The following is a 113,174-nucleotide window of genomic DNA, read 5'->3' on the forward strand; positions in this document are numbered from 1 at the left end:
CGTTGACTTTTGGCACGCTGTTGAGTTCTCAAGGAACGGACGCTTCCTTCGAAACCGTTTCACCGGTTTCTCCGGGCGCTTCCCTTCGGTGTTTCCAACCTTACCAGATCCGTTTTCCGGTCCGTTCCCGGTCCGAATTCCGTTTCCGGCCCCCTGTTGGAGCGGGGTTTTTCGCGCCTTCCGGCGTGTCCACTACTTTAGCGGATTTCCTCCGAGGCTCATAATCGAGCCTCCCGGACGAATTCCGGGCACGCCGAAATCCATCCCGATGAGGGGCCGTGCAGTAGTGGTTTGCGCCGATGCGGCGCGAGCGGCTGTCCAAGAACCGGTACGGCTCTGTGACAACCCGAAGAACTGTACACGACGCTCCGGGGGCCATCAACCACGTGGTCTTGCGTACCGGAGGGGCGTATGGTCTGAGGCCATGACGAACCATGCGTTGCGCACTCACCAGTGGTGGCCCGCCTGACCGGCGGCCCACTATCGCGCATCGCATCCACACGGCCGCCGCTCCGGCGGCCGTTTGTGCATCTCCCTCCCGCACAAGCCGGTCCAGCCGGTCCGCGGCGGTCCCGACTACGGCGGGAGACGGCACGGACATGCCACAGCCATACGCACCACAGCCGCGGATCTTCAGTGGGATCCAGCCCACGGGCCATCTGACGCTCGGGAACTACCTCGGGGCCGTACGGCGGTGGGTCCAGGAGGACCAGCACAATGCCGACGCCGTCTTCTGCGTCGTCGATCTGCATGCCCTCACCGTGGAGCACGACCCGGCCCGGATGCGGCGGCTCACCCGGCAGGCGGCCACCCTGATGCTGGCAGCCGGGCTCGACCCGGATCGCTGCACGGTGTTTGTGCAGAGCCATGTGGACGAGCACGCACGGCTGTCATATCTGATGGAGTGCACCGCCGCGGACGGTGAGATGCGACGCATGATCCAGTACAAGGAGAAGGTCGCACGGGAGCAGGCACGGGGCCGGAGCGTGCGGCTGTCGCTGCTCACCTACCCGGCGCTGATGGCCGCCGACATCCTCGCGTACGGCACGGACGAGGTGCCGGTCGGGGATGACCAGGCGCAGCATGTGGAACTGGCCCGGACGCTGGCCCAGCGGTTCAACCAGCGGTACGGGCCGGTCTTCACCGTGCCCAGGATGACCCGGCCGCGGGTCGCCGCCCGCGTGATGAATCTGCAGGACCCGACCTCGAAGATGGGCAAGTCGCACGCCGAGGCGGCGGGCATCGTCTATCTCCTCGACGAGGAGGACGCGGTCCGTAAGAAGGTGATGCGGGCGGTGACGGACAGCGGGAGCGAGGTCGCGTACGACCGGGAGGCGCAGCCCGGGGTGGCCAATCTGCTGGATGTGCTCGCGGCCTGTACCGGCGGCGGGACGCCGGAGGAGCTGGCCGGTGCGTACTCCTCGTACGGGGCGCTGAAGAAGGACACGGCCGAGGCGGTGGTGGAGACGTTGCGGCCGATCCGGGCCCGGCATGCGGAGTTGTGCGCCGACCCGTCGTATGTGGACGGAGTGCTGCGGGCGGGGGCGGAGCGGGCACGGGGGCTGGCCCGGCCGCGGGTGAACGCCGCCTACGAGGCGGTGGGGCTGCTGCCGCCCGGCTGAGCCCGGCCGGGTCGGCTCCTTTCTGCCTCGTCCCGTCCCTGTCCCTATCCCTATCCCTGTCCCCGTCCGCCCCGGTATCCCCGGTGTCCCCGTCAGCCGTTGCCGGAGGCGAGCTCGCGGCTGCGGTCGCGGGCCGCCTCCAGGGCGGCGATCAGCGCGGCGCGCACGCCGTGGCTCTCCAGCTCGCGGATGGCGCTGATGGTGGTGCCGGCCGGGGAGGTCACCGCCTCGCGCAGCTTGACCGGGTGCTCCCCGCTGTCGCGGAGCATCACGGCCGCGCCGATCGCCGCCTGGACGATCAGGTCGTGGGCCTTGTCGCGGGGCAGGCCCAGCAGGATGCCCGCGTCGGTCATGGCCTCGACGAGGAAGTAGAAGTAGGCGGGGCCTGAGCCGGAGAGCGCGGTCGCGGCGTCCTGCTGGGTCTCGGGGACGCGAAGGGTCTTGCCGACACCGCCGAAGATCGCCTCCGCGTGTGCCAGATGCTCTTCGGTGGCGTGGCTGCCGGCCGAGATGACCGACATGGCCTCGTCGACCAGGGCCGGGGTGTTCGTCATGACCCGGACGACCGGGGTGCCGGCGGCCAGGCGCGCCTCGAAGAAGGCGGTCGGGATGCCCGCCGCGCCGGAGATCACCAGCCGGTCGGCGGGGACGTGCGGGGCGAGCTCGTCGAGCAGGGCGCCCATGTCCTGGGGCTTGACGGTGAGGATGAGGGTGTCGGCGATCTTGGCGGCATCGGCGTTGGAGACGGCCTCGACGCCGTAGCGGGCCCGGAGCTCTGCGGCGCGCTCCGGGCGGCGGGCCGTGACCAGCAAGTCGGACGGGGACCAGCCGCTGCGGATCATTCCGCTGAGGAGCGCTTCGCCGATCTTGCCCGTACCGAGCACGGCGACCTTCTCCGTGACCCTCTCTGTCACCTTCTCCGTCGCCTTCTCCGTCGCCTTCTCCGTCGCCTTCTCCGTCATGGTGCGGCTCACCTCGTGGATTGCGGTGTTGCGTACGGAGCCATCGTCGCACCGGGGGCGGGGTAGATGTGTGAAGCGTCCAGGTGGCGGTACGGGGCCCGGCGCGTCGAGGGGGCGCATCCGCGCGGGCGTCCGCCGGGGCAATCGGAGCTGATCGCTCCCGTTAGATGACTCCGCGTTCACAGTTCGGTTACATAGCGACTTGCAAATTGCCACGACCCTTTGGACATAATGGAGTTCGGTGTCCAACTCGTGACCAGAGGGGGGGCGATGGTGGGGACCATCAGGCATACCGGCCGTTCGCTGTTTGCCGTTGTGTCTGTGTTGCTCTCCCTCTTCATCGCCGCCGACTGCGCATCTGCACAGGTCACCCACCCTCGGATCGTGGCCACCGCATCCGTGGCCGAGTCCCGGCCGGCCGTCAAGGTCACCGCGTCCGCGCATCACGACGCCGGGGCCGACGACTGCCAGGGGCTCCGCGGAGCCCGGGCACCCCTCACCGCACCCACCACCACCGGCAAACCCGGATGTGTGTGCGGTTGCGACGCCGGACGGCTTGAGCCGCGTACCATGGCCGTCGCGCCTCTCACGGGACGGCAGGCCGTCCCGGTGTCGAGATCCGGCGAGCTGCCGGTCTCCCTCCAGATCATCCGCTGCTGAGAGGCAGCCCGCCCCGCCGCAGTGTCGCGGCCGGTTCATCACGCTCCCTCTCAGGTGAGCAGCAGCTCCAGAAGTCCAGAGGCTCAGAAGTCCAGCGGCTCAAAAGTCCAGGGGCTCAGCAGTCCAGAGGCTCAGCAGCGGCTCCTCAGCCAGCGAACTCATCAGCCCTGACCGATTCCATCGATCCCGACTGACGCAGCGCTACGCCGCGCCCCCGCCTGCCCTTATTGCCGGTGTCTGGGCGCACTGGAGGCAACCCTCATGCCATTGCAGAAGACTCTCCTCAACCGATTCCGCGGAGCGGGCGGCGCCGACGGCTCCTCCGCCCGTGCCAGCACATTCCGCGCCGACTTCACCGCATCACTCGTCGTCTTCCTCGTCGCCGTGCCCTTGTGCGTGGGCGTGGCGGTCGCCTCGGGGGTCCCGGCCGAGCTCGGCCTGATCACCGGCATCGTCGGCGGCCTGGTCACCGGCTTTCTGCCGGGCAGCAGCCTCCAGGTCAGCGGGCCGGCGGCCGGTCTGACCGTGCTTGTGTACGAGGCGGTGGCGGAATACGGCCTCGCGGCCCTCGGCGTCCTGGTCCTCATGTCCGGGGTGCTCCAGCTGGCGATGGGCGTGCTGCGCCTGGGGCGCTGGTTCCGCGCGATCTCCGTCGCGGTCGTCCAGGGCATGCTCGCGGGCATCGGCCTCGTACTGATCGCCGGACAGCTGTACGCGCTCGCCGACGTCAAGGCGCCGAGCAGCGGCCTGGGCAAGCTGGGCGGGCTGCCCGGTCTGATCGCCGATGTGGCCGGGTCTGACACCGCGATGAAGGCGGTGGCCGTCGGCGTGGGAACGATCGCGGTACTGGTGCTGTGGCCGCGCTGGAAGCCGGGCGCGCGGGTGCTGCCCGCTCCGCTGGCGGCGGTCGCACTGGCCACGCTGGCCACGGTGGGGATGGACCTGCCCGTCGCGCGGGTCGAGGTGCAGGGCCTGCTGGACGCCGTGCAGCCGCCCGGCGGCAGTGAATTCGCGCAGCTCGCGGAGATCGGCGTGATCGGGACCGTGCTCGCCTTCACGCTGATCGCCTCGGCCGAGAGCCTGTTCTCCGCGGCGGCCGTGGACCGGCTGCACGACGGCCCGCGGACCGACTACGACAAGGAGCTCATCGCGCAGGGCGCGGGCAACGCGCTGTGTGGCGCGCTGGGCGCCCTGCCGATGACCGCGGTGATCGTACGGAGCGCCGCCAATGTGCAGGCGGGCGCCAAGACGAAGGCCTCGCGGGTGCTGCACGGCGTGTGGCTGCTGGTCTTCGCGGTGCTGTTCCCCTCGGCGCTGGGCGTCATCCCGGTGGCCGCGCTGGCCGGTGTGCTGGTGCACGCGGGCTGGAAGCTGATCCCGACCAAGGACCTGGTCCCGCTGTGGCGTGCGCACCGCGGCGAGGCGGTGGTGCTGGTGGTGACCGCGGGCGCGATCGTGGTGACCAATATGTTCGAGGGCGTGATCATCGGTCTGCTGATGGCGGTCGCCAAGTCGGCCTGGGAGACCTCGCATGTGCATGTCGAGGTGACCGGGCTGGAGGTGACCGGGCTGAAGGACGCGCCGGAGGACCGCCCCGTACACGTACAGGTGCTGGGCAACGCCACCTTCCTGCGGCTGCCCAAGCTGCTCGACGAGCTGGAGGCGCTGCCCCGCGAGCGCGAGGTGCGGCTGGATCTGAGCGGGCTGCGGCATGTGGACCACGCATGCGAGATGGCGCTGGCCACGTGGGCCGAGCGGCACAACGCGGTGGTCAGCCGGGACAGCGCCGACGATGCCGACGGTGCTGCCGATGCCACTGACACCGCCGATGCCGCCGATGCCGCCGATGCCGCTGATGCCGCTGATGCCGCCGATGCCGCTGATGCCGCTGATGAGCGGGCTCTGGCTTAGGCGCGCATCGCCGTAACAACAGGTGTGCGGGTCCTCGGCGTCATGGACGCCGAGGACCCGCACCGCGTGGTCTCCGTCCCCCGGTCACTCGATCGCGTGCGTCCGCTTCTCCAGCGCCTCGATGGAGAGCCGGGCCTGCGTCAGTTCGTCGAGGCTGCGGCGGTGCAACTCCAGGTTGTCCTCCATCAGCTTCGCGTACTTCAGCGCCAACTGCTTGTACTGCTCCTCGCGTGCGCTCAGCATCCGGGCCCGCCATGTGACGGCGATCTGCCAGACGACCACGATCAGGAGCAGGAAAGTTCCGCCTGCGCCGACCACTCCTGCGGCTTCGCCGTTCATTCGGCTGTCCCGTCTCCTTGAGAGCTTCCTGTCCATCACGCTGGCAGCCGCCGTAGCGCGCGTCAAAGCGAACCGGGCCATTTACGGGGTAGTTGGGGGAGTGTCAGGGACTTCTCAGGGTTCCCCCCGATGTCCTTCCGATGCCCGATCGAGGCCGTTCGTTGCCCGGGATCGGTCTGCCGCCCATGCGACCCGCCCTTTAGGCTGAGGCAGCTTCACACCTTCACATCTACGTACGCGCACATTCCGTGCCGACAGGCACTCGGGGAGGGGTTGCGGTGCCGCTGAGCGCCGGTGATCCGAAGACCATGGGCGACTACCGGCTGCTGGACCGGCTCGGTTCCGGCGGGATGGGCGTCGTCTATCTGGCACGTTCGGCCTCGGGCCGACAGGTCGCGGTCAAGGTGGTGCACGCGCAGTTCGCCGAGGACGAGGAGTTCCGGACCCGCTTCCGGCAGGAGGTCGCGGCGGCCCGGCGGGTGAGCGGCGCGTTCACCGCGCCCGTCGTGGACGCCGACCCGGACGCCGAACGCCCCTGGATGGCGACCCTGTACGTACCAGGGCCGACGCTCTCCGAGCGGCTGACCGAACACGGCCCGCTGAACGCGGCCGAGCTGCGGCAGCTGGCGCTGGGCCTGGCCGAGGCGCTGCACGACATCCACCGGGTGGGTGTGGTCCACCGCGACCTCAAGCCCGCCAATGTGCTGATGGCCGACGACGGCCCGCGCGTCATCGACTTCGGGATCTCCCGGGCGGCTGACAACCAGGCGCTGACGGTGACCGGACGAGTCATGGGGACGCCCCCCTTCATGTCCCCCGAGCAGCTGAGCAGACCCCGTGAGGTGACCGGGGCCTCGGACGTCTTCTCGCTCGGCGCGCTGCTGGTGTACGCGGCGACCGGCAAGGGTCCCTTCGACGGTGAGAGCCCGTATCTCACCGCGTACCAGGTGGTGCACGAGCCGCCCGCGCTGAGCGAGATCGCGCAGCCGTTGCGCGGCATCGTGGAGCGCTGTCTGGCCAAGGCCGCGGACGACCGGCCCGGCATCGCCGAACTGGTGCGGCTGCTGGACAAACTGCCTGCCAAGGGCGCGGTTCGTACGGAAGGGGGCGGGTCGGGTACTGGTTCGGGCAACGGCTCGGGGGACGGCTCAAACGGCGGCTCAAACAGCGGCTCAAACGGCGGATCCGGCAAAGACAAGAAGAAGAGCGAGGGGAAGAACGCCGGGAAAGCGGGCGCGGATCAGGGCACTTGGCCGACATGGGGCGGGGCCCGACGGCGCCGCCCGGTCCTCGCCGCCGTGGTCGCCGTCGCGGCGCTGGCCCTGGGCGGCGGCGCCTTCGTGCTGTACTCGCCCGGCGACGACGGCGGCAGTGGGGTCCGTACGAGCGGCCCGTCGACCGACACGCCTCGGGCGATCCCGCTCCCTCAGGGCTGGCGGCCGTGGCAGCTGTCGCTCACCCAAGCCACCAAAGACCTGGGCCCGGGGCACGAGTTGGTGGATGTCAGCGGCGATGTCACCCCGCACTGCACACGGCAGGAAACCAAGCTCTACTGCGGCGGCGACGGCTTCCCGACGGCCCGCGTCGACGCCCTGACGGGGCACCTCGACTGGAGTGCCGACTCGCTGGTCAAGCGCGACATCGGGATGAACGATTCGGAACCGGTCGGGGTGCACGGCGGACTGGTCTACGTCCAGAACTCCCCGTCGGACACGACCGCCGAGCTCATCGCCCTGGACGCGGACTCCGGCGACAAGAAGTGGGCCGAGCCGATCAGCACGGGCCTCGACTCGGCCCTCTTCGACGACATGGTCATCTCCAGCGGCCCCGACGACCGGTCCCTGATCGCCCGGGACCAGGCGACCGGCAAGACCCGGTGGACGTACCGGATCCCCAAGGGGCAGGAGTGCTCGCCCGTCACGTACGGGGACGTGCCGTTCGGCCTGTGCTGGGACAGCGACGAGGAAGCGGTCCTGTGGTCGACCATCGTGCGGCTCGACGAGCGCGATGGGTCCGCCACCAAGCTGGCCCGGCTGAAGGACACCGAGGACGGTCTGGGGCTCGACGGCGACGACCTGCTGATCCTCCCGATGGTGACCGACGGCGACAACGGTGCGTACCGCTACCTCCTCCGGCTGAACATCCGCACCGGTGAGCAGCGCCGGGTCCCGCTCCCGAAGTACGCACAGGGCATGGGGGCCTTCGTCGACGGCCGGCTCTTCTTCGTCCAGGAGAGCGGCCGGGTCACCGCGGTGGACGTGGACAGCGGCAAGCAGCTGTGGAGCCGGCAGACGACGGTGGAGCGGCTGGGCATGCCGATCGTCTCGACCGCCGAGGACACGGTGTATCTGTGCAGCGGCAGCGGACGGCTGCTGGCGCTGCACCTGCGGACGGGCGAGGAGCTGTGGCAGACCGCGCCGCACAGCAGTTACAGCGGCTCGGGCGGCGGCATGGAATCGTCCCAGGTGCTCCGGGTGGACGGTTCGATCGTGGGGGTGGCGAGCGACGCGACGCTCTTCTCGGTCGACCCGCGCCACCCGGACGCCAAGCCCGTGGATGCCAGGACTCCAGGTGCCAAGACTCCAGATGCCAGGACTTCGGACTCGAAGAGCCCGGGCACGAAGAGCGCGGGCACGAAGACTTCGGACACGAAGACCCCGGGCACCAAGGACGCGGGGTCCGGTACGGCGACCAAGTCCGCGAAGCCCACGCCACGCGCGACCGCGGAGCGCTGACGGCCCGGGTCCGGCCGGGCCAGTCGGGCCGGCCGGACCAGTCGCTTCAGCCGTATGCGGTCAGCCGGCGCAGACGACGGTGATGAACCCGTCGCTGCCGGTCTTCACATACGCGTCGGAGACGTACTGCCCCGGCGCGATGCTGTCCCAGATGTCCGTCGTGCCGTACGGACCCGAGATCTTCTGCCCGCGGCGCTGACAGCGGATCGGGACACGGGTGTTGTACGGCAGCACCTTGATCAGCTTGCTGGTGGTGCTGGGGCCGCTGCGGACGTTCACCTGGTAGCCGGGTGCGATCGGATAGGTGACCGTCGTCGCCTCAACCGTCCCCACCTCGACCGTCTCTGCCTCAACGGCCGTCTCTGCGTCGGTTGTCCCCACGGTCTCTTCCATGGCTATTGGCCCTCCCCCGTCGAACTTCATTCCGAAGTTGTGCACATCTTGTGCACATGTCGCGTTACGTGACACGACCAGCGGAGGCTAACAGGGCTCGCACGTGTCATCGACTAGGCTCGCCGAGTCGCGACTGCGGCCGAATTCACGGGGGTGGGGAATGCCGCCGGTGCGCAGAGCCGGGACAGGCCCGGAAGCGGAGGATCCGGAGTACGCCGGTCAGTACCGGCTCGAGGCGCGCCTCGGCTCCGGCGGCATGGGGGTGGTGCACCTGGCGCGCTCGGCCTCGGGCCGGCGCCTCGCGGTGAAGGTCGTTCACGCGGAGTTCGCCGAAGACCCCGAGTTCCGGGCGCGGTTCCGGCAGGAGGTGGCGGCGGCCCGGCGGGTCAGCGGGGCGTTCACCGCGCCCGTCGTGGACGCCGACCCCGGCGGTGAGCGGCCCTGGATGGCCACCCTCTACATCCCCGGCCCCACCCTCGCCGAACACGTCAAGCGGAACGGCCCGCTGCCGACCGAGGACTTGGTGCGGCTGGCCGCCGGACTCGCCGAGGCGCTGCGCGACATCCACCGCGCGGGCGTGGTGCACCGCGATCTGAAGCCGAGCAATGTGCTGCTCGCCGCGGACGGGCCGAAGGTCATCGACTTCGGCATCTCGCGGCCGTCCGACAGCGAACTGCGCACGGAGACGGGGAAGCTGATCGGCACGCCGCCGTTCATGGCGCCCGAGCAGTTCCAGCGGCCACGCCATGTGGGGCCCGCGGCCGATGTGTTCGCGCTGGGGTCGGTGCTGGTGCACGCGGCGACCGGGCGCGGGCCCTTCGAGTCCGAGAGCCCGTACATCGTGGCGTACCAGGTCGTGCACGACGAGGCGGATCTGGCGGGCGTACCACGCGAGCTGCTGCCGCTCGTACAGCGCTGCCTGGCCAAGGACCCCGCCGAACGCCCCACGCCCGACGCGCTGATGACGGTCCTGCGCGCCATCGGCGGCCCCCATCCGCCCGCCCTGCGCGGCCCGCTCCCCCGCGTACCCGCCCAGCGCGGGCGCGGTACGGGGCCGCTGTGGGGCGATGACGACGGCGGCAGCGTGACGGACGCCGAAATCGGTACGGATACCGAGACCGGTACGGGCACCGATGCGGGCACCGATGCGGGCACGGACGCCGAGGCCGGTACGGAGCTCCCCACCGGCGGTACGGAGCCCGTCGCCGATGGCGCCGTGACTGATGGCTCAGTGCCCGATGACGCCGTGGCCTCCACAGGCCGGGACGCCGACACACGGATCAGGGCGGGCTCGGCCGGCTCGCCGGACTCGGTGCGCACGGCCACGGCAGAGCGGCGGCACAAGACGGCGCGGCGGCGGTGGATCACGGTCGGGGTGCTGGCCGCCGTGATGCTCGGCGCGGGCACGGTCTGGGCTTTGCAGCGGGACAACGACGGGCAGCGCTCGGCGCATCAGCAGCCGGGCGGCACCACGAAGGCGGCGGCCTGGCGGCCGTGGAAGGGCACGCTGCCCGCCGACGGCTCCGGCGGCGCGCAAGGCGATGGCACCCGGGCGGCGTTCTGCTCGTACGGAGGCGGCGCGCTGTACTGCGCCGGGCGCGGTGTCGAGGCCGCCCGCCTCGACCCGGCCGACGGCAAGGTGCTGTGGTGGCAGCCGGCCGAGGCGAACCGCGCCCACGACGGCACGCCGACCGCCCCCGCGCTCTCCGGCGGCCTGGTCCAGGTGGTGTCGCCGGACGGGTCGCGGCTGCGGGCGTTCGACCCGAAGACGGGGCACCCCCGTTGGAGCCGTGACGTGGCCTCGTACGAGGGGCGGGTCTACCCCTCGGGGGACACCGTGCTGCTGGTCGCGGCGGACGGCATGGTCACGGCCGTCAACGGGGCCACGAACAAACAGCGCTGGAGCCATACCGTCCCCGGCCACACCCACCCGGCGTTCGTCTCGTACGGCGACGGCCGCACCGCATACGCGCTCACCACGTCGGCCGACGGGTCCCACACGCTGGTCACGGCGGTCGACACGGCGCGCGGAACGACCAGCTGGCAGCGGTCGTTCCGCGGCAATCTCACCCCGGCGGGCGCCGACTCCGCGGGGGTCCTGTACCTCACCGGGACCGACGACCAGACCCGTACCGCCACCGTCGTCCGGTACGACCCGGCGCACCGCGCCGAACACCGCGTCGCACTGGCCAAGCCGGTGTCCGCGACCAGCGCGGCGGTGCGCGGCGGCTTGGTCTACCTGCTGTGCGCGGACGGCGGTCTGGTGGCGGTCGACCCGCGCCGTACGGATCCGGCCGCGGCGCAGCGCTGGCGGATGGAGACCTCCGTGGGCAACTCGTCGCCGCTGGTGGCCGCAGGCGACCGGCTGTACTTCTCGGCGGCGGACGGGCGGCTGCTCGCCGTCGATGCGGTGGGGGGCGAGTTGCTGGGGCAGACCCCGCCGCGTACGGGCAAGGCCCAGAAGAGCTATCTGGTGTTGGTGCCCGCGCCGGTGGCAGCGGACGGCAAGGTGTACGGATCGGCGCCGGACGGCACGGTCTTCGGGGTGTCGGGACGGGACCCGGCCCGCTGGTGACTGGCCGCTGATCGACTGGCTGCTGATCGACCGCCTGCTGATCGACTGGCTGCTGACTGACTGCCTGCTGATCGACCGCCTGCTGACTGACTGCCTGCTGATCGACCGCCTGCTGACTGCCTGCCTGCTGATCGACTGACTGCTGACTGCCTGCTGACTGACTGCTGACTGACTGCCTGTTGATCGACGACGCGCCGCAGAACCGGCGGGGCGAACGTGCCCGGGGCCCGGACGTGCCTGGGCCCGGACGGCTCGCGTCCGGGCCCAGGCACAGCGGCCGTGTGTCAGCCGAGCTTGCTGACGTCCCGCACCGCGCCCTTGTCGGCGCTGGTCGCCATCGCCGCGTACGCCCGCAGCGCGGCGGACACCTTGCGGTCGCGGTTCTTCGGCGCGTACACGCCGCCCAGGGCCTCGCGCCGGGCGGCCAGTTCGTCCTCGCTCACCAGCAGCTCGATGGTGCGGGAGGGGATGTCGATGCGGATCCGGTCGCCGTCCTCGACCAGGGCGATGGTGCCGCCGGAGGCCGCCTCGGGCGAGGCGTGGCCGATGGACAGGCCGGAGGTGCCGCCGGAGAAGCGGCCGTCGGTGATCAGCGCGCAGGCCTTGCCCAGGCCCCGGCCCTTGAGGAAGGAGGTGGGGTAGAGCATTTCCTGCATACCGGGGCCGCCCTTGGGGCCCTCGTAGCGGATGACGACGACGTCGCCCTCCTTGACCTGCTTGCCGAGGATCTTCTCGACGGCCTCTTCCTGGGACTCGCAGACCACGGCCGGGCCCTCGAAGGTCCAGATGGACTCGTCGACGCCCGCGGTCTTCACCACACAGCCGTCCTCGGCGAGGTTGCCGTACAGGACGGACAGGCCGCCTTCCTTGGAGTAGGCGTGCTCGATGTCGCGGATGCAGCCGTTCTCGGCGTCGGTGTCCAGGGTGCCCCAGCGCTCGGACTGCGAGAAGGCGGTCGCGGAGCGCACACAGCCGGGGGCGGCGTGGAAGAGCTCCACGGCCTCGGCGGAGGGGGAGCCGCCGCGGATGTCCCACTGCTTGAGCCAGTCGGCGAGCGACGACGAGTGCACGGTGTGCACGTCCTCGTTGAGCAGCCCGGCCCGGTACAGCTCGCCCAGGATCGCGGGGATGCCGCCGGCCCGGTGGACGTCCTCCATGTAGTAGACGCCGCCGGGGGCGACGTTCGGGGCGACCTTCGCCAGGCAGGGCAGACGGCGGGAGAGCGCGTCGATGTCCTTCATGTCGAAGTCGAGCCCGGCCTCCTGGGCGGCGGCCAGCAGGTGCAGGATCGTGTTCGTCGAGCCGCCCATGGCGATGTCGAGGGCCATGGCGTTCTCGAAGGCGGCGCGGGAGCCGACGGCGCGCGGCAGGACGGTCTCGTCGTCCTGCTCGTAGTAGCGCTTGGTGATCTCCACGACGGTGCGGCCGGCGGTCTCGTACAGCGCCTTGCGGGCGGTGTGGGTGGCGAGCACCGAGCCGTTGCCGGGGAGGGACAGGCCGATCGCCTCGGTGAGGCAGTTCATGGAGTTCGCGGTGAACATCCCGGAACAGGATCCGCAGGTCGGACAGGCGTTGTCCTCGATCCGGGCGATGTCCTCGTCGGAGACGTTGTCGTTGACGGCCTCGGAGATCGCGGTGATCAGGTCGAGCTTGCGGACGGTGCCGTCGACCAGGGTCGCCCGGCCCGACTCCATGGGGCCGCCGGAGACGAAGACGGTGGGGATGTTCAGCCGCATCGCGGCCATCAGCATGCCGGGCGTGATCTTGTCGCAGTTGGAGATGCAGATCAGCGCGTCCGCGCAGTGGGCCTCGACCATGTACTCGACCGAGTCGGCGATCAGGTCGCGGGAGGGCAGGGAGTAGAGCATTCCGCCGTGGCCCATGGCGATGCCGTCGTCCACGGCGATCGTGTTGAACTCGCGCGGGATGCCGCCCGCGGCGTGGATCGCCTCGCTGACGATCCGGCCGACCGGCTGGAGGTGGGTGTGGCCCGGCACAAACTCCGTGAAGCTGTTCGCCACCGCGATGATCGGCTTGCCGAAGTCCTCGCGCGCTACGCCCGAGGCCTGCATAAGGGCTCGGGCGCCCGCCATGTTGCGGCCATGGGTGACGGTGCGGGACCTCAGCTCGGGCACGGTGCTCCACTCCCTCGTTTCCGGGTCGTCCCGGTAGTCCGGGTTCTTGAGTGTTCTTGAGTCTCCTGAGCCTACGCCTCACATCCGGGATACGGACGGTGCGTCCGGATCCCAAGACGTGTGGCTCAGCCCTCGGGCAGCCCGTACCGGCCCTCGGGTGGCCCGTACCGACGAACCGACGTACGGCCGGCTCAGTCCTCGGCCGGACAGCGCGCTCAGTCCTCGGTCAGATAGCGCTGGAGCGTCGGCCCCACCATGGCGACGATGTCCTCCACGGGCGCGGAGGCCATCGGCTCCATCCGGATCACATACCGCAGCATCGCGATCCCGATCATGTGGCTGGCCGCCAGCTGCGCCCGGAACTCCGGGTTGGGCACATGCAGCTCGACCACCATCCGCAGCAGCAGCCGACGCTCGATCATGCCGCGCAGGACCGCGGCCGCCGCCTCGTTGGTCAGCGCGGAGCGCATCACGGCCAGCAGCGGCAGGCGGGTGACGGGGTTCTCCCAGACGCCGAACATGAAGCGGGCCATCCGCTCGCCCGCCCCCTCCCGGCTGCCGCCGTGCACCGCGTCCGGGGCGGCCAGGGTGGGTGCGAAGATCAGCTCGACGGCCGCCCCGAAGATCTGGTCCTTGGTGCCGAAGTAGTGGTGGACCAGGGCCGGGTCCACCCCCGCCGCCTTCGCGATACCGCGGATCGAGGTCTTGTCGTAGCCGCGCTCGGCGAACTCGTTGCGCGCCGCGGTCAGGATCCGGTCGCGCGCCGCGGGGGCGTCGGCGGCGCCCTCGGTACGGGGTGGACGGCCGCGGCGGCGCGGAGCGGGGGACTGCGAGGGCAGGGCCGGGGTCACGAGCCGGGCACCGCCCTGGTCGACGAGGCGGCCGAGTTCGGCGAGATACCCGAGTCCGATGAGACAGCCGAGTTCGGTGAGGCGAGGTGGAGCCGGGTGAAGGCCAGCGCCTCCGCCAGATCGGCCTCGCGCTCGGCCGTGGACATCGCCCGCCGGGTGTTGACCTCGACGACCACATTGCCGTCGAAGCCGGTCGCGGCCAGCCGCTCCAGCAGCTCGGCACACGGCTGGGTGCCGCGCCCCGGCACCAGGTGCTCGTCCTTGTTGGAGCCCATGCCGTCGGCGAGGTGGAGGTGGGCCAGCCGGTCGCCCATCCGGTCCGCCATGCCGAGCGCGTCCGTACGGGCGGTCGCCGTATGCGAGAGGTCGATCGTGAAGTGGCGGTAGTCGTCGTGGGTGACGTCCCAGTCGGGCGCGTACGCGAGCATCTCCCGGTCGCGGTAGCGCCACGGGTACATGTTCTCGACGGCGAACCGCACATCCGTCTCGCCCGCCATCCGCCAGATTCCGCGCACGAACTCCCGGGCGTACGCGCGCTGCCACCGGAAGGGCGGGTGGACCACGACGGTGGAGGCGCCGAGCCGCTCGGCGGCCGCCTTCGCACGCTGCAGCTTCACCCATGGGTCGGTCGACCACACCCGCTGAGTGATCAGCAGGCATGGCGCGTGCACGGCGAGAATCGGCACCTCGTGGTAGTCGGAAAGCCGGCGCAGCGACTCGATGTCCTGGCTGACCGGATCGGTCCACACCATGACCTCGACACCGTCGTAGCCGAGGCGTGCGGCGATCTCGAAGGCCGTTGCCGTCGACTCCGGATAGACCGAGGCCGTGGACAGCGCGACTTTCGCATCCGGGATGCGCACCACTGGCTCTGTCACGAGGGACAGGGTACGGCGCTCCCCCGGACGGCTAAACCGCCACCGCTCGCCGCGCCACCCCGGGCGCCACCGGCGGTACGGGTATCAGCGCAGGTCACGGCGTCATCCCGGCAGGTGATCCAGGCGTCGCAAGATGACGCCCTCACGCAGCGCCCACGGGCAGATCTCCAGGTCCTCCACCCCGAACAGATCCATCGCGGCCTCCGCGACCAGCGCCCCCGCCAGCAGCTGCGGCGCCCGCCCGTCGGAGACGCCCGGCAGCTGCTCACGCTTGTCGACGGGCATGGCGGCCAGCTTCGGCACCCACTGCTCCAGCGCCTGGCGGGTCAGCCGGCGCTGTACGTACAGGCCCTCGGCGGAGCGTGCCGCGCCCCCGATCCTGGCCAGCTGTCTGAAGGTCTTGGAGGTGGCGACGACGTGATCCGGCGTGCCGTGGCGGCTGAAGTCGCCGACGATCCGCGCGATCTGCGCCCGTACATGCCGCCGCAGCGCCCGTACATCCTCCGGGCTGGGCGGATCGCCGGGCAGCCAGCCCGCCGTCAGCCTGCCCGCGCCCAGGGGCAGCGAGACGGCCGCGTCCGGCTCCTCGTCCAGCCCGTACGCGATCTCGAGCGAACCGCCGCCGATGTCCAGGACCAGCAGCTTTCCGGCCGACCAGCCGTACCAGCGGCGGGCCGCGAGAAAGGTGAGCCGCGCCTCCTCGTCGCCGGTCAGGACCCGCAGCCGCACCCCGGTCGCGTCGGCGACGCGGGACAGCACATCCTCGGCGTTGGTCGCCTCCCGGACGGCGGAGGTGGCGAAGGGCAGCACGTCCTCGACGCCCTTGTCCTCGGCGGCCTGCAGCGCCTCCTTGACCACGGCGATCAGGCGCTCGACGCCATCGGCCCCTATGGCCCCACCGTCGTCGAGCAGCTCCGCCAGCCGGAGCTCAACCTTGTGCGAGTGGGCGGGCAGCGGGCGTGCTCCCGGGTGCGCATCCACCACCAGCAGATGGACCGTGTTAGAACCCACGTCCAGGACACCGAGTCTCATGGCCAGAACGCTACTGCCCATATCGCCTTGTCAGGTACGGGCCTGGGCCTTTACGCGCTGGGCATAGGCATACCCTTGGCGCGTGGCAAAGACGAAAAAGGCGAAGCAGGACAAAGTCCGGAAGCGGCGTCCCGAGGCGGCCGGGCAGCACAGCGAGGCCGAGACGGCCACCGCCGACGTGACCGACGTGACCGACGTAACCGACTTGGCCGGCCAGGACGGCGTGGACGGCGTGGTCATCGCGTTCGACCCGGCCGATGACGAGGTCGGCCTGGACTTCGCCCGCGCCTGGGTCGAATTCCCCGACCCCGCCGACGACGAGCAGGTCTTCCGGTGCGATCTGACCTGGCTGACCTCGCGCTGGACCTGCATCTTCGGCCAGGGCTGCCAGGGCATCCAGGCGGGGCGCGCCAGCGACGGCTGCTGCACGCTGGGCGCGCACTTCTCCGACGAGGACGACGAGGAGCGCGTCGGGCACCATGTGGCCCGGCTCACACCGGACATCTGGCAGTTCCACGACGTGGGGCACAAGACGGGCTGGACCCAGGCCGGCGATGAGGAGGACGAGCGCCAGACCCGCCGCTACGAGGGCTCGTGCATCTTCCAGAACCGGCCGGGCTTCAAGGGCGGCGCGGGCTGCGCGCTGCACATCCTCGCGCTCAAGGAGGGCCGCGAGCCGCTGGAGACCAAGCCCGACGTCTGCTGGCAGCTGCCGATCCGCAGGTCGTACACCTGGATCGACCGGCCCGACGACACGCGTGTGCTGCAGATCACCATCGCCGAGTACGACCGGCGCGGATGGGGCCCCGGCGGGCATGACCTGCACTGGTGGTGCACCTCGGCGACCTCAGCGCACGGCGGCGGGGAGCCGGTGTACGTGTCGTACCGGGCGGAGCTGACGGAGCTCATGGGCAAGGAGGGCTACGACCGGCTGGCCGAGCTCTGCGAGCAGCGGCTGGCGTCCTCGCTGCCGCTCGTGGCCCCGCACCCGGCGGACCCGACGAGCTGACCGGCAAAGAAGACCGGCTGGCGGCCTAAGGCGTGTCGGCGGGCGCCGGGGGTGTGTCGCCCGAGGTCGGCGTGGGCCCGCCCGGCGGGTCCGAGGGCTCGGGGGTGGGCTCGGGCTCCGCGCCACGGCCTTCGATCACCACCACCGCCCCCGCCGGATCCACCCCGACCCGAGCTCTCCAGTGCCCGGGCGGCTCGCGGTCCCGGTCCACGGACACGGTGATCGTCGTCGTCTCGCCGGGCCGCAGCACCCCGGCCGTATGGCTCAGCTGGAGCCAGGCCGCGTCGGCGGACGCCGACCAGCGCACCGGGGCGCCTCCCGAGGCCCTGAGCGTGATGACCGTGACGTCGCCGCTGGGCTGCGCCTCGACCGTCAGCCGCCCGGGGCCGGGCTCGGTCCGCCCGGGGCCTGGCCTGCCCCCGGAGCCGGGGGGGCTGGGCGTGGCTCGCGGTCCCGGCCGCCCGCCGGTCGAAGTGCCGGACCGTTCCGCCTCCCCGTTTCCGTACCGATCGCCCTTCGCTCCCCCGGCCCCGTCTCCGTTCGTATCGCCGCCGACGACCTCCACGGACACGTCCGGCGACTGTTTGCCCGCGGTGCCATCGCGGCGGGATTTCAGCGGCGCGCCGGAACGGTCCTGCGCGCTGCCCGCCTTGCTGTACGAGCCCCCGGTCGGCTCGCCGCCGGGCCGGTCGGGGGTGCGCTCCGCCGCCCCGTCCGCGTTGGCGGCGGCCACGGAGTCCGTGTCGTGGCCGTCGCCCGCCGTCGGGGTGCCCCGGTAGGCGGCCCACAGCGCGAGCAGTGGGGCCGCCACGACCGAGGCGACCACCGTCGTGGTCAGCACGCGGCTGCGCGTCCGGCTGCGGCGCGCGGCCTGGTCCTTCGGGTCCAGGGGGAAGCCGCGCCGGTCGAAGCGCGGCCGGGAGGCGGCGCGCGCCGGGCGCGCGCGCTGGGCGCCCACCATCGCGGCGTGCACGGCGGCACGCGGCGCCTCCAGCACCGGCAGGGCCGCGGGGGCCGCCGCCGTACCCGGCCAGGGGCCGCCCGCCGTCGCCCGCTCGGCCATCCCGCGGCACTCACGGCAGTCGTCCACATGCCGTACGAGCTCGCGGCGCAGCGCGGCGGAGAGCAGCACCTGGGTGTCGCCCGCGAGCCGGGCGACGACGGGGCAGTGGCCGAGCTCGACGACGGCGAGCGCGGCGCGCGTGCGCTCCACCTCACAGGCCGCGCTGGCGAGCAGGGCGCGGGCCTCGTCGCGCTCCTTGCCGAGCGCCGCCGCGACCTCGCTCGGGCTCAGCCGGTGACGCACCGCGAGCTCCAGCGCCTCGCGCTGCTCGGGGGTGGTCCCGGCGGCCTCGGGCCACGCGAGCGCGGCCAGCTCACGGCGGCGCTGCGCGGCGGTGGGTGAAACCGGGGGCGGCGATGCGGCTGTGACCGGGGCGCGCCGGTCGTGGTGGCGCCGCTGGGCCGGCACCTCCGGCGGCCGGGGCCGGCCGCCCACCCGCTGCTCGATCCCGCCGGGCCCGGGGGCGGCCCTGAGCTTGGCCCGGCCTCCAGGGGGGCCGAGGGCCCCGGAGTCCCGACGCTCGCCATGGTCGCCATGGCCCCCCTGGTGCTGTTGGTCCCCCTGGTGCCGTTGGTCGCCCTGGTGCCGTTGGTCGCCCTGGCGCCGTTGGTCGCCCTCATGCCGTTGGTCGCCCTGGTGCCGTTGGCCCCCCTCATGCCGTTGGTCGCCCTCATGCCGTTGGTCGCCCTGGCGCCGTTGGCCCCCCTCATGCCGTTGGTCCCCCTCGTGCCGTTGGTCCCCCTGGTCCGCGGGGCCCTTCAGGTCTTTCCGCTCGGCGAGCTTGCGCAGACAGGCCCAGCGCGCGAGGGCGTAGAGCCAGGGCCGGCGCAGCTCGCCCTCGGCGGCCACGCGCCCCCGTCCCCGCCCGTGCTGCCGCTCGGCGACGGCAAGCGCCTCGCCGAGCGCGGCGGTCGCGGCGTCGTGCTCGCACAGGACCGACAGGCAGTAGGTGAACAGGCCGTCCAGATACGGTTCGTAGCGCGCGGGAGGACGCTGGGGGTGCGCGGCGGAAGCGCGCGGCGCACGACGCGGCGCACCGGGGGCGCCGGATGCGCTGGACGGACCGGATGCGCCGGGCGCGCCGGGCGAGTGTGTCGAGTGCTCGGGCCTGCTGCTCATCACCCGGTGACGGTAGGCGGATGATGCAGACTCCATCGCGCTACTTGCGCTGTTTTAACCCTTACGGGTGACCATCTCCCTCATAAGGGGACAGGTGTCCCGCCTCCGCGCCCGGGATCTGCTACGCGCGCAGCAGTGCCCGCCTGACCGCCCGGCTGTCAGTGCGCGGCGCTAGCGTTACGGCATGGCTGCCCGTAGCTCCTCCCGTTCGTCCGCCAAGGACCGGCCCTCCTACCGCTGCTCGGAATGCGGCTGGACCACCGCCAAGTGGCTCGGCCGCTGCCCCGAGTGCCATGCGTGGGGCACGGTCGAGGAGTTCGGCGCGCCCGCGGTCCGGACGACCGCGCCCGGCCGGGTCACCTCGGCGGCCGTGCCCATCGGGCAGGTGGACGGCCGTCAGGCCACCGCCCGCTCCACGGGCGTGGACGAGCTCGACCGTGTCCTCGGCGGCGGCCTGGTGCCCGGCGCCGTGGTGCTGCTGGCCGGGGAGCCGGGGGTCGGCAAGTCGACGCTGCTGCTGGACGTCGCCGCCAAGGCCGCCAGCGACGACCACCGGACCCTCTACATCACGGGTGAGGAGTCGGCGAGCCAGGTGCGGCTGCGTGCCGACCGTATCGGCGCGCTGAGCGAGCATCTGTATCTCGCCGCCGAGACCGATCTGTCGGCCGTCCTCGGCCATCTCGACACCGTCAAGCCGTCCTTGCTGATCCTGGACTCCGTCCAGACCGTCGCCTCCCCCGAGATCGACGGCGCGCCCGGCGGTATGGCCCAGGTGCGGGAGGTGGCCGGGGCGCTGATCCGCGCCTCCAAAGAGCGAGGTATGTCCACGCTCCTGGTCGGCCATGTGACGAAGGACGGCGCCATCGCCGGCCCCCGCCTCCTGGAGCATCTGGTGGACGTGGTGCTGCACTTCGAGGGCGACCGCCATGCCCGGCTGCGCCTGGTGCGCGGCGTGAAGAACCGCTACGGGGCGACGGACGAGGTCGGCTGCTTCGAACTGCACGACGAGGGCATCACCGGCCTCGCCGACCCGTCCGGGCTGTTCCTCACCCGCCGCGACGAGCCGGTGCCCGGCACCTGCCTGACCGTCACCCTCGAGGGCCGCCGGCCGCTGGTGGCCGAGGTGCAGGCGCTGACCGTCGACTCCCAGATCCCGTCCCCCCGCCGCACCACCTCCGGCCTGGAGACCTCGCGCGTGTCGATGATGCTCGCCGTCCTGGAGCAGCGCGGCCGGATCAGCGCGCTGGGCAAGCGGGACATCTACAGCGCCACGGTCGGCGGTGTGAAACTCTCCGAGCCCGCGGCGGATCTGGCCGTGGCGCTCGCGCTGGCCAGCGCGGCGAGCGACACCCCGCTGCCGAAGAACCTGGTGGCGATCGGCGAGGTGGGGCTGGCCGGAGAGGTCCGGCGGGTCACGGGCGTGCAGCGGCGGCTGGCCGAGGCGGCCCGGCTCGGCTTCACCCACGCCCTGGTGCCCGGCGACCCGGGGAAGATCCCGGCCGGTATGCGGGTGCTTGAGGTGGCGGACATAGGGGACGCACTACGCGTACTGCCCCGGAGCAAGCGGGCCGAGCGAGCGCCCAAGGACGAGCCGAGTGGCTGAGACCCGGCCTGGTGAGCGCGGGCGCGGATGCCGCGCTCCCGCTCCCGCCCACGGGCGTACGCCGGGAGACCCGGCGGGAGGGCGGTGACCGCCGGTAGACTTTGCCCTGGTCTCGCCCGTACGTAGCCCGCGCACCGGCACAGCAGGGCGGCCCGCGGCAGCGAATGACCTTGCGACGGAGGAGTGCAGTGGCAGCAGGCGACCGGGCAGCGGCTCCCGGCAAAGCCGACGGTCTGATGCGCGCCTCTCTGAGCGCCGTCGCCCCCGGCACGGCGCTGCGCGACGGCCTCGAGCGCGTCCTGCGGGGCAACACCGGCGGGCTGATCGTGCTCGGGACGGACAAGACCGTCGAGTCGCTGTGCACCGGCGGCTTCGTCCTGGACGTCGAGTTCACCGCGACCCGGTTGCGCGAGCTGTGCAAGCTGGACGGCGCGCTGATCCTCGACAAGGACATCACCAAGATCGTGCGGGCGGGCGTGCAGCTCGTCCCGGACGCCGCGATCCCCACCGAGGAGACCGGCACCCGCCACCGCACCGCGCAGCGCGTCTCCATCCAGACCGGCTTCCCGGTGGTGTCCGTCAGCCAGTCGATGCGGCTGATCGCCCTGTACGTGGACGGGCAGCGGCGTGTCCTGGAGGACTCGGCCGCGATCCTCTCCCGCGCCAACCAGGCCCTGGCCACGCTCGAGCGCTACAAGCTCCGCCTCGACGAGGTCGCGGGCACGCTCTCGGCCCTGGAGATCGAGGACCTGGTCACGGTCCGCGATGTGACGGCGGTCGCGCAGCGGCTGGAGATGGTCCGCCGCATCGCCACCGAGATCGCCGAGTACGTGGTGGAGCTGGGCACCGACGGCCGTCTGCTGTCGCTCCAGCTCGACGAGTTGATCGCGGGCGTCGAGCCGGAGCGCGAGCTGGTGGTGCGGGACTACGTCCCCGAGCCCACCGCCAAGCGCACCCGTACGGTCCCCGAGGCGCTGGCGGAACTGGACCGGCTGACCCACCCCGAACTGCTCGAACTGGCCAATGTCGCCCGCGCCCTGGGCTACAGTGGCTCGCCCGAAACCCTCGACTCCGCGGTCTCGCCGCGCGGTTTCCGCCTGCTGGCGAAGGTGCCGCGGCTCCCGGGCGCCATCATCGAGCGGCTGGTGGAGCACTTCGGCGGACTGCAGAAGCTGCTCGCGGCGAGCGTGGACGATCTGCAGATGGTGGACGGCGTGGGCGAGGCGCGGGCCCGGTCGGTGCGCGAGGGGCTGTCGCGGCTGGCGGAGTCCTCGATCCTGGAGCGGTACGTCTAACCGGGTCCAGCTGTACGTCCGGTCCGGCAGGCACGGTATGTCCCGTGCCTGCCCGGCTGATTGGTTGGCCCAGCCCTGCCCGGCTGATTGGTTGGCCCAGCCCCTGGCCAGCCCCTGGTCAGCCCCTGGTCAGCCCCTGGTCCTCAGTCCTCGTCCAGTACGAACGACACCCGCGCGGTGCCCAGACCCTCCACCTTCGCCTCCACCAGATACGTACCGCCCTTGGCCGAAACGCTGCCGGCCGGCGTCGCGCAGTTCTCGACGCTGCGCCTGCGGTCCCAGTGGACGGTGCGCTTGGTCTGGCCGTTGCCCGCCACCTCGACCAGTACGGACTTGCTGCCCTCCGGGCAGTCGTCGGACGCCCACACATGGTCGTTCTCGGAGTCCGTGATGGTCAGCGTCGCCGACGCCCGGCCGAAGTCGACCTTGCAGGCGGTGTCCGAGGAGTTCTTCACGGTGAGCTCGAACGTCGGTTCCTCGCCCGGCTCGTAAGTGTTCTTCACCCGCGAGTCCTTGACGCTGCGCACCGTCAGCTCGACCGCGCTCCGGGTGCAGGCGGGCAGGCTGGACCCGGCCGGGACGCTCCGCCCGTCCCCGATGCCGAGGCCGCCGCCGGTCCCGCCACCGCCACCACCGCCGCCGACGCCTCCGGCGTCGCCCGCGCCGCTGCCGCCACCGGTGCCACCGTCACCGCCGTCACCGCTGCCGCCGCCATCGCTGTCGCCGGTGCCGGTGCCGGTCCCGCCGTCATCCGACTCGTCGCGGCCGCCCGGCCGTTGGCTGTTGACGGGCGTGGAGGAGGTGGGCCCCGGGGTGATGGTGCTCGCGGCGCCACCGCCGCCCGACCCCTTGCCCTCGTCTCTCCCGCCGTCGCCGCCGGAACCGCCCCACCCGAAGGCCCAGATGACGAGCAGGAGGATGACAATGAAAAGGGCCAGCGCAACAGCCCTCCGCCGCCAGTAAATGGAGGAGGGAAGCGGCCCGATCGGATTGCGCAGAGATCCCACGCGGAAACTCTACGAGAGATCCGAAGCGACGCCCGCCAATAACCACCGGTCTCCGACCCGGTTTTCTCATTATCCGACCGAATCCCGCCCGGATCCCGCCCGGATCCCGACCGGGACCCGCTCTACGGCCCCTCCCACGGCCCCGTCCTACGACCTCCGCCCTACGCCCCCGCCCTACCTCGCGTCGGCGACCAGCCCCGCCTCGTACGCCACGATGGCCGCCTGGACGCGGTTGCCGACCTCCAGGCGGTCCAGGACCGCGCTGACGTACCCCTTCACCGTGCCCTCGACCAGGTGCAGCCGCCGGGCGATCTCCGCGTTCGACAGGCCCGCGCCGACCAGTGCCAGCACCTCGCGCTCCCGGGCGGTCAGGACGTCCGTACGGGCGCGGGCCGCGGCACCTCGGGTCAGGCGCTCGCCACCGAGTTCGGTGATCACATGGCGGGCCACCTTGGGCGACAGAAACGCCGCGCCGCCCGCCACCGCCCGTACCCCCGCGATGAGTTCATGCGGGTCTCCTGCCTTCAGCAGGAAGCCGGTCGCGCCCCCGCCCAGTGCCCGGGCGATGTACGCGTCCTCGGAGAAGGTGGTGAGCATGGCGACCGCGGTGTCCGGCAACGTACGGCGGATCTCCTCGCACGCCGACAGCCCGTCCAGCCGGGGCATCCTGATGTCCAGCAGCGCGACATCCGGCCGATGGGCGCGCGCCGCCTCCACCGCCTCCCTCCCGTCGCCCGCCTCGGCGACGATCTCGATACCGGGGCCGGCTGCCAGGACGGCCCGTACCCCGGCGCGGATCATCGCCTCGTCGTCCGCGAGCAGCACCCTGATCGTCGGCTCGTTCCCCATCCGCACCCGCCATTCCTTATCAATCACTGCCGTCACTGACGCTACAAGCGGGAGTACGCCACCGCCCCTGACGAAAGTCAGGCCCACCCGCACGGCTCCTGACACGCCCCGAGTAGGCCCGGCGTTTCCGGGGCCGTGGGGCGACGTGCCAGGATCGTTCGTGACATGACTGCCATCCCCGCTGACTCCGCGCCCTCCGCCAGCCGCCCCAACGGGACCGCGCTCCACAGCCCCGTCATCGACTGGTTCGACGCCCATGCCCGCGACCTGCCCTGGCGCCGCCCCGAAGCCGGCCCATGGGGCGTGATGGTCAGCGAGTTCATGCTCCAGCAGACCCCGGTGAACCGGGTGCTGCCGGTGTACGAGCAGTGGCTCGCCCGCTGGCCGAGCCCCGCGGACCTGGCCGCGGAACCGCCCGGCGAGGCCGTCCGCGCCTGGGGGCGGCTCGGCTATCCGCGGCGCGCACTGCGCCTGCACGGCGCGGCGGCCGCCATACGGGAGCGGCACGGTGGTCAGGTTCCCACCGAACACGCGGAGCTGCTGGCGCTGCCCGGTGTGGGCGAGTACACGGCGGCGGCCGTGGCCTCGTTCGCGTACGGGCAGCGGCACGCGGTCATGGACACCAACGTCCGCCGGGTCTTCGCACGCGCCGTCGGCGGCCGGGAGTTCCCGCCGGACGCCACGACCGCCGCCGAGCGCAAGCTGGCCCGCGCGCTGCTCCCCGACGACGATCCGACGGCCGCCCGTTGGGCCGCGGCGACGATGGAGCTGGGCGCATTGGTGTGCACGGCGCGCACGCCGGACTGCGTGCGCTGCCCCATCACCGCGCAGTGCGCCTGGCGGGCGGCCGGTTCCCCGGCACACGACGGACCGCCGCGCCGCGGCCAGACCTACGCCGGTACGGACCGTCAGGTGCGCGGCAAGCTGCTCGCGGTGTTGCGGGAGGCGGTCGCGCCGGTGCCGCAGGCGGCGCTCGACAAGGTCTGGGACGAGCCGGTGCAGCGGGCCCGGGCGCTGGACGGGCTGATCGCCGACGGCCTCGTGGAACCGCTCGACGGCGGGCTCTACCGGCTGCCGTTGACCTGACCCGCCGAAGGCCCCTTCCCCCGCCCGCCCCCCACGAGGACGGCCCGCCGGAACCGTTTCTGTGACAAGGCTGTGACACGGCCACGACCCGACTCTGACACTCCGTCCACCCAGCCCCGGCTGTTACACAACCTATGGGTAGCTGTGCATTCGCCGCAGGTCAGATGCACATGGCGTCGCAACAGCCGCTCCGTAGCGTCCTCTTCGTGCTCGGCGACCGCCGGGCAAACAGGTGGGGAAAACGGCGGGATGGGGGCTGGCGATGTCCGGCAGCGGCAAGGTTCTGGATTTTGAAGAGTACGTACGCAACCGGCAGGACGCGCTGCTGCGCAGCGCCCGTCGCCTCGTCCCCGACCCGATCGAGGCGCAGGACCTCCTCCAGACCGCTCTGGTGCGTACGTACGGCCGCTGGGACGGGATAGCCGACAAGTCGCTGGCCGACGCGTACCTCCGCCGCGTCATGATCAACACCCGCACCGAGTGGTGGCGGGCCCGCAAGTTGGACGAGGTGCCGACCGAGCAGCTGCCGGACGCGCGTGTCGAGGACAGCACCGAGCAGCACGCCGACCGCGCGCTGCTGATGGACATCCTCGGAGTTCTGGCTCCCAAGCAGCGCAGCGTCGTGGTGCTGCGACACTGGGAGCAGATGACCACGGAGGAGACCGCGGAGGCGCTTGGGATGTCGACCGGTACGGTCAAGAGCACGCTACACAGGGCGCTGGCCAGGCTGCGGCAGGAGTTGGAGAGCCGCGAGCTGGACGCCCGTGCGCTCGGCCGCGGGGACGGCCAGCAGGGCCGGCAGGGCCAGGACGGCGCCCAGGAGGTCCGCCAGATCCGCCAGACCCCGCAGGGCCGGCGCCGAGGCCACGAGCGGGGGCAGGACCGGTGCGCGGCCTGACCAGGGCCTCTCCCCACAAGGACGCCGCAGACAAGGGCGCCTCGAACAAGGACGCCGCAGACAAGGACGCCACGGACAAGGACGCCTCGGACAAGGGCGCCTCGAACACGGGCGCCTCGGACACGGGCGCCCTCCACGAGGACGCCCCGCTCCAGCACACCCCACAGGGTGTTGATCCACACCGGCTCGTTCTTCACCGCACCGCATCTCACCGGATCGGCCCGCGCCGGGCCGCCCTGATCACCGGGGGCACGGTTGTCGGTTTCGCGGCCGTCGGCGGACTGGTGCTGGCCGGATGCGACACCGGAAGCCAGGGAGTTCGCAAGGAAGGGCCGGCGCGTACGTCATGGGCCCCGGAGCAGGCCGACTCCCCGGGGTCGTATGTGCACGGCACCTCCCCCACGTCGACGTCGGCGAAGCAGAAGGTCGACGCCGTCGCGCTGCTCAAGAAGGACCCGAAGGTCAGCGAGCACCTGAAGGCAAACCTCAAGCCCTGCTCGAAGAGCTCCACGAAGGACGCCCAGAACGACGCCACGCCGGGCGCCGCACAGGACGCCACGAAGGACGCTCAGCAGGAGGCGAAGAAGGGCAGCGCGAAGTCACAGGGCTACCCGATCGACGTGGCCTACGGCCGGCTGACCGGCTCCGCCGCGTCCGATCTCGTGGTCAATGTGATGACCTGCACCGAGGGTTTCGGCCTCGGCTCGTATGTGTACCGCAAGGTGGGCGGGACGTATGAGAACGTTTTCGCGGACGAGCGCCCGCCCGTCTACGCCGACACCACCAAGGGCAGCCTCCGCGTCACCAAGTTGGTCTACGCCTCCAACGACTCGGTCTGCTGTCCCTCGAGCGAGGACGTGACGACGTACCGGTGGGCCGAGAAGCGCCGGGAGTTCCTCGTGACCGACCGCAAGACCAAAAACGTCAGCGAGGACGAATCGCCCGCGCCCGACGACGGAACGGAAGGCTGAAGATAAGGCCGTGGCCGAAACCCATGTGCTCTTCGTCGAGGACGACGACGTCATCCGCGAGGCCACCCAGCTCGCCCTGGAGCGCGACGGCTTCGTCGTCACCGCCGCCCCGGACGGACTGACCGGGCTGGAGCGGTTCCGGGCCGACCGGCCCGATATCGCGCTGCTCGATGTGATGGTCCCGGGTCTTGACGGGGTGAGCCTGTGCCGCCGGATCCGCGATGAGTCCACCGTGCCCGTGATCATGCTGTCGGCGCGCGCCGACTCGATCGACGTGGTGCTCGGCCTGGAGGCCGGGGCCGACGACTATGTGACCAAGCCCTTCGACGGCGCGGTCCTGGTCGCCCGGATCCGCGCCGTACTGCGCCGCTTCGGGCACGCCAGCGGACCGGGCCGGGGCGCGGAGGCGGAACCCGACGAGCCCGAGGGCGGAGTGCTGCGCTTCGGCGACCTGGAGGTGGACCCGGAGGGGATGGAGGTCCGCCGGGCCGGTCAGCAGGTGGCGCTGACGCCGACGGAGATGCGGCTGCTGCTGGAGTTCTCCGCCGTGCCGGGCACCGTGCTCTCCCGCGACCGGCTGCTCGAGCGGGTGTGGGACTACGGCTGGGGCGGTGACACCCGGGTCGTGGACGTCCATGTGCAGCGGCTGCGCGGAAAGATAGGCCAGGACCGGATCGAGACGGTCCGCGGCTTCGGTTACAAGCTCAGGGGCTGAGCCGGGGATGGTGAGGCTCGCCCTGCGCTCGGGGCTGCGTTGGAAGGTCAGCCTGGCGATCGCGGCCGTGAGCGCGCTGGTCGCCATCGCACTGAGCCTGGTCGTGCACAACGCGGCCCGCGTCTCGATGCTCGACAACAGCCGCGCGGCGGTGAACGACCAGGTGCAGGCCGCCCAGCGGATGTACGAGAAGTACAGGATTCTCGGGTTCGGCGCGAAACTCGACGACAAGCGGCTTCCCGAGCAGCTGAAGAAGGAGGCGGCGCGCGGGCTGCGCGCCACCTACCTGGGGGACATGGGCACCGGCACCCCCGAGGTGTGGGCGTCGGTGCCGCTGCGGGACGGCAGGGTGCTGTCCGTACACACCCAGTTCAAGGACCGTGCCCGGGTGCTGGACGACCTCGACCGGGTCCTCGTCCTCGGCTCGGTGTCGGTGGTGATGGGCGGTATCGCGCTGGGTGTGCTCATCGGCGACCAGCTCTCCCGGCGGCTGCGCAAGGCGGCCACCGCGGCCCGCAAGCTCGCCGAGGGCGACTCCGAGGTCCGGGTGCGGGAGGCGATCGGCGGCCGGGTGCGGGACGAGACCGACGACCTGGCGCGCGCGGTCGACGGCATGGCCGAGGCGCTGCAGCAGCGGCTGGAGGCCGAGCGGCGGGTGACGGCCGATATAGCGCATGAGCTGCGCACCCCGGTCACCGGCCTGCTCACCGCCGCCGAACTGCTGCCGCCGGGGCGCCCGACCGAGCTCGTACGGGACCGGGCGCAGGCGATGCGCCAGCTCGTCGAGGACGTCCTGGAGGTCGCCCGTCTTGACGGCTTCGCGGAGCGCGCCGAGCTGCAGGAGATCGCCCTCGCCGAGTTCGTCACCCGCCGGGTCCGGGTCGCGGCCCCCGACGCCCGGGTCACCGTGTTGCGCGACGCCCATGTCTCCACCGACCCGCGCCGCTTGGAGCGAATACTCGGCAACCTCCTGGCCAACGCCGCCCGGCACGGCAAGCCCCCGTTCGAGGTCACGGTGGAGGGGCGGGTGCTGCGCGTCCGCGACCACGGGCCCGGCTTCCCCGAGGCGCTGCTGAAGGACGGGCCCAGCCGCTTCCGCACCGGCAGCAAGGACCGGGCCGGCACCGGACACGGCCTGGGCCTGACCATCGCGGTGGGCCAGGCGCGCGTCCTGGGCGCCCGGCTGACATTCCGCAACGCCGAGCCGACGGCGGAGGGGCAGGAGGGCGCGGTCGCGGTGCTGTGGCTGCCGGAGTCCGCGCCCACCAATACGGGCAGCTTCCCGGTCATCGAGGTGCTGGACTGACGTAACGCGTGAGGCGCGGGTAACGCACGAGGCGCGTGTCACCCACTGGACACGTGAAACGCGTGAGGCGCGGGTGGTCGCACCACCCGCGCCTCACGCTTGTCCATCCAGCCGGATCAGACCGCCTCGACCACCGGCATCCGGTCGGCCGGGGCCTGCTCCTCGCCCTTGGGCTTGGGCCCGGACCCGCGCAGCGGGACCTCCTTGATGAACCAGGCCGCGAGGAAGCCGACGACCGCGACCACCGCGCCCCACAGGAAGACCTGGTGCGCTCCGTTCGCGACCGCGTGGGTGTACGCGTCCCTGATGTCCGGGGGCAGCTTCGGGAGCATCGCCGGGTCGAGGTTGGCGCCGCCGGAGGTGACCGCCGCGCCCTTCTCACCGACCCGGTCGACCATCGTGTCCTTCACCTGGTTGGTGAAGAGCACGCCGAGGATGGCGACGCCGAAGGAACCGCCGAGGGTACGGAAGAGGGTGGCGGAGGAGGAACCGACGCCCATGTCCTTCATCTCGACGCTGTTCTGCGCGATGAGCATGGAGGTCTGCATCAGGAAGCCCATGCCGGCGCCGAGCACCGCCATGTAGATGCCCGAGGTCAGGCGGGTGGTGCCGGTGTCCATGAGGGCCAGCAGGAACAGACCCGCCACCATCAGGCCGCCGCCGAGGATGGGGAAGATCCGGTACTTGCCGGTCTGAGTGGTGACCCGGCCCGCGATCAGCGAGACGACCAGCATGCCCAGCAGCATCGGGAGCAGCAGCAGGCCGGAGTTGGTGGCCGAGGCGCCCTGGACGGTCTGCTGGAAGAGCGGCAGGAAGGTCATCGACCCGAACATCACAAAGCCGGTGAGGAAGCCGATCACCGTGATGAGCGAGAAGTTGCGGTTACGGAATATGTGCAGCGGCAGCACGGGCTCGGCGACCCGCCGCTCGACGGCCACGAAGGCGATGAGCGCGGCGACCCCCAGCGCGCCGAGACCGATGATCTGGACCGAGCCCCACGCGTACTCGTTCCCGCCCCAGGTCGTGATCAGCACGAGCGAGGTGATGCCGATGGTGAGCAGCCCCGCGCCGACGTAGTCGATCCGTGCCTGCGCACGCTTCTTCGGCAGATGCAGCACCGTGGTGATCGCGGCCAGGGCGATCACGCCGAGGGGGACGTTGATGTAGAAGATCCAGCGCCAGCCGAGGTGGTCGGTGAGGGTGCCGCCGACCAGCGGTCCGCCGATCATGGCCACGGCCATCACACCGGCCATCATGCCCTGGTACCGGCCGCGCTCCCGGGGCGGGACCAGGTCGCCGATGATCGCCATCACACCGACCATCAGACCGCCCGCACCCAGGCCCTGAAGGGCCCGGAAGCCGATCAGCTGCCCCATGTCCTGGGCCGCACCGGACAGGGCCGAACCGGCCAGGAAGACCACGATGGACGTAAGGAACATGCCCTTACGCCCATACATGTCGCCGAGCTTTCCCCAGATGGGGGTGGAGGCGGCGGTCGCCAGAGCGTACGCGGTGACCACCCAGGAGAGGTGTTCGAGCCCGCCGAGATCGCCGACGATGGTCGGCATCGCGGTGCCGACGATCATGTTGTCGAGCATCGCGAGCAGCATGGCGATCATCAGCGCGAAGATCACCACACCCGTGGAGCGGGGCTTACGGCCGGACGCGGCCTCCCCGCCGGACTGCGGGGCCTCCGCACTGGGCTGCGGTGACGCGGATGGCGCTCCGCCTCCGGACTGTTTCTGGGACATTCTCTCCACTTCCCCCCTGGGGTGCGGCCAATTGCTGCGACCGGCTACTTACTTGCCGCCCGGCTAGTTGAGTACAGTGGAGAAGGTACGGCGTCTACTAGCCGGGCGTCAAGTAAGTTCTGTTCGGCCGCGTACGGCCCCCACGACCACAGGAGAGCACCATGGGCAACACACCGCAGGCGCGCCGGGGCGACACCCGGCAGCGCATCCAGGACGTGGCCTTGGAGCTCTTCGCCGAGCAGGGCTACGAGAAGACCTCGCTACGCGAGATCGCCGAGCGGCTCGAGGTCACCAAGGCCGCGCTGTACTACCACTTCAAGACCAAGGAAGACATCCTCATCAGCCTGTTCCAGGACCTGGCCCGGCCGCTGGACGAACTGCTCGCCTGGGGCCAGCAGCAGCCCCGCACCCTGGAGACCAAGCAGGAGCTGATGCGCCGCTACAGCGTGGCCCTCGAAAGCGCCCTCCCGCTGTTCCGGTTCATGCAGCAGAACCAGGCCGCGATGAGCCATCTACGGCCCGGCGAAACCCTCAAGGACCGCCTGATCGCCGTGGGCGACCTGCTGAGGGACCCCAACGCGCCGCTGACCGACCAGGTCCGCAGCCTCAGCGCGCTCTTCGTCATGCATACGTCCATGTTCGCCATGCAGCACCTCGACGCCGGCCCCGAGGAGAAGCAGAAGGCCGCCCTCGAAGTCGCCCTCGACCTGCTGGCGCAGGCACACCCGCAGGAGAGGCCCGGCACCCCGGACGCGGCCTGACCGGCGCCCGGGGGCCGCACCGGGAGAAGGCCGCAGCGGGGCCACGCGTTTGACGGGGCCCGCCCCACGTCGGGCCCCGTCAGAGCGCATCAGGTCAGTGCGTCAGACCTTGACGCCGTGCGAGCGCAGGAAGGCCAGCGGCTCGACGGCCGAGCCGTAGTTCGGCGTCGTACGGATCTCGAAGTGCAGGTGCGGACCGGTCGTGTTGCCGGTGTTCCCGGAGAGACCTATCTCCTGACCGGTCCCCACGGTCTGGCCCACCGACACCTTCACCAGCGACAGGTGCGCGTACTGCGAGTACGTGTTGTCGGCGTGCTTGATGACGATGGCGTTGCCGTACGCCGGGCCGTCACCGGCGCCGTTGCCGCCGGCCTTGACCACCACGCCACCGTGGACGGCGCGCACCGAGGTGCCGGACGGCACGACGAAGTCCTGCCCGCTGTGGTTGTGCGCCCACAGGTTGCCCGCGAGCCCGAAGGAAGCGCCGATCTGGTACGAGGCGACCGGCGTCACCCAGGAGGCGGCCTTGGCCTCAGCGGCCTTCTTGGCGGCCTCGGCAGCCTTCTGGCGGGCCTCGGCGGCCTGCCGCGCCTTCGCCGCGGCCTCCGCCGCCGCCTTCTTCTCCGCGGCCTTCTTCGCGGCGGCCTGCTCCGCGGCCCGCTTCTTCGCCGCGGCCTCCTTGGCGGCCTTCTCGGCCGCCGCCTTCGCCTTCGCGGCCGCCGCCTTCTTCGCGGCCGCCTTCTCGGCGTCGATCGCCTTCTGAAGGGCGTCCGCCTGCGCCTGCACCGACTTGCTCAGGTCACCGGCCGGAGCCACCGACAGCACACCGCTGCCCTGCGCCGCGTCCGCGGCGAACGCGCCGCCCGCCCCGAGCGCCAGCGAGGCCCCCATGCCCGCGGCCAGCACGGCGGCGCGGGTACGCAGAACGGACTTGCTCGCCTTACGGGATTTGAGGTGCCGGGATTCGAGGTGCCGGGATTTGGCGTTCGGGGACATAGGGGGACTACCTCCGGAAACATGAGTGAGTCCCGGCCGGGGACCGGAACGGACGTTCTTTCGTAACCCGCCCCGGCCATGAGGCCAACCCGCATCACTACTAATCCGCGCCGTACGAAAAGCGGTCGCAGCCACAATTCACCCACGGCTCCGATCGCGATCTGATATTGGCGATCAGGCACCCCAGAATCCGGATCACCAACCTACGATCATGAGGTTGACCTGGCACAATGAGCGATTGGGCAGCCGCGCACGGAAACTCGCCCCACGCTTACGACCGCACGCGCGCCCCACAGTCGAAGGCATTCACTAATTTCCGTAGTAGAGCCTCGGCGCCCTGTGTGCGATATCACCGCGGCATAAGATCACCGATCATCGATCCCGGGCATCCTCGGGCATTCGATGTCCGTTTCGGGACCAAAGACCATACGGTCCTGTACGCTGTCCGCACCAAACCATCGGGGGGATGGGAACGTGGATCCCGCAACCGTCGGCGCTCGCCTCACCTCGGCCGTCGTCACGCCGCTGATCAAGAAGCTCTTCGTGCAGGAGGCTCCGGGCGCCGGTCTGGCCGACAAACCGGTCCGCGTCTCGGGGCTCGTCTCGTTCAAGGGCGAGAAGCGCACCCTGACGGAGAAGAACCTCCACAAGATCGCCGCCGAGCTGGTCGCACGGGCCGTCCAGCACGCCGGGCCGGGGGAACGGCCGTGCCCCGCCGACGAGGACGAGATCGTCGCCATGCACCTGGCGACCACGCTGCAGGCCCTGGGCGACCTCGACATGGACGATGTGCAGGCCGTGCGGCTCGGCCACCAGGCCCTCGCCCGCATGCTCATCGACGCCACCCTGGCCAAGGGCAACAAACTCTTCCTCAGCCAGGCCGCAACGGCGTTCTACCGACGCCTCGTGGACACCGCCTGCCTGCACATCCTGCACTTCTTCACCCAGCGCTCGACCTTTGTCCCCCGCACCCTGGTCGAGCAGAGCGGCCAGCTCACCGACCTCATCGCCAAGATCGACATCCTGATCGAGCGGATCCCGTCCCAGTCGGCCGAGGACGCGGGCTTCGAGAAGGGCTACGCCGACTTCGTACAGAAGAAGCACGGGACGCTGACCATCGTCGGCATCGACCTCAGCCACGCGGAGTCCAGCTGGCCCCTGGATGCGGCGTATCTCAGCCTTGAGGCGATCGCCCCGGCGCGCGACCGGGCCGCGACGGCGCTCGACGGGCACGTCACCGGACTCGACGGGAAGGCCGCCCCAATCGACGGGGACGCAACCCCTCTCGGCGAGCACGTCACCCCGTTCGACGGAGAGATCTCCGCCGCCCCCGAGGCCCCCGTCCCCGAGACCCCCGTCCCAGCCGACCAGGCCCTGTCCGGCCACAGCCGGGTCCTGCTGCGCGGCGTCGCGGGCTCCGGCAAGACCACCCTCGTCCAGTGGCTCGCCGTCTGCGCCGCCCGCCAGGAGCCGCCGCGCGGTATGGAGCAGCTGATCGGCCGTGTCCCCTTCGTTCTGCCCCTGCGCACTGTCGCGCGCCAGGACACCCTCCCCACCCCCGACCGCTTCCTCGCCGCCGTCCACAACCCCCGGCACGGCGCCCAGCCCGCCGGCTGGGCCGACCGCGTGCTGAGCGCCGGGCGCGGGCTGCTGCTCATCGACGGCATCGACGAGATCTCCGAGCGCGACCGGGAGCGCACCCGCGTCTGGCTGAGCGATCTGCTCCTCGCCTACCCCGACAACCTCTGGCTGGTCACCTCCCGCCCCTCCGCCGTCACCGACAACTGGCTGGAGACCGAAGGCTTCGCCGAGTTCGCCCTGGCCCCCATGAGCCACGACGACCTCGGCGCCTTCATCGACCGCTGGCACGACGCCGCCCGCGCGACCTGCCGTACGGACGAGGACCGCACCGCCCTCGACGGCTACCGGTCGGCCCTGCACACCGCCGTACGCACCAAGCCGGACCTCGGGCTCCTCGCCACCAACCCCCTGATGTGCGGCCTGATCTGCGCCCTGCACCGGGCGCGCCGCGGCTATCTGCCGCCCGGCCGCAAGGCGCTGTACGACGCGGCGCTGTCCATGCTCCTCACCCGGCGCGACACCGAGCGCCATATCTACGCCCCCGGCGACGTCCAGCTCGACGAGGAGCCGCAGATCCAGCTCCTCCAGCGGCTCGCGTACTACCTCATCCGCAACGGCGAGGCGGAGCTCGACCGCTCCCAGGCGGAGCGCATCATCGACGACGCGCTCCCCTCCGTCCCCTCGGCCACCGCGCTCGGCGACGCCCCGCGCATCCTGAGCCATCTGCTGCTGCGCAGCGGGCTGCTCCGCGAACCGTCCGTCGGCACGGTCGACTTCGTCCATCGCACCTTTCAGGACTTCCTCGGGGCGAAGGCGGCCGTGGAGGAGGGCGACTTCGGACTGCTCGTCGAGCACGCAGCCGACGCCCAGTGGGAGGACGTCATCCGCATGGCCGTCGCCCACGCCCGCCCGCGCGAACGGGCCAAGATTCTCACTAAGCTGCTGGAGCGGGCCAGGAGCGACTCCGGAAGATTCTTGGTGATCCGCGTCTTCCTGCTCGCCCTGGCTTGTCTGGAGCACGCGCCCGACTTGGACCCCCGGGTGCGTGACGACGTCGCCTCGCTTGCCAAGGGCCTCATCCCACCTAAGAGCACACCACTCGCCCGCGAAATCGCCACGGTGGGCCCGCTCGTCCTGGAACTCCTGCCACCACCGGCCGAGCTCACCGACGACCAGGCCTACCACTGCGTGGTCACCGCCTCCCATGTCGGGACCGACGCGGCCATCCCCTACCTGTCCCAGTTCACCGACCACCCCGCGCTGCTCGTCCGCTCACAGCTCACCACGAGCTGGGGGAGGTTTGACACCGAGCGCTACTTCACCGAGGTAATCGCCCACCTCGACCAGGACGATCTGTACTTCGTGGCCGAGACACAGGAACATTTGCGTCTGCTCGACAGCATGGGCGGCGTGACAAAACTCCTGCTGCGCGGCGACTTCAGCGAGGACGAGCTGTGCACCAGCCCCTCCCTCCGCCAGGTCACCCATCTGAGGCTGGACCGGAACGACGTCCTCACCGACCTGAGTGCCCTGAGCCATCTGTCGGGCCTGCTCGCCCTCGTCCTCACCAGGTGTCCCCGGGCCCTGGACCTCACTCCGCTGTCCGAGCTGTCGCTCCAGAGCCTCGACTTCGCCCCGTTGCCCAGCGGCCAGGCCGGAGGGCCGATCCCCACTGGACTGGGCATGCTGACGACGCTCCGGCAGCTGAAGATCGACATCAGTGGCGGCAGCCCCCTGCCGCGCCGCTTCCCCCACCGGATCACCTGGCTCGACCTGCACGTCCACGCACCGGACCTGGACACCACCTGGATCGCCGAGGCATTTCCCGAACTCCGTCGGCTGGGCATCACCTTCCGAAACAGCCCGGAGGCCAACCGACTCGACCTGACCCCCCTGGCCACCCTTCCCGCCCTCGAGGCCGTCACCGTCGCCCGCGCAGAGATCACCGGCGCCGAATCCCTCACCGATGTCACCGTCACGGCGCTCGACACCGCGCCACCGCTCACGGGCCTCCCGGCCAGGTGACAGCTGGCGACCACATCCATTCTCTGACTAGAGTCAGAGAATGGATGTGGCACAGATCGACCAGGTGCGCCGGTTCAACCGCACCGTCACCGAACGCGTGGGCGTGCTCCACGACCACTACCTGGACCGCGACCGGCCCATCGGCGAGGCCCGGCTGCTCTGGGAGATCGGCGAGCAGGGCCAGGACGTACGGCGGCTGCGCGAACGCCTCGGGCTCGACTCGGGGTACGTCAGCCGACTGCTGCGCTCCCTGGAGCGCGACGGCCTGGTGACGCTGGAGCCGCACCCGGAGGACAGAAGGGTGCGCACCGTCCGGCTCACCGACGCGGGCCGCGCGGAGCGCGCCACGCTCGACCGCCGCAGCGACGAGCTGGCCGGCTCCCTGCTGCAACCCCTCAACGCCGCCCAGCGCACCCGGCTGGTGGCGGCCATGGCCGAGGTCGACCGGCTGCTGACCGCCGTGACGGTCACCGTGGACGCGGTCGACCCGGACCACCCCGACGCCCAGCACTGCCTGCGGTCGTACTTCACCGAGCTGCAGGAGCGGTTCGAGACCGGCTTCGACCCCGCCCGCAGCCTGCTCCCCGACGCGGGCGAACTCCGCCCCCCACGCGGCCTGTTCCTGGTCGCCCGGCTGCACGGCGAACCTGTCGGCTGCGCCGGACTGAAGCTGCCGCCCACCGCCCCGGCCGAGATCAAACGCATGTGGGTCGCGCCCCACACCCGCGGCCTCGGCCTGGCCCGCCGGTTCCTCGCCGAACTGGAGACACGGGCCGCCGAGCACGGCCGCGACGTACTGCGCCTCGACACCAACAAGGCGCTCGACGCGGCGATCGGCCTCTACCACTCCTTCGGCTTCCAGGAGGTGGCGGCCTTCAACGACGAGCCGTACGCGCACCACTGGTTCGAGAAGCGAATCGCCAAGGACTAGGAACGCGCTGGCAAGCCACTTGCCTTCGAGCGCACTTCAATTGCCACGCTGACCGGCACGCAATGCATCTCTCTGCACACTCGCCGGGGAAGGACCGCGCTGTGCCCGAAGTGAACTTCGCGCTCGGAACCATGGGATTCGGTACGAAGGTCGACGCCGCTACGTCGCTGAACCTGCTCGACCGGTTCGCGGACGCCGGCGGGACGCTTGTCGACACCGCCAACTGCTACGCCTTCTGGAACGACCCCAGCGGTCGCGGCGGGCACAGCGAGGAGGTCATCGGGCAGTGGCTGGCCCGCCGCCCCTCCCTGCGCGACCAGATGTACCTGAGCACCAAGGCGGGCGCCCAACCCATCGGCCCCGGCGACTGGCCGGCCAACCGCGAGGGCCTGACGGCGTCAGCGCTCAAGGCCGCCGTCGAGGGCAGCCTGCGCCGACTGGGCACCGACCGGATCGACCTGTACTGGGCCCATATGGAGGACCGTACGACCCCTCTCGCGGAGTCCGCGGAGGCCTTCGGCGCGCTGGTGGCCGAGGGCATCGTGGGGCGGCTGGGGTGCTCCAACCACCCGGTGTGGCGGGTGGAGCGGGCCCGGCAGATCGCCACGGCCAACGGCTGGGCCGGATACACCGCGCTCCAGCTGCGCCACTCCTACCTCCAGCCGCGCCCCGGCGCGCCGGTGCCCGACCAGTCCCACCGGTTCGGCTGGGTCACCGACGAGGTCGTCGACTACGTCGACAGCGAACCGGACCTGTCCCTGTGGGTGTACACCGCCCTGCTGAACGGCTCCTACAGCCGCCCGGACCGCCCCCTCATCGCCGCCTACGACCACCCCGGCACCACCCAGCGGCTGGCGGCCCTGGACAAGGTGGCCGGGGAGCTCGGGGTGAGCCGCAACCAGGTCGTCCTGGCCTGGCTGATCGGCGGAAGCCCGGCCGCCACCCCGATCGTCGGCGTCAGCACCCCGGAACAGCTGGACGAAGCACTCGCCGGAGCCCGTCTGCGGCTGCCCGCCGAACACCGCCGCCTCCTCGACGAGACGGCCTGACGGCCAGGCCGGCCGATGTGCACGGGGCGCTCGCTGTTCCGGCTCGGTGGGCCTCGGTTACTCGGGCGTGCTGACCCACCAGCGCTGCCAGACCGCTCCGCCGCGGCAGCCGACGGTGCGTAGCCCGAGGTCGAAATTGTCGTCCAGGCAAAGCCCGGTGGCGACGTTCTGGTACTCGGCCCAGTGGTCCCAATAGCGGAGATTCCACGCTTGCCAGGGCGTTCCGCCGCCGCAGCCGAAGGTGCGTAGCTTGTGCTCGGGACTGTCGTCCAGGCAGAGCCCGGTGACCACGTTCTGCAACTCGAAGCCGGAGATGTGGTCCCACCCCCTGATCCGCCACTTCTGGAAGTCCTGCTGGTTGCAGCGTTCGGTGCGTACGCCGAACTCCGGGCTGTCGTCCAGGCACCTGCGTGTGGCACTGTTCATCACCGTGGCGATCAGGCCCTGCTCCGCGGCGAGGGGCGCCGCTGTTTCCCCGCCTCTCGGCACCTGTGAAGAGGGATTCTCACCGGCCGATGCGTTCGCCGGAGCCGTGAGGGTCACGGCTCCGGCCAGCGCGAGTGCGCCGAACAGTTTTCCGGTACGCCGCAGCAGCGGGCCGCGAGGTACGTGACGTGTGGCCATAATTCCTCTTTCCATGAGTTTTGCGGCCTCGTTCGCCGCAGCCTCCGCCACCGACGCCTCATCCCCGCCGACCACCGGGAAGATCACCCACCGCGCCGGTACCCGCGCCCTCCGCCCCGACCGAGATCGCTCGTTCAGCTCAACGAGACACCCGGCGAGGGAGAACGGGCCAAGGAAATCGCACAGCGCTACATGTCCCGCCGCCGTAGCTAACAGTCGAACCAGACCACGAGTCGCACATGCTCTGGGCCGTGTAGCTCGGCAAGCGTCCTCATCACGTCCCACACCGGCGCCCAACGGGTCCCCGCCCCGGCAACGGTGTGTCGGCTGAGCGTGCCTGACCGATCGGTTTCGTCCCAGCTGGCAGCCTGCAACTCGGCCCAGTCGATCCACGTCGTTCCGTGCCTGTCCTGTGGTCCGCCCCATGCACTGAACGCGTTCCGCAGTCCGTCCGAGGCGTCCTCCGGCAGACCGCGCCCCTCGGTTAGCGGCCGGAACCCGAAGGAGTTACGGACGCCGAACAGACAGGCGAGGGCGTCATAGGCGTTGCCGGTGTTGAGGAGGAAGAGGTCAATGGCGGCGTACCATTCCGCGTCCTCGTCGTCCTCTCCCCAGATCCGGGCCAAGGGTCTGCACTCGATCATTCCGCTCACGTCGGTGGACATGTCCGCAGTCTGCCGAAAGGACGTTGACCGGCCAGCAGGACGAGCGGTCCGGCACTGGCCAGGACAAGCGCGCGCTCCACTGCGGCCAACAGCGGCCGCCGCGGGTCCCGAAGGTCCGCACGCATGTCAGCAAGCCGCACACCCGGCGCGGCGAAATCCGCCGCCTGCTCGACGAGACCGCCTGACGGCCGGGCCGGCCCACGTATCGTGAAAAGCCGACGTCGGCACGGATGAGCCGGATGACGGGGACAAGGGGGCGGAATGGAGCCGCAGATCGCAGACCTCGCGCGGACGGCCGGGTCCACGGTGGTGGCTCTGATGGCCACCGACGCGTGGCAGCGCGCCCGGGAGCGGATCGTCGCGTTATGGCGCCGGGCCCAGCCGGACCGCGCCGACGGGATCGACGGCGAGCTCGAGACCACGCACGATGATTTGCTGGCCGCGCGTGACGCGGAGGACTCGGAGGACGAGGAGACCCGGCGCGAGCTGAGCGAGGAATGGGCGGGCCGCATGCGGCGGTTCCTCGTCGCGCATCCGGAGTTCGTCGAGGAGTTGCGCCGGATCCTGGACGAGTTGAGCCCGGCCCTGCCGGGCAACGATCAGGCGATGAACACCACCATTCATATGCGGGCCGAAGCCTCCGGCAGCGGCCGGGTCTACCAGGCGGGCCGCGACCAGCACATCACCGAGCGGTGAGCGGCCCGCCTCCCCCGTACGCGGAAGGCCGAGCCTCCGGACACGGACGGGTCTTCCAGTCGGCCGGCGACCAGCACATCACCGAGCACCATCACGCGCACCACTACGCGCCCGGCCCCGGCGCGTCCCTGTTCGCCGGGGCGGCCGCCCCGGGGCCCGGCCCGGACTCCGTACGCGTCCCCCTGGTGGGCCGTGCCCCGGCCGTCCTGAGGGACCGGGCGGACCTGATGCGGCGATTACGTACGGCAGTGGGTGGTGACAGCGGACAGATCCACGTACTGCACGGCATGGGCGGCTGCGGCAAAACGGCGGTGGCCCATGCCCTGTTCGCCGAGGCCGTACGCGACCGGGCCAGGGTCGGCCTCTGGGTCAACGCCTCCGAGCGGCTGTCCCTGCGCGCGGGCATGCTGGCGGTCGCCGCCGACCGGGGCGCGGGCCCCGGCGAGTTGGCCGCCGCGCACAGCGGTCAGCGCGCCGCCGCGGACCTCGTCTGGCACCACCTGGACCACTCCGCCGAGCCCTGGCTCCTGGTGATCGACAACGCCGACGACCCGGCGATCCTGGAGGAGGGCGGCTGGCTGCGCGCCAGCCCGCGCGGCACGGTGCTGGTCACCACCCGCTACGCCACCTCGCGCGCCTGGCGCGGAGCGGTCCTGCACCCCGTCGGGGTGCTGCCCACCGAGGACGCGGCCCAGGTCCTGTGCGACCTCGCGCCCCACGCGGGCACCCCGGCGGCGGCCGAGCAGGTCGCCCTCCGCCTCGGCTGCCTCCCGCTCGCCCTGACCCTCGCGGGGTCCTATCTGCACCACCAGCTACTGGAGTCCTGGTCCATGGACGAGTACCGAAACCGCCTCGAAGCCGACCCGACCGGCCTCATCGACCAGGGCGCGGCCCTGGATTCCGCCCGCCCCGAGTCCCGCCACCTGGTCAGCCGAACCTGGCAGCTGTCCCTGGACGCCCTCGCCGACCAGGGCCTCCCCGAAGCGACGACACTGCTACGGCTCCTGTCCTGCTGGAGCCCGGACCCGCTTCCGCTCGCGGTTCTGTCCCCAGCATCGCTGGGCGCGACGGGCCTGCTGGACGCCGCACGCGTCGAACCGGCGTTGCGGGGGCTGCTCGACCACTCCCTGGCCACGATCGTCTCCGCGCCGGGCGGGTTCGCGGATACGGATGGGGACCAGCCGGTGCGCTGCGTCCAAGTGCACGGCGTACTCCTGGACAGCGTCGCCTCGGGCACCCCCGCCGACCAGCGCCCAGCCCTGACGGAGGCGGCGGCCACGCTGTTGGAGGCGGCGCTTCCGGCGGACGGCGGGGTCGGGGACGGGTTTGTTGCGCTACTTGTGCCGCATGCGGTGCGGTTGCTGCGCGAGGGAGACGTTAGGACGGCGGAACGGGTGGTGGGGTTGGCCGTACGCCTCGCTGAACGCGTTCATGAGACCGGTGACTACTCCGCCGCCCTGGCCCTGGCCCAGGAGGCAGCGGGGGCGGCGGAACGGGTGCTCGGCGCTGAGCACCGGCTGACGTTGAGCGCGCTACAGCGCGCGGGGCGCTCGTTGTTCCGGCTCGGTCGCATCGCGGAGTCGGAGGAGGTTCACAGCCGGGTGCTGCGCGTCCGCGAGCGCGTCCTGGGGCCCGACGACCCCGACACGCTCGAGTCGTGTCACGGGCTCCAGCAACCGCTCTTCAGGTTGGGGCGGCGGGCTGAAGCGCTGTCCTTGCTGCGTCGCGCGGCCGAGGGGCTGCGGAGCGCTTTGGGGGTGGAGCATCCCAGGGCGCTGCGCAGCCGGGCGATGCTGATCGAAGGTCTTGCCGTGTGCAAGGAAGAGGCAGAATTCGACCGGACGTCTCCGCAGACCGTCGAAGACTGCGCGCAGTACCTGGGTTGCGATCACCCCACAACGCTTGCGGCCAGGCATACGTACGCCTTCGGGGTGTCCCGCTTCGGCAGAGCGGAAGAGGCCGAACCACTCGCTCGACGGGCACTGGCCGACCGCGAGCGCATCCAGGGGCGGGCCCACCCCAAAACGCTCGCCGTCACGGCCCTGCTCGGCTACGTCACGGCGTCGCTCGGCCGTTGGGGCGAGGCCATCCAGCTGACTCGACGTTGCATCGAAGCACGGGAGCGAGCACTCGGGCCTGAGCACCCCTTCCTCGTGGAGAACTACTCGGAATTGGCCGACTACCTCGCTCGCGCGGGGCAAACGGACGAGGCCGAAAGACTGGCGCGTGAAGCCTTCCCCCTGTGTGAGCGGATTCTCGGCCCCGACCACGCCGCCACGCTTCGGGTGCGTCAAGTGCTGGCAGGTGACTAACGCGTCCTGCCGAATCGGGCTCGCTCAGCCTTCAACAGCCGCTGGTAGTCCGCGAGCACGCGCAGCATCCCGAAGCCGGTCCCCAGGGGGACCGTCCCGACGACCAACAGCGGCCGCCGCGGGTCACGAAGAGCCGCACGTATGTCGGGAAGCCACACGCCCAGCGCGGCGAACTCGTCCCGAACAATGTCGGCGACCCGCTCACCGGGGGCCTGAGCGGTCACGCCTTGGCCCCCGGCGGGAGGCTGAGCTCGAACCACACGGCCTTGCCCGTGCCGTCGAGTTGTCCGTCAACCGTCAGGCCGCACACATCCGAGAGCGCGGTGACCAGAAATAAGCCGCGCCCGTGTGTGTCGTCGTTCGCCGCGCGGCGGGGTGACGGCAACGCGGGGTCGTCGTCGTGCACCGCGACCCGCACCCGGGTGCACTCGATCGTGGCGGCGAGCCGCACGTCCCCCTTGCCGTGCTGATGCGCATTGGTCACCAGCTCTGATGTGCACAACGCCGCCGTGTCGGCGAGTTGGCCAGCCCGGAGGCCACGAGCAGATTGCGTACGAAGTCTCGGCACAGCCTGGGCGCGATGGGGATGCCGGGGGCGGACAAGGTGTAGTGGTGCGGAAGTTGCTCGGTTCCGCCGATGGAATTCCCGGGGTCAGCCGCGCCCGGCTCTGCATGTACTCCCCATGAGACGCCTCCGTGGCGTTCCGTAGGTGAGGGATCTGACGGATCCCCTACGTGATTCAGCCAACACACACTGCAGGGATAGACTCATCAGATCTGCCACCCACTCCCCATCGAGTGGACCGATACACACACCCACGGGCAGACTGTGGGCGGAACCTCCAGGAGGCCTCTGCCTTGGCACTTCGGACCGTCATCACCGAGCGGCAACGCCGACTCGGTTCAGAACTCCGAAGGTTGCGCGAGCAGGCTGGCTTGTCCATCAACGAGGCAAGCTCGCGGGTCGGCATGGGCGCCACACATCTGAGCCATGCAGAGGCGGCCCGCACCGCGATCGCGCTCGATCGACTGCGCGCCTTGATGCAGGCCTACGGGGTCAGAGATGAGCCCTACGCCGACGCCCTTGTCAGTCTCTCGGAGGACAAGGGCAAGGGCTGGTGGAGCGATTACAGGGGCGGTCTCTCGTCGGCCGCGTTGGACTTGGCCGAACTCGAATCCCGGACCAACAGCATCCGTTCTTACGAGTCACTGTTCATCCCGGGCATCCTCCAACTCGAGGACTACACACGCGCCATCTTCCGAGCCAACGACACTGTCACCACTCCGGAAGGCATCGACGAAGCGGTCAACTTCAGGCTGAGTCGCCAAAGGATCCTCACGAGCGATGAGCCGCCGGAGGTCCACGCCGTGATTCACGAGGCTGCACTACACATGCGATTCGGCGGCGCAGCAGTAGCTCGCAAGCAGCTCCTGCGCCTCGTAGAGCTGGCTGAGCTACCGCACGTGAGGATCCAGGTCCTACCCTTCACAGCAGAGGGGGTGTCCGCCGTGAACACCCCGTTCTGTCTCCTCACCTCACATGGGGGAGCACTTGAGACCGTGCAGATGGATCACGCGGACCAGTCCATGCTTCTGCACACCCCAGATTCGATCGGCCAGTACCAGAAACAGTTCGACCAGCTATGCTCGATCGCTCTTCCTCCGGTGAACGCCAAGGTCACGTCCCTCAATCACGAGGGGTGGGATTCACTGGGGCTGATCCAATACGTCCTCTACAGCCACTATTAGGAATCGCGATCATGCCCATACTCAACTGGCGTAAGTCTTCCTTCAGCACCTCCGGGGCCAACTGCGTGGAACTCGCCACCGCCCACGCCCACATACACATCCGGGAGAGCGACGAGCCCGACACCATACTCCGTACGACCCCCGCCACCCTGCGGCGCTTCATACGGGCCGCGAAGACCGGCGGGCTCGACCACACCATCTGACCCACCCGGGCAGCCGCACGTCCACCTCCGTTCTGTGGAACGGCATTCGGCCCGGGCGGGTGCGGGCATCGTCTCGCGCCTTCGGCGCAAAGCGGGCAGCAGCGCGGACGGAGGGGGCCGGGCCCGCGCTGTGGCCGTCCGGCGGGCTAGTTGGGGCGGGGCGGAGCATCCGGCTGCCGGTGGGCGAAGCGGGTGCCCGGCGCCGATAGGGAATTCCTGTGCCCCCTCCCAGTGGTCCCCGTGTCCCCGCCGGGCGGGACCACCGGGAGGGGGATGGTGGTCGGCTGTCCTGCGGGCTGGGTGACTATTCGCGGTAGTTGTGGGGTGGGTTGGTGTAGGTGTGGCCGGTGGGTGCGGTCCAGGTGGTGACCCCGGTGTCCGGATCCCTGGTGACTCGCCATCCGGGGTGGTGGGTCTTCATCAGGTGGTGCCGTCGGCACAACGGGCCCAGGTTCTCGGGGACGGTCTGTCCCCCGGCCTCCGGATTGTCATGGTCGAAGGGCTGGACGTGGTCAAGGTCGCAGCGGTGGGCGGGCATCTGGCAGGTGGGGAAAGCGCACCGGCCGTCCCGGGCGATCACATGCCGCTCCGTCTCCGCCGTCGGCTTGTACGTCGTCGGGTCCGTCTTGACCAGCATCCCGGTCTTCGGCTCGATGATCAGCCGCCGCCAGATCGTCCCATCGGCGAACGCGATCTCCCGCGCCTGCCCCGCGGTGATCGGCCCGTACCCCTTCAGCTGCGCGGGCTCCTCGCTCTCCCCGATCAGGACATCCAGCGGGACGGTGACCTGCACGATGGCCGCCGACCGGCCACCGGGCGACTGCTCCCCGGCATTGCCGGTGCTGCTGGCCGTGCTGGTGCGGTTGACGACCAGGTCGAACAGGGCGTCCACCCGCTTCTGCTCCAGCGTGCGCCCCTCATCCGGCAGCGTGCCGGCGTGGGCATCAACGGCCTGGTTCATACGGGCGGCCTGCTCGGCGGGCAGGATCGCGCCCCACATGGCCATGCCGTCATCCTGCGGGTAGTGGACCATCTGCCGCTCGCGCTTCCGCTTGCCATGCCGCTCCTCCGCCCCATACGGATCGGCCCGGACGATCTCGCGCCGCAATGCTCGCCGGGTCTGCCCAGTGGCCAGGTCCGGCATTTTCCCGGCGATCGTGGCTTCGACCTGCGCGGCAAGCAGCGGGTCAAGGACGCCACAGGCCTCGGTGACGGCGACGGCCTGCATATAACAGATCTCGCCGCGCTCCAGCAGCCCAAGCGTGGTCGGGTAGTGGCTGTCGAGCTCCCGGGCCACCTGAAGCCGCTTGCCCGCCGTCGTCCCTGACAGCTTCAGCGCACAAGCCACTTCCTCACACGCGAAGTTCCACTCACCCTCGACGCTCTCGTTCCACTGCCCCTCCGGCAACGCCGCCTGCGCATCGCCATCCAATGCCGCCAGGATGTGTACCTGCTGTGCCTGGATCCACGCCACATGCCGCTCCAGGGCCTTGAGCGCGTCGATACGGCCGACATGGGACAGCCTCTCCGGATCCAGCAGCGGCAGCACGACCGCGGTCTGCGGCCCCGGAGCCATGTCGGCGAGGTAAGCAGCCCATTCATCCGGCGTCCCCGGCACCAACACCGAAGCCGAAGCCGGACGAACGGTCTCCGTAGTAGTGGTCGTAGCATTGCCCCCCATGGCGATCACCCCCCAGTGATGCGCTCAACACCCGCCTCCCCAGCGGGTTCAACACCTCCATTCTCGCTCACTCTCCGTGATGCAACCAGGTCGCAGCCCCAATACCATCCCTTCGAGTGACTGTTCGGAACCCGGAACTCCACCCACACTCGCCTGCCGACCACACCCCAACCTCGCCCAGCCAGACGGCCACGGCGCGGGCCCCGCCCCCTCCCTCCCCGCTGCCAGCCGCTTTGCGCCGAAGGCGCGAGACGAAACCCTCACCCGCCCGAACCGAATGCCGCCGAACGACGCGTAGGCAGCGCACAGCGAGGCGGAGCGCACCCACTACCTCTACCGGGCACGCCCCGCCTCGCGCGTCTTCCATCGGCTCCCGCCGTGTTATGCCCTCACCACGCCGCGAGAGACAGAGACAGCGGAAGAGGGAGAGAGCAGACCGCGCCGTGCTCTACTGCGGCTTGAAGGACCGGATCTGGTAGCTGCCCTGCAGGTTGCCGCCCGCGCCGGCGGGCGTGGAGCCTACGCGGGAGTGGTAGTTGGTCTCGGTGTAGTACTGCTTCCGCTGCCCCGTTCCGTTCCACACAGAGCGAACGTTCTGGCCGTTCCGGATGAAGGAACAGTCGTCGGCGGTGTTCGCCTTGCTGGGCTGCGACCACTGACATCGGGTGCCGCCGCCGTCCCAGTCGCTGTAAATGCAGAAGTACCCCGGGGAGCAGCTGAAGGCCGCCGGGCGGGCCGGGGCCGTGGGGGCGGCGGTCGCGGAGGGTGCGGCGCCGAGGGCCGCTACCAACGCGGCCGAGGCGATGGCGAATGAGCGAGCACGAAGCATGACAAGGGCTCCTTCCATACGCGGGTGCCGCGACCGGGCACACCGAGCGCCCGGCGCGGAGCACATGACACTCATCGCAGTGTGCGCGCGTGGCCCAGGCGCATTGCCGGAGTCCTGGTGGAGCACCACTGGAGGGCAGAGCCCGGAGCAGAGCCCGGCAGTCAACAGTCAGCAGTCAGCGGGCCACATCCATCCGCTGGGTGCCGATGACGGACAGCAGCCGCAGCGCCTCCTCGGAGGGCGAGCCGGGGTCGGCGGTGTAGATGACGACCTGCTGGTCCTGGCCGGTGATGGCGAGGACGTCGCAGTTGACGGTGACCGGGCCGACCAGCGGGTGCTGGAAGGTCTTGCACAGCGTTGGCTCGGCGCATACGTCATGGGAGGCCCACAGCCGGGCGAACTCCTCACTCCCGGCAAGGAGTTCACCCACCAGCTCGGTCACCTCGGGGTCGTCGGGGTAGCGGGCGGCGGTGGCGCGCAGCCGCTGGGCCGAGTTGCGGGCGAACGCGTCCGCGTCGGACACCCCGTACAGCCGCTGCCCGTCCCGGTGCGGCCCGAGGAAGACGCGGCGCACGAGGTTGCGGTCGCGCCGCGGGAGGGCGGAGAAGTCCTCCATGAGGGCGGCCGCCAGATCGTTCCAGGCGAGCACTTCGAACGTCGCGGACATCACCGTCGCGGCGGCCTGCGGCAACCGGTGCAGCAGGTCGAGGATGCTCTGCCGCACCTCGCGCGAGGGCCCGGGCAAGGGGCCGGGCGGCGCGCCCGCGAGGTGGTGGAGGTGGTCTCGCTCGGCGTCCGTGAGGCGCAGGGCGCGGGCGAGCCCTGCCAGGACCTCGCGGGACGGACGCGGGGCACGGGCCTGCTCAAGCCGGGCGTAGTACTCGGTCGAGATGAACGCCAGCTGCGCCACCTCCTCGCGGCGCAGCCCCGGGGTGCGGCGCCGCGGCCCGGCGGGCAGCCCCACGTCGGCGGGGGTGATCCGCTCACGCCTGCTGCGCAGGAAGTCCGCCAGTTCTCGTCTGTCCACACCTCCAGTGTGGGCGGATGTCGCGGCGCCGAGCCAGGTACCGCCGGTGCCTGGATAGCCGATACGGCCGGGCGCAGGCTCGCTGCCATGGACAACACACCCGACACCGGCACACCCGACACCGGCACACCCCACGCCGACACACCCGACACCGGCACACCCCACGCCGGCACACCCGACACCGGCACACCCGACACCGGCACACCCCACGCCGGCACACCCGACACCGGGACACCCCACGCCGACACATCCGCCCCCGCGCCCCTGGGCCTGCTGGCCGGCAAGGTCGCGTTCATCACGGGTGCCGGGCGCGGCATCGGCGCCGCCGCGGCGCGGCTGTTCGCCCGGGAGGGCGCCAGGGTGCTGCTCGCGGCCCGTACGGAGGCCCAGCTCAAGGCGGTGACCGAGGAGGTCGGGGCGGCGGGCGGCACCGCGGACTACGCGGTGTGCGACCTGGCCGACCCGGCCAGTGTCCGGGCCGCCGTGGAGCGTGCCGTGGACCTGTACGGCCGCCTCGACGTCGCCTTCAACAACGGCGGGACGTTCGTGCCGCCGGGCCCCATGGACCGGGTCAGCGAGGCCGACTTCGACTACGTCTACGCAGTGAACCTCAAGGGCCCCTGGCTGGCCATGGCCGCCGAGGTCGACGCCATCCGGGCCACCGCCGGGACGGGCGCCATCGTCAACAACTCCAGCGTCGGCAGCCTCAGGGGCAACCCCGAGCTGCCCGCCTACGGCGCGATGAAGCGGGGGCTCAACAGCCTCACCGAGTCGGCCGCCGTCACCTACGGCCCGGAAGGCATCCGCGTCAACGCGATCGCCCCCGGCGGCACGGCGACCGAGATGATCCGCACCTGGGAAGCCGAATCGCCCGGTCTCCTCGAACGCATCACCGCGCGGACCCCGCTGCGCCGCCAGGCCGACCCCGACGAAGTCGCCCAGGCCGCCGCCTGGCTGCTCAGCGACCGCGCCTCGTACGTAACCGGCGCGATCCTGCCGGTCGACGGCGGCGCGCGGGCCTGAGTGGTCCGTTCCGGAAGTCCTTCGGGGGTTGAGCACGCGACTTCATGAGGCGGTGAGGACGATCTTGCCCGTGATCTCCCTGCGTTCCAGAGCGGCGTGTACGTCGGCGGCCTTTGCAAGCGGGTGGTACGCGGCGACGCTGGGCTCGATCCCGCCCGTGTGGGCCAGGGCGAGCAGCCGCGCCAGGCCGGCGCGGTACCAGTCGCGGTTCGCGTTCAGCTCCTTGGGGAGCATGCACAGGGCGGTCCGTCGACCGGGGCGCATGTTCATCAGCTTGACCCGGGCGGCGCCGCGGATGGTGTCGCCGATCATGTGGCCTGGGCGGCCGACGAAGGCGTAGCTGACCAGCACGCCGCCCGGGGCGAGAATCCGGTAGCTCTTGGCGAGGTTGGCGCCGCCGATGTGGTCGAACACCGCTTGTATTCCGTGGGGTTCACGTTCGCGGATGACGGTCTCGAAGTCCTGGCGCCGATAGTCGATGTGCTCGACGCCGTACCGGGCCAGACGCTCTGCGCTGCCAGGGGCGGAGGCGGTGCCGTACATCCGCAGCCCGCTGCGGCGACCGAGCTGGCTGAGCGCCTGGCCGACTCCGCCGCCGGCCCCCTGGATCAGGACGGTGCCGCCGCGGGCCACCCGAGCGTGCGTCTCCAGCACGCTCAGCGCCGTGAGGTAGTCCAGCGGCACCGCCGCCGCGAGGTGCGGGTCCAGTCCGTCGGGGAGCGGCACCAGCAGCCAGTCCGGGAGCACGGCGTATTCGGTGTAGGCCCCCATCTTGGGCAGGGCGGCAGCCACCAGCGTGCCTGGCGCCAAGCCCTCGCCGTGGGTGTCGACCACCTCGCCGACCAGTTCGTAGCCCGGGCTGAACGGCACCTTGCGCTGCAGGAGGTACTCGCCGGCCCGGGCCATCAGGTCGGTGAACCCCACGCCTGCGGCGAGCACCTTCACCCGCGTGTGGCCCGGGGGTGGGGCGGCGACAGTCGTCTCGACCTCGCGCAGCTCCTCGACGCCGCCGAACCGTTCCACGACGATCCGCCGGTTGGGGACCGTCTCGTATTCCTGGGGTGCCATAGCTCTTGTGTCCTCCGTGTCGGGGCGACGCCGACGATGATCAACGTCGCGTCATTCAATGTCGCGTCATTAGATTACACGACACATATTGCCTGCGCGAGGCAGCTGAGGGAAGCAGCTCCATGCGGCAGCCGGACTACGCCACGGGGCGCCCCGCTCGGCGGGCCACGGCGTCGCCCGCACTCTGGCCCTCCACCAGCGAGCGCAAGAACCCCAGCACGCCGTCCAGGTCGTGCCTCGCACCGGCGGCCTCGATTCCGCGATGCAACTCCGCCTCGGCCCCGGCCACTTCACGCGCGATCTTGCCGCCCGCCTCCGTCAGCGTGAGCTCCACCTGGCGCCGGTCCTGACTGCTCGGGACCCGTCGCACCAGATCGGCCGCCACCAGCCGGTCGACCAGTCGGCTCGGGTTGCTGCCGCTCTCACAGACCAGCAGTTCGCCAAGCCCGGACATGGTCAGCGGCTGCCGCTCCGCGAGCAGACGCAGCACCTCCGCCTGCGCCGGGGTGACCCCTAGCGGGCGCAACGCCCGGGCAAGGCGCAGATTGCCCTCTCGCTGCGCGGCCAGAATCAGGTATCGGACCTCTTCGACCGGCTCCATGACAGCATCCCCTCGCAGTGCAGAACAGGGCGATTACGTTACACGACATCGATTGCCTGAACCCGGGTGCCACCGCTTTCTATGCCGGGCGGACTTCCGGCCTGACCAGGCCCCGCTATCCGGGTGTCCGACTGAGTACCCGCAATTGATACAGCCCGGGAGCCGGGGAGGGCGGCCGGCCACGAATCCGCGGATGTGCGGGCAGATCTGCGCACAATCGATCTCACCCGGGAACCGAAGATCCAGCCGCCGCAGAAGCCCTCGCACCGGATGCTCATCGACGGCAGGGCGGACATCCGTACCGGACTATTGCGTGAGCCCGCGCCGGACGCGATCGATTTCGCGCACCGGACCTTCCAGGACTACCCGCACCGGACCTTCCAGGACTGCGTGCAGCGGGCCTTCCAGGACTATCTGAGCGCGAGAGCGGCCGCCGAACGGCATGATTTCGACTTCCTGATCGAACACGACCACGAGGACGACCGGGAAGAGGTGATCAGAATGTCGCCTGGGCGCACCGCTATACCCGGGATCCGGTCCGCCCGACCGCCTTGGAACGGGCTCGGGGCTTGGCTGGATCAGCCCTATCGTGCTGGAAATACTGCCCGATCCGACAGTTGTCCCGGACAAGGAAGCGCACCGGCTGCGGGACCGCACTTCCTGGGCCATACGCTCCGTGCTCGCCATGGCCTGGCAGCGTTATGACACCGACCGCTACGCGGATGAAATCATCGCCCATCTCGATGAGCGGGAACTCGACTTTCCGGTGTCGAACCTGCAAGAGCCGCACGACGCCGACGTGACCGGGGTCCCCGAGGGCGTACAGGTCATCGTGACGCGGCCCTGAGGGGTTCTCGCCCCGAGGGCCGACCCAAACGCGCCAGGGCCCCAGGAGGGCTTCCAGGGGCTTTTACGGGCCCCCTGCCCGCCCTGCTCGGCAATGGGGCCCTGCAAGGGCCTCAAGGCCGCCTCCAGAGACCCTTGGAACCCCGCTTGAGCACGTCGAGCAAAAAGGGCTGCCCCGGACCGTTCACACGGTCCGGGGCAGCCCCTGGGCGCTGTGCGCGACTCCCGGGCGGGAGGTCACGCCTCCTTGCTGAGGTTCGGGCCCGCGCCGCCTGCCGCGGACTCGATCGGCGGGGTGTCCGGCAGGGCCGACTTCTCCTCGCCGCGGAAGGTGAACTTCTTCTCCTCACCCTCACCCTCGGTGTCCACGACCACGATGTGACCGGGGCGCAGCTCGCCGAAGAGGATCTTCTCCGACAGCACGTCCTCGATCTCGCGCTGGATGGTCCGGCGCAGCGGCCGGGCGCCCAGCACGGGGTCGTAGCCCTTCTTGGCCAGCAGCTTCTTGGAGTCGCCGCTGAGCTCGATGCCCATGTCGCGGTCCTTGAGCCGCTCGTCCACCTTGGCGATCATGAGGTCGACGATCTGGATGATGTCTTCCTCGCTGAGCTGGTGGAAGACGACCGTGTCGTCGACGCGGTTGAGGAACTCGGGCCGGAAGTGCTGCTTGAGCTCCTCGTTGACCTTCGCCTTCATCCGCTCGTAGCCGGTCTTCACATCGCCCTGGGCGGCGAAGCCCAGGTTGAAGCCCTTGGAGATGTCCCGGGTGCCGAGGTTGGTGGTCATGATGATGACCGTGTTCTTGAAGTCCACGACCCGGCCCTGGGAGTCGGTCAGGCGACCGTCCTCCAGGATCTGCAGCAGCGAGTTGAAGATGTCCGGGTGGGCCTTCTCGACCTCGTCGAAGAGGACCACGGAGAACGGCTTGCGGCGCACCTTCTCGGTGAGCTGGCCGCCCTCCTCGTAGCCCACGTATCCGGGCGGGGAGCCGAAGAGCCGCGAGACGGTGTGCTTCTCACTGAACTCCGACATGTCGAGCGAGATCATCGCGTCCTCGTCGCCGAACAGGAATTCGGCGAGGGTCTTGCTGAGCTCGGTCTTACCGACACCGGACGGGCCCGCGAAGATGAACGATCCACCGGGGCGCTTGGGGTCCTTCAGACCCGCACGCGTGCGCCGGATGGCCTGGGAGAGCGCCTTGATGGCGTCCTTCTGGCCGATGACGCGCTTGTGCAGCTCGTCCTCCATGCGCAGCAGGCGGGAGGACTCCTCCTCGGTGAGCTTGAAGACCGGGATGCCCGTGGCCGTGGCCAGGACCTCGGCGATCAGCTCCTCGTCCACCTCGGCGACGACGTCCATGTCGCCGGCCTTCCACTCCTTCTCGCGCTTCGCCTTGGCGGCCAGGAGCTGCTTCTCCTTGTCGCGCAGGCCCGCGGCCATCTCGAAGTCCTGCGAGTCGATCGCGGACTCCTTCTCCCGGCGCACATCGGCGATCTTCTCGTCGAATTCGCGCAGGTCCGGCGGTGCGGTCATGCGGCGGATACGCATCCGGGAGCCGGCCTCGTCGATCAGGTCGATCGCCTTGTCCGGCAGGAAGCGGTCCGAGATGTAGCGGTCGGCCAGAGTGGCGGCCGCGACCAGGGCGGAGTCCGTGATGGAGACGCGGTGGTGCGCCTCGTAGCGGTCCCGCAGGCCCTTGAGGATCTCGATGGTGTGCGGCAGCGACGGCTCGGCGACCTGGATGGGCTGGAAGCGGCGCTCCAGGGCAGCGTCCTTCTCCAGGTACTTGCGGTACTCGTCGAGCGTGGTCGCGCCGATGGTCTGCAGCTCGCCGCGGGCCAGCATGGGCTTGAGGATGCTCGCGGCGTCGATCGCGCCCTCGGCGGCACCCGCACCCACCAGGGTGTGGAGCTCGTCGATGAACAGGATGATGTCGCCGCGGGTGCGGATCTCCTTGAGCACCTTCTTCAGGCGCTCCTCGAAGTCACCGCGGTAGCGGGAGCCCGCGACCAGGGCGCCCAGGTCGAGGGTGTAGAGGTGCTTGTCCTTGAGGGTTTCGGGCACCTCGCCCTTGACGATGGCCTGGGCCAGGCCCTCGACGACCGCCGTCTTGCCGACGCCGGGCTCGCCGATGAGGACCGGGTTGTTCTTGGTGCGGCGCGAGAGCACCTGCATGACCCGCTCGATCTCCTTCTCGCGCCCGATGACCGGGTCGAGCTTGGATTCGCGGGCGGCCTGGGTGAGGTTGCGGCCGAACTGGTCCAGGACGAGCGAGGTGGAGGGGGTGCCCTCCGCCGGGCCGCCGGCCGTGGCGGCTTCCTTGCCCTGGTAGCCGGAGAGCAGCTGGATGACCTGCTGCCGGACCCGGTTCAGATCGGCGCCCAGCTTCACCAGGACCTGGGCTGCGACGCCCTCGCCCTCGCGGATCAGGCCGAGCAGGATGTGCTCCGTGCCGATGTAGTTGTGGCCGAGCTGAAGGGCCTCGCGGAGCGAAAGCTCCAGGACCTTCTTTGCACGGGGGGTGAAGGGAATATGACCGGACGGGGCCTGCTGGCCCTGGCCGATGATCTCCTCCACCTGCTGGCGGACCGCCTCGAGCGAAATCCCGAGGCTCTCCAGGGCCTTAGCGGCGACACCCTCACCCTCGTGGATCAGGCCCAGGAGGATGTGCTCGGTGCCGATGTAGTTGTGGTTGAGCATCCGGGCTTCTTCCTGAGCCAGGACGACAACCCGCCGCGCGCGGTCGGTGAACCTCTCGAACATCGTTAATCGCTCCTCAGAGCGGTCAGGCAGTAAGGGGGCGCTCCCCTCTCTGTCCTTCCGCAGCTTAGTCCCGCAAGCGGGGACCGCTCATTCCAACTGCCGACACCCGTCCGGATCACCCCCGCTCTTGCGAGGAAGGCAGCGCTGCCCCCTTTCCCCGAACAGCCGACAACAGCTCCAACCCGATGGTGCGAGACGATGTTCCCGCAGGCCAGGCATCTACGCTCGCCGCCACTACGCCCGTGGCGAACGCGATCGCTTCCCGGCCCGTGGACCGCCCCTCCCACTAGGCATGTCTTACCCGCATGGGCTGACACTCCATGCGGCGCGAGCGGGTTCCCTCCGCTACGGGCGAACAACCTTGCGCCCGTTCACCACTCCTGTAGACCCCTTGGCCGATACGGAACGCATCTCCGTCGCGACACTGCGCAATCGGGGCGCGCGTCACTGTACGTGACCTCACGTAACTTTCGAAGAGGGACGCAGTTGCTCCGGGCATGGCCCTCACGACCCGGGACATCCCTGTCCCGGCAATCCCTGCCCCGGACATCCGTGCCCTGGAGATCCCGGCCGCGCCCGCCACGCCCGGCGCCCCCGGGGCGTGGGCTCAGTGGTACGAGGGCGGGCTGGGATGGCCGACGACCGGCAGCGATCCCGTCGAACTGCTCACGGGGGTGCGCTTCGACGTGCTGGAGCTGCCGGCCGACGCCGGTTTCGCCTTGCTGCGGCGCGTACCGCGGACCGGTCCGGTCGCGGTGGAGGGCCCCAGAATGCGGCTATTGGTGGCCGCGGGCAGCGCCGACGAGCTGCCGGGGCTGCTCGACTGGCTGGAATGGGGCGAGGTCCCCCTCGATCTGACCGCGATCGGTGCGGGCGGCCGGATCATCGCGCCTTGTCCCCCCTCCCGGCCGTTTGGGACGGCACTCGGGGAGCCGAGCCCGCAGGAGGCCGCCGTATGGCTGCGACCTCCCGAGCCGGGGAGTGAGGTGGAGCCGATGCTGCCAGTGGCAGGGTTCGGGGGCGATGGGGACGCCCCCGATCTCGTACGGCTCGTGGGTGCGGCGGCCACTGAGTGCCACCGTGCCCGGTTGTTGCGCGGTCGGCTCTTGCCGGGACAGCGGGGAGCCCGGCGAGCCGGAGAAGCCTGAGAAGGTGACGCGCTCAGGCGTTCGCCTTCTCGTACGCCTCACGCACAGTCGCCGGAACACGCCCGCGGTCATTGACCTCGTAGCCGTTCTCCTTGGCCCAGGCGCGAATCTTCGCGGTGTCCTGGCTGCCACCGGTCGTCGCACGCGCCGCCGCCTTACCGCGAGCAGCGGCCGCCCGGCCACCGGTACGACGGCCACCCTTGGTGTAGGGCTCCAGGGCGTCACGGAGCTTGTCCGCGTTGTCCGTGGTGAGGTCGATCTCGTAGCTCTTGCCATCCAGTGCGAACGTCACAGTCTCGTCCGCCTCGCCGCCGTCGAGGTCGTCGACAAGAAGGACCTGAACCTTCTGTGCCATGGGGTTCCTTTCCGAGAAACCGGGGAGCTCGGGCCGCAGCGTTAGGCGCTGATGTCCCCACCCCCCAGGTAATTACACTACGGGAGAATAGGAAACCGCTTTTCCGGGAAAAACACAAACCCCCGGGGAAGGTTCGATCGATGGACCGCACGGGAACCATCTGTTCCGGAGCTATGTGATAGGGGAGCGATTCGGACATAGGGACCGCGATCACAGTTGCAGAAGCATCCGGCTGTTGCCAAGGGTGTTCGGCTTCACCCGTTCGAGACCAAGGAACTCCGCGACGCCCTCGTCATAGGAACGCAGCAGCTCGCTGTAGACATCACCGTCGACCGGCGTCTCGCCGATCTCCACGAAGCCGTGCCTGGTGAAGAAGTCGACTTCGAAGGTGAGGCAGAAAATGCGCCGTACGCCGAGCCAGCGCGCCGTTTGCAACAGCTTGTCGAGCACCAGGTGGCCTACACCACTGCCCTTCACGGCGGGATCCACGGCGAGAGTGCGAACCTCCGCGAGGTCTTCCCACATGACATGCAGTGCCCCGCAGCCAATGACCTCCGCGTCGCCGTCCCGCTCCGCCACCCAGAACTCCTGGATGTCCTCGTAAAGCGTCACCGTCGCTTTGTCGAGGAGGATGCGATCGGCCACGTAGCTGTCGATGAGGCGGCGTACGGCCGGCACATCAGAGGTCCGGGCACGTCTGACGGTGACTGCTTTAGATTGAGCCAAGGACATGCTCGGACGCTATCGCCGGTGTCATCGCCGCGACTCACCGGGGCTCTCACCGGGCTCTTCGAGTTGAACGACACGCATCGCATCTCGCAGCGCATCTCGCTGCTCTTCGGACATCATCCCGAAGAACGCGACGAGCGCGGCGGCCGGGTTGTCACTCGCGGACCATGCCTCGTTCATCAGTGCGGCCGAGTAGGCGGCGCGGGTGGAGACCGCGGCATATCGATAGGCGCGCCCTTCCACCTCACGGCGCAGCCAGCCCTTCTGATGGAGGTTGTCCATTACGGTCATGACCGTCGTGTAGGCGATCGAGCGTTCCTGTTGAAGGTCTTCCAGGACTTCCCGGACCGTGACCGGGCGGTTCCACTTCCACACCCGCGTCATGACCGCGTCTTCGAGATCTCCCAATGGCCGAGGCACACGTGAATAATAGTGGGAGATGTCTCGAATGTCGGGTTCATGCGCGCGAAAAGGGGCGCGCATCCCGAGACGATGTCATCCCGGGACGCGCGGCCCCAGACACCCAGAGGCTTCGGGCGGATCAGGAAGCGCTGGACCGCGCCTGCTGCTCGGCCTCGGCGCGGGCGATCGCCGCGTCCACCGCGGCGTCTTCCTTGGCCTTGTTGGCACCGCCCTGGCTCTTCACGATCGTCACAATCAGCGCGGTGAAGGCCACGGCCATCACCACGGGCGGGACCAGCGCGGAGATGTAATCCATGGCTGTCGCTCCTTCTGGCTCGACGAGCTGACTCGAGCCGACTCGAGACCTCCAGATTACAAAGTGCCCCGGCCCCGGCTCAGGCCGGGACCCGCCCGAGCCGGGAGTCGCCTTCCGGCGGCTGGGCCGGGCGGCGGCGCTTAGGCGGGAAGACCTCCGCCGGGGTGGGCACCGGCCGGCCCGGGCGCGGCGCCCTGCGGCCCGGTTCGGCGCGCCCCGGTTCACCACGCTTGGGTTCGCCGCGCGGCGGCTCGGCGCGTGTCGGCTCGGCGCGTGTCGGCTCGGCGCGCTTGGGTTCGGCGCGCTTGGGTTCGGCGCGCTTGGGTTCGCCTTTCTTGGGTTCGCCTTTGCTGGGTTCGGCTTTCTTGGGTTCGCTCTGTTTGGGCTCGTCCTTTGCCGGTTCGCTTTGCTTCGGCTCGCCCTGCTCGGGCTTCTCGCGCCCGGGGTCGGACCGCTTGGGGTCGGACCGCTTGGGGTCGGACGGCTTGGGGGCGGCTTGTTTCTGCTCCTCGCGCTTCGGCTCCTCGCGATTGGGGTCGGCCAGCACGGGATCTGCCGACTTGGGGGCAGCGCGCTTGGGCCCGGCTTGTTTCGGCTCGCCCTGCGCCGGTTCGCCGTGCCCGGGCTCCTCGTGCCCGGGCTCCTCGTGGCCGGGCTCCTCGTGGCCGCCGCGGTCGGGGGCGGACGGCTTCCTGCGCGGCTCCCGTCCGGGTTCGCCGTTCTTCTGCGCCACCCGGGCGCCGCCCGCGGGGGCCCCGCCGGGCAGCACCTTCAGCCGGACCGCCGGGGATCGGCCCTCGCGGGCCCGCAGGGCCCCCGCCGCGCGCTCCGCGAGCCGGGTCCGTACGCCCCGCTCGGCAAGCCGCTCACAGTGGCGCAGCAGGGCGCGGCGCCGCTCGGCCTCGCTGGTCCCGGCGGCGGACCGGCACAGCTGGCGCAGCGCCGCCAGGTCCTCCGGAAGCGGCTCGTAGCCGGCCGCCAGGACGCCTTCGAGCTGGTCGAGATAGCCGACGGCGGCGCCGGGGAGGGCGGCGCGGTAGCGGGCGAGCTCGTCGAGCAGAAAGGCTCGCAGCCGCCCGCCCTCGCGGACCGCTTCGTCCACGGCCTCGGCGAGGCGGAGGCAGTCCTGGACCTCCTCCGTCCGGTCCGGGCCCCCGTGGCCGGGGGAGAGTGTGACGGGATGGGGCTGGAGGGCGATGGCGAGGGCGCGTCGGAGCACACGCAGCTCATCCGCACTGAACGCCATTCCGCCGCGGGATCCATATGGCGTGGGCATGGGCCGACTTTAAGTGCTAAGCGGACAAAATTCGCTGAGCGCGGGGCGGTGTGGCGCGTTGCGGAAAGGTGCGATGCGTTACGGAATGGGATGGGCCGCACGGCAGGCGCGGGAGGGTGCCTACGGGGCGCCGGAAGGCACCGCGGGCGCGACCGCTCCGGCCGGTCCGCCCGGACCGGCGGCCTGGCAGACGGGCGAGCGGCAGGCACGGCGGGACAGCCGGCACGGCAGCCCGGCGAACGGCAGGCACGGCAGGCACGGCAGGCACGGCCCGAGGACGGCGAGGACGGCCCGAGGGCGGCGGGCGCGGGCGAACGGCGGACCGGCGGACTGCGCCCGCACCAACCGCAGGCGCAAGCGCCACAACCAGCCCAGCAGGCACGGCAGCCTGGCAGACGGGCGAACAGCAGGCACGGCAGCCTGGCAGACGGGCGAGCAGCAGGCGCGGCAGCCCGGCGAACGGCAGGCACGGCCCGAGGACGGCGGCCACGGGCGAACAACGGCCCGGCAGACTGCAGCCGCGAACCAACGGCAGGCACAGGCGGACGACGGGCGCGGCCGGTCCGGTCGGCACGGCGGCCCGGCAGACGGGCGAACAGCCGGCGCGGCAGCCCGGCGAACGGCAGGCACGGCCCGAGGGCGGCCCGGGGACGGCCCGAGGGCGGCCCGGGGACGGCGGGCGCGGACGAACGGCGGCCTGGCGAATGGCAGCCGCGCACCAACCGCAGGCGCGAGCGCCACAACCGGCCCGGCAGGCACCGCAGGCACGGCCCGGGGACGGCCCGAGGACGGCGAGGACGGCTCGAGGGCGACGGGCGCGGGCGAACGGCGGACCGGCGGACTGCGCCCGCACCAACCGCAGGCGCAGGCGGCACAGCGGGCACAGCGGGGCAGGCTGCGCAGGTGGCCCTCTCACGGCGACGCCCCCGGCCGCGGCCGCTCATGGTGCGAGCGGGCTGACGGCCGGGGGCGTCGGGGGTGCCGGGGAGTGCCGGGGTGCTTCAGGCGCGGGTCGCTCGGCGGCGGCGAGTGATGACGACCGCGGTGCCGCCCAGCGCGAGCGCGGCCGCGGCGCCGCCTGCCATCAGGCCGATGCCGCCCGCGCCGGTCAGGGCCATCGTGCCGCCGCTGGAGCCGCTGTCGTCGGAGGAACCGCCGCTCGTGGCGCCGTCACCGGAGCCGCCGGAGCCGGACGCGGCGCCGTCCTGTGAGCCGGAGGCCGAGTCGGACCCGGAGCCGCCGGTCGAGTCGGCCGAATCGTCGCCGCCGGTGGAGGACCCATCGGAGCCGCCGGAGCCGCCGGCCGCGCCCTTGAAGGTGATCTTCGCGGTGTCGTTGGCGGAGTTCGGGTCATTGGTGCTGAAGCCCGCCGGGCCGGGGACCAGCTTGACGGTGCCGGTGGCGTTCTTGTCGGCGTCCTTGGCGATCTTCACGCCGATGCCGTACGTCTGGCCCTCGCCGGGCAGTTCGGTCGAGGCCTCGGGGCACAGATAGCGGCGGTGGCCCGGCTCGAACTTCTTGGTCTCGGTCTCGCTCACATACGTCAGGCACTCACCGGTGGTGTCCTGGTCGGGCTCTTCGTCGATGTGGTTGGTGAGCCCGGTGACACCCTCGGGCAGGGTGATGTCGGCGTACAGGATCGGCTTGCGGTCCTGGCGGTACGCGGCGGCCGGGCCGTCGTTGGTGAGCCCGAACTTCAGCCCGCCCGTGGTGCCGTTGTCGGCCTCCGGGTCGATGGCGCCGCCCACGGCGCGGAAGTCGGCGCGGTTGTCGGTGCGGAGGGACACGCTGCTCTTGCCGTCGGTCTCGAAGTCGCCGCCGGAGGCGGCGGTGAAGGCGATCGGGGACCCGGTGCCGGGGGTGCCGTTCGGGTTCTCCTCACTGCCCGCCGGGACGGCCTGGACCTCGTAGTCGATCCAAGGCGCCAGGGCGGCCTTGGTGACCTTGACGGTCAGCGGGGTGCTCAGCTTCGCGGACTGGCCCGGTTCGATGGCCGTGTCGATGGAGCAGTAGACGCGCGCCGAGTCGTCCCATTCGGAGCCGAAGCGACAGTTCTTCGGCTTGGTCGTGAATTCGATGCCCGGGACGCTGCTCAGCTCGATATTGACGCGCTCGGCCGGCAGATCCCCGGTGTTCCGCACCGTCAGGGGCAGATCCACCGTGGAGCCGGTCTTGAGGCCGTCGCGGTCGGGCAGCTTGCCCACGACCAGTTGGGGCGAGCCGACCACGACCTTGGAAGAGCTCTTGTCCCCGGTCGCGCCGTCGGCCGTCACCTCGTAGCTGATGGTGCCGGAGGCGCCGGGCTTGGCGTCGGAGTCGGCGGTGAGCGTGAACGGCTCCCAGGGGCCGTGGAGGTTGCCGTTGTCGAGGCAGGTGACGACCGCACCGGAGGCGGTGCACTGCTCGTTGTTCGCCTTGATCGTCGCGACGCCGTCCAGGCCGCTCGCGTCGATGACCATTTTGGCGTTCTTCGGCAGGGGGAATTCGGCCCCGCCGTCGGCGAACGAATAACTCACACTCGGGGCGACGGCACCCTGCCCGTCGGCTGCCGACGGCAGGGCGATCTGCCGGGGGGCGGTGATCTCGGCCCAGGGCTGGGTCGGCTCGTCCTCCGCGTACGCGGCGGGCACGCCGACGGCCGTTCCGAGCACGATCACCGCCCCGGCGGCCGCCGCGTGAATCGTCTTCCCCTTATGCCACATACGTCCCACGCCCATCCCGCGTTTACCTAACTCGCTGCCGGTCGCAAGACAGTTCAGCTGACCGGATGGTTGCCCTCCGGTGAACGGAAAGTTGTGAGCAGGGTAGGAGAGGGGAAGCGGGAGAGGCGGGGCCGGGACGGGGTCAGCCCCGCGAGACGTTGCGCTCGTACACCAGGCGCAGACCGATCAGGGTCAGCCACGGCTCGTGCTCGTCGATGACCGAGGCTTCCCCCAGCACCATGGGGGCCAGGCCCCCGGTGGCGATGACCGTCACGTCCTCGGGGTCGTCGGCCAGTTCGCGCGCCATCCGCCGGACCACGCCGTCGACCTGGCCGGCGAACCCGTACAGGATGCCGGCCTGCATCGCCTCGACCGTGTTCTTGCCGATGACGCTGCGCGGCCGGGCCAGCTCGATCTTGCGCAGCTGCGCACCGCGCACACCAAGCGCCTCGACCGAGATCTCGATGCCCGGCGCGATCACCCCGCCCACATACTCGCCGCGCGCGCTGACCGCGTCGAAGGTCGTCGCCGTGCCGAAGTCGACGACCACGCACGGGCCCTCGTACAGCTCGACGGCCGCCAGGGCGTTGATGATCCGGTCGGCGCCGACCTCCTTCGGGTTGTCCATCAGGATCGGCACACCGGTCTTCACCCCCGGCTCGACCAGGACGGAGGGCACATCCCCGTAGTAGCGGCGGGTCACCTCGCGCAGTTCGTGCAGTACGGAGGGGACGGTGGAGCAGATGGAGATGCCCTCGATACCGTCGCCCAGCTCCTCGCCGAGCAGCGGGTGCATGCCCATCAGACCCTGCAGGATGACGGCCAGCTCGTCGGCGGTGCGGCGGGCGTCCGTGGAGATCCGCCAGTGTTCGACGATCTCGTCGCCGTCGAACAGGCCCAGCACGGTGTGGGTGTTTCCCACATCGATGGTCAGCAGCATCGTCAGTTCGCCTCGGCCTCGCGCAGGTCCAGGCCGATGTCGAGGATCGGGGAGGAGTGGGTGAGCGCGCCGACCGCGAGATAGTCGACGCCCGTCTCGCCGTACGCCCGCGCGTTCGCGAGTGTGAGGCGGCCCGAGGACTCCAGGGTGGCGCGGCCCGCGACCAGCTCGACGGCCTGCCGGGTCTGCTCCAGGGTGAAGTTGTCGAGCAGGATCAGGTCCGCGCCCGCGTCGAGCACCGGCGGAATCTGGTCCAGGGTGTCGACCTCCACCTCCACGTCCACGTCCGGGAACTCGGCGCGCACGGCCTTGAACGCCTGTGCCACGCCGCCCGCCGCGACCACGTGGTTGTCCTTGACCAGGGCCGCGTCCGACAGCGACATACGGTGGTTGACGCCGCCGCCGCAGCGCACCGCGTACTTCTCCAGCACACGCAGCCCCGGGGTGGTCTTACGGGTGTCGCGGACCTTCGCCGTGGTGCCTTCCAGGGCGTCCGCCCAGGCGCGGGTCGCGGTGGCGATACCGGACAGCCGGCACAGCAGGTTGAGCGCGCTGCGCTCGGCGGTGAGCAGATCGCGGGTGCGGGTGCGGACCGAGAGCAGCCGCTGGCCGGCGGCGACCCGGTCGCCGTCCTCGACATGCCGCTCGACCTCGAACTCGTCGGTGCAGACGATGGACAGCACCGCCTCGGCGACGCGCAGCCCGGCGACGATGCCCGCCTCGCGGGCGGTGAAGTCGCCGGTGGCCATGGCGTCCTCGGGGATGGTGGCCACGGTCGTCACATCCACGCCGTGGTCGAGGTCTTCCTCGATCGCCATATGCGCGATGTCCTCGACCTTGACGGGGTCGAGCCCGGCGTCGGCCAGGAGCTGGGCGAGGTCGGGGTCCAGACCGCACTCCATCGGGTCGAGGTCGTATGCCTCATCGTCGGCGCCGCAGCCGCACGCGTCACCGCAGCCGGGGCCCCCGCCGGGGAGGCCGATCTGCAGCAGAGGGAGAGCCACTGGCTGTGGGCGGTCGTCGGGAGTGCTGCTCACGGGTGGGACTCCGTCTTCGTTCGGGGGGTGGTGAGTGGGGCGGATGCCTCGGTCGTGGAGGGAGCCCCGGTCGCGGGGAGGGCCCCGGTCCCGGGGAGAGCCCCGGTCGCGGGGAACGCCTCCGAGTCCGTCGTACGGACGTCCAGCGTGTCGCCGGGGCCCAGGGTGACCAGGAGGTGCCGGCGCCAGGCCGGGTCGTCCCGGTCGGGACGGTCCTCGCGCCAGTGGCAGCCGCGGGTCTCCTCGCGGCGGAGGGCGGCGGCCACCAGGACGCGGGCCACGAGGAGGAGGTTGGTCGCCTCCCAGGTGTCGACCCCCGGCTCGGCGGTCTTGCCGTCGCGGCGCAGCGTGTCGGCGGCCTCGTCGTGGACCCGCTCCAGCTGGGCGGCGGCGTGGGCCAGGCTCTCGGCGGACCGGAGCACCCCGGCCCCGGCGGTCATGATCCGCTGGATGCTGTACCGGGCCTCGGGCGGCAGCAGCGGCCCCTCGCCAATGGCAAGCCCGGTGGCGGCCTCAGGGGTTTGCTGTGGCTGAGAGGCCGGGGCCGAGGTGATCGGCGAGGTGATCGGCGAGGTGATGTTCTCGGCGATGCGCTCCGCGAAGACCAGGCCCTCCAGGAGGGAGTTGGACGCGAGCCGGTTCGCGCCGTGGACGCCGGTGCAGGCGACCTCGCCGCACGCGTACAGCCCGGGGACCGTGGTGCGGCCGCTCAGGTCGGTGCGTACGCCGCCGCTCGCGTAGTGCGCGGCGGGCGCCACGGGGATGGGCTCGGTGACCGGGTCGATGCCATGGGCGCGGCAGGCGGCGAGGATGGTCGGGAAGCGGTGCTCCCACATCCGCGCGCCGAAGTGGCGGGCGTCCAGGTACATGTGCTCGGCGTTCTGCTCGAGCATCCGCCGCGTGATGCCCTTGGCCACGATGTCGCGGGGCGCCAGCTCGGCCAGTTCGTGCTGCCCCTGCATGAAGCGGACGCCGTCGGCGTCGACGAGATACGCGCCCTCGCCCCGTACCGCCTCCGAGACCAGCGGCTGCTGCCCCTCCGCCTCCGGGCCGAGCCATAGCACCGTGGGATGGAACTGCACGAACTCCAGGTCGGAGACCTCCGCCCCGGCGCGCAGCGCCAGGGCCACGCCGTCGCCGGTGGAGACGGCGGGGTTGGTGGTGGCGGAGAACACCTGGCCCATGCCGCCGGTCGCGAGGACCACCGCGCCCGCGCGCACCGCGCCGACGCCGTCCCGCTGGCCCTCGCCCATGACATGCAGGGTGACTCCGGCCGCCCGGCCGGTGGCGTCCTTGAGCAGGTCGAGCACCAGCGCGTTCTCCACGGTCTCGATACCGGCCGCGCGCACCGCCTCGACCAGCGTCCGGGAGATCTCCGCACCGGTCGCGTCGCCGCCCGCGTGCGCGATACGGCGGCGGTGGTGGCCGCCCTCGCGGGTGAGCAGGATCTCTCCGGTGTCGTCGTCGGCGTCGAACCGGGCGCCGGTGCCGATCAGCCGGCGTACGGCGTCGGGGCCCTCGGTGACCAGCGTGCGTACGGCCGTCTCGTCGCAGAGCCCGGCGCCGGCGACCAGGGTGTCGTCGAGGTGCTGCTCGGGGGTGTCGCCCTCGCCGAGGGCGGCCGCTATGCCGCCCTGGGCCCAGCGCGTGGAGCCGTCGTCGAGGCGGGCCTTGGTGACGACGGTGACCTTCGCTCCGGCGGCGGCGCAGCGCAGCGCGACGGTCAGTCCGGCGACGCCCGAGCCGACGACCACGACGTCGGCCTCGATGGCCCAACCGGGGGCCGGGGCACGCAGGGCCGCGCCGACGGCTGCCGGCTTGTTCTCTTGGATCATCACGCGGCTCCGAACCACAGGCGGATGTTGTCTATCAGGCGCGTGCTGCCGACCTTGGCGGCGACGGCGAGAACGGCCTCGCCCGTGTGGTCGTCGGGGACCTCGGTGAAGTCCGAGGGGTCGACGAGCGCCAGATAGTCGAGGTCGAGGGGTGGTTGGAGGGAGGCCGCCTCGTCGAGCACCGCGCGCGCGGCGGACCGGACCGCTGCCACGTCCGGCCCCGCGTCGCGGCCCGCGAACAGCGCGCGGGACAGCGCCAGGGCGGTGGTCCGCTCCTGCGCCGACAGGTAGCGGTTACGGCTGGAGAGCGCGAGGCCGTCGATCTCCCTGACCGTCGGAGCGCCGACGATCTCGACGGGGAAGTCCAGATCGAGCACCATGCGGCGGATCACGGCCAGCTGCTGGGCGTCCTTCTCGCCGAAGAAGGCGACGTCCGGGCGGGTGAGGTGGAGCAGCTTGGCCACGACGGTGAGCACCCCGTCGAAGTGCCCGGGCCGCGAGGCGCCTTCGTACCGCTCCCCCATGTCACCGGCGGTCATCCGCACCCGCGGCTCACCGCCCCGGTACACCTCCTCGACCGGCGGCGCGAAGACGATGTCCGCGCCCGCGGCGGCCGCGACCTCGAGGTCGGCGTCGAGCGTGCGCGGATAGCGGTCCAGGTCCTCGCCCGCGCCGAACTGCAGGGGGTTGACGAAGACGGTGACCGTCACCACGCCCTTGGCTCCGACCCGGGCGCGGGCCGCGCGTATGAGGGAGGCGTGTCCTTCGTGGAGCGCGCCCATGGTCATGACGACGGCGACGCGCCCCGGGGTGGCGAACTGCGCCAGGGCGGCGTCGAAGTCGGCGCGGGTGGTGAACAGCTCCACGTCCGGCTCTCCGGGGACGGCCTTGCGCCACAGCTTCGGGCTCATGCTCCCGCCCCTCCCCCCAGGCCGGGGACGTCGGAGACGTCCGAGAGGACGCCCAGCAGGTCCTCGGCGAGCTCGGGCTTGAGCAGCCCGGCGGCGAGCGCGCGGTCCGCGGTCGAACGGGCCATCGCGAGGTAGCCGGGGACGGCCTGGGGCGCATGGCGGTGCAGCTCGGCGACATGGGCGGCGACTGTGCCGGCGTCGCCGCGCGCGACCGGGCCGGTCAGCGCGGCGTCGCCGCTGCGCAGCGCGTTGTCCAAGGCGGCGCCCAGCAGCGGGCCGAGCATCCGGTCGGGGGTGCCGACCCCGGCGGCGCGCAGCAGGTCCATGGCCTGGGCGACCAGGGTGACCAGGTGGTTGGAGCCGATGGCGAGGGCGGCGTGGTAGAGCGGCCGGGCCTCCTCGGCGATCCACTCGGGCTCGCCGCCCATCTCGATGACCAGCGCCTCGGCCGCCATCCGCAGCTCTTCGGGCGCGGTGACGCCGAAGGAGCAGCCCGCGATCCGCTGGACGTCGACCGGCGTGCCGGTGAAGGTCATGACGGGGTGCAGCGCGAGCGGCAGCGCCCCGACGCGCAGGGCGGGGTCGAGCACGGATGTGCCGTACCGCCCGGAGGTGTGCACAAGCAGCTGCCCGGGGCGCACCGCGCCGGTCTCGGCGAGGCCGCTGACCAGGTCGGGCAGCGCGTCGTCGGGGACGGTCAGCAGGACCAGCTCGGCCCGCGCCAGCACCTCGGCGGGCGGGACGATCGGGACCTCGGGGAGCAGCGCGGCGGCCCGGCGCACGGAGGCGTCGGAGACGCCGGACGCGGCGACGGGGCGGTGCCCTGCGAGCCGCAGCGACGCGGCGAGGGCGGGGCCGACGCGACCGGCGCCGACGACCCCGACGGTGAGCCGGGCAGGGCGGTCCTGCGGCTCGGGAAGTGGATGTGCGTTCACTCGACGACGGCCTTCCGTTCCAGTCCTCAGGGGGTACCGGACGATTCCCCGCCATGCTACGCGAGTGCTTCCAGATGCTCCGGTCCTGTCCCCAGGGCTGTGGAAAACCCTGTGGCCCGCCCGAGCGCGGGTACGACATGCTCGGCCCATGGCAGACGGAACGGCACAGCCGGGGGAACCGGAACAGCCGGGGCAACCGGAACAGCCGGGGGAACCGGAACAGCCGGGGAAACCGGACCTGCGGGCCCGCAGGCTTGCGGCGTGGCGCGGTTCGACGCGGAAGCTGACCAGTCTCGCAGTCGGTGAGCAGATCGGCGAGCGGCTGGCCCGGCTGACGGCCGACGCCGCCGGGTCGTACGACCTGGACGACTGGGTGGACTTCTACGGGGACGGGGTCGTCGAGGAGCTGGAGCGGCGGGTCGCCGAGTTGCTCGGCATGGAAGCCGCGGCCTTCTTCCCCACCGGCACCATGGCCCAGCAGATCGCGCTGCGCTGCTGGGCGGGGCGCACCGGCAATCCGGCCGTGGCCGTGCATCCGCTCTCGCATCTGGAGGTGCATGAGCGCGATGCCTATCTGACGGTGAGCGGGCTGCGCGCGGTACACCCGACGAGCGAGCCTCGGCTGCCCACGGCCGACGAGGTCCGGGAGCTGGACGAGCCCTTCGGGACGCTCGCCCTGGAGCTTCCGCTGCGCGACGCGGGCTTCGCGCTGCCCACCTGGGACGAGCTGACCGCCGTGGTGGAGGCCGCGCGGGAGCGGGAGGCGGTGGTCCACTTCGACGGGGCGAGGCTGTGGGAGTGCACCGCGCACTTCGGGCGCGAGCTGTCGGAGATCGCCGCCCTCGCGGACTCGGTGTACGTGTCGTTCTACAAGTCGCTGGACGGCATTTCGGGGGCCGCGCTGGCCGGGCCCGAGGCGCTGGTGGCGGAGGCGAAGGCGTGGCGGCACCGGTACGGCGGGCAGGTGTTCCAGCAGTGGCCCGCGGCGCTGGCCGCGCTGGCCGGCCTGGACCGCGAGCTGCCCCGGCTGCCGTCGTACGTGGCGCACGCCCAGGTCGTGGCGCGGGCGCTGGACGAGGCGTTCACGGCCGCCGGGGTGGCCTGGTTCCGGGTGCATCCGCATCAGCCGCACACCCACCGGTTCCAGGTGTGGCTGCCGTATCCGGCCGCTGACCTGGACGAGGCGGGGCTGCGGCTGGCGGAGGAGACCCGGACGACGCTGTTCGGCCGGTGGTGGGAGTCGGGGCCGCCGGGCCTGGCCATGACCGAGGTGACGGTCGCCTCATCCGCACTGGAGTGGACGGCGGACGATGTCGCAGCCGCCGTCGCCGCCTTCCTGAAGCGGCTTCCGGAGGGCGACCGGGCGGTCGGCTGAGCCGGTCGCCGCCGCGCCCGTCGCCGGGCGCCGGGCGAAGAGGGCGGCCAGCCGGGTGCGTACGACCTGCCGGGTGCGTACGGTCCGCCGGGGGCGTACGGTCCGCCGGGCCGCCCGGCTCCCCCGCGCCGGGCGCTCCTCGGCCACCGCACGGAAGTCGCCGTACCGGCTCAGCTCCCGGATGGTGCGCCAGTCGCCGGGGCGGGGCGCGGGCGGGGCGGGTTCGCCGCGCTGGGCGGCGCGGTACAGGTCCAGTGCGTACTGCTCGGTGAGGCTCATGGCACGAGGCTGCGCCCGCCCCCGGCCGCCGGTCGTCCCGATTGACGATCGCCGTCAAACGAGGTCGAAGGCCGTCGGCGCGGACCGCACCATAGGAGCCATGGCCAGCGTCATCGACATCACCGGGCTGCCGCCCGAACGCATCGTCTTCACCCCCTCCCCGCTCGCCGAGCTGGGCGCCGCGCTGCATGTGCTGTCCGAGCCCGGCCACCACCCGGGCCTGCACGGCTGGGCCACCGCCACGGCCGCGGGCCTCAAGCCCGACCTCGCCGACCGGCTCCACGAGGCGGACTTCCTGTGGCGCTCCTCCCGCTCCGACCTGCTGCTGCCCGCCGAGCCCGGGGCGACGCTCGCGGAGGAACTGGACGCGCTGGACCGGATCGACGACGAGACGTTCGTGGCGGCCGCCTTCGAGATCACCTGCTCCCCCACCTCGTACGCCCTTCCCTCGCCTTCGCCGCTGGTCGACGCGGGCGAGCGGGCACGGGTACGAGAGCTGGCGGCGGCCCGCGGGCCGAAGCAGGCCGCGTTCGTGGACCGGATGCTGGAGGACCCGGACGGGCTGCGGGTCTGGCTGCGCCGTCTGCTGGAGGACTGCGACCAGGCGTTCTTCGCGGACACCTGGCAGCGGGTGCGGGGCCAGCTGGCCGCCGACGCCCGCCACAAGGGGGAGCTGCTGCGGCGCAAGGGACTCGAGGAGGCACTGGCGGCGACATCGGCCGCGCTGTCCGTGGTGCCGGGCGAAGGCGGCGTACGGCGCATCCACGTGGACAAGCTCGCCGGGGGCGAGACGACGGCGGTCGGCCAGGGGCTCACCTTCGTCCCGACCGCTTTCGGCTGGCCGCATCTGCTCGTGCTGTACGCGCCCGGCTGGCCCCCGGTGATCCAGTACCCGGTCGCGGCCCCGGAGCTGCCGCAGCCCGCCGCGCTGGAGCTCGTCCAGCGCCGGATGGACGCGCTGGCCCACCCGATGCGGATGCGCATGTGCCTCAGCCTCGCCCGAGGCCCGCACACCACCGGCGAGCTGGCCGAGAGGTGCGGCATCAGCCCGCCGGAGGTCTCCCGCCACATCGCCGTCATGAAGAAGGCGGGGCTGCTGACCACCCGCCGCCGCGGCCGGTATGTGCTGCATCAGCTGGAGCTGACGGCGGTGGCGCGGCTGGGCAGCGACTTCCTGGAGAGCGTTCTGAGGTAGCGCCCCCAGGCGTCAGAGCGACCGGGCGTCAGAGCGACCGGGCGTCGGAGCGACCGGGCGTCAGAGCGACCGGGCGTCAGAGCCGGGAGCCGCCGCCCGGGCCCTGGGCGCGTACCAGCCCCGACTCGTACGCCATCACCACCACCTGCACCCGGTCGCGCAGCTCCAGCTTGGTGAGGATGCGGCCCACATGGGTCTTCACGGTCGCCTCGGAGAGCACCAGGCGCGCCGCTATCTCGCCGTTCGACAGCCCCTGCGCGACCAGCAGCATGACCTCGCGTTCGCGGTCGGTCAGCCGCTCCAGCTCGGGGCGGGCCGATCCGCCGGGCCCGGTGCCGCCGGCCGCGCCCGGCAGCATCGGCGCGAAGCGGTCCAGCAGCCGGCGGGTGGTGCTGGGGGCGACGACCGCGTCGCCGCTGTGCACGGCGCGGATGGCGGCGAGCAGTTCGCCGGGCGGCACGTCCTTGAGCATGAAGCCGCCCGCTCCGGCCTTGAGCGCCGAGAACGCGTACTCGTCGAGGTCGAAGGTGGTCAGGATGAGCACCTTGGGCGCGTCCTCCTGCGCGCAGATGCGGCGGGTGGCCTCCACCCCGTCGAGCCTGGGCATCCGGACGTCCATGAGGACGACGTCCACCTCGACGGTGCGCAGCACCTCCAGCGCCTCCGCGCCGTCGCCCGCCTCGGCGACGACCTCCATGTCGGGCTGGGCCGCGAGCACCATCCGGAAGCCGGTGCGCAGCAGCACTTGGTCGTCGACGAGCATGACGCGGATCGGCATCCGGTCGGGTCCCTTCCCTCAGCCCCTCAGAGAGCGTTTTCTCAGTGAGCGGGTCATGGTGTGCGTGGTGACACTACCGATCGGCGCTGATCGGCACGGACCGGCAGTGATCGGCCGCACGGCCGATCAGCGGGGTCCATCAGCGGGGCCGATCGGCACGGCCCATCAGCACGGCCGCTCGGCCGACCGGCTGAGCGGCAGCAGCGCGCTGATGCGGAAGCCGCCGCCCGGCCGTGGGCCCGCGTCGAGGGTGCCTCCCACCATGCCGACCCGCTCCCGCATCCCGATCAGGCCGTGCCCCTGGCCGTCCGCGCCGCCGTCCTCGTACATCTCCTGCCGCGCGCCCCGCCCGTCGTCCTCGACGAGGAGGCCGAGCCCGTCGTCGAAGTAGGTCAGGCGCACGCTGGCGCCGACGTCCGGGCCGCCGTGCTTACGGGTGTTGGTAAGCGCTTCCTGCACAATGCGGTAGGCGGTCAGCTCGACGCCGCTGGGCAGCGGGCGCGGACTGCCCACGATCTTGAAGTCCACCGGCAGCCCGGCGCCGCGCACCTGCTCCACGAGGTCGTCTATCTGCTCCACGTCCGGCTGCGGGACGTAGTCGCTGTCGTCGCTGGGCGCCCCCGAGCGCAGCACGCCCAGCAGCCGCCGCATCTCGGCGAGCGCCTGGCGGCCGGTGCCCGAGATCGTCTCCAGGGCCTGCCGGGCCTGATCGGGGGCGGCGTCCATGACGTACGCGGCGCCGTCGGCCTGGACCACCATCACCGACACGTTGTGCGCGACGACGTCGTGCAGCTCACGCGCGATCCGCGCCCGCTCGGCGGCCACCGCCACCTTGGCCTGCGCCTCGCGCTCCTTCTCCAGGCGCGCGGCGCGCTCCTCCAGCTGGGCGTAGTAGGCGCGGCGGGTGCGGATGGAGTCGCCGAGCACCCAGGCCAGGACGAACGGGATGGTGATGAAGACCGTGGCGATGGCGGCGCCCCACCATGTCCGTTGCTCCGTCTCCGGGTGATCCGGGCCGGGCCAGCGGAGGGTGGCGACGATCGGCGCGATCAGGGCCGCGACGAGCGCGAAGCGGGACGCCCAGCGCTTTCCCTCGGCCGCCACCGTGTAGACGACGACCAGCATCGCGAAGTCGGCGGGGTTCTGCTCGACGTTCAGTACGACTTGGGCCACCCCGCACACCGTGACGAGGATCAGCATCTTCTCGGGCGCACGACGGCGCAGCGCGACGGCGGCGCACAGCGCGAGGACGACCGGCACGGCCGCGGCGCGCGGCACCGTGTGCATGGGCGCCTTGACCATCCACAGAAGCGAGAAACCGAAGAGGAGGACGGCCCAGAAGCTGTCCACCCCTGTCGGGTGCCTGCGGAGGAAGTCGTAGAGGCGCTGCACGTCACCCAGCGTAGGCATGGTGGATACGTCCGGGGGTCAGCCGGACGGGCGATCCGTGAGCCGCCGCCCTACGACCCAAGGTGGATATGGCTCCGCTTAGCGTAGGCGTGTGGCGAGCGAGACACGGGAATGGCTGGGGTGGCGTGACGCCGCCGAACACGCCCTCTACGGACCGGAAGGTTTCTTTCGGCGTACGGAAGGACCGGCTGGGCATTTCCGTACATCGGTGCATGCCTCGCCCCGGTACGCGGCGGCGGTCGCCGGGCTGCTGGCGCGGGTGGACCGGGCGCTGGGCCACCCGGACGAGCTGGCCTTGGTGGATATCGGCGCGGGGCGGGGCGAGTTGCTGACGGGCGTGCTGGCGTGCGCGGCGGGGATGGCCGAGGGGCAGGGTTCCGGGCTGGCTGAGCGGCTGCGCCCGTACGCCGTGGAGCGGGCGCCGCGCCCGCCCGGCCTCGACCCCCGGATCACCTGGCTCGGGGACCTAGGTGAGCTGCCGCGCGACGGCCTCGACGGCCTCGACGGCTTCGACGGCTTCGACGGGCTCCTCTTCGCCAACGAATGGCTCGACAACGTCCCCGTCGACGTGGCGGAGACCGACGCGGACGGCGCTTGGCGCCGGGTCCTGGTCGCCCCCGAGGACGGCGCCGAACGGCTGGGCGAGCCAGTGGGCGGCGCGGACGCGGACTGGCTGGCGCGCTGGTGGCCGTCGGCGGGGGACTCGGGGGACGAGCCGGGGCTGCGGGCGGAGATCGGCCGGCCGCGGGACGCGGCGTGGGCGGAGGCGGTACGCGCCCTGCGGTCGGGGCTCGCGGTCGCTGTGGACTACGCGCACGAGCGCGGGGCGCGGCCCCCGTTCGGGACGCTGACCGGCTTCCGCGAGGGGCGTGAGGTGCGGCCCGTACCGGACGGCTCCTGCGATCTGACCGCCCATGTGGCGCTCGACGCGTGCGCGGCGGCGGGCGAGGCGGCCCTGCGGGGAGCGGCGAGTCCCTCGCTCGCGGATCCCTCGCTCGCGGATCCCTCGCTCGCCCCCGTCACCCTCCCCCAGCGCGACGCGCTGCGCGCCCTCGGCGTCGAGGGGCGGCGGCCACCGCTGGCGCTGGCCACCGCCGACCCGGCGGCGTACGTACGCGCGCTGAGCGCGGCGGGCGAGGCGGCGGAGCTGCTGGACCCGGCGGGGCTCGGCGGCTTCACATGGCTGCTGCAGCCGACGGTCGCGGCGTGCGGCGGGCTGCTGGGGCCGGGGCGGGCCGATCCAGGCCAGGGCGCGCAGCGCCTCCGTTGAGGGTGGTGGGCGACGGGTGGGCGAAACGGCGGCTGAGAGACTGGGCTCATGACGGAGACGACAGTCGGCATCGGCGGTGCCGCCGAGAGCACGGACATGGTGCTCAACATCGGCCCGCAGCACCCGTCCACCCACGGCGTTCTGCGGCTGCGCCTCGTCCTGGACGGGGAGCGGATCCAGAGCGCCGAGCCGGTGATCGGGTATATGCACCGCGGCGCGGAGAAGCTGTTCGAGGCGCGGGACTACCGCCAGATCATCATGCTCGCCAACCGCCACGACTGGCTGTCCGCCTTCTCCAACGAGCTGGGCGTCGTCCTCGCCGTCGAGCGGATGCTGGGCATGGAGGTGCCGGAGCGCGCCGTATGGACCCGCACCCTGCTGGCCGAGCTGAACCGGGTGCTCAACCACCTGATGTTCCTGGGGTCCTATCCCCTGGAGCTGGGCGGCATCACGCCGATCTTCTACGCGTTCCGCGAGCGCGAGGACCTTCAGCACGTCATGGAGGAGGTCTCCGGCGGCCGGATGCACTACATGTTCAACCGGGTGGGCGGCCTCAAGGAGGACCTTCCGGCGGGCTGGCTCGGCCGGGCCCGCCAGGCGGTGGCCGAGGTCCGCTCGCGCATGGATGTGTACGACCAGCTGGTCCTCGGCAACGAGATCTTCCGGGGGCGCACCCGCGGGGTGGGCGCGCTGGCGCGCGAGACGGTGCACGCCTACGGGGTCAGCGGACCCATCGCCCGCGCCTCGGGCGTCGACTTCGACCTGCGGCGCGACGAGCCGTACCTGGCGTACGGGGAGCTGCGGGACACCCTGAAGGTCGTCGTCCGCGAGGAGGGCGACTGCCTGGCCCGCTTCGAATGCCTGCTGGAGCAGACCCACAACTCCCTGGACCTCGCGGACGCCTGCCTGGACCGGATCGCGGAGCTCCCGCCGGGTCCGATCAACCAGCGGCTGCCCAAGGTGCTCAAGGCGCCCGAGGGCCACACCTACGCCTGGACCGAGAACCCGCTCGGCCTCAACGGCTACTACCTCGTCTCGAAGGGCGAGAAGACGCCGTACCGGCTGAAGCTGCGGTCGGCGTCGTACAACAACATCCAGGCGCTGACCGAGCTGCTGCCGGGCACGCTGGTCGCCGACATGGTGGCCATTCTCGGCTCGCTCTTCTTCGTCGTCGGCGACATCGACAAATAGCGGTACGAGAATCCGACGGGCCGTTACGGCGGCCCTACGAGATCGCGCTGCGCAGCTTGGGCATCTCGATGTGCTCGGCCTCGTCGTGCTCGGTCAGGTCGATGACCTCGCCCACCGCGCCCTTCCCGGCCGCCTCCGCAAGCGTCTCCGCGCCGATCACATCGGCAAGGTCCTCGTCCGACGCCTCCGGGCGCTCGGCGGACTCGGCCAACTCCGCGGGCTCGACGGGCTCGGCAGACTCGACGGGCTCCGGCTCCCGCTTCTTGGGCTGCTTCTTCTGCGTACCGAAGTAGTCGAAGCCGCCCTCCGCGCGGGAGGCGGCCCGGCGCGCCGCGGCGTAGGGCACCACCGCGGAGGCGGCCGTACGGGCGTGGGGCCGGGGCTCCCCGGCGCCGGGCGCTGCGGCAGCGGCCTGGTCCTCGCCCGACTGGTCCTCGCCCGACTGAACCTCGCCGGATTGAACCTCGACCGACTGGACCTCGCCCGACTGGACCTCGACCAGCCGGTCCTCAACTGGTCGGTCCTCATTCAGCCGGTCATCTGCCGCGCGGTCATCGTCCGCCCGCTCGCCCGGCTCACCCTCCGCGCGCTCTTCGGCGCGCGGCTGGCGCGGGACCCGCTCGCGCTCTTCGCGCTGCCTGCGCGCATTGCGCACCAGGTGACGCAGCGCCTCGTCGGCCCGCGCGTACGCCTCGGCAGTCGGAGCGCCGGCCACGGGGCTGCCGGGAGCGGGGGCGGGGGCCTCGTGGGCCGGGAGCTCGGGGGCCGACGGCTCGGGCTCCAGCTCCCTGACCGGAGCCGCGGCCTCCAGCGCCAGCCGGCGGCGGCCCTCCAGGGCCCTGGCCCGCTCCGTCTCGGCCGTGGCGTAGCGGCGCAGCAGCGAGGCGTGCTCGTTGCGCAGCCGGGCCAGCTCGGCGCGCTTGGCACGCAGCTTGGTGTTGAGCGCGGTCTGCAGCTCGGCGGACTTCTCGGCATCCGCTTCGAGTTCGGCGATCCGATCCTCGTACTTCAGCTCCTGCCGCGCGTTCTCGCTCGCGACCTCGGCGACCCGCCGCCCGGCGGAGCGGTCCCAGCTGCGCATCAGGACGGCACCGACGACCGCGGCGGCTGCCGCGGTCGCCGCGAGACCACGGATCACGACCGTATCGCCGACCAGCCAGGCACCGGAGGCGCACGCTATTGACGCGGCTGCGACCGACAAAGGGGGAAGTAGCCTGTGCAGAGGTGGGGATTGGCGGTGGCGTCCACGTGGCATGGCCCGAAACTTACCGTGCGGGCGGCCCCTATGGGGCCCCGCCCCGCCAAATTCCGCGCTCGATCCGCCTTCGGCCCGGCACTTCACTAGTTCTTCACGAGGCTAGTCCTTCACCAGTCCCTTCTCCTTCAGGTAGTCCTTGGCAACGTCGGAGGCCTTGAGCCGCTCCGCGTCCACCTTCTTGTTGAGTTCGGTGAGATCGGCAGTGGTCAGCACCTTGTTGAGCTTGTTGAGCGCCTTCGCGATCTTCTCCGAGCCCGCGGACTTCGCATTCACGACGGGCAGGACGTTGTCGGCATTCTGCAGTTTCTTGTCGTCCGCCAGCAGGACGAGTCCGAACTGATCAAGGGTGGCGTCCGTGGACGTGGTCAGCAGCATCTGGTCCTTGCCGTCCTTGACCGCCTGCTTGGCCTGGACGCTGCCGATATCCAGCGGGTCGATGCCGGTGATGTCTATCCCGTACGTCTTCTCCAGGCCGGGCTGGCAGAAGGGGCGCTTGGGGCATTCGTCGCCCGCCGCCAACTTGATCTTCTGCTTGGACTTTCCGAGGTCGGAGAGCGTCTTGAGGCTGTGCTCCGAAGCGAAGTCCTTGCGCACCGCGAAGGCGTTCTGGTCGACGGCCTCGCCGGGCTCGAGCGCCTTCAGTCCGCGGGGCTCAGCGAGTTCGCGGAGCACCTTCACCGTGGCGTCGACGTCCGAGGATGCGACGGGCTTGGCTTTCGGCCCGTTCTTCTTCAGATTCAGATATTCGGCCATCGTGGCCGCGTACTCCGGCACGACATCGATCTCGCCCTTCTCCAGGGACGGTGCGTACAGTTCACGCGAGTCGACCGTCTTGATCGACGTCTTATAGCCGGCGTCCTCCAGCAGCCCTGTGTACAGCGCCGCCAGGATCTTCGACTCGGTGAAGTTGGCCGCCCCGACCACCACCGAATCCTCGCTCTTCTCCTCCAGGCTGTCACCGCCACATGCGGTGAGTCCGGCCGCCAGCGCCGTGACGGTCGCGGCCGCCCCGGCCACGCGGAAGATCTTGCTCATTAGGATTCCCCGTCCATAGATGACATGCGGTGTCATGAGACGTCACGAATATTCAGCGCGCGCAAATGTATTCAGCACGCCCACACCGTTGTGGGCCGCGCGCCTGTTCACGAGGGCCGACCTGCCGATGTTCACGAGGGCCGACCTGCCGCGCCGGTCAGCGCCGGCGCCTTCGGCGCCTGGTCCGCGGGCGGGCGCTGCTCCGCGGCCGCGGACCGTACGCGCCTGCGGCGCATCGGGTCCAGCAGCCACTGCAGCGCGACGAGCACGCCCTCGACCGTCAGCGCGAGCGCCGCGACCAGCACCGCCCCGGCCACGACCTGGGCGGTGTCGGTGACCCGGAAGCCCGCCGTGATGATCCGGCCGAGCCCGCCGCCGCCGGGCAGCGCCGCGAGCGTCGCCGTCGCCACCACCTGAACGGCGGCCGAGCGTACACCCGTCATGATCAGCGGGAAGGCGAGCGGCAGCTCGACCCTGGCGACCAGCTGACCGCCGGTCATCCCCATGCCGCGCGCCGCCTCGACGACCTCGCGGTCCGCCTCGCGCATGCCCACATAGGCGTTGGTGAGCAGCGGCGGGATGGCGAACAGCACCAGTGCGACGATCGTGGGCCAGTCGCCGTGCGTCCCCAGCGGGCTGAGCAGCAGCAGGACCAGGACCGCGAAGGTGGGCACCGCACGGCCCGCGTTGGAGATGTTGACCGCGACGGCGCCGCCCTTGCCGATATGCCCGAGCACGATGGCGACCGGCAGGGCGATCGCGCACGAGATCGCCAGACAGGCGACGGTGAGGTACAGATGCTGGCCGAGCCGGTGCCATACGCCGTCGGTGCCCGACCAGTGCGACCCTGTGGTCAGCCACGTCCAGGCCTCGCCGATGACCCCCATCAGGCCGCCCCCGCCTTCTGCCGTGCCCTGTCCCGCGCTTGCTCCTGGGCCGGCTCCTGCGCCTGCCCCCGCGCGCTTCCGCGCGCTTGCTCCTGCGCCCTCTTCTGCGCCTTCCGCGCCTCCTTCGTTCCTCCTCGCGCCCACGGCGTGAGCAGCCGCTGCACGAAGAGCAGCAGCACATCCGCCACGACCGCCAGGGCCACGCACAGCACCGATGCGGTGAGCACCTGCGCCTTGAAGAAGCTGCGCATGCCCTCGTAGATGAGATTGCCGAGGCCGCCGTAGCCGACGATCGCGCCGACCGTGGTGAGCGAGATGGTGGAGACCGTGGTGATCCGCAGCCCGGCCATCAACGCGGGCAGCGCGAGCGGCAGTTCCACGCCGAACAGCAGGCGCAGCGGGCCGTAGCCCATGCCGCGGGCCGCCTCGCGGGCCTCCTCGGGTACCGAGGCGAGCCCGGCCATGATGTTGCGCACCAGGATCGTCAGCGAATACAGCACCAGGCCGGTGATCACCACCGCGGCCGAGACCCCGAAGAAGGGCAGCAGCAGCGAGAACATCGCCAGCGAGGGCACCGTATAGAGGATCGTCGTCAGACCCAGCACCGGGCCCGCCACGGACCGCCATCGGCGGGCCAGCAGCGCCAGCGGAAAAGCGACCACGAAACCGATGGCGACCGACGCCACCGTGATCCACACATGCTGGACCGTCGCGTCCGTCAGCTCCTGACTGCGCGTACGTACATATTCCCCGCAGATCCAGTCATTGCTGATCAGGCAGCTCTGCCCGGCCACTCGGTCACCTCCCCGTCGTCTCCGGTGACCTGGCGACCCTAACCCCGGGCACCGACAATCTCGTCGGCTCGCCACACAACAGCAACAATTGAAACCCGGAATGCGGCCACAATGGGGAGCCATGATCCGCTTCGAGAACGTCACCAAGCGCTACGCCGACGGCACGACGGCCGTGGACGATCTGTCCTTCGAGGTCGCGGAGGGCGAGCTGGTCACGCTCGTCGGACCGTCGGGCTGCGGCAAGACCACCACCATGAAGATGGTCAACCGGCTCATCGAACCGACCTCGGGCCGGATCTTCCTGGACGGTGAGGACATCGCCGCGGTCGATCCGGTGAAGCTGCGCCGCCGCATCGGCTATGTCATCCAGCAGGTCGGCCTGTTCCCGCACAAGACCGTGCTGGAGAACACCGCCACCGTCCCCGCGCTGCTCGGCTGGCAGCGCAAGAAGGCCCGGGACCGCGCCGCCGAACTCCTCGACCTGGTGGGCCTCGACCCCTCCGTCTACGGCGACCGCTACCCCGACCAGCTCTCCGGCGGCCAGCGCCAGCGGGTCGGCGTGGCCCGGGCGCTGGCCGCCGACCCGCCGGTGCTGCTGATGGACGAGCCGTTCGGCGCCGTGGACCCGGTGGTCCGCGAGCGGCTGCAGACCGAGTTCCTGCGGCTTCAGTCCCAGGTCCGCAAGACGGTGCTGCTGGTGACCCACGACATCGAGGAGGCGGTCCGGCTCGGCGACCGCATCGCGGTGTACGGGGCGGGGCGGATAGAGCAGTTCGACACGCCCGCGTCGGTGCTGGGCGCGCCCGCCACACCGTACGTCGCGGACTTCGTCGGCGCGGACCGCGGTCTGAAGCGGCTGTCCGTCACCCCCATCGAGCCGGGCGACCTCGAACAGCCCCCGGTGGTCCACCTCGACGACCCGCTGGCCAAGGCCGCCGCCCGGCTGTCGGCCGACGGGGCGCGCTGGGCCGTCGTACTGGACGACGCGGACCGGCTGCACGGCTGGATCCCGGCGGACGCGGCAGACGCGGCGGACGCGGCGGACAAGCCCGGCAAGGAGGCGGCCGGAGGGACCGTACGGGACCACGCCCGGCGCATGGAGGCGTGGCTGCCGGTCGGCTCCTCGCTCAAGCAGGCGTTCAGCACCATGCTTCAGCACGACGCGGGCTGGATAGCGGTCCTCGACGGCGACCGCTTCCTCGGCGTGCTCACCCCCGCCCGCCTCCACGAGGCGCTGCGCCGCTCGATCGACGCCGACGCGGGCGGGATCGCCCGGGCGGAGGTGGAGCTGCAGACGGTCGCCGACGTATGAGCGCGCGCGGCGGCTCGCCGCGCGCGCTCAGTGGCTGTGGCTCCGCGATCGCGACTCAGCGGTCGCGGCTCAGCCATCGCGCCTCAACAGCCGCGACTCAGCGGTCGCCGAGCCGGCCGCCCAGCCACTCCAGCGCGGCGGGCACCTCGCGCTTCCAGGTGTTGAAGTTGTGGCCGCCGGTCTTGAGGATGATGGAGGAGATCCTGGTGGGCTCGCCCCGGCGGTTGAGCTCCTTGACCTTCTCGATGAACTTCACGGTGTCCTTGTAGTTCTTCTCACCGTGCTCGCTGCTGGAGACCAGGAGGGACACCGGCGGCGCGGGCTTGTGGTCCAGCCGCCACATCAGATTGTTCTCCCGCTCCAGCTGCTTGCTGCCGCCGAACAGATCGCCGGTGGTCGCGTCGATCGGGGCCTTGTACGAGGGAGAGAGACCGGCCGCGACGGAGAAGGCCTCGGGGTGGCGCATGGCCATCTTCAACGCACAGTAGCCGCCAGTGGAGTTGCCGATGACACCCCAGTTACGGGCGTCTTCGCCCACCCGGTAATGACCGGCCACGGCGGCCGGCACGTCCTTCGTGAAGAACGTCTCGGTCTGCGGGCCCCGGGGCACGTCCACGCACTCGGTGTCGCGCGGCGGGGCGACGGTCGGGCGCAGCATCACCAGGACCATCGGCTGCATCCTGCCGTCTTTGACCAGCTTATGGGCGTTCTGAGGGTATTTCAGGCCGTTGATCAGAGCCTCCGTGGTGCCCGGGTACCCGGTCAGCACCAGCACGGCGGGGAAGTCGCGCCGGGCGTACTCCGGCTGGAAGTACTCCGGCGGCAGATAGACATACGCCGGGCCGGCCAGCCCGGACAGCGGCCCCTTGATGGTGACCTTCTCGATCCGCCCGGCAGCGGCCGGCTCCGAGCCGCCGGGCACGTTCATCCTCCGGATGTCGGTGACCTGCACCCGGGTGCTGCTGCTCGCGGCGTCGTGGTTCACGACGACGCCCGGCGTGGTCTCGGTGCCGAACAGGTCCGACCAGGAACCGTAGAAGCCGAAGGACTGGTTTGCGAACAGGCCGAGCGCGGCGAACAGCGACACCTGTGTGACCAGCAGCATGCCGATCCGGCCGAGCACCGGGGCGACTCCGCGCCGGGCGAGCCTGGGCCAGACCCAGATCGTGGCGCCGAACAGCAGCACCGACGCGACGACTGACACCATCACGACGTTGTTGCTCGTAAGACCCATCACTATCTTTCTGCCGGGCGGCCGGCTCCCCCGTGCCGCGCGATGGAACCCCGCCCCGTCAAACGCCGTCTTGGTGGGCGCGAAATGTCCAGATACTGCGTCAGAGACGGATCTCTAGACCGGAGCGACGGGAAAGCGAATGTCTGACAGTCAAGATGCCGAAAAGTCCGGAAGGGTTGCCTCCAGGGTGCCGAGGCTGCCCCGCGGACCCCGGCCGGAGGCTGTGCCGACCGCCGTGGGCACCGCCTGCACGCTGATCGGGCTGCTGAACATCGTTTTCCCACGACTCCGCTACAGCAAGGTGCACGCCCTCGCCGATGTGCTGCCGGGCGCGGTGAGTTCGCTGGCCGCCGCCGCGTCCATCGTGGTGGGGCTGTTGTTGCTGATGCTGGCGCACGGGCTGAAGCGGCGTAAGCGGCGCGCCTGGGTCGCCGCCGTGGGGCTGCTGCCGGTCGGCGCGGCCGCCCAGCTGCTGTACCGGCACTCCATATGCGGGGCGGTGCTCTCGCTGGTACTGCTCGGCGTCATGATCCGCTATCGCCGGGAGTTCGCGGCGCTGCCGGATCCGCGCAGCCGCTGGATGGCGCTGGCCAACTTCGTGGTGCTGGGCGCGGTGAGCGTCGGGATCGGGCTGCTGATCGTACGATCGCACCCCGAGGACGTCATGGGACGGCCGTCGTTCCAGGAGCAGCTGGAGCATGTGCTGTGGGGGCTGTTCGGCTTCGAGGGGCCGGTCGGCTACCGGGACGGTACGGACTACACCGTCGGCTACTCCCTCGGCGCGCTCGGCCTGCTGACCGTCGCGACCACCGCCTACCTCGCCTTCCGCCCCGAGCACCCCGCCGCCCGGCTGACCCCCGCGGACGAGGAGCGGCTGCGCGACCTGCTCGCCGCGCACGGGCGCCGCGACTCGCTGGGCCACTTCGCGCTCCGCCGCGACAAGGGCGTGGTCTTCTCGCCGAGCGGCAAGGCCGCCGTCTGCTACCGGGTCGTCTCCGGGGTGATGCTCGCCAGCGGCGACCCGGTCGGCGATGTGGAGGCCTGGCCGGGCGCCATCTCCCGCTTCATGGAGGAGGCGCGGGCGCACTCCTGGACCCCGGCGGTCATGGGGTGCAGCGAGACCGGGGGCGAGGTGTGGACCCGGGAGACCGGCCTCGACGCGCTGGAGCTGGGCGACGAGGCCATCGTGGACGTGGCGGACTTCACCCTGTCCGGGCGCGCCATGCGCAACGTCCGCCAGATGGTCAAGCGCATCGAGCGGGCCGGGTACGAGACCCGGGTACGGCGCGCCAGTGACCTGAGCGAGGACGAGCTGGAGACCATCCGGCAGGCCGCCGCGGGCTGGCGGGGCACCGACACCGAGCGGGGCTTCTCCATGGCGCTGGGCCGGATCGGCGACCCGGCGGACGGGGACTCGGTCATCGCCACCGCCCACAAGGCCCCAGAGGAGGGCGCCGAGCCCGGCTCGTACGGGGACCTCAAGGCCGTACTGCACTTCGTACCATGGGGCCGGGACGGGATGTCGCTGGACCTCATGCGCCGCGATCGCAGCGCCGACCCGGGCATGAACGAACTGCTGATCGTCGCCTCCCTACAGGCCGCCGGGGGGCTCGGGGTCAGCCGGGTGTCGCTGAACTTCGCGATGTTCCGCTCCGCGCTGGCGCGCGGCGAGAAGCTGGGCGCGGGGCCGGTGCTGCGGGGCTGGCGGGGACTGCTGGTGTTCCTGTCGCGCTGGTTCCAGATCGAGTCGCTGTACAAGTTCAACGCCAAGTTCCAGCCGCGCTGGGAGCCGCGCTTCGTGGTCTTCCGCAACACCCGCGACCTGCCGCGCATCGGGTTGGCGGCGATGCAGGCCGAGGGCTTCGTCTCGCTGGCCCTGCCCCGGCTGCTGCGCCGCGGGCGGCGCCCCGAGCCGAGGCCCTGCGCCCACCAGGCCGCGGCCGCCTCGCGCGGCGGCCTCGAACAGGTCGCGTGACGCGCCCGCTGTCCTGGGCGCGGGCGGGCGCGGGCGAGGCAGCTCTGCTCGTACGCCTAGGCTGGGGTCATGAGGACGTTGCGTGAACGGGGCCGGGTGGCCGGACTGCCGGAGTGGGACCGGTGCGCGGTGATGGGCGTGGTCAATGTCACGCCCGACTCGTTCTCCGACGGCGGTCAGTGGTTCGACACCGAGCTGGCCGTCAAACACGGCCTGGACCTCGCCGCGGCCGGGGCGGACCTGGTGGACGTCGGGGGCGAGTCGACCCGCCCGGGCGCGCCGCGCGTCGACGAGGCCGAGGAGCTGCGCCGAGTGGTCCCGGTGGTGCGCGAGCTGGCCGCCGCGGGGCTCGTGGTCAGCGTGGACACCATGCGCGCATCGGTCGCCGAGCGCGCGGTCGAGGCCGGGGCGCGGCTGGTCAACGATGTGAGCGGGGGCGGCGCCGACCCGGCGATGGTCCCGATGGTGGCCGCCGCCGGGGTGCCCTTCGTGGTGATGCACTGGCGCGGCCAGTCGATCGACATGAACAACCGCGCGGTCTACGGGGATGTGGTCGGCGAGGTCGTCGCGGAACTGCGGACGAGCCTGGAGCGGGCGGTGGCCGGCGGCGTCGATCCGGAGCGGATCGTGATCGACCCCGGCCTCGGCTTCGCGAAGGACGCCGAGCACGACTTGGCGCTCGTCGCCCGGCTGGGCGCACTGCGGGAGCTGGGTCGGCCACTGCTGGTGGCGGCCTCGCGGAAGCGGTTCCTGGGGCGCGTACTGGCCGGGGACGGCGGCAGCCCGCCCCGCGCCCGGGAGCGGGACGCGGCGACGGCGGCGGTCTCGGCGATCGCGGCGCGGGAAGGCGCATGGGCGGTGCGGGTGCACGAGGTGCGTGCGAGCGCCGACGCGGTGCGCGTGGCCCGGGCGATCGAAGCGGCGGACACGGCGGGAGCGGTGTGACTTCCCTGACGGACAGCGAGCGGGTGGCACTGGCCAACACCGCGCTGTACGAAGCCATGGAGCAGGGCGACCACGGAGCGATGTCGCGGCTGTGGCTCGACGACCCGGACACCGAGGTCTCCTGTGTGCACCCGGGCTGGCCGGTGCTGCGCGGGCGCGGCGAGGTGCTCCGTTCCTATGCCCTGATCATGGCGAACACCGACTACATCCAGTTCTTTCTGACGGATGTGGAGGTGTCGATCATGTCCGACACCGCGATGGTGACCTGTACGGAGAACATCCTCAGCGGCGCCCCGGCCGAGGAAGAGGGCCAGCTCGGCCCGCTGGTGGGGCAGCTGGTGGTGGCCACGAACGTCTTCCGGCGGACCGAGGACGGCTGGAAGGTGTGGGCGCACCACGGATCGCCGGTGCTGGCGGAGCAGGACGAGAACAATGCCGCGGCCGACCCCGAGGGCCCGGACGACGACCCGGATCAGCTGCTGCCCTGAGCGCCATGCCCGGAACGTCATATGGCGTCCCCCGCCCGTAAAACCATGCGTGAGATCTGCACCAAGGGCGGGTAGGGGGAAGTGGCGCGGGGGCTCCTGGAGCGCGCGCCACGGGCCCCCGTGGGCGAGTGCTGTCCTTGCTCGCAGGTAGATTCGAAGGAGGTACCCCCGCCGACGGTGGGGGACGGGTGGTGCGTTCCGGGCAGATCGGACGTGCCCCGACCGACGACAGCAGGAGTGATTCGGGTGGATCGTGTCGCGCTGCGCGGCCTGAAGGCCCGCGGGCACCACGGGGTTTTCCCCCATGAGCGCGAGGAGGGCCAGACCTTCGTCGTGGACCTGGTGCTCGGCCTGGACACCCGGCCCGCCGCGGCCACCGACGACCTCACCAGGACCGTCCACTACGGCGTGGTGGCCGAGGAGGTCGTGGAGGTGGTGGAGGGGGAGCCGGTCGCCCTGATCGAAACCCTCGCCGACCGGATCGCCGAGCGGTGCCTCAAGCACGAGCAGGTGCGGGAGGTCGAGGTCGTGGTGCACAAGCCGGAGGCCCCGATCACCGTGCCCTTCGACGACGTGACCATCACCATCACCCGGAGCCGAGCATGAGCAGCAGCGACCCGACCGTGCAGCCCGTCCCAGCCTCCGTCGTGGAGCGGGTGGACGCGGCCGATGTGACGTTGTCGAATCCGAAATGGGCGGTGATCTCGCTCGGCAGCAATCTGGGCAATCGCCTGGAGACCCTGCAGGGCGCGGTCGACGCGCTGGAGGACACCCCGGGCCTGCGGGTCAAGGCGGTCTCTCCGGTGTACGAGACCGAGCCGTGGGGGGTGGAACCGGGCACCCAGGCGACGTATTTCAACGCCGTGGTGCTGATCAAAACGACGCTGCCGCCCTCCTCGCTGCTGGAGCGGGGCCACGCCATCGAGGAGGCGTTCGAGCGGGTGCGCGATGAGCGCTGGGGCCCCCGGACGCTGGATGTGGACATCGTCACGTACCAGGACGTGATCTCCGACGACCCGGTGCTCACCCTGCCGCACCCCCGCGCCCACCAGCGCGCCTTCGTGCTCGTCCCCTGGCACGACGTGGACCCGGGGGCCGAGGTCCCGGGGCTCGGGGCCGTCTCGCGGCTGCTGGCCGAGGTGGGCCAGGAGGGCGTACAGGCGCGGGCGGACCTGGAACTGCGGCTGCCCGAATAGACGTTGATCTCGTGGGTCCCGAATCACATGGATTCCACGGATCCCGTAGATTCCGCGCGACTGCGTACGACTTCGCGATTACGTACGACTTGAGGGGCGACCGCTCGGTGAAGCAACTTCGGATCAGGGTGCTGCTCGGGCTGTTCGTCGTGGCCGGTGTGGTGTCATGGGCGGGCGCCCGGCTGTGGGACACGCTGGGCTCGCTGCCCAGCGTGCCGGTGGCCGCGCCGATCGTGCTGGCCCTGATCGCGGTCGTGCTGGCCGCGACCGCCCTGTCCCTGCGGGCCCGGCTGCGCGCCCAGCGCGAGCGCCGGCCCGGCGCGAAGGGCGTGGATCCGCTGGTGGCCGCCCGCGCGGTGGTCTTCGGCCAGGCGAGCGCGCTGGTGGCGGCGCTGGTCTCGGGGATGTACGGCGGGGTCGGGGTGTTTCTGCTGCTGGAGCAGCTGGATGTGCCCGCCCGCAAGGACCAGGCGATCTACGCGGCGGCTTCGGTACTGGCAGGGGCGGCCGTGGTCGCCGCCGCGTTCTTCCTGGAGCGGGTCTGCAAACTGCCCGAGGACGACGACACCGGGAACGGGCCGGGCGCTGCGGCCCGGGCGTAGCTCAGCACGGCAAGCAGTACGCAGCGATACGGCGCGCGCGGCTAGCGCGCCATGATGAGGCTCATCGCCTCGGCGCGGGTCGCCGGGTCGCGCAGCTGACCGCGTACGGCCGAAGTGAGCGTCTTGGCCCCGGGCTTGCGCACCCCGCGCATGGTCATGCACATGTGCTCGCATTCGACCACCACGATCACACCGCGCGGCTCCAGGATCCGCATCAGGGAGTCGGCGATCTGCGTGGTCAGCCGCTCCTGGACCTGCGGACGGCGGGCGAAGACATCGACCAGCCGGGCCAGCTTGGACAGCCCGGTGATCTTGCCGTCGTTGGACGGGATATAGCCGACGTGGGCGACGCCCACGAAGGGCACCAGGTGGTGCTCGCACGAGGACATCACCTCGATGTCCTTCACCAGCACCATCTCGTCATGGCCCAGGTCGAAGGTCGTGGTCAGGACCTCCTCGGGCTTCTGCCGCAGCCCCGCGAATATCTCCCGGTACGCACGGGCCACCCGCCCCGGGGTCTCCCGCAGCCCCTCCCGGTCCGGGTCCTCGCCGACGGCGATAAGCAGCTCGCGGATCGCCTGCTCGGCGCGCTTTTCGTCAAACACGCCGACGGGGCCCTGGCCGTCCAGCGAGATGGGGTCGGTCATGGAGCTGCCTCGTTCCTCATGCGCACCGAAAAGACGTGAAACCTCAAAACGCGAACCTCAAAAACGCGGATGCCGCGCCCCCCAGGCTAGAACCTGGGGGGCGCGGCATTCATTCCGGGTCGGTTTGGGCCGCTACGGGCCTGTGCGGCCCGCAGACGACCCTCCGTCGGATCAGCTCTCGGGACCGGCCTCTTCCGGGCGCTCAGCGCTGTCCTCGGGGGTGGTGGCCTTCGCGAGACCGGCCGCCGAGGGGGGCTGGGCACCGTTGGCCGGGGCGAGCTCCCGGGGGGAGAGCACCGGCGGGCGGGTGGAGGGCATGCGCCGCGAGGAACCGGTCCAGGCCGGGCGGGCCGGGCGCCTGACGATCGGGGCGAAGATCTCGGCGATCTCCTCCTTGTTGAGCGTCTCCTTCTCCAGCAGCGCCAGGACCAGGTTGTCCAGGACGTCGCGGTTCTCGACGAGGATTTCCCACGCCTCGTTGTGCGCGGACTCGATGAGCTTCTTGACCTCTTCGTCGACCAGCGCGGCGACCTCTTCGGAGTAGTCGCGCTGGTGAGCCATCTCACGGCCCAGGAACGGCTCGGAGTTGTCGGAGCCGAACTTGATCGCGCCCAGCCGCTCGGTCATGCCGTACTGCGTGACCATCGCGCGGGCGGTGGCCGTGGCCTTCTCGATGTCGTTGGACGCGCCCGTGGTCGGGTCGTGGAAGACAAGCTCCTCGGCGGCGCGGCCACCCATCATGTAGGCGAGCTGGTCCAGCATCTCGTTGCGCGTGGTCGAGTACTTGTCCTCGTCGGGCAGGACCATGGTGTAACCCAGGGCCCGGCCGCGGGAGAGGATGGTGACCTTGTGCACCGGGTCGCTGTTCGGAGAGGCCGCCGCGACCAGGGCGTGACCGCCCTCGTGGTACGCGGTGATCTTCTTCTCCTTCTCGCTCATGATCCGGGTCCGCTTCTGCGGACCGGCCACGACGCGGTCGATCGCCTCGTCCAGGAAGTGGTTGTCGATCAGCTTCTTGTCGCTGCGGGCCGTCAGCAGCGCGGCCTCGTTCAGCACATTGGACAGATCGGCACCGGTGAAGCCGGGGGTGCGGCGGGCGACGGCCGAGAGGTCGACGTCCGGCGCGACCGGCTTGCCCTTCTGGTGGACCTTGAGGATCTCCAGACGGCCCTGCATATCCGGGCGGTCCACGGCGATCTGCCGGTCGAAGCGGCCCGGGCGCAGCAGCGCCGGGTCCAGGATGTCGGGCCGGTTGGTGGCGGCGATCAGGATGACGCCGCCCTTCACATCGAAGCCGTCCATCTCGACCAGCAGCTGGTTCAGTGTCTGCTCGCGCTCGTCGTGACCGCCGCCCATGCCGGCGCCACGGTGGCGGCCGACGGCGTCGATCTCGTCGACGAAGACGATCGCCGGAGCGTTCGCCTTGGCCTGCTCGAACAGGTCGCGGACCCGGGAGGCCCCCACACCCACGAACATCTCGACGAAGTCGGAGCCGGAGATCGAGTAGAAGGGGACACCCGCCTCGCCCGCGACGGCGCGCGCGAGCAGCGTCTTACCGGTGCCGGGCGGGCCGTACAGCAGCACGCCCTTGGGAATCTTGGCGCCCACGGCCTGGAACTTCGCCGGCTCCTGCAGGAACTCCTTGATCTCCTGGAGCTCCTCGACGGCCTCGTCGGCCCCGGCCACGTCCGCGAACGTCGTCTTCGGGGTGTCCTTGGTGATCAGCTTGGCCTTCGACTTCCCGAAGTTCATCACTCGGGAGCCGCCGCCCTGCATCTGGTTCATCAGGAACAGGAAGACCACGACGATCAGCACGAACGGGAGCAGCGACAGCAGGATCCCGACGAACGGGTTCTGCTTCGACGTCGAGACGTTGTACCCGTCCGGGATCCCGCCCTGCTTCTGAGCATTGGCCTGCAAGGTCCGGGCGATGTCGAGGCCCTGGTCACCGATGTAGGTGGCCTGGAGCTTCCTGCTGCCCGAGATCTTGGCGACGTTGTCCTTGAGCTCGATCTTGATCTTGTGCTCGTCGCCGGTCGTCAGCTCGGCGGACTGGACCTGGTTCCGGTTGATCGCCTTGACGACCTGGCTGGTGTCCACCGACTTGTAGCCGCCGGACGAGCCGACGACCTGCATCAACACGACCACGGCGAGGACGGCCAGCACGATCCACATGACCGGCCCACGGAAGTAGCGCTTCACGTCCATCCATACGGGGCGATGCCGCCCCGTCCCTCCTGCCACAGTGAGGCACGGCAGCCCTGGAGGGGCGCCTGTGCGTGCGGTGTATTGCGGTGTATTTGCGGTGTATGAGCTGTGTAATCCTCAGTCTCAAAAAAGACTGACCTTCGGACGGTACCCCAGCATTGTCACCCGACGCCGCCGTGGACTGTTAACAAATCCGCCTTCCCCTGCTCCAACGGCGGGAAACCGCGCCAGGTTCCCAGGCGGTTCCCGTGCCATCCGAGAAGGGGCTCAGCCGCCCTCCGGGAAGGGCGCTCAGCCGCCGTACACGTGCGGGGCGAGCGTGCCGACGAAGCGCAGGTTGCGGTACTTCTCGGCGTAGTCGAGGCCATAGCCGACGACGAACTCGTTGGGGATGTCGAACCCGACCCATTTCACATCGATGGCGACCTTGGCCGCCTCCGGCTTGCGCAGCAGGGTGCACACGTTCAGCGAGGCGGGCTCGCGCGAGCCCAGGTTGGACAGCAGCCACGACAGGGTCAGGCCGGAGTCGATGATGTCCTCGACGATCAGGACGTGCTTGCCCTTGATGTCGGTGTCCAGGTCCTTGAGGATGCGGACCACGCCCGAGGACTGGGTGCCCGCGCCGTACGAGGACACGGCCATCCAGTCCATGGTGACCGGGGTGGACAGGGCGCGCGCCAGGTCCGCCATGACCATCACCGCGCCCTTGAGGACTCCGACGATCAGCAGATCCTTGCCCGCGTACTCCGCGTCGATCTTGGCGGCCAGTTCGGCCAGCTTCGCGTTGATCTCTTCCTCGGTGATGAGGACCGACTTGAGGTCGGTGCCCATGTCCTTGTCGTCCACCCGCGCCACTCTCGTTAGGGTTACCGGCTTCACTGGCTGGGCGGGTCAGCCCTGCCGGATGACCAGTCTGCCACCCTCCCGGCGGACCTCCACGCGGCCCGGGAGGTTGAGGGCCCGCTGACCGCGCCAGCCGGTGATCAGGCGGTCCACCTCTTCGATGTGGCGGGCGAAGAGCGAACCGGCGGGGGCGCCCGCGGCGATCGCGGCGCGGCGCAGCACCCGGCGGCGGACGGCGGGGGGCAGGGCGTGCAGCCCGACGGCGTCGAGCTCGACGGCGGCGGGCCCCACAGCGGCGGGCTCGGCGGTACGGGGTTCGGCAGCGGATCGGGCGGCGTCGGGTTCGGCGGGGGCCTCGGCGCCGGCCGGGGCGGCCCCGGCGGGCCGTACATCGGTCCGCACCTCCGCCTCCGCACGGGCGGCCCAGGCGTCGAGCGCGTCGGCGTCGTCGCGCGAGAGCTGGGCGGTGCGGGCCAGCGCCTCGACGACGCCCTTGCCGAGGGCCTTCTCCAGGACGGGCAGCGCCTCGTGGCGGACCCGGGAGCGGGTGTAGGCCGGGTCCACGTTGTGCGGGTCGTCCCATACGGGCAGCGACTGGGCCAGGCACGCCCGGCGGACGGTCTGCCGGTCGAGCCGCAGGAAGGGGCGGCGGTAGCGACCGCCCGCCCCGGAGACCTGGGCCATACCGGACAGCGAGCGGATACCGGAGCCGCGGGCCAGCCCCAGCAGGACCGTCTCGGCCTGATCGTCGCGGGTGTGGCCGAGCAGCACGGCGACCGCGCCATGGCGCTCGGCCGCGGCGTCGAGGGCGGCGTAGCGCGCGTCACGGGCGGCGGCCTCGGGGCCGCCGTCCCGGCCGACGGACACGCCGATGCACTCGACCGGCTCGAGCCCGAGCAGCCGCAGCCGCTCGGCGACCTCGGCCGCGCGCACCTCGGAGCCGTCCTGCAGACCGTGGTCGACGGTGACCCCTCCGGCGCGCACCCCGAGCTTGGGGGCTTCGAAGGCGAGGGCGGAGGCGAGCGCCATGGAGTCGGCGCCGCCGGAGCAGGCGACGAGCACCAGGGGCGCCGCGGCGGGGGCGGGGCGCGAGGGCGGCGAGGTCGAGGAGTTGACGAGTACGTCGTGGAGGACGCGGCGGACCGCCAGGCGTATCGCGGCGACCGCTGGATGGGGACCCATGTCCGTTTCCCATCTGTCGTTCGAGGGGGTGCCTCGGGGCCGTTACGAGGGTTTCGTCACACAGAGTTCGTCACGCTGAGTACGTCGATGGTGACAGAAGTGCGCTGTTCCCCGAGCATCGCACGCCTACCCGTCGCTCACGGTCCCTCGGACGGGTGATTAAGAGGGCATAGCGCCCCTATGACTCCGTCCTACGGTGCACCCGCGCGACCCAGTCCGCGGGTTTACTGATCTCCGTTTTGGTCGGAAGCGTGTTCGGAGAGGTCCAGACGCGGTTGAAGCCGTCCATCCCGACCTGGTCCACGACGGACCGTACGAACCGCTCCCCGTCCCGGTACTGCCGCAGCTTGGCGTCGAGCCCCAGCAGCTTGCGCAGCGCCTGGTCCAGCCGGCCCGCCCCGCTGGCCCGGCGCTTCTGGAACTTCTCGCGGATCTCCGCGACGGACGGCACGACCTCGGGCCCCACCCCGTCCATCACATAGTCCGCATGCCCCTCGAGCAGCGACATCACGGCGGTCAGCCGGCCCAGAATCTCCCGCTGGGCCGGGGTCTGCACCAGCTCGATGATGCTGGGCGTGCTGCCCTCCCGGTCGCCGTCCGACTCCGGGCGGCCGCCGCCCAGCGACTGCACGGCCTCGCGGAACCGCTCCAGGAGGGTGGCCGGGTCCACCTCGGTCTCGCCGAGGAATGCCTGGATCTCGGACTCGATGTGGTCGCGCAGCCAGGGCACCGCGGTGAACTGCGTACGGTGCGTCTCCTCGTGCAGACACACCCACAGCCGGAAGTCGTGCGGGGCGACGTCCAGCTCGCGCTCGACATGCACCACGTTGGGCGCCACCAGCAGCAGCCGCCCGCCGCCCGAGGAGGCGGGCAGGTCGCGGCTCGGCGGGGCGAAGGTCTCGTACTGGCCGAGCACCCGGGAGGCCAGGAAGGACAGCAGCATCCCCAGCTCCACCCCGGTGACCTTGCCGCCGACCGCGCCGAGCACCGCGCCGCCCGGCAGCCCGCCGCGCCGCTCCTGCATCTTGCCCAGCAGCGGCTTCAGCACCTCGCGGAAGCCCGCCACGTTCGCCTTGATCCAGCCCGCGCGGTCCACGACGAGAACCGGGGTGTCCGAGCCCGGTCCGCCCGCCGGGGCCATTCGGGTGAACGCCCGGACGTGCTCCTCCGACGACTTGGCGTACCGGCGCAGCTCCGCGACGACGGCGCGCGCCTCGTCCCGGCTCACGTCGGGGCCCGGCCGCACCAGCCGGGTCGCGGTCGCGACCGCGAGGTTCCAGTCGACCATCTCCGCACCACCGATGCTCGTCATGGCTTCACGGTACGTGGCGCGCGGTCCTTCCGGGAGGCGACGAGGTCATCAGCGGCAGCCGCAGTTCGCGAGTGCGGACGCCATGCGGTCCAGCGCGCGCTGTGCGCCCTGGGGGTCGGTGGTTCCGTTCGTCATAAACGCGAAGACCAGAAGGCGGCCATCCGCGTCGACGACGGTGCCCGCGAGCGTGTTGACGCCCGTCAGGGTCCCGGTCTTCGCCCGGACCACGCCACGGCCGACCGCCTCCTGCGCATAGCGGCCGCGCAGCGTCCCGGTGAAACCGGCCACCGGCAGACCGGTGAGGACCGAGCGCAACTCGGGGTGGTCGGGGTCGGCGGCGCGCACCAGGACCTGGGCGAGCAGGGCCGCGGACACATGGTCGGCCCGGTCCAGGCCGCTGCCGTCGACGATACGGGCGCCCGACAGCGGCAGCCGGAGCCTGTTCAGCCGGTCCATGACGGCCCGCCCAGCGCCGTCGAAGCTGGCGGGTTCGCCCGCGGCGATGGCGGTCTGCCGGGCGAGGGCTTCGGCGATGTCGTTGTCGCTGTTGGTCAGCGCCCGCTCGACCAGGGAGGACAGCGGCTGCGAGCGGACGGTGGCGAGCGGCCGCGCCTTCTTCCCGGCCTTGGCGGCTGTTACGGACTGCGGCTCGCCCTTCACGTCGATCCCGCGGTCGCGCAGCATCGTGGCGAACTCCTCCGCCGCGTCGGCAGCGGGGTCGTGGGAGCGGGGGGCCGGGCCGTGGTCGCTGTCGTCCAGGCGGCCCTCGTCGACCATGAGGGGGGTGACGGGGGAGATGTTCTCGTTGGGGCCGATCGGGTGCAGAACCGGGCCGGAGTAGAGCGAGGTGTCGTAGCCCAGCCGGACGCTTTCGGTGCCGCTCTTCTTGAGCGCGGAAGCCGTCTTGTCAGCCAGTTTGCGCAGGCTGGCCGGGGCGTCGGCGCCCTTGGCGGCGCGGGCGGTGAGGGTGGGGTCGCCGCCGCCGACCAGCACGATGCGGTCCTTGTCCTTACCCTTCGCGCCGCCCTTCGCACCGCCCTTCGCACCGTCTCCGTCTCCGCCTCCGGGGACGACGACGGTGGTCTCGATGCGGTGGTCGGGCCCCAGGGCGGAGAGCGCGGCGACGCCGGTCGCCAGTTTGATGATCGAGGCGGGCACCGCCTGGGTGTCCGCCTGCGTCCCGTACAGCTGCCGCCCGGTCGCCGAGTCCACGACGGACACCGAGCGCGGTTTGCCCAGCGCCCCGTCGTCCAGCAGCGGCTCCAGCGCGTCGGCCAGGCCCGCCCGGGTGGGCTGCGGGACCGCGTCGTCGCCGCTGTCCGGGGAGGGCGCGACGGCGGCCGTACCCAGGGGGGCCAGCACCGGCGAGGCGCTGGGCACGGACCGCCCGGGGCCCTCGCCGTGACGCTCGCCACCTGTGCCGGGACTCCCGGCGGCGCGGGCCCGCTCGGCCGTACGCTGCCCGGAGTCCCACGGCCCGGCCGCGAACACCGTCGCGACCGCCACCACCAGGCCGACGACGGCGGAGATCGCCGACAGTCGCCACGTCAGCCGCTGCTCCACCGTGGCGCTCCGCCACCGGCCCGTGGCGCTCTGCCACTGGCTCTGCCACCACCTGACCTGCCACGATCTGGCTTCAGGCACGTCGGACCAGCCCCTTTCGCCACCACACACCTGCGTGGGGGACACTTAATCACCAGACGTATGTGTTGATCATGGAGGAGCCACCCGTGGAGTTCGACGTCACCATCGAGATCCCCAAGGGTTCGCGCAACAAGTACGAGGTGGACCACGAGACGGGGCGCATCCGTCTCGACCGTCGACTCTTTACTTCGACCAGCTACCCGGCTGACTACGGCTTTGTGGAGAACACCCTCGGCGAGGACGGCGACCCGCTGGACGCGCTGGTCATTCTGGACGAGCCGACCTTCCCCGGCTGTCTGATCAAGTGCCGCGCGATCGGCATGTTCCGGATGACGGACGAGGCGGGCGGCGACGACAAGCTGCTGTGCGTGCCCGCGTCCGACCCGCGGGTCGAGCACCTGCGTGATATTCACCACGTTTCGGAGTTCGACCGCCTGGAGATCCAGCACTTCTTCGAGGTCTACAAGGACCTGGAGCCGGGCAAGTCGGTCGAGGGGGCCAACTGGGTGGGCCGCGCCGAGGCCGAGGCCGAGGTCGAGGCGTCCGTGAAGCGGCTGGAGGCCGCGGGCGGCGCGCACTGAGCGTGCCGACTTCTCTTGAGTCGCGCCGAGCCTTTGAGCCGCGCCGAGCCCTAAGGCTTCGAGGGCTGTGACAAAGGGCGGACCGGTTTTCCGGTCCGCCCTTTGTGTTGCGTCTGCTGTGTAGCGTCAGCGCCGGTTCTCAGAAACCGCGGGTGCGCTTGGCGGCGCGGCGGCCCGACGCCTCGGTCTCGGGCCGCGGGGCCTTCAGGAACAGGCGCGCGGCCTCGTTGCCCAGGTTCACCCCGATGGCGATGGCCAGGGCCAGTGCCGCCGCCTGGGTGAGGTGGGTGATACCGCGGTCCAGATTGCCCTGGGCCAGCGCCAGCAGGCCGAAGTACGTGGCGCTACCGGGCAGCAGCGGCCCGATGGCGGCCGTGACGTACGGCAGTGCGGACGCGTAGCGATAGCGGGACAGCATCTGCCCGAAGAGCCCCACCAGCCCGGCGGCGACCGTTGTGGCGGCGACCGCGGGGACGCCCGCGGTGTTGTGCAGCGCTCCGTAGACGACCCAGGCGACCCCGCCGTTGAGGGTCGCGAACAGCACGGTGTGACGTTCCTGCTGGAGCAGGATGGCGAAGGTCAGCGCGAGCATCATCGCCGCGACGATCTGCACCACCGGCCGGTCGACCTGGCGCAGCGCCGCCTCCGGGTTGAGCTTCGCGTCCAGCTGGAGGCCCCCGTACAGCACGGTCAGCACGCCGCACACGATCCCGACGATCAGATAGACGACCTCCAGGAGCCGGGCCGCGGCGGTGATGTAATAGCCGGTCAGCCCGTCCTGGACGCCCGCCACCAGCGCCCGCCCGGGGATCAGTGCGAACAGCCCGCCGGTGATCACCGCGGAGGACTGCAGCCCCACCCCGGCCAGGCTGAGCGCGACGCCCATCGCGGCGGGCGGCATCGCCGCGGCCACGAACTGGTAGAACTCCGGCAGCCCGCGCCCCGAGGCCAGCCAGGCCAGCCGGTCGCCGAGCATCGCGCCGACCGCCGCCGCGAAGAAGACCGGCCAGTCGCCGCCGACCAGCATGCTCGCCGCGCCGGCCAGTGCGCCGCCGGCCAGGGTGAGCGCCCATCCGGGGTAGGGGTGGCGGTTACGGCGGATCTCGGCGAGGCGGCGGTATGCCTCCTCCAGGGTGAAGTCCTCGCCGGAGGTGATGTCGTCGACCAGCCGGAAGACGGCGGACAGCCGGGTGTAGTCGGTGCCCCGGCGGCGTACGGTCCGGCTGGCGGTGACCGGGTCGTCGACGAGCGAGGGCTGGTAGCTGACCGACAGCAGGGTGAAGGTGACGGTCGGCTCGCAGCGGTCGAGCCCGTACGCATGCGCCACGCCGAACATCGCCGCCTCGACGTCCTCGGCCCCCTCCCCGCCCGCGAGCAGCAGTTCGCCGATGCGCAGGATCAGGTCCAGTACGCGCGGCACGGCGGGCCCCGCCTCGTCCTGCCGCTCCTGGCGCTCGGGGGCCGGGCGCTCGCTGATCGGCATGCGCAGCATGATGCGCATCCGGTCCTGCCAGGGGCCCTCATTGGTGAGCTGGATGGCGGGGATGCCGTTGGGCGGGGTGAACGCCGGGAAGTTCGCGGCCTGGCCGGTCTGCGGGCCGGTCTTGACCCCCGCGGGCGGTACGAAGGCCGAGCCCTCGGTGTCGATGTCGGTGGCGGGCTCGGGGGCCAGCCCCTCGGGGACGGCGAACTCGGAGGTGGGGTGGTCGTCCTCGGGGACGGGCGGCAAGGGCATCCCGAGCGGCGGGGTGAAGGCGCTGTGCGCCTCGTCCGACTGCGGTTTACGGCTCCCCGCCGCCTCCGCTTCCGGCACGCTCGCACCGCGCTGACCGCGCTGTCGTTCGGACCCCACGTCGCTTCGCTCCTCACCCGCCTCTGTGCCTGATGTGCGCCGGCCGCCATGCAGCATGGCGGCCACCGAGCCCATTGTGCGGGTCGATGGCCGCTAGCCGAAGGGTGGGGCGGTGGGAAGGAAGGTGCGTGGGGGTTGTGGGGTTTGTGAGTGTGGGGCTGCTGGGTGTCAGCGCTTGGCGTGACGGCCGCGCGACGCCGGGCCCGAGGGCTGCTGCGCCTGGTAGCGCGCCTCGGGGCCGACCCCCGGCCCGGCCGGGCCCGCCGCGGGGCCCTGGGCGCCCGTCGGCTCCGCCGGGCCCGCCGCGGCCTCCTTCTTGGCCTTGCCGCGGGCGCGCAGGAACTCGATGGCGATCGGAATCACCGACAGCAGCACGATGCCGACCAGGATCAGCTCGATGTGCGCGTGGACGAAGTCGACCTTCCCCAGAGCGGCCCCGAGCAGGGTGACCCCCGAACCCCACAGCACGCCGCCGATGATGTTGAAGATGATGAAGGAGCGGTAGTTCATCCGGCTCACGCCCGCGATGATCGGCGTGAACGTGCGCACGATGGGCACGAAGCGGGCCAGGATCAGCGACTTGGGCCCGTGCTGCTCGAAGAACTCATGGGCCTTCTCCACGTTCTCCTGTTTGAAGAGCTTGGAGTCCGGGCGGCGGAAGAGCGAGGGGCCGACCTTCCGGCCGAAGAGATACCCGACCTGGTCACCGATGACCGCGGCGGCGGCGACCGCGACACAGACCAGCCACAGGTCCTGCTTGATCACGTCCGTGGTGACCAGCAGGCCCGTGGTGAACAGCAGCGAGTCGCCCGGCAGGAAGAAGCCGATGAGCAGGCCGGACTCCGCGAAGACGATCGCCATGACGCCGAGCAGGCCGAAGGTGTTGATCAGATAGTCGGGGTCCAGCCAACTGGGGCCGAGCGCGAGATTGGTCACGGGTGACAGGCTCCTGGGTCGAGGGGTGCAGGCTCGTGCGAGGCCCGGCCGCAGGGTGGGGGCGGACAGGGTGGGGTCATCACAGTGTGCCGCCCAAAGCTATCAACGCCGTATGCGTTCCCTCGGTTCCCGCTGGCCGTACGCCCGGAGCAAGGCGTACGCCCGGAGCGAGACGTACGCCCGGAGCGAGACGTACGCCCGGAGCAAGGCGTACGCCCGGAGCGAGACGTACGCCCAGCCGCAGGGCGATGCGGGCACGCGGCGCGGGCTAGCCGTGGCGGGCGGCGTTGGCCGCGATCGCCTCGCGCAGGAATTCGGCTGCCCCGGGCCGGATCGAGTCGTAGAACTCCCGGAACCGCTCGTCGGTCACATACGTCTCGCCGATCCCCCGGTGGATCTCGAAGGTGCACTCGTAGAACCACGTGGAGATATGGCGCCGGTGTTCCTCGGCCATGTCCATCGCCCGCTCGCCCGAAGCCGGCTCGCCCTCCCCCATGAGGGCGGCGAACCGCGCGCTCCAGTCGGCGACCTCCTCCTGTATCTGCCGCCAGTCCTCCTTGGTGTAGCCGGCCGTGCGCCGCTGGGTCTCGGCGTAAGTCTCGGTGCCGCCCCAGCGCCGCTCGGCCTCCTCCGCGTATGCCTCGGGGTTCTTGGCCCCGAAGAGCTCGAACTTCTCCTCCGGCGTGAGGTTGATGCCCATCTTCCGTGCCTCCATGGCGTGTTCGACGGCGGCGGCCATCTTCCGGAGCTTTTCGATCCGCTCGGTCAGCACGGCGTGCTGCCGCCGCAGATGCTCCTGCGGATCCACGTCGGGGTCGTCCAGCAGGACCGCCACCTCATCGAGCGGGAAGCCGAGCTCCCGGTAGAACAGGATCTGCTGCAGCCGGTCCAGGTCGGCGTCGTCGTAACGCCGGTGCCCGGCCCGGCTGCGGGCGCTCGGGCTCAGCAGCCCGATCTCGTCGTAGTGGTGCAGCGTGCGCACCGTGACCCCGGCGAAGCCCGCCACCTGTCCCACGGAGTAGCTCATGGCCCGTCCGCTCCTTCCTCGGTACGCGCTCCACGGTGCGTCCTCACGCGACGTGAGGTGCAAGTCCGTATCCCGGAAACTCGGTGGGAGGTGTCCGGGGCGGCTGGCATCCTGCCTGCTGTGCTGGGAATAACAGATCTTTCGACGTATCTGGCGGGTCTCGCCCTGATCATCCTGCTGCCGGGGCCGAACTCGCTCTATGTGGTCTCCGTCGCCGCCCGCAGCGGCGCGCGCACCGGCTACCGTGCGGCGCTGGGCGTGGTGTGCGGGGACACGGCGCTGATGGTGCTGTCGGCGGGCGGGGTGGCCTCGCTGCTGCAGGCGAGTCCGACGCTCTTCGCCGTGGTGAAGTTCACCGGCGCCGGCTATCTGAGCTGGCTGGCGGTGGGCATGCTGCGCGGGGCGTGGCGGCTGTGGCGGACGCGGGGCTCGCACGGGGCGGAGGGCCTGGGCGGCCCGGACGGCCCGGCGGTGGCCGGGGCCGGAGCCGGAGCCGGAGCCGGGGGGCAGGGCGCCAAGGCGGCGGAGCGGCCGTACCGCAAGGCGCTGGTGATCAGCCTGCTGAACCCGAAGGCCATTCTGTTCTTCATCTCCTTCTTTGTGCAGTTCGTGGACCCGGACTACGCCCACCCGGTGCTGTCCTTTGTGGCGCTGGGCGCCTGGGTGCAGCTGTTCAGCCTGACGTATCTGTCGGTGCTGATCTTCACCGGCGCGCATCTGGCGGCGGCCTTCCGGCGGCGGAAGCGGCTGACCGCCGGGCTGTCGGCGGCGGCGGGCACGGCGTTCCTGGGGTTCGCGGTGAAGCTGTCGCTGAGCAGCGCGGGGTAGCGGCCCGGGGGCGGCGGTTCGGGGGGCGGCGGCGCGGGGGCGGCGGCGCGGGGGGCGGCGGCGCGGGGGGCGGCGGCGCGGGGGGCGGCGGCGCGGGGGGCGGCGGCGCGGGGGGCGGCGGCGCGGGGGCGGCGGCGCGGGAACGGGATATTCGACCGATACGCCCGTATTGTCACCAAGATCAGCCGACGGCTCTCACACGACCGAGGGGACTGGGCGGCCCATGACGCTCCACACGGGCAGACACGGCAAGCGGGACGAGGGCAGGCGGCGGCGCTGTGTCGCCGTCAACCCCTTCTACGGGGTGGCCGACCCGGTCGGCGGCATGGCCGACGAGGTGCCGCGCAACCGGCTGCCCGACGGCCCGATGGCGCCCACCACCGCCCATCAGCTCGTACACGACGAGCTGATGCTGGACGTCAACGCCCGGCTCAACCTCGCGACCTTCGTCACCACCTGGATGGAGCCGCAGGGCGACCAGGTGCTGTTCGCCTGCCGCGACAAGAACCTGATCGACAAGGACGAGTACCCGCGCACCGCCGAACTGGAGCGGCGCTGCGTCGCGATGCTGGCCCATCTGTGGCACGCCCCCGACCCGGACTCGGTCATGGGCTGTTCCACCACCGGTTCGAGCGAGGCGTGCATGCTCGCCGGAATGGCCTTCAAGCGCCGCTGGGCCAAGCGCAACCCGGCACGCTATCCGGGGGCGGCCCGGCCCAACCTGGTCATGGGGGTCAACGTCCAGGTCTGCTGGGAGAAGTTCTGCAACTTCTGGGAGGTCGAGGCGCGCCAGGTGCCCATGGAGGGCGACCGGTTTCACCTCGACCCCCAGGCCGCCGCCGACCTGTGCGACGAGAACACCATCGGCGTCGTCACCGTCCTCGGGTCCACCTTCGACGGTTCGTACGAACCCGTCGCGGAGGTTTGCGCCGCGCTTGACGACCTACAGGAGCGCACCGGACTGGACATCCCGGTCCATGTGGACGGCGCGTCGGGCGCGATGGTGGCGCCCTTCCTCGATACGGACCTGGTGTGGGACTTCCGGCTGCCCCGGGTCGCCTCCATCAACACCTCCGGGCACAAGTACGGCCTGGTCTACCCCGGCGTGGGATGGGCTCTGTGGCGCACGGTCGAGAACCTTCCCGAGGAGCTTGTCTTCCGCGTCAACTATCTGGGCGGCGAATTGCCGACCTTCGCGCTGACCTTCTCCCGGCCCGGCTCCCAGGTGGCCGCCCAGTACTACACCTTTCTGCGGCTGGGGCGCGAGGGCTACCGCGCCGTGCAGCAGACGACGCGGGACGTGGCGCGCTCGCTGGCCGAGCGGATCGAGGCGCTGGGTGACTTCAGGCTGCTGACGCGCGGGGACGAACTGCCGGTCTTCGCCTTCACCACGGCCGAGGGCGTGCGGAACTTCGATGTGTTCGATGTGTCGCGGCGGCTGCGCGAACACAACTGGCTGGTGCCCGCCTACACCTTCCCGCCGAACCGGCAGGACCTGTCCGTGCTGCGGGTGGTGTGCCGCAACGGATTCACGACGGACCTCTCCGACCTCTTCCTGGACGACCTGGAGACGCTGCTGCCCGAACTGCGGAGCCAGCCGCATCCGCTGGACCGGCCCGAGAACCTGGCCACGGCCTTCCACCACTGAGCCGGGCCGGGCGCTGGGCCGGGTGCCGGGCCGGGCGCTGGGCCGAGTGCCGGGCCGAGTGCCGGGCCGGGTGCCGGGCCGGGCGCGGCCATCAGCCCGTCTGCGAGGTCTCCTGCAGGAACTCGGCCCTGCGCCGGACCGCCTCCAGGGCGCCGGGCCTGCGGCCGGGCACCCGTCCGCGCAGCGATATCAGGAAGGGGGCGAGGGAGCCGGCCCTGGCCGAGTCCTGGACGTACTGCCACTGGTGGTGGGCCCGGTCCACCGCCCCTTCGACGTCCGGGTCGTCGGCGGCCTGGCCATTGCCCAGCCGGGCGTCGGCCACCGACATCCACAGCTCGCAGGCGCGGGCGGGATCGTCGGCGAGACGCGCGAGGTCGGCCCGTACCTCCAGCCAGTGGATGGCCTCGCCGGAGTGCGGACCGGCCGCGCGAAGGGCCTCCTGCTCCCAGGCCGCCGCCATGGAGGCGGCCTCGCTGTGCCGCCCGGCGTGCGCGGCCTCGAAGATCGCAGCATGCGGATCGGGCGCGGGCGGCGGGGTCTGTTCCCACTCGGCAGGCGGCGGGGGCGGTAGCGCGGCGAAGGGCTCGGGCACCAGCCCGTCCGGGAGGCGGTCCTGCGGGCGGGGCGCCGGGGCGTCGCCCTCCGCCTCTGCCTCCGCCTGCGCCTGCGTCAGGCCGTCCGCAACGCGCGTCACTATGCCGTTCGCGCCGGCGGCCTGGGGCTGGTGCGGGAGGCCCGCGGGAGGGGCCGCCGGGACGTGGGCATGGACGGCGGACCCGTCGAACAGCAGCTCCGGGCCGCCGCCCAGACCCGCCTCGGCGACCGCACGCTCATGCAGCAGCGCGAACGACGCGTACTCGGCCGCGCCCCGCAGAGCCGCGGCGAACGCCCGGCTGTAGAGCGGCGCCGCGGTCTGCCGCTTGGGCGGAGCGGGCGCGACAGAGCCGTAGAGGGTGAGCCCGGCCGCCAGCAGCCGGCCGGCCTGGACGGGGTCGGACGACAGCCGCGGCCACGCCGTCTCGTCGGCCACCAGATCGACGAGCACCGTGGAGCTGCCCGTCGGCCGCCGCGCGAGCTCGGCCGCCAGCCAGTGCCAGGGCAGCGCGGTGTAGCGGGCGGTCCTCGGCGTCGTACGGGCCAGCGCGAAGTGCGGCAGCCGCTGCTTGGCGTCGAAGGTGAGCTGACCGGCGAGATAGACCAACACCGGCCCCTCATGGGCGCCCGCGGTCCGCAGATGCGTCAACACCGTCTGCGGATCGGCCGGATCCACCAGCTGTACGACGCTCGCCCCGCCCGCGGTCCCCAGTAACGCGGCGGGCGGTACGGCCGCGAGCTGGTGCAGTGCCCCGGCCGCGTCCATCAGCCGCTGTCTGCCACCCGGGGCGGCGGCGACGAGCAGTGCGTAACCGACCCCGCCCGTCGCCCTCGCGTCCGTGGCCCCCCTGTCGTTCACCATGTCAGCACCGTATCCGGAACCACCCACGACGGGTGATGGTGTGGCTCACGCGGCATTCGGGCGTGTTGGACTCGTTTCAGCGGCTGAGGCGCTGGTAACGGCCCACGGCCAGGGGGAAGAAGACCGCGAGCAGCGCCAGCGGCCAGCAGACGGAAAGCAGTTGGGCGTGGTCCGCGGGCCAGGAACCGCCGCCCTGGCCCGGGCGCCCGAACAGCTCGCGGACCGCGGTGGCCGTCGCCGACATCGGGTTCCAGTCCGCGATCGCGCCGAGCCAGCCCGGCATGGACTCGGGCGAGGCGAAGACGTTCGACAGAAACCCGACCGGCCAGATCAGGACCTGCACCGCCTGCACCATCTCGGGGCGCCCGGCCACCATGGCGAGGTGGATACCGAGCCACAGCATGGAAAAGCGCAGCAGGAGCAGCAGCCCGACCGCGGCGACCGCCTCCCCGGGGCCGCCGTGCCAGCGCCAGCCCATCGCGAACCCGGTCCCGATGAGGATCAGCAGACCCAGCGCCGACTGGAGCATGTCCAGGACGCTGCGGCCGACCAGCACCGCCGAGGGGGCGATCGGCATGGACCGGAAGCGGTCGATGACACCCTTGTTGAGGTCCTGAGTGACGGCGATCACCGTGGACTCAAGGCCGAACGCCATGGTCAGCGTCAGCATGCCCGGCACCAGGTACTCCTTGTAGTCGCCACCGCCCGGGACGGTCATACCGCCGCCGAGGAAGTAGGCGAACATCAGCATCACCATCACCGGGAAGACCAGGCCGACCGCCAACTGGGCGGGCTGCCGCGCCCAGTGGGCGAGGCCGCGCCGGGTCATGGTCCATGAGTCGGTGGCTGCCCGGCCGAGTCGGCTCCGGGCGGCCGCGGGATATGTCGCGGTGGTCATACGGCCGCGCCCTCCTCGATGTCTTTGGTGTTTGCGTCTTTGGTGTTTGTGTCTTTGGTGTCCGCGGAGTTGGCGCGCTCCCCGGTGAGATGCAGAAAGACCTCGTCGAGGGTGGGGCGGCGCAGCGCGATGTCCTCCGCCTCGATCCGGGCCGTCGCCAGGGCCCGTACGGTCTCGGTGAGCGCGGTCATCCGGTCGGTGACCGGCACGCTGATCCGCCGGCTGTCGGGGTCGGTCTCGACGGCGCCGGCGCGGGCGCGGGCCGCGGTGGCGATCAGGGAGGCGGCGGTGTCCAGTTGACCGGTGTGGCGCACCACCACCTCGATCCGGTCCCCGCCGAGCCGGGCCTTGAGCTCATCGGCCGTGCCCTCCGCGATCACCCGGCCGGTGTCGATCACGGAGATACGGTCCGCCAACTGGTCGGCCTCCTCCAGGTACTGGGTGGTGAGCAGCACGGTGGTGCCGCCGCCGACCAGCGACCGGACCGCGGCCCACACCTCGGCGCGGCCACGCGGATCGAGCCCGGTGGTCGGCTCGTCCAGGAACAGCACCCGTGGCCGGGTGATCAGACCGGCCGCCAGGTCGAGCCTGCGCCGCATGCCTCCGCTGTACTGGCCGACCGGTTTACGGCCGGTGCCGGTGAGGCCGAACCGCTCCAGCAGCTCGTCCGCACGGCGCGCGGCTCCCCGGGCTCCCAGGTGGTAGAGGCGTCCGAACATCTCCAGGTTCTGCCGCCCGCTCAGGTCTTCGTCGAGGGCCGCGTGCTGGCCGAGGAGCCCGATGCGGTAGCGGACCTCGTCGGGGTGGCGCCGCACATCGAATCCGGCGACCTCCGCCCGCCCGCCGTCGTGGCGCAGCAGCGTGGACAGGATCCGTACGGAGGTGGTCTTGCCCGCGCCATTGGGCCCCAGCAGGGCGTGGACCATGCCGTACGGAACGATCAGGTCGAGCCCGGCGAGCGCCGCCCGGCCTCGATATGCCTTCCGCAGCCCCTCGACGACGATGGCGGGTTGGTTGCTGACGCTGTCGGCCAAGGTCTTCTCCTCTCCCTTCAGCAGGACAGTAGTCAAATTTGACTACTGCGCGGCGGGAAAGGTACTCCCGAACGAAAGGCTAGTCAAACTTGATTAACGGCCGTTCTGCTCAGCCTCGGTATCGCCCTCGCCGCTCGGCGGCGCGCATGGCCCCTCGGCGCCGACCGCGCTCTCCACGCTGTCCATCAGCACATCGACCGAGCGCTTCCCCTCACCGGCCATCACATACGCCCCGCCCTCAAGCCGCTCGATCAACCCGCGCGTCCACTGCGCCCCGCCGTCGGCCGAGTGCACCCAGAGCTTCATGATCTCGCCGATATGGCCCCATGCGTCGGGGGTGGCCTCCGGGGGCATCCAGTGCGCGGTGACCGCGGCCCGCCACTCCTCCAGGGCCGCGACCCGCTCCTTCAGCAGGGAGATCGCCTCGGCACGCGGAAGGTCGACGAGAAAGCCCACCCCGGCCGTCAGCTCGTCGATCTTCTGGTCATGGCGCACCAGCGACTCGCGGAGCAGCCTGAAGTACTCCTCCTCCCCCGCGTCGGTCAGCTCGTACTCGGTGCGCGGCGGTCCGCCGGCCGTGCTCGGCGCGACGTCATGAGCAACCATCAGGCCTTGTTTGGCCATCTGCTTGAGCGCGTGGTAGATCGATCCGGGCTTGGCGTTGGACCACTCGTGGGCGCCCCAGAACTCCAGGTCGTTACGGACCTGGTAGCCATGGGCCCGCCCATGCTGGCGCACCGCCCCCAGCACCAGCAGCCGGATCGCTGACATCGCCCGTCTTCTCTCCCTCCCGGACCCTCCGAGGGCCCGCCGCTGTCCAGGCTAGACGGCCCCTCCCGGCCATGGTCAGCCCCATCCCGCCGGTAGCCGACCCTCTCCCCCCGCCACAGCCCGGTCCCCGCGGCGTTTGGGGAGGCAGGACCTGGAGGCAGGACCTGGAGGCAGGGCCTACGCCCGGAGGAACGTCAGGACCGCGAGGACGCGGCGGTGGGTGTCCTCGCCAGGGGGCAGGTCGAGCTTGCCCAGGATGTTGCCGATGTGCTTGCCCACCGCGGCCTCGGAGACGACCAACTCACGGGCGATGGCCGCATTGGACTTGCCCTCGGCCACCAGGGCCAGCACCTCCCGCTCACGCGAGGTGAGGCGGTCCAGGGGGTCGCGCCGGCGGCGGAACAGCTGGCGCACGACCTCCGGGTCGACGACCGTGCCGCCGTCGGCCACCCGGCGCAGCGCGTCCATGAACTCCTCGACCTGCCCGACCCGGTCCTTGAGCAGATAGCCCACCGCCGTGCCGTCGCCGGAGTCCAGCAACTCGGTCGCATAGGTCCGCTGCACATACTGGCTCAGCACCAGGATCGGCAGCCCCGGCCGGTCCTCGCGCAGGGCGACCGCCGCCCGCAGCCCCTCGTCGCTCTGCCCCGGCGGCATCCGCACATCGGTGACCACCAGGTCCGGGGAGTGTTCGGCGACCGCCTCCCGCAGCGCGGGAGCGTTGCCGACGGCCGCGGCGACCTCGTGCCCGAAGCGGGCCAGCAGCCCCACCAGACCCTCACGCAGCAGCACGCTGTCCTCGGCCAGGACTAGCCGAAGACTTCGATCGGCTCGCACGGTATCTCCACGCTCAGAATCGTCGGCCCGCCGGGCGGGCTGGAAAGCCTCAGTGTCCCATCGAGCGCCGCCACCCGGTCCGAAAGCCCGGTCAGCCCGCTGCCCCCGGCCCGGCCTCCCGAGCCGCCCGGCAGCAGGACCGCGCCACCCACCCCGTCGTCCAGGACGGACACGAACAGCGAGCCCTCCCGTATCTCGGCCCTGACCTCGGCCAGCCCTGCCGCGCTGTGCTTGGCAACATTGGCCAGCGCCTCGCAGACCACGAAGTACGCGGCCTTCTCGACCGGTTCGGGCAGCCGCCCCAGCCCTGAGGCATTCACCAGCACGGGGACCGGCGAACGGTCGGCGGCGTCCCCAAGCGCCGCCTCCAGGCCCCGGTCGGCCAGTACCTGGGGGTGTATTCCATGAATCAACTCCCTCAGCTCCGCCAGCACCTTGCCCGCCTCGCCATGCGCCTTGGCGAGCTGGTCGGCCAGCGGCCCCGGCGGGGCGTCCAGCCGCGCCAGGCCCAGCGTCATGGTCAGCGCCACCAGCCGCTGCTGGGCGCCGTCGTGCAGATCCCGCTCTATGCGCCGGCGCTCCGCCTCGAAGGCATGCACCAGCCGGGCCCGCGACCGGGCCACTTCCCCGAGCTCTTCGCGCAGCTCGCCTTCGGGACCCACGAGGAGCAGATGGGCGAACGCGGCGCGCAGCCCGGCGAAGACACCCAGGCAGTAGAGGCCGACCGGCAACAGCAGCACCCCCGCGAGGGACCACGCGGACGCCCCGGGATAGGAGGTGACCGACCAGTACTTGAGGGCCTGGGCCTGGCCGCCGCCGTCCAGGGCCAGCAGTATCGGAGTGACCATCATCGCCAAGGGCGGCCCCAGCGCCCCCAACAGGGCCAACGCGTCCGCCACCCACAGGCCGAAGGCGAACAGCACCGTGTACGCCAGCTCGTACCAGGTCGTCCGCTCCTGATACCGCACGCGCGCCCAGGCGAGGAGCCCCGGCTCGTCCGGTGTGCGGTGCGGGTTGCGGGTCGGGCTGTTGTCCACCAGCCGCAGCCGGCGGCGCTCGATCGCGCCGACCGGCACCCCGGCCAGCCCCAGCGCGACCAGCACCGGCAGCCCGATCACGAGGATCGTCAACGCCCCGCCGACCAGAGCGACGACGACGATGCCGAGCAGCGCGAGCGCCCCGACGGGCGCGCTGCTCATCAGATACAGCACCGCGCGCCAGGGCCAGGCGGATCGCAGATAGCCGGGCTGATACAGCGCCTGCCGGACATTTCGTGTGGACATGCAAGAACGGTACGGTCCGGCGCCCCCCGCCACAGTCGGTCCAGTAGGCGTCTTGGGGGTATGGCTGGCCATACCCCGGAACTATGCCCAGTGGTCGTGAACGGGCGGGCCGGGGCCGGTTGTCTGGAAGGCATGACACGAACTGACCTGGACACCGCGGCGGTCCGGCTCTCGCGGGTGAGCCGGCGCTATGGCTCAGGCCCCGGCGCGGACGGGGTGACGGCGCTCGACGACGTCAGCCTCTCCTTTCCCGCGGGGAGCTTCACCGCGGTCATGGGCCCCTCCGGCTCCGGCAAGTCCACGCTTCTGCAGTGCGCGGCGGGCCTGGACCGGCCCGACTCCGGCTCGGTGTCGATCGGCGGCACCCCGCTGGAGGGGCTGAGCCAGACCCGGCTGACGCGGCTGCGCCGGGAGCGGATCGGCTTCGTCTTCCAGTCCTTCAATCTGCTGCCCTCGCTGACCGCCGCGCAAAACGTGGCCCTGCCGCTGCGGCTGGCCGGCCGCGCCCCCGCGCGCGCGGAGATACAGGGGGCGCTGGCCCGGGTGGGGCTGGCTGACCGGGCCGGACACCGCCCCAGTCAGCTGTCGGGCGGCCAGCAGCAGCGGGTGGCGCTCGCCCGCGCCCTGATCACCCGGCCCCAGGTGCTGTTCGGCGATGAGCCGACCGGCGCCCTGGACTCCGCCACCAGCCGCGATGTCCTGCGGCTGCTGCGGGAGCTGGTCGACGCCGAGCGGCAGACCGTCGTCATGGTCACCCATGACCCGGTGGCCGCCTCGTATGCCGACCGGGTGGTCTTCCTCGTCGACGGGCGGATGAGCGGAGAGCTCCAGCGGCCGACCGCCGAGCAGGTGTCCGCCCGGATGACACGGCTGGAGACAGTCCCGTGCTGAGGATGACGCTCGGCGGTCTGCGGACCCGATGGATCACACTCGTCGGCACATTTGTCGCGCTGGGCCTCGGAGTCGCGCTGATCGCCACCATGTGCCTGGCCCTGGCCTCCACGCTGGACGCCCCCCAGCGGGGTCCGGAGCGGTTCGCCGCCGCGCCGGTGGTGGTGGGCGGCGCCGACACCCTCACCGTTCCCGTACGACGCGGACCGGACACCGAGAAGGTGTCGGCGCCGCTGGCCCACCCCCGCCCGGTGCCGCCCGAGCTGGTGGCCCGGCTCGGGCGGCTGGGCCCCGTGACGCCGGACCGCACCTTCCCCGTGCGCTCGGCCGCGCTCCCCCAGGGCGCCGTCGGCCACCCCTGGTCCGCCGCGGCCTTCACCCCGTACCGGCTGACCGCAGGGCGGGCGCCGCAGAAGGCCGGGGAGGTGGTCGTCGCGGGGAGCGAGGTGAAGGTCGGTGACCGGATCCGCGTCGGGACCGCCTCGGGGGAACAGACCCGCGTCGTGGTGGGCACGGTCCCCAGGACGGCCTTCGAGAGCGCGGTGTTCTTCACCGACGACGAGGCCGCCCGCCTCTCGCCCCGGATCGACGCGCTGGTGGTGCGCGTCCCCGCCGCCGAAGTACGCGAGGCGGTGGCGGACACCGCCGGGGTGCGGGTTCTCACCGGCGCGGACCGGCGGCGGGCCGACCCCGACCCGGGCCGCGACAGCCGGGCCCTGCTCACGGTCAACGCGCTGCTCGGCACGGCGGCCGGGGTGACCGGCTTCGTCTCCGTCTTCGTGGTCGCCTCCACCTTCGCCTTCGCGGTGGCCCAGCGGCGCCGGGAGTTCGGCCTGCTGCGCATGGCGGGGGCCACCCCCGGCCAGCTCAGGCGGGTGGTCCTGGCGGAGGCCGCGGTGGTGGGGGTGCTCGCCTCGGCCGCGGGCTGCGCGCTGGGTACCTGGGGAGCGCCATGGCTCGCGCGCCGACTGGTGGAGGGCGGGGTGGCGCCCGAATGGTTCACCGTCGACGGTCACTTCTGGCCGCTTCCCGTGGCCTTCTCGACCGGCCTGCTGGTGGTGCTCGCGGGGGTGTGGGCCGCGGCGCGGCGCGCCGGGCGGGTCGAGCCGGCCGAGGCGCTGCGCGAAGCCGCCGTGGACAGCCGGACCATGCCGCTCACCCGACGGCTGCTGGGCGCCGGGCTGCTGCTGGCCGGGGTGGCGACGCTGGGGTGGACGCTGGCCGACGACCCGGGAGAACTGCTCAAGCGGAAGACCTACACCACCGAGCCCATGGTGCTGATCACCGCGGTCGGCCTGCTGGCGCCCCTGCTGGTACGGCCGGTGGTGCGGGCGCTGGGCCAGCTGCCGGCCCGGCTGCCCGGTGCGACGGGGATCCTGGCCCGGGAAAGCGCCTCGGCCGGGGTGCGGCGGACCGCGTCCGTCGCCGCGCCGGTGCTGATCACGGTCGCGCTCACCGGATCCCTGCTGGGCGCGGCCGCGACGGTGAGCCAGGCGAAGGCGGCCGAGCTGCGCGCCCAGACCCGCGCCGACTTCGTGGTCACCGCCGGGGCGGGCTCCGAGGGGCTGAGCGCGGACGCGGTGCGGCGGGTGTCCGATGTCCCTGGAGCGCTGGTGTCCGCGTCCGCGACCACCGCCGTGTTCTCCCGTGACGGAGAGTCGGCGCTGGTCAAGTCGGCGGCGCGGGCGGTGGATCCGGCGCGGCTCGCGACCGTCGGGCGGCTGCCCGTGGTCTCCGGCTCCGTCCGTGACCTGGACGACCGGGGCATCGTGGTGAACGAGGAATGGGAGCGGCCCACGGTCGGCCGCCGGGTCGCCGTCTGGCTGGGCGACGGCCGGAAGGCGACGCTGCGGATCGTCGCCGTCCTGCGGACCGGCACCGGCGACAACGGCGCGTATGTCACCTGGCGGAACGCGCGCGGCGCCGCGGTGGACCGGATCGAGGTGCGGCTGCGGCCCGGGGCCGACGCGGCCGCCGTCGCCGAGGGGTTGCGGGCGGCGGTGCGGTCGGAGGGCGGGCGGGTGCTCACCCGGGACGCCTGGGTGGCGGCCGTCCATCCCCGGACGAGTCCACAGACCCGGCTGGGCCTGCTGGTGGTGGTCGGCATCGCCCTGGTCTACGCGGGCATAGCGCTCGCCGGCACGCTGGTCATGGCCACCTCCGACCGAATACCCGAGCTGAGGGCTCTGCGGCTGGCAGGGGCCACCACCTTCCAGGTGCTGCGGGCCGTGGCGGCGGAGGCGGTGCTGACCGTGGCCGTGGGCGCGCTGCTCGGGGCGGCGGTGGCCGGGGTCCAACTGCTCGGTCTGTGGGGTGCGCTGGGGCGGCTGTCGGTTCCGGCCTCGCTCGCGGTGCCCTGGGGCGAGGTGGGCGCGGCGGTGGCCGCCTGCGCGCTGCTGGCGGTGGTCTCCTCCGTCCTGCCCGCCTGGTGCGCGCTGCGGCCCCGGCTCGCCCCGCGGCGGTGAACCGGTCGCCTGCCCGATCTGCCCGAGCAGCTACCCCCGAGCGACTACCCCCGATCCCCCCGATCGGCTCCCCCCGACCGGCTACGCCGCCGTCGGTTACCGCCCCGCTGCGATCTCGTCGATGAGCTCGAAGGCGGTCTTGCCGTCGATGGTCTCGCGGACGATGTCGGCGTGGCCTGCGTGCCGGGCGAACTCCTGGATCAAGGTGAGCAGCAAGAAGCGCATGGAGCGCACGCTGCCTTCGGGGAACCACGGCGCCGGGGGCAGCGGGAAGGTTCCGTTCAGGTCGGGCAGCGAGCGGATGAACTTCTCGGTCTCGGCCGCCGCCTCGTCCCAGAAGGCCAGCACCTCCTTGACCGTCGCCCGCCCCTCCTCTGGCTCGAAGCTCAGGTGATAGTTGGAGTGGTCGCGCGGGATGGAGTGCGGCACCTGCTTGGCGTCCTCGACCCAGCCCTGCTCGACCTCGGCGACATGCTTGAGGACGCCGAACAGCGACAGCTCGCTCGCCGACGGCTTGAGGAGCGCCTGCTCGTCGGTGAGGCCGTGCAGCGTCCGGCGGACGGCCCCGCGCTGGGCATCGAGGAAGCCCAGAAGGGCTCCGGCCTCGTCGCCGTGGGCTTCCTGGTTCACCAGAGTGGGCATGGGTCCGCCTTCCATCGGTCCATCGGGAGTTCCGTCTCCCGATGTCTCCGACACTACGGTCCCTTGCGGTCAGCCACTGTCCTCAACGACACGTCAACCAACCACACCGCGGCTCAGAACGGGAACTGACTGCGGCCGTACTGAACGGAGATCCACTTGGTGGTGGTGAAGTCCTCGACGAAGGAGTCGCCGTTGAGCCGTCCGAGCCCGGAGTTCCCCTCTCCGCCGAAGGGCACGATCGGCTCGTCGTGGACCGTGCTGTCGTTGACGTGGATCATGCCGGTGCGCACGCGCTTGGCGAAGCTCACCCCGCGCTCGATATCGCCGGTGTGCACGGCGCCGCTCAGCCCGTACTCCGTGGCGTTGGCGAGCCGGATGGCGTCCTCGTCCCCGTCGAAGGGGATCAGCAGGACCACCGGGCCGAAGATCTCCTGGCTCAGGATCGCGGCGTCCTCCGCGACCCCGGTGAGCACACTGGGGGCGACGAGAGTGCCCTCGGTCCGCCCGCGCACCAGCGCGGTGGCGCCCTCGGCGACGGCCTGGTCGACGAGGGAGCTGATGGCCTCGGCCTGGCCCTCGTTGATCAGCGGGCCGATATGCGTCGTCAGGTCGCTCGGGTCGCCGACCCTCAGCGACTCGACCTTGGCCACGAACTTCTCGGTGAACTCACGCTCGATCCGGCGGTCCACGAGCACCCGGTTCGCGGCCATACAGACCTGGCCCTGGTGGACGAAGCGGCTGAAGACGGCGGCGTTCACCGCGTAGTCCACATCGGCGTCGTCGAGGACGACCAGGGCGCTGTTGCCGCCCAGTTCCAGGATGGAGCGCTTGAAGTGGGAGGCCGCGACGGTGGCGACATGGCGGCCGACCTTGTCCGAGCCGGTGAAGGAGATGACCTTCGGCACCGGGTGCTCGATCAGGGCGTCGCCGATCTCGGCGATGTCGGTGACCACCACATTGAGCAGCCCGGCGGGCAGCCCGGCGTCCTCGAAGACCTTGGCGACCAGCCCGCCACCGCAGATCGGAGTGTTCTGATGCGGTTTGAGTACGACGGAGTTGCCCAGCGCGAGCGCCGGGGCGACCGACTTGATCGACAGCAGGAAGGGGAAGTTGAACGGGCTGATGACCCCGACCACACCGACCGGCAGCCGGTAGAGGCGGTTCTCCTTGCCGTCGACCGGCGAGGGCAGGATGCGCCCCTCGGGCCGCAGCGCCAGCTGGATCGCCTCGCGAAGGAACTCCTTGGCGAGGTGCAGCTCGAACCCCGCCTTCACATGCGTGCCACCGCACTCCGCGATGATCGCCTCCGTGAGCTCCTTCTCACGGTCCTCGATGATCCGCAGGGCCCGCTCGAAGACCAGGCGCCGGGTGTACGGGTTGGTGCCGCCCCACTCCGGCTGCGCCCGCTCGGCGGCGCGGTAGGCCAGGTCGATCTCCTGGACGGTGGCCACGGTGATGGAGGCGAGCTTCTCCCCGTTATAGGGGTTGAAATCGACGATGTCCCAGGAACCGCTGCCGGTCCGCCACTCACCATCGATGTACTGAAAGGCCAGCTCGGAGAAGTAGGACATGCCATCCCTATCTGGAGGACGGGGCGCCGTTCAACGACACCGCGTACGCGTGGGGGATTGCTGACAGAACATGTATTGCTGACAGAACGTCATCTTACTGGCGTGTCAAGGTCATTGAAGGAGGCCCCGCAGCAAGTCACGGCTCTTTTCCACGGACAGGCTGTCCTCGCTCAGCCGCTCCAACACCCGCCGGTACTGCCCCACTTCCTCGGGTTTGTCGAGGTAGAGCGCACCGGTGAGCTGTTCCAGATAGACGATGTCCGGCAGGTCGGACTCGGGAAAGCGCAGCAGGGTGAACGCACCGCTCTCCCCGGCGTGTCCACCGAAGGAGAAGGGCATCACCTGGAGCGTGACATTGGGCTGCTCGGAGACCGTGATGAGGTGCTGGATCTGGGCCCGCATCACGGCCTGTCCGCCGTAGGGCCGGTGCAGCGCCGCCTCGTCGATCACCACGTGGAAGGCTGGCCCCCGCTCGGAGACCAGCAGCTTCTGCCGCTCCAGCCGCAGCGCGACCCGTCGATCCACCTCGGAGTGGCAGGCCTGCGGCTGACCGCGGGTGACGACGGCGTGGGCATAGCCCTCGGTCTGCAGCAGACCGTGTACGAACTGCACC

101 protein-coding genes (1 of these 101 running past the window's edge) are annotated in these 113,174 nt (G+C 71.3%); 41 read left to right on the forward strand and 60 right to left on the reverse strand.

The genetic code is table 11. The features are described 5' to 3' along the window. Positions 1–599: 599 nt before the first annotated feature. Complete coding sequence (gene trpS / locus ACH4U7_RS35600; protein WP_398531925.1) at positions 600–1,622, forward strand: tryptophan--tRNA ligase; 1,023 nt, start codon at positions 600–602, stop codon at positions 1,620–1,622. Between the two features lie 92 nt (positions 1,623–1,714). Here trpS and proC read toward each other — a convergent pair whose 3' ends face one another. Next, positions 1,715–2,584, reverse strand: a complete 870-nt coding sequence (gene proC / locus ACH4U7_RS35605; RefSeq protein ID WP_398531926.1) for a pyrroline-5-carboxylate reductase — start codon at positions 2,582–2,584, stop codon at positions 1,715–1,717. 384 nt (positions 2,585–2,968) lie between these two features. Between proC and ACH4U7_RS35610 the strand changes: the two genes are divergently transcribed. Together ACH4U7_RS35610 and ACH4U7_RS35615 are read left to right on the forward strand one after the other, a co-directional pair. Then, positions 2,969–3,244, forward strand: a complete 276-nt coding sequence (locus ACH4U7_RS35610; protein WP_398531927.1) for a hypothetical protein — start codon at positions 2,969–2,971, stop codon at positions 3,242–3,244. Between the two features lie 261 nt (positions 3,245–3,505). Beyond that, a complete protein-coding gene (locus tag ACH4U7_RS35615; RefSeq protein ID WP_398531928.1) occupies positions 3,506–5,155 on the forward strand; it encodes a SulP family inorganic anion transporter in 1,650 nt (549 codons plus the stop codon). A gap of 84 nt (positions 5,156–5,239) precedes the next feature. On the opposite strand, the gene ACH4U7_RS35620 is transcribed toward ACH4U7_RS35615, so the two are convergent. Next, positions 5,240–5,494 carry a hypothetical protein gene (locus tag ACH4U7_RS35620; protein WP_014178574.1) on the reverse strand — a complete coding sequence of 85 codons (255 nt, stop codon included), beginning with the start codon at positions 5,492–5,494 and terminating at the stop codon, positions 5,240–5,242. 278 nt (positions 5,495–5,772) lie between these two features. Between ACH4U7_RS35620 and ACH4U7_RS35625 the strand changes: the two genes are divergently transcribed. Then, a complete protein-coding gene (locus tag ACH4U7_RS35625; RefSeq protein ID WP_398531929.1) occupies positions 5,773–8,229 on the forward strand; it encodes a protein kinase in 2,457 nt (818 codons plus the stop codon). A gap of 60 nt (positions 8,230–8,289) precedes the next feature. Here ACH4U7_RS35625 and ACH4U7_RS35630 read toward each other — a convergent pair whose 3' ends face one another. Further along, positions 8,290–8,622 carry an SH3 domain-containing protein gene (locus ACH4U7_RS35630; protein WP_398531930.1) on the reverse strand — a complete coding sequence of 111 codons (333 nt, stop codon included), beginning with the start codon at positions 8,620–8,622 and terminating at the stop codon, positions 8,290–8,292. Between the two features lie 160 nt (positions 8,623–8,782). On the opposite strand from ACH4U7_RS35630, the gene ACH4U7_RS35635 reads away from it, so the two are divergent. Further along, positions 8,783–11,197 (forward strand): PQQ-binding-like beta-propeller repeat protein, encoded by a 2,415-nt coding sequence (locus ACH4U7_RS35635; RefSeq protein WP_398531931.1) that lies wholly within the window; start codon positions 8,783–8,785, stop codon positions 11,195–11,197. Positions 11,198–11,481: 284 nt separating this feature from the next. On the opposite strand, the gene ilvD is transcribed toward ACH4U7_RS35635, so the two are convergent. The 4 genes from ilvD to ACH4U7_RS35655 all read right to left on the reverse strand — a co-directional run bounded on the left by ilvD (position 11,482) and on the right by ACH4U7_RS35655 (position 16,093). Beyond that, the gene (gene ilvD / locus ACH4U7_RS35640; protein ID WP_398531932.1) at positions 11,482–13,332 is read right to left on the reverse strand and encodes a dihydroxy-acid dehydratase; all 1,851 of its coding nucleotides are present in this window, start codon (positions 13,330–13,332) and stop codon (positions 11,482–11,484) included. Between the two features lie 215 nt (positions 13,333–13,547). After that, positions 13,548–14,183 carry a TetR family transcriptional regulator gene (locus ACH4U7_RS35645; RefSeq protein WP_398531933.1) on the reverse strand — a complete coding sequence of 212 codons (636 nt, stop codon included), beginning with the start codon at positions 14,181–14,183 and terminating at the stop codon, positions 13,548–13,550. After that, positions 14,180–15,061, reverse strand: coding sequence for a sugar phosphate isomerase/epimerase family protein (locus ACH4U7_RS35650; protein WP_398531934.1), 882 nt, complete (start codon positions 15,059–15,061; stop codon positions 14,180–14,182). Before ACH4U7_RS35650 ends, ACH4U7_RS35645 begins: the two co-directional genes overlap by 4 nt. Positions 15,062–15,163: 102 nt before the next feature. Then, positions 15,164–16,093: a Ppx/GppA family phosphatase gene (locus ACH4U7_RS35655; protein ID WP_398531935.1), complete on the reverse strand. Its 930-nt coding sequence runs from the start codon at positions 16,091–16,093 to the stop codon at positions 15,164–15,166. An 82-nt stretch (positions 16,094–16,175) separates the two neighbouring features. Between ACH4U7_RS35655 and ACH4U7_RS35660 the strand changes: the two genes are divergently transcribed. After that, positions 16,176–17,102 carry a hypothetical protein gene (locus ACH4U7_RS35660; protein ID WP_398531936.1) on the forward strand — a complete coding sequence of 309 codons (927 nt, stop codon included), beginning with the start codon at positions 16,176–16,178 and terminating at the stop codon, positions 17,100–17,102. Positions 17,103–17,127: 25 nt separating this feature from the next. On the opposite strand, the gene ACH4U7_RS35665 is transcribed toward ACH4U7_RS35660, so the two are convergent. After that, complete coding sequence (locus ACH4U7_RS35665; RefSeq protein ID WP_398532191.1) at positions 17,128–19,284, reverse strand: sigma-70 family RNA polymerase sigma factor; 2,157 nt, start codon at positions 19,282–19,284, stop codon at positions 17,128–17,130. Between the two features lie 184 nt (positions 19,285–19,468). Between ACH4U7_RS35665 and radA the strand changes: the two genes are divergently transcribed. Together radA and disA are read left to right on the forward strand one after the other, a co-directional pair. Continuing rightward, positions 19,469–20,887: a DNA repair protein RadA gene (radA, locus tag ACH4U7_RS35670; protein WP_398531937.1), complete on the forward strand. Its 1,419-nt coding sequence runs from the start codon at positions 19,469–19,471 to the stop codon at positions 20,885–20,887. 236 nt (positions 20,888–21,123) lie between these two features. Further along, positions 21,124–22,182: a DNA integrity scanning diadenylate cyclase DisA gene (gene disA, locus ACH4U7_RS35675; protein WP_055414262.1), complete on the forward strand. Its 1,059-nt coding sequence runs from the start codon at positions 21,124–21,126 to the stop codon at positions 22,180–22,182. 143 nt (positions 22,183–22,325) lie between these two features. Here the strand turns inward: disA and ACH4U7_RS35680 are convergent, their stop codons facing one another. Both ACH4U7_RS35680 and ACH4U7_RS35685 read right to left on the reverse strand, forming a co-directional pair. Further along, positions 22,326–23,189 (reverse strand): hypothetical protein, encoded by an 864-nt coding sequence (locus tag ACH4U7_RS35680; protein WP_398531938.1) that lies wholly within the window; start codon positions 23,187–23,189, stop codon positions 22,326–22,328. Between the two features lie 174 nt (positions 23,190–23,363). Beyond that, positions 23,364–24,038 carry a response regulator gene (locus ACH4U7_RS35685; RefSeq protein WP_398531939.1) on the reverse strand — a complete coding sequence of 225 codons (675 nt, stop codon included), beginning with the start codon at positions 24,036–24,038 and terminating at the stop codon, positions 23,364–23,366. 165 nt (positions 24,039–24,203) lie between these two features. Here ACH4U7_RS35685 and ACH4U7_RS35690 point away from each other — a divergent pair, with 165 nt between their 5' ends. From ACH4U7_RS35690 to cseC, 5 genes are all read left to right on the forward strand, one after another. Then, positions 24,204–25,124: an A/G-specific adenine glycosylase gene (locus ACH4U7_RS35690; RefSeq protein ID WP_398531940.1), complete on the forward strand. Its 921-nt coding sequence runs from the start codon at positions 24,204–24,206 to the stop codon at positions 25,122–25,124. Between the two features lie 262 nt (positions 25,125–25,386). Then, positions 25,387–26,022, forward strand: coding sequence for a SigE family RNA polymerase sigma factor (locus tag ACH4U7_RS35695; RefSeq protein ID WP_398531941.1), 636 nt, complete (start codon positions 25,387–25,389; stop codon positions 26,020–26,022). Beyond that, positions 26,010–26,993 carry a hypothetical protein gene (locus ACH4U7_RS35700; RefSeq protein WP_398531942.1) on the forward strand — a complete coding sequence of 328 codons (984 nt, stop codon included), beginning with the start codon at positions 26,010–26,012 and terminating at the stop codon, positions 26,991–26,993. The genes ACH4U7_RS35695 and ACH4U7_RS35700 overlap by 13 nt, the downstream gene beginning before the upstream one ends. Before the next feature lie 10 nt (positions 26,994–27,003). After that, positions 27,004–27,708, forward strand: coding sequence for a two-component system response regulator CseB (gene cseB / locus ACH4U7_RS35705; protein WP_014178557.1), 705 nt, complete (start codon positions 27,004–27,006; stop codon positions 27,706–27,708). A gap of 7 nt (positions 27,709–27,715) precedes the next feature. Then, complete coding sequence (gene cseC / locus ACH4U7_RS35710) at positions 27,716–29,014, forward strand: two-component system sensor histidine kinase CseC (RefSeq protein WP_398531943.1); 1,299 nt, start codon at positions 27,716–27,718, stop codon at positions 29,012–29,014. A gap of 116 nt (positions 29,015–29,130) precedes the next feature. Here the strand turns inward: cseC and ACH4U7_RS35715 are convergent, their stop codons facing one another. Continuing rightward, positions 29,131–30,765, reverse strand: a complete 1,635-nt coding sequence (locus tag ACH4U7_RS35715) for an MDR family MFS transporter (RefSeq protein WP_398531944.1) — start codon at positions 30,763–30,765, stop codon at positions 29,131–29,133. Positions 30,766–30,926: 161 nt separating this feature from the next. Here ACH4U7_RS35715 and ACH4U7_RS35720 point away from each other — a divergent pair, with 161 nt between their 5' ends. Next, positions 30,927–31,526 (forward strand): TetR/AcrR family transcriptional regulator, encoded by a 600-nt coding sequence (locus ACH4U7_RS35720; RefSeq protein ID WP_398531945.1) that lies wholly within the window; start codon positions 30,927–30,929, stop codon positions 31,524–31,526. A gap of 102 nt (positions 31,527–31,628) precedes the next feature. Here the strand turns inward: ACH4U7_RS35720 and ACH4U7_RS35725 are convergent, their stop codons facing one another. Beyond that, on the reverse strand, positions 31,629–32,522 hold the full coding sequence (locus ACH4U7_RS35725) for a M23 family metallopeptidase (protein ID WP_398531946.1): 894 nt from the start codon (positions 32,520–32,522) through the stop codon (positions 31,629–31,631). A gap of 474 nt (positions 32,523–32,996) precedes the next feature. Here ACH4U7_RS35725 and ACH4U7_RS35730 point away from each other — a divergent pair, with 474 nt between their 5' ends. From ACH4U7_RS35730 to ACH4U7_RS35740, 3 genes are all read left to right on the forward strand, one after another. Further along, complete coding sequence (locus ACH4U7_RS35730) at positions 32,997–36,128, forward strand: NACHT domain-containing protein (RefSeq protein WP_398531947.1); 3,132 nt, start codon at positions 32,997–32,999, stop codon at positions 36,126–36,128. 40 nt (positions 36,129–36,168) lie between these two features. Next, entirely contained in the window at positions 36,169–37,059 is an 891-nt protein-coding gene (locus ACH4U7_RS35735; protein ID WP_398531948.1) for a GNAT family N-acetyltransferase, read from the forward strand. A 101-nt stretch (positions 37,060–37,160) separates the two neighbouring features. Beyond that, positions 37,161–38,108 carry an aldo/keto reductase gene (locus tag ACH4U7_RS35740; protein ID WP_398531949.1) on the forward strand — a complete coding sequence of 316 codons (948 nt, stop codon included), beginning with the start codon at positions 37,161–37,163 and terminating at the stop codon, positions 38,106–38,108. 57 nt (positions 38,109–38,165) lie between these two features. Here ACH4U7_RS35740 and ACH4U7_RS35745 read toward each other — a convergent pair whose 3' ends face one another. Next, positions 38,166–38,732 (reverse strand): RICIN domain-containing protein, encoded by a 567-nt coding sequence (locus ACH4U7_RS35745; RefSeq protein WP_398531950.1) that lies wholly within the window; start codon positions 38,730–38,732, stop codon positions 38,166–38,168. 209 nt (positions 38,733–38,941) lie between these two features. Further along, positions 38,942–39,397 carry a hypothetical protein gene (locus ACH4U7_RS35750; RefSeq protein WP_398531951.1) on the reverse strand — a complete coding sequence of 152 codons (456 nt, stop codon included), beginning with the start codon at positions 39,395–39,397 and terminating at the stop codon, positions 38,942–38,944. A gap of 23 nt (positions 39,398–39,420) precedes the next feature. On the opposite strand from ACH4U7_RS35750, the gene ACH4U7_RS35755 reads away from it, so the two are divergent. From ACH4U7_RS35755 to ACH4U7_RS35765, 3 genes are all read left to right on the forward strand, one after another. Next, positions 39,421–39,582 carry a hypothetical protein gene (locus ACH4U7_RS35755; RefSeq protein ID WP_398531952.1) on the forward strand — a complete coding sequence of 54 codons (162 nt, stop codon included), beginning with the start codon at positions 39,421–39,423 and terminating at the stop codon, positions 39,580–39,582. A 76-nt stretch (positions 39,583–39,658) separates the two neighbouring features. Then, complete coding sequence (locus ACH4U7_RS35760) at positions 39,659–40,093, forward strand: hypothetical protein (RefSeq protein WP_398531953.1); 435 nt, start codon at positions 39,659–39,661, stop codon at positions 40,091–40,093. Continuing rightward, a complete protein-coding gene (locus tag ACH4U7_RS35765; protein ID WP_398531954.1) occupies positions 40,090–42,405 on the forward strand; it encodes a tetratricopeptide repeat protein in 2,316 nt (771 codons plus the stop codon). The genes ACH4U7_RS35760 and ACH4U7_RS35765 overlap by 4 nt, the downstream gene beginning before the upstream one ends. Here the strand turns inward: ACH4U7_RS35765 and ACH4U7_RS35770 are convergent. Further along, positions 42,402–42,629 (reverse strand): hypothetical protein, encoded by a 228-nt coding sequence (locus tag ACH4U7_RS35770; protein ID WP_398531955.1) that lies wholly within the window; start codon positions 42,627–42,629, stop codon positions 42,402–42,404. The genes ACH4U7_RS35765 and ACH4U7_RS35770 overlap by 4 nt on opposite strands. Further along, the gene (locus ACH4U7_RS35775) at positions 42,626–42,889 is read right to left on the reverse strand and encodes an ATP-binding protein (RefSeq protein ID WP_398531956.1); all 264 of its coding nucleotides are present in this window, start codon (positions 42,887–42,889) and stop codon (positions 42,626–42,628) included. The genes ACH4U7_RS35770 and ACH4U7_RS35775 overlap by 4 nt, the downstream gene beginning before the upstream one ends. 374 nt (positions 42,890–43,263) lie before the next feature. On the opposite strand from ACH4U7_RS35775, the gene ACH4U7_RS35780 reads away from it, so the two are divergent. Both ACH4U7_RS35780 and ACH4U7_RS35785 read left to right on the forward strand, forming a co-directional pair. Then, positions 43,264–44,154 carry a helix-turn-helix domain-containing protein gene (locus ACH4U7_RS35780; RefSeq protein ID WP_398531957.1) on the forward strand — a complete coding sequence of 297 codons (891 nt, stop codon included), beginning with the start codon at positions 43,264–43,266 and terminating at the stop codon, positions 44,152–44,154. 11 nt (positions 44,155–44,165) lie between these two features. Next, positions 44,166–44,357 carry a DUF397 domain-containing protein gene (locus tag ACH4U7_RS35785; protein WP_398531958.1) on the forward strand — a complete coding sequence of 64 codons (192 nt, stop codon included), beginning with the start codon at positions 44,166–44,168 and terminating at the stop codon, positions 44,355–44,357. A 304-nt stretch (positions 44,358–44,661) separates the two neighbouring features. On the opposite strand, the gene ACH4U7_RS35790 is transcribed toward ACH4U7_RS35785, so the two are convergent. From ACH4U7_RS35790 to ACH4U7_RS35800, 3 genes are all read right to left on the reverse strand, one after another. Further along, the gene (locus ACH4U7_RS35790) at positions 44,662–45,933 is read right to left on the reverse strand and encodes a DUF222 domain-containing protein (RefSeq protein WP_398531959.1); all 1,272 of its coding nucleotides are present in this window, start codon (positions 45,931–45,933) and stop codon (positions 44,662–44,664) included. A gap of 553 nt (positions 45,934–46,486) precedes the next feature. Further along, on the reverse strand, positions 46,487–46,867 hold the full coding sequence (locus ACH4U7_RS35795; RefSeq protein WP_398531960.1) for a peptidase inhibitor family I36 protein: 381 nt from the start codon (positions 46,865–46,867) through the stop codon (positions 46,487–46,489). A gap of 175 nt (positions 46,868–47,042) precedes the next feature. Further along, positions 47,043–47,894 carry a helix-turn-helix transcriptional regulator gene (locus ACH4U7_RS35800; protein ID WP_398531961.1) on the reverse strand — a complete coding sequence of 284 codons (852 nt, stop codon included), beginning with the start codon at positions 47,892–47,894 and terminating at the stop codon, positions 47,043–47,045. 87 nt (positions 47,895–47,981) lie between these two features. Here ACH4U7_RS35800 and ACH4U7_RS35805 point away from each other — a divergent pair, with 87 nt between their 5' ends. Then, positions 47,982–48,917, forward strand: coding sequence for a glucose 1-dehydrogenase (locus ACH4U7_RS35805; RefSeq protein ID WP_398531962.1), 936 nt, complete (start codon positions 47,982–47,984; stop codon positions 48,915–48,917). A 42-nt stretch (positions 48,918–48,959) separates the two neighbouring features. Here the strand turns inward: ACH4U7_RS35805 and ACH4U7_RS35810 are convergent, their stop codons facing one another. The 3 genes from ACH4U7_RS35810 to ACH4U7_RS35820 form a co-directional block, all read right to left on the reverse strand. Next, the gene (locus ACH4U7_RS35810; protein WP_398531963.1) at positions 48,960–49,985 is read right to left on the reverse strand and encodes a zinc-binding dehydrogenase; all 1,026 of its coding nucleotides are present in this window, start codon (positions 49,983–49,985) and stop codon (positions 48,960–48,962) included. A 136-nt stretch (positions 49,986–50,121) separates the two neighbouring features. Next, positions 50,122–50,586, reverse strand: coding sequence for a MarR family winged helix-turn-helix transcriptional regulator (locus ACH4U7_RS35815; RefSeq protein WP_398531964.1), 465 nt, complete (start codon positions 50,584–50,586; stop codon positions 50,122–50,124). A gap of 306 nt (positions 50,587–50,892) precedes the next feature. Next, positions 50,893–51,054, reverse strand: coding sequence for a hypothetical protein (locus tag ACH4U7_RS35820; RefSeq protein ID WP_398531965.1), 162 nt, complete (start codon positions 51,052–51,054; stop codon positions 50,893–50,895). A gap of 121 nt (positions 51,055–51,175) precedes the next feature. On the opposite strand from ACH4U7_RS35820, the gene ACH4U7_RS35825 reads away from it, so the two are divergent. Then, positions 51,176–51,433 (forward strand): hypothetical protein, encoded by a 258-nt coding sequence (locus ACH4U7_RS35825; RefSeq protein ID WP_398531966.1) that lies wholly within the window; start codon positions 51,176–51,178, stop codon positions 51,431–51,433. Between the two features lie 236 nt (positions 51,434–51,669). Here the strand turns inward: ACH4U7_RS35825 and ACH4U7_RS35830 are convergent, their stop codons facing one another. Continuing rightward, positions 51,670–54,195 carry an ATP-dependent Clp protease ATP-binding subunit gene (locus tag ACH4U7_RS35830; RefSeq protein WP_398531967.1) on the reverse strand — a complete coding sequence of 842 codons (2,526 nt, stop codon included), beginning with the start codon at positions 54,193–54,195 and terminating at the stop codon, positions 51,670–51,672. Between the two features lie 497 nt (positions 54,196–54,692). Here ACH4U7_RS35830 and ACH4U7_RS35835 point away from each other — a divergent pair, with 497 nt between their 5' ends. Next, complete coding sequence (locus ACH4U7_RS35835; protein ID WP_398531968.1) at positions 54,693–55,343, forward strand: SCO3374 family protein; 651 nt, start codon at positions 54,693–54,695, stop codon at positions 55,341–55,343. Positions 55,344–55,356: 13 nt separating this feature from the next. Here the strand turns inward: ACH4U7_RS35835 and ACH4U7_RS35840 are convergent, their stop codons facing one another. The 11 genes from ACH4U7_RS35840 to ACH4U7_RS35890 form a co-directional block, all read right to left on the reverse strand. Continuing rightward, entirely contained in the window at positions 55,357–55,698 is a 342-nt protein-coding gene (locus ACH4U7_RS35840; protein ID WP_398531969.1) for an Lsr2 family protein, read from the reverse strand. Positions 55,699–55,908: 210 nt separating this feature from the next. Continuing rightward, positions 55,909–56,430, reverse strand: coding sequence for an amino-acid N-acetyltransferase (locus ACH4U7_RS35845; RefSeq protein WP_055413989.1), 522 nt, complete (start codon positions 56,428–56,430; stop codon positions 55,909–55,911). 21 nt (positions 56,431–56,451) lie between these two features. Beyond that, positions 56,452–56,910: a BlaI/MecI/CopY family transcriptional regulator gene (locus ACH4U7_RS35850; protein WP_398531970.1), complete on the reverse strand. Its 459-nt coding sequence runs from the start codon at positions 56,908–56,910 to the stop codon at positions 56,452–56,454. Between the two features lie 58 nt (positions 56,911–56,968). After that, a complete protein-coding gene (locus ACH4U7_RS35855; protein WP_179285621.1) occupies positions 56,969–57,145 on the reverse strand; it encodes a hypothetical protein in 177 nt (58 codons plus the stop codon). A gap of 79 nt (positions 57,146–57,224) precedes the next feature. Beyond that, on the reverse strand, positions 57,225–58,421 hold the full coding sequence (locus ACH4U7_RS35860) for a hypothetical protein (RefSeq protein WP_398531971.1): 1,197 nt from the start codon (positions 58,419–58,421) through the stop codon (positions 57,225–57,227). A 1,001-nt stretch (positions 58,422–59,422) separates the two neighbouring features. Beyond that, positions 59,423–61,138, reverse strand: coding sequence for a hypothetical protein (locus tag ACH4U7_RS35865; RefSeq protein WP_398531972.1), 1,716 nt, complete (start codon positions 61,136–61,138; stop codon positions 59,423–59,425). A 127-nt stretch (positions 61,139–61,265) separates the two neighbouring features. Next, positions 61,266–62,063, reverse strand: coding sequence for a type III pantothenate kinase (locus ACH4U7_RS35870; RefSeq protein ID WP_089512689.1), 798 nt, complete (start codon positions 62,061–62,063; stop codon positions 61,266–61,268). Positions 62,064–62,065: 2 nt separating this feature from the next. Further along, positions 62,066–63,100: a carboxylating nicotinate-nucleotide diphosphorylase gene (gene nadC, locus ACH4U7_RS35875; RefSeq protein WP_398531973.1), complete on the reverse strand. Its 1,035-nt coding sequence runs from the start codon at positions 63,098–63,100 to the stop codon at positions 62,066–62,068. After that, complete coding sequence (locus tag ACH4U7_RS35880; RefSeq protein WP_398531974.1) at positions 63,097–64,935, reverse strand: L-aspartate oxidase; 1,839 nt, start codon at positions 64,933–64,935, stop codon at positions 63,097–63,099. The genes nadC and ACH4U7_RS35880 overlap by 4 nt, the downstream gene beginning before the upstream one ends. Next, the gene (gene panC / locus ACH4U7_RS35885) at positions 64,935–65,846 is read right to left on the reverse strand and encodes a pantoate--beta-alanine ligase (protein WP_398531975.1); all 912 of its coding nucleotides are present in this window, start codon (positions 65,844–65,846) and stop codon (positions 64,935–64,937) included. Before panC ends, ACH4U7_RS35880 begins: the two co-directional genes overlap by 1 nt. Next, complete coding sequence (locus ACH4U7_RS35890; RefSeq protein ID WP_398531976.1) at positions 65,843–66,781, reverse strand: Rossmann-like and DUF2520 domain-containing protein; 939 nt, start codon at positions 66,779–66,781, stop codon at positions 65,843–65,845. The genes panC and ACH4U7_RS35890 overlap by 4 nt, the downstream gene beginning before the upstream one ends. A 148-nt stretch (positions 66,782–66,929) precedes the next feature. Here ACH4U7_RS35890 and ACH4U7_RS35895 point away from each other — a divergent pair, with 148 nt between their 5' ends. Continuing rightward, positions 66,930–68,156, forward strand: a complete 1,227-nt coding sequence (locus ACH4U7_RS35895) for a threonine aldolase family protein (protein WP_398531977.1) — start codon at positions 66,930–66,932, stop codon at positions 68,154–68,156. On the opposite strand, the gene ACH4U7_RS35900 is transcribed toward ACH4U7_RS35895, so the two are convergent. Further along, positions 68,064–68,435, reverse strand: a complete 372-nt coding sequence (locus ACH4U7_RS35900) for a hypothetical protein (protein WP_398531978.1) — start codon at positions 68,433–68,435, stop codon at positions 68,064–68,066. The genes ACH4U7_RS35895 and ACH4U7_RS35900 overlap by 93 nt on opposite strands. A 100-nt stretch (positions 68,436–68,535) precedes the next feature. On the opposite strand from ACH4U7_RS35900, the gene ACH4U7_RS35905 reads away from it, so the two are divergent. Further along, positions 68,536–69,630 carry a DUF5937 family protein gene (locus ACH4U7_RS35905; RefSeq protein ID WP_398531979.1) on the forward strand — a complete coding sequence of 365 codons (1,095 nt, stop codon included), beginning with the start codon at positions 68,536–68,538 and terminating at the stop codon, positions 69,628–69,630. Between the two features lie 76 nt (positions 69,631–69,706). On the opposite strand, the gene ACH4U7_RS35910 is transcribed toward ACH4U7_RS35905, so the two are convergent. Together ACH4U7_RS35910 and ACH4U7_RS35915 are read right to left on the reverse strand one after the other, a co-directional pair. After that, on the reverse strand, positions 69,707–70,408 hold the full coding sequence (locus ACH4U7_RS35910) for a response regulator (RefSeq protein ID WP_398531980.1): 702 nt from the start codon (positions 70,406–70,408) through the stop codon (positions 69,707–69,709). 165 nt (positions 70,409–70,573) lie between these two features. Further along, positions 70,574–71,800: a sensor histidine kinase gene (locus ACH4U7_RS35915; protein ID WP_398531981.1), complete on the reverse strand. Its 1,227-nt coding sequence runs from the start codon at positions 71,798–71,800 to the stop codon at positions 70,574–70,576. A gap of 109 nt (positions 71,801–71,909) precedes the next feature. On the opposite strand from ACH4U7_RS35915, the gene ACH4U7_RS35920 reads away from it, so the two are divergent. Beyond that, the gene (locus ACH4U7_RS35920) at positions 71,910–73,088 is read left to right on the forward strand and encodes an SAM-dependent methyltransferase (protein ID WP_398531982.1); all 1,179 of its coding nucleotides are present in this window, start codon (positions 71,910–71,912) and stop codon (positions 73,086–73,088) included. 48 nt (positions 73,089–73,136) lie between these two features. Continuing rightward, a complete protein-coding gene (locus tag ACH4U7_RS35925; RefSeq protein WP_014178517.1) occupies positions 73,137–74,279 on the forward strand; it encodes an NADH-quinone oxidoreductase subunit D in 1,143 nt (380 codons plus the stop codon). Positions 74,280–74,313: 34 nt separating this feature from the next. Here the strand turns inward: ACH4U7_RS35925 and ACH4U7_RS35930 are convergent, their stop codons facing one another. The 4 genes from ACH4U7_RS35930 to ACH4U7_RS35945 all read right to left on the reverse strand — a co-directional run bounded on the left by ACH4U7_RS35930 (position 74,314) and on the right by ACH4U7_RS35945 (position 78,253). Further along, a complete protein-coding gene (locus ACH4U7_RS35930; protein ID WP_398531983.1) occupies positions 74,314–75,417 on the reverse strand; it encodes a hypothetical protein in 1,104 nt (367 codons plus the stop codon). A gap of 219 nt (positions 75,418–75,636) precedes the next feature. After that, on the reverse strand, positions 75,637–76,572 hold the full coding sequence (locus ACH4U7_RS35935) for an ABC transporter substrate-binding protein (RefSeq protein WP_089512700.1): 936 nt from the start codon (positions 76,570–76,572) through the stop codon (positions 75,637–75,639). A 131-nt stretch (positions 76,573–76,703) separates the two neighbouring features. Next, positions 76,704–77,459, reverse strand: a complete 756-nt coding sequence (locus ACH4U7_RS35940) for an ABC transporter permease (RefSeq protein ID WP_398531984.1) — start codon at positions 77,457–77,459, stop codon at positions 76,704–76,706. Beyond that, positions 77,459–78,253: an ABC transporter permease gene (locus tag ACH4U7_RS35945; protein ID WP_398531985.1), complete on the reverse strand. Its 795-nt coding sequence runs from the start codon at positions 78,251–78,253 to the stop codon at positions 77,459–77,461. Before ACH4U7_RS35945 ends, ACH4U7_RS35940 begins: the two co-directional genes overlap by 1 nt. Positions 78,254–78,374: 121 nt before the next feature. Between ACH4U7_RS35945 and ACH4U7_RS35950 the strand changes: the two genes are divergently transcribed. Then, on the forward strand, positions 78,375–79,565 hold the full coding sequence (locus ACH4U7_RS35950) for an ABC transporter ATP-binding protein (RefSeq protein ID WP_398531986.1): 1,191 nt from the start codon (positions 78,375–78,377) through the stop codon (positions 79,563–79,565). Positions 79,566–79,662: 97 nt separating this feature from the next. On the opposite strand, the gene ACH4U7_RS35955 is transcribed toward ACH4U7_RS35950, so the two are convergent. Beyond that, entirely contained in the window at positions 79,663–80,799 is a 1,137-nt protein-coding gene (locus tag ACH4U7_RS35955) for an alpha/beta hydrolase (protein WP_398531987.1), read from the reverse strand. A gap of 139 nt (positions 80,800–80,938) precedes the next feature. Here ACH4U7_RS35955 and ACH4U7_RS35960 point away from each other — a divergent pair, with 139 nt between their 5' ends. The 6 genes from ACH4U7_RS35960 to ACH4U7_RS35985 all read left to right on the forward strand — a co-directional run bounded on the left by ACH4U7_RS35960 (position 80,939) and on the right by ACH4U7_RS35985 (position 86,005). Continuing rightward, entirely contained in the window at positions 80,939–82,774 is a 1,836-nt protein-coding gene (locus tag ACH4U7_RS35960; RefSeq protein ID WP_398531988.1) for a phosphatidylglycerol lysyltransferase domain-containing protein, read from the forward strand. 69 nt (positions 82,775–82,843) lie between these two features. Next, entirely contained in the window at positions 82,844–83,719 is an 876-nt protein-coding gene (gene folP / locus ACH4U7_RS35965; protein ID WP_179285623.1) for a dihydropteroate synthase, read from the forward strand. Then, the gene (locus ACH4U7_RS35970; RefSeq protein ID WP_398531989.1) at positions 83,716–84,207 is read left to right on the forward strand and encodes a nuclear transport factor 2 family protein; all 492 of its coding nucleotides are present in this window, start codon (positions 83,716–83,718) and stop codon (positions 84,205–84,207) included. Before folP ends, ACH4U7_RS35970 begins: the two co-directional genes overlap by 4 nt. A 246-nt stretch (positions 84,208–84,453) precedes the next feature. Next, complete coding sequence (gene folB / locus ACH4U7_RS35975; RefSeq protein WP_398531990.1) at positions 84,454–84,813, forward strand: dihydroneopterin aldolase; 360 nt, start codon at positions 84,454–84,456, stop codon at positions 84,811–84,813. Next, positions 84,810–85,403: a 2-amino-4-hydroxy-6-hydroxymethyldihydropteridine diphosphokinase gene (gene folK / locus ACH4U7_RS35980; protein WP_398531991.1), complete on the forward strand. Its 594-nt coding sequence runs from the start codon at positions 84,810–84,812 to the stop codon at positions 85,401–85,403. The genes folB and folK overlap by 4 nt, the downstream gene beginning before the upstream one ends. Positions 85,404–85,510: 107 nt before the next feature. Next, positions 85,511–86,005: a DUF3180 domain-containing protein gene (locus ACH4U7_RS35985; RefSeq protein ID WP_385625596.1), complete on the forward strand. Its 495-nt coding sequence runs from the start codon at positions 85,511–85,513 to the stop codon at positions 86,003–86,005. Between the two features lie 41 nt (positions 86,006–86,046). Here the strand turns inward: ACH4U7_RS35985 and folE are convergent, their stop codons facing one another. The 6 genes from folE to dacB all read right to left on the reverse strand — a co-directional run bounded on the left by folE (position 86,047) and on the right by dacB (position 93,841). Continuing rightward, complete coding sequence (gene folE, locus ACH4U7_RS35990; RefSeq protein ID WP_089512710.1) at positions 86,047–86,652, reverse strand: GTP cyclohydrolase I FolE; 606 nt, start codon at positions 86,650–86,652, stop codon at positions 86,047–86,049. A gap of 171 nt (positions 86,653–86,823) precedes the next feature. Beyond that, positions 86,824–88,860, reverse strand: a complete 2,037-nt coding sequence (gene ftsH / locus ACH4U7_RS35995) for an ATP-dependent zinc metalloprotease FtsH (protein ID WP_398531992.1) — start codon at positions 88,858–88,860, stop codon at positions 86,824–86,826. A 291-nt stretch (positions 88,861–89,151) separates the two neighbouring features. Further along, positions 89,152–89,691, reverse strand: coding sequence for a hypoxanthine phosphoribosyltransferase (gene hpt, locus ACH4U7_RS36000; protein ID WP_043491089.1), 540 nt, complete (start codon positions 89,689–89,691; stop codon positions 89,152–89,154). A gap of 60 nt (positions 89,692–89,751) precedes the next feature. Next, positions 89,752–90,885, reverse strand: a complete 1,134-nt coding sequence (gene tilS, locus ACH4U7_RS36005) for a tRNA lysidine(34) synthetase TilS (protein WP_398531993.1) — start codon at positions 90,883–90,885, stop codon at positions 89,752–89,754. A 178-nt stretch (positions 90,886–91,063) separates the two neighbouring features. Beyond that, a complete protein-coding gene (locus tag ACH4U7_RS36010; protein ID WP_398531994.1) occupies positions 91,064–92,197 on the reverse strand; it encodes a zinc-dependent metalloprotease in 1,134 nt (377 codons plus the stop codon). 48 nt (positions 92,198–92,245) lie between these two features. Then, positions 92,246–93,841 (reverse strand): D-alanyl-D-alanine carboxypeptidase/D-alanyl-D-alanine-endopeptidase, encoded by a 1,596-nt coding sequence (dacB, locus tag ACH4U7_RS36015; protein ID WP_398531995.1) that lies wholly within the window; start codon positions 93,839–93,841, stop codon positions 92,246–92,248. 86 nt (positions 93,842–93,927) lie between these two features. Here dacB and ACH4U7_RS36020 point away from each other — a divergent pair, with 86 nt between their 5' ends. Beyond that, on the forward strand, positions 93,928–94,422 hold the full coding sequence (locus tag ACH4U7_RS36020) for an inorganic diphosphatase (RefSeq protein ID WP_014178498.1): 495 nt from the start codon (positions 93,928–93,930) through the stop codon (positions 94,420–94,422). A gap of 139 nt (positions 94,423–94,561) precedes the next feature. Here the strand turns inward: ACH4U7_RS36020 and ACH4U7_RS36025 are convergent, their stop codons facing one another. From ACH4U7_RS36025 to ACH4U7_RS36035, 3 genes are all read right to left on the reverse strand, one after another. Then, positions 94,562–96,274: a threonine/serine exporter ThrE family protein gene (locus tag ACH4U7_RS36025; RefSeq protein WP_398531996.1), complete on the reverse strand. Its 1,713-nt coding sequence runs from the start codon at positions 96,272–96,274 to the stop codon at positions 94,562–94,564. A gap of 168 nt (positions 96,275–96,442) precedes the next feature. Beyond that, the gene (locus tag ACH4U7_RS36030) at positions 96,443–97,210 is read right to left on the reverse strand and encodes a DedA family protein (protein ID WP_398531997.1); all 768 of its coding nucleotides are present in this window, start codon (positions 97,208–97,210) and stop codon (positions 96,443–96,445) included. Between the two features lie 268 nt (positions 97,211–97,478). Continuing rightward, complete coding sequence (locus ACH4U7_RS36035; protein ID WP_398531998.1) at positions 97,479–98,237, reverse strand: MerR family transcriptional regulator; 759 nt, start codon at positions 98,235–98,237, stop codon at positions 97,479–97,481. Between the two features lie 120 nt (positions 98,238–98,357). On the opposite strand from ACH4U7_RS36035, the gene leuE reads away from it, so the two are divergent. Both leuE and ACH4U7_RS36045 read left to right on the forward strand, forming a co-directional pair. Continuing rightward, a complete protein-coding gene (leuE, locus tag ACH4U7_RS36040; RefSeq protein WP_398531999.1) occupies positions 98,358–99,065 on the forward strand; it encodes a leucine efflux protein LeuE in 708 nt (235 codons plus the stop codon). Between the two features lie 223 nt (positions 99,066–99,288). Then, on the forward strand, positions 99,289–100,713 hold the full coding sequence (locus ACH4U7_RS36045) for a glutamate decarboxylase (RefSeq protein ID WP_398532000.1): 1,425 nt from the start codon (positions 99,289–99,291) through the stop codon (positions 100,711–100,713). Positions 100,714–100,804: 91 nt separating this feature from the next. On the opposite strand, the gene ACH4U7_RS36050 is transcribed toward ACH4U7_RS36045, so the two are convergent. From ACH4U7_RS36050 to ACH4U7_RS36075, 6 genes are all read right to left on the reverse strand, one after another. Next, positions 100,805–102,169, reverse strand: coding sequence for a hypothetical protein (locus ACH4U7_RS36050; RefSeq protein ID WP_398532001.1), 1,365 nt, complete (start codon positions 102,167–102,169; stop codon positions 100,805–100,807). 76 nt (positions 102,170–102,245) lie between these two features. Beyond that, complete coding sequence (locus ACH4U7_RS36055) at positions 102,246–103,067, reverse strand: ABC transporter permease (protein WP_398532002.1); 822 nt, start codon at positions 103,065–103,067, stop codon at positions 102,246–102,248. Beyond that, complete coding sequence (locus ACH4U7_RS36060) at positions 103,064–104,101, reverse strand: ATP-binding cassette domain-containing protein (RefSeq protein ID WP_398532003.1); 1,038 nt, start codon at positions 104,099–104,101, stop codon at positions 103,064–103,066. Before ACH4U7_RS36060 ends, ACH4U7_RS36055 begins: the two co-directional genes overlap by 4 nt. Before the next feature lie 93 nt (positions 104,102–104,194). Continuing rightward, entirely contained in the window at positions 104,195–104,872 is a 678-nt protein-coding gene (locus ACH4U7_RS36065; protein ID WP_398532004.1) for a PadR family transcriptional regulator, read from the reverse strand. 177 nt (positions 104,873–105,049) lie between these two features. Beyond that, positions 105,050–105,709, reverse strand: coding sequence for a response regulator (locus ACH4U7_RS36070; protein ID WP_398532005.1), 660 nt, complete (start codon positions 105,707–105,709; stop codon positions 105,050–105,052). Further along, positions 105,682–106,992, reverse strand: a complete 1,311-nt coding sequence (locus ACH4U7_RS36075; RefSeq protein ID WP_398532006.1) for a sensor histidine kinase — start codon at positions 106,990–106,992, stop codon at positions 105,682–105,684. The genes ACH4U7_RS36070 and ACH4U7_RS36075 overlap by 28 nt, the downstream gene beginning before the upstream one ends. 132 nt (positions 106,993–107,124) lie before the next feature. On the opposite strand from ACH4U7_RS36075, the gene ACH4U7_RS36080 reads away from it, so the two are divergent. Together ACH4U7_RS36080 and ACH4U7_RS36085 are read left to right on the forward strand one after the other, a co-directional pair. Beyond that, positions 107,125–107,883 carry an ABC transporter ATP-binding protein gene (locus ACH4U7_RS36080; protein ID WP_398532007.1) on the forward strand — a complete coding sequence of 253 codons (759 nt, stop codon included), beginning with the start codon at positions 107,125–107,127 and terminating at the stop codon, positions 107,881–107,883. Next, complete coding sequence (locus tag ACH4U7_RS36085) at positions 107,877–110,348, forward strand: ABC transporter permease (protein WP_398532008.1); 2,472 nt, start codon at positions 107,877–107,879, stop codon at positions 110,346–110,348. The genes ACH4U7_RS36080 and ACH4U7_RS36085 overlap by 7 nt, the downstream gene beginning before the upstream one ends. A 96-nt stretch (positions 110,349–110,444) precedes the next feature. On the opposite strand, the gene ACH4U7_RS36090 is transcribed toward ACH4U7_RS36085, so the two are convergent. The 3 genes from ACH4U7_RS36090 to ACH4U7_RS36100 form a co-directional block, all read right to left on the reverse strand. Continuing rightward, positions 110,445–110,990, reverse strand: coding sequence for a DinB family protein (locus ACH4U7_RS36090; protein WP_398532009.1), 546 nt, complete (start codon positions 110,988–110,990; stop codon positions 110,445–110,447). Between the two features lie 113 nt (positions 110,991–111,103). After that, positions 111,104–112,561 carry an aldehyde dehydrogenase family protein gene (locus tag ACH4U7_RS36095; RefSeq protein WP_358704869.1) on the reverse strand — a complete coding sequence of 486 codons (1,458 nt, stop codon included), beginning with the start codon at positions 112,559–112,561 and terminating at the stop codon, positions 111,104–111,106. Positions 112,562–112,672: 111 nt separating this feature from the next. Continuing rightward, positions 112,673–113,174, reverse strand: partial view of a helix-turn-helix domain-containing protein gene (locus ACH4U7_RS36100; RefSeq protein ID WP_398532010.1) — the 3' portion only. The gene runs 356 nt beyond the window's last position; 502 of the gene's 858 nt are visible here — the last part of the coding sequence; its start codon lies off the right edge, out of view — the gene reads right to left on this strand; it ends in the stop codon at positions 112,673–112,675.

This window comes from Streptomyces sp. NPDC020845 (assembly GCF_044334165.1).
In the GTDB taxonomy this organism is placed as follows: Bacteria; Actinomycetota; Actinomycetes; order Streptomycetales; family Streptomycetaceae; genus Streptomyces.

What these genes read in the sequence shown, in the direction of transcription:
- ACH4U7_RS35715 (WP_398531944.1), bottom strand. Translation starts at nt 30,765, where the DNA reads ATGTCCCAGAAACAGTCCGGAGGCGGAGCGCCATCCGCGTCACCGCAG.
- folK (WP_398531991.1), top strand. Translation starts at nt 84,810, where the DNA reads ATGAGCAGCAGCGACCCGACCGTGCAGCCCGTCCCAGCCTCCGTCGTG.
- ACH4U7_RS35655 (WP_398531935.1), bottom strand. Translation starts at nt 16,093, where the DNA reads ATGAGACTCGGTGTCCTGGACGTGGGTTCTAACACGGTCCATCTGCTG.
- folP (WP_179285623.1), top strand. Translation starts at nt 82,844, where the DNA reads ATGAGGACGTTGCGTGAACGGGGCCGGGTGGCCGGACTGCCGGAGTGG.
- cseC (WP_398531943.1), top strand. Translation starts at nt 27,716, where the DNA reads ATGGTGAGGCTCGCCCTGCGCTCGGGGCTGCGTTGGAAGGTCAGCCTG.
- panC (WP_398531975.1), bottom strand. Translation starts at nt 65,846, where the DNA reads ATGAGCCCGAAGCTGTGGCGCAAGGCCGTCCCCGGAGAGCCGGACGTG.
- ACH4U7_RS35865 (WP_398531972.1), bottom strand. Translation starts at nt 61,138, where the DNA reads ATGGGCGTGGGACGTATGTGGCATAAGGGGAAGACGATTCACGCGGCG.
- folE (WP_089512710.1), bottom strand. Translation starts at nt 86,652, where the DNA reads ATGACCGACCCCATCTCGCTGGACGGCCAGGGCCCCGTCGGCGTGTTT.
- ACH4U7_RS35910 (WP_398531980.1), bottom strand. Translation starts at nt 70,408, where the DNA reads ATGCCGATCCGCGTCATGCTCGTCGACGACCAAGTGCTGCTGCGCACC.
- ACH4U7_RS35750 (WP_398531951.1), bottom strand. Translation starts at nt 39,397, where the DNA reads ATGTCCACCGACGTGAGCGGAATGATCGAGTGCAGACCCTTGGCCCGG.
- ACH4U7_RS35880 (WP_398531974.1), bottom strand. Translation starts at nt 64,935, where the DNA reads ATGATCCAAGAGAACAAGCCGGCAGCCGTCGGCGCGGCCCTGCGTGCC.
- ACH4U7_RS35815 (WP_398531964.1), bottom strand. Translation starts at nt 50,586, where the DNA reads ATGGAGCCGGTCGAAGAGGTCCGATACCTGATTCTGGCCGCGCAGCGA.
- ACH4U7_RS36050 (WP_398532001.1), bottom strand. Translation starts at nt 102,169, where the DNA reads ATGGTGAACGACAGGGGGGCCACGGACGCGAGGGCGACGGGCGGGGTC.
- ACH4U7_RS36080 (WP_398532007.1), top strand. Translation starts at nt 107,125, where the DNA reads ATGACACGAACTGACCTGGACACCGCGGCGGTCCGGCTCTCGCGGGTG.
- ACH4U7_RS35685 (WP_398531939.1), bottom strand. Translation starts at nt 24,038, where the DNA reads ATGGGGAACGAGCCGACGATCAGGGTGCTGCTCGCGGACGACGAGGCG.
- ACH4U7_RS35860 (WP_398531971.1), bottom strand. Translation starts at nt 58,421, where the DNA reads ATGCCCACGCCATATGGATCCCGCGGCGGAATGGCGTTCAGTGCGGAT.
- ACH4U7_RS35760 (WP_398531953.1), top strand. Translation starts at nt 39,659, where the DNA reads ATGGAGCCGCAGATCGCAGACCTCGCGCGGACGGCCGGGTCCACGGTG.
- ACH4U7_RS35790 (WP_398531959.1), bottom strand. Translation starts at nt 45,933, where the DNA reads ATGGCTCCGGGGCCGCAGACCGCGGTCGTGCTGCCGCTGCTGGATCCG.
- ACH4U7_RS36075 (WP_398532006.1), bottom strand. Translation starts at nt 106,992, where the DNA reads ATGTCCACACGAAATGTCCGGCAGGCGCTGTATCAGCCCGGCTATCTG.
- ACH4U7_RS35830 (WP_398531967.1), bottom strand. Translation starts at nt 54,195, where the DNA reads ATGTTCGAGAGGTTCACCGACCGCGCGCGGCGGGTTGTCGTCCTGGCT.
- radA (WP_398531937.1), top strand. Translation starts at nt 19,469, where the DNA reads ATGGCTGCCCGTAGCTCCTCCCGTTCGTCCGCCAAGGACCGGCCCTCC.
- ACH4U7_RS36065 (WP_398532004.1), bottom strand. Translation starts at nt 104,872, where the DNA reads ATGTCAGCGATCCGGCTGCTGGTGCTGGGGGCGGTGCGCCAGCATGGG.
- ACH4U7_RS35925 (WP_014178517.1), top strand. Translation starts at nt 73,137, where the DNA reads ATGACGGAGACGACAGTCGGCATCGGCGGTGCCGCCGAGAGCACGGAC.
- ACH4U7_RS35725 (WP_398531946.1), bottom strand. Translation starts at nt 32,522, where the DNA reads ATGTCCCCGAACGCCAAATCCCGGCACCTCGAATCCCGGCACCTCAAA.
- ACH4U7_RS35810 (WP_398531963.1), bottom strand. Translation starts at nt 49,985, where the DNA reads ATGGCACCCCAGGAATACGAGACGGTCCCCAACCGGCGGATCGTCGTG.
- ACH4U7_RS36045 (WP_398532000.1), top strand. Translation starts at nt 99,289, where the DNA reads ATGACGCTCCACACGGGCAGACACGGCAAGCGGGACGAGGGCAGGCGG.
- ACH4U7_RS35635 (WP_398531931.1), top strand. Translation starts at nt 8,783, where the DNA reads ATGCCGCCGGTGCGCAGAGCCGGGACAGGCCCGGAAGCGGAGGATCCG.
- trpS (WP_398531925.1), top strand. Translation starts at nt 600, where the DNA reads ATGCCACAGCCATACGCACCACAGCCGCGGATCTTCAGTGGGATCCAG.
- ACH4U7_RS35690 (WP_398531940.1), top strand. Translation starts at nt 24,204, where the DNA reads ATGACTGCCATCCCCGCTGACTCCGCGCCCTCCGCCAGCCGCCCCAAC.
- ACH4U7_RS35795 (WP_398531960.1), bottom strand. Translation starts at nt 46,867, where the DNA reads ATGCTTCGTGCTCGCTCATTCGCCATCGCCTCGGCCGCGTTGGTAGCG.
- ACH4U7_RS35895 (WP_398531977.1), top strand. Translation starts at nt 66,930, where the DNA reads ATGGCAGACGGAACGGCACAGCCGGGGGAACCGGAACAGCCGGGGCAA.
- ACH4U7_RS36035 (WP_398531998.1), bottom strand. Translation starts at nt 98,237, where the DNA reads ATGAGCTACTCCGTGGGACAGGTGGCGGGCTTCGCCGGGGTCACGGTG.
- ACH4U7_RS35805 (WP_398531962.1), top strand. Translation starts at nt 47,982, where the DNA reads ATGGACAACACACCCGACACCGGCACACCCGACACCGGCACACCCCAC.
- ACH4U7_RS35845 (WP_055413989.1), bottom strand. Translation starts at nt 56,430, where the DNA reads ATGTCCTTGGCTCAATCTAAAGCAGTCACCGTCAGACGTGCCCGGACC.
- hpt (WP_043491089.1), bottom strand. Translation starts at nt 89,691, where the DNA reads ATGGGCACCGACCTCAAGTCGGTCCTCATCACCGAGGAAGAGATCAAC.
- ACH4U7_RS35665 (WP_398532191.1), bottom strand. Translation starts at nt 19,284, where the DNA reads ATGAGCAGCAGGCCCGAGCACTCGACACACTCGCCCGGCGCGCCCGGC.
- ACH4U7_RS35695 (WP_398531941.1), top strand. Translation starts at nt 25,387, where the DNA reads ATGTCCGGCAGCGGCAAGGTTCTGGATTTTGAAGAGTACGTACGCAAC.
- ACH4U7_RS35735 (WP_398531948.1), top strand. Translation starts at nt 36,169, where the DNA reads ATGGATGTGGCACAGATCGACCAGGTGCGCCGGTTCAACCGCACCGTC.
- ACH4U7_RS35615 (WP_398531928.1), top strand. Translation starts at nt 3,506, where the DNA reads ATGCCATTGCAGAAGACTCTCCTCAACCGATTCCGCGGAGCGGGCGGC.
- ACH4U7_RS35835 (WP_398531968.1), top strand. Translation starts at nt 54,693, where the DNA reads ATGGCCCTCACGACCCGGGACATCCCTGTCCCGGCAATCCCTGCCCCG.
- ACH4U7_RS35745 (WP_398531950.1), bottom strand. Translation starts at nt 38,732, where the DNA reads ATGGCCACACGTCACGTACCTCGCGGCCCGCTGCTGCGGCGTACCGGA.
- ACH4U7_RS36010 (WP_398531994.1), bottom strand. Translation starts at nt 92,197, where the DNA reads ATGACGAGCATCGGTGGTGCGGAGATGGTCGACTGGAACCTCGCGGTC.
- ACH4U7_RS35855 (WP_179285621.1), bottom strand. Translation starts at nt 57,145, where the DNA reads ATGGATTACATCTCCGCGCTGGTCCCGCCCGTGGTGATGGCCGTGGCC.
- ACH4U7_RS35870 (WP_089512689.1), bottom strand. Translation starts at nt 62,063, where the DNA reads ATGCTGCTGACCATCGATGTGGGAAACACCCACACCGTGCTGGGCCTG.
- ftsH (WP_398531992.1), bottom strand. Translation starts at nt 88,860, where the DNA reads ATGGACGTGAAGCGCTACTTCCGTGGGCCGGTCATGTGGATCGTGCTG.
- ACH4U7_RS35960 (WP_398531988.1), top strand. Translation starts at nt 80,939, where the DNA reads ATGTCTGACAGTCAAGATGCCGAAAAGTCCGGAAGGGTTGCCTCCAGG.
- ACH4U7_RS35630 (WP_398531930.1), bottom strand. Translation starts at nt 8,622, where the DNA reads ATGGAAGAGACCGTGGGGACAACCGACGCAGAGACGGCCGTTGAGGCA.
- ACH4U7_RS35620 (WP_014178574.1), bottom strand. Translation starts at nt 5,494, where the DNA reads ATGAACGGCGAAGCCGCAGGAGTGGTCGGCGCAGGCGGAACTTTCCTG.
- ACH4U7_RS35940 (WP_398531984.1), bottom strand. Translation starts at nt 77,459, where the DNA reads ATGGGGGTCATCGGCGAGGCCTGGACGTGGCTGACCACAGGGTCGCAC.
- ACH4U7_RS35935 (WP_089512700.1), bottom strand. Translation starts at nt 76,572, where the DNA reads ATGAGCAAGATCTTCCGCGTGGCCGGGGCGGCCGCGACCGTCACGGCG.
- ACH4U7_RS35905 (WP_398531979.1), top strand. Translation starts at nt 68,536, where the DNA reads ATGGCCAGCGTCATCGACATCACCGGGCTGCCGCCCGAACGCATCGTC.
- ACH4U7_RS36055 (WP_398532002.1), bottom strand. Translation starts at nt 103,067, where the DNA reads ATGACCACCGCGACATATCCCGCGGCCGCCCGGAGCCGACTCGGCCGG.
- proC (WP_398531926.1), bottom strand. Translation starts at nt 2,584, where the DNA reads ATGACGGAGAAGGCGACGGAGAAGGCGACGGAGAAGGCGACGGAGAAG.
- ACH4U7_RS35785 (WP_398531958.1), top strand. Translation starts at nt 44,166, where the DNA reads ATGCCCATACTCAACTGGCGTAAGTCTTCCTTCAGCACCTCCGGGGCC.
- ACH4U7_RS35900 (WP_398531978.1), bottom strand. Translation starts at nt 68,435, where the DNA reads ATGAGCCTCACCGAGCAGTACGCACTGGACCTGTACCGCGCCGCCCAG.
- ACH4U7_RS35950 (WP_398531986.1), top strand. Translation starts at nt 78,375, where the DNA reads ATGATCCGCTTCGAGAACGTCACCAAGCGCTACGCCGACGGCACGACG.
- ACH4U7_RS36090 (WP_398532009.1), bottom strand. Translation starts at nt 110,990, where the DNA reads ATGCCCACTCTGGTGAACCAGGAAGCCCACGGCGACGAGGCCGGAGCC.
- tilS (WP_398531993.1), bottom strand. Translation starts at nt 90,885, where the DNA reads ATGGGTCCCCATCCAGCGGTCGCCGCGATACGCCTGGCGGTCCGCCGC.
- ACH4U7_RS35720 (WP_398531945.1), top strand. Translation starts at nt 30,927, where the DNA reads ATGGGCAACACACCGCAGGCGCGCCGGGGCGACACCCGGCAGCGCATC.
- ACH4U7_RS35850 (WP_398531970.1), bottom strand. Translation starts at nt 56,910, where the DNA reads ATGCGCGCCCCTTTTCGCGCGCATGAACCCGACATTCGAGACATCTCC.
- ACH4U7_RS36095 (WP_358704869.1), bottom strand. Translation starts at nt 112,561, where the DNA reads ATGTCCTACTTCTCCGAGCTGGCCTTTCAGTACATCGATGGTGAGTGG.
- disA (WP_055414262.1), top strand. Translation starts at nt 21,124, where the DNA reads ATGCGCGCCTCTCTGAGCGCCGTCGCCCCCGGCACGGCGCTGCGCGAC.
- ACH4U7_RS35840 (WP_398531969.1), bottom strand. Translation starts at nt 55,698, where the DNA reads ATGGCACAGAAGGTTCAGGTCCTTCTTGTCGACGACCTCGACGGCGGC.
- ACH4U7_RS35955 (WP_398531987.1), bottom strand. Translation starts at nt 80,799, where the DNA reads ATGGGTCTTACGAGCAACAACGTCGTGATGGTGTCAGTCGTCGCGTCG.